Consider the following 115343-nt stretch of genomic DNA (forward strand, 5'->3'; position numbering starts at 1 on the left):
TTTTCGCTGCCTGTTTGAAATGGGCGCTGCTGAACAGATCACGAGCACCCCCTGCTGAGGGACCAGCCAGATCCCTCATCTTTACATATCGGAGCTACTACGCATACGTGTTTATTAGTAAACCTTTGATCTCTCCAACGCGTTCCAAAATACGCAAACCCGGCTCCTGATTTTTCAAGACGGAATCCGTCAGCTCAAGCAGCTTCTTGTCCACTTCCTTGACAATCTTGAAAATACGGGACCGTCCTCGCCGATTATAGCCATGCTGCTCCTCGAGGCTCAGTCCGTTTTTCACTGCGTCGTCGAGAAAGCTTTTTACCAGTGATTTAAACTTCCGGAGATCGCCTACAGTGCGTGTATCCGCAAGAATTTTTCCCTGTTCTTCGATTTCTGAAATCATTTTCTGAAGCCGTTCGGTATTCAATTGTTGCCGGCCCTTGTTCATCAGCTCCGAAAACGCCACGCGATCCGCTGGTACATCCTGCTTGGATTTTCGTTGTTCAACGGATATTTGCCCGATCTTGTTTACTTCCATTTTTATATCCGTACCTTTCTGTCAGCATCTGGTCTGTCTCGCCCATTATCGTTGATTATACCTTTCCATTTCCTCGATGAGCAAAAGAATCTCTGCCACCACCGAATACAATTGCGGGGGAATATTTTCCCCGAGGTCCATATCGATCAAATTCTTTACGAGCAAAGAATCCTCCTGGAGAGGGATATCGTTGTCTTTTGCCATCGAGATGATCTTTTCAGCCAGGTGACCTCTTCCTTGCGCGATGACGGTAGGAACGAAATCCTTTTCTTGATCATAGCGTATAACCGCAGCCATCGGGCCATTTATAGCTTGTCTCTGCTTTTGATTGAAAGACTTGCGAATCATATTTTTAAATCAAACCCTTTCGCTGCTGGGTTGGACTCGCTTGGCTGCGTGGCGTTTGCAGCGGCATCTGGCACTGGCGGCAATTGCTCTTCTTTTTTCTGCTCGGTAAACTTGGCAAATGACACCCCTACGATATTGTAACCGATCTCAGCCAAATTTTCCTTGCATGCGGCTACAAGCGAATCCAGACGCTCCCGAATTTGCGGCTGATCGTTTTTAATCGTGATGGACAAGTTCCGCTCCACAGCTGTAATGTGAATACCTGTTGGGCCCAGCTTTTTTGTCTCGATCAAAAAATACAGACTGCAGTTTTCCCAATCTACTTTTTGGCCCTCATTTTTTGAATTGACGTACAGCTTTACATTCTCGAGCCCATTTTGAAGCAGAAGCGGCAGCTGCATAAACATGCTTTGGGGCTGGTTGCCCGCATCCGGCTTGCTCAGCAGCTGCTGGCCCGTAATGTTTTGCAGCGCTTGCTCCACCGCTTGACCGCCATTGGTGGAGGCCGTGCCTTTTTCGCCTGTTTTGGCGAGCTGCAGGAGCGCTGCCTTCAGGTTCTGGTGAAGATTCTCCTGGCCCTGGCCCCGTTCTCCCGGATGACGATCTGTTAGCGACTGTGCCAGCTCACTTTCATAATTCAATCCGAGCGAACGGACAAATTCAAACGTGTTGCGGGCAGAGGGCGGATGATTTTGAAAATGCTGGGCTGCCTCCGCGATCTGGGGAAACAGGCGGGACGCATGCGGCACTTTGTCCGCAAAAATGCTTTGACCAGTCGCAAAATGCTGGATCCTGACATCGGACGGCCTCCAGTTTAGCGCGTCCAGCTTTGCCTGGACCCCTTTTAATACCACTGCCGCCTGAGCGTTTTCCCCTTTAGCCAGGAACCTTCTGGCTTCGGCCAATTCGCCGCTGGCTTTTATCAGCTGCTTTTCTGTCTCCATATCCGTCAGCATCATCATTTCGCTTTTCAAAATCGCTTTGTCAAGCTGATCGATGGTTGCTTCCAAAAGCGGTTTGACTCCGGCCGAAATGTTCCCTTTATTTGTTTCCGCAACTTGTAGCATATGGTCGATGTTTCGGACGATCTCCCTTTTCACGCTTTGGAAGTTCGCTGCCGCCTGACTCAGCTTTTGCGTAATTTCCGTCACGACCAAATCCTTTGTGGTCAGGAATGAGGCCATTTGCAGCTCGGCCTGATCATCGTACACCAATCCCGCCCCGGAGGCAGGACCATCCGCTTCCAGCGGCAACGGAGCATTCCCGAACAAAGCGTCTCCCGCCTGATCCAGCGTTTTGAGCATTTGTTCCCTCCCCAGCCGGTCCCAGCCTATTTTCTCCAGGGAGACAGCCTGGACAAGCACGTTTTCAACCGCTTCCGCCGCCTCGCGGTTTACCTGGGGAAGAGTGCGGAACTGCTCGCGAAACTTCAAAAGCACCTGCTCCAGAGAGCTTTCTTGTTTTACCATTTCCTTGAGCTTTGCGAGAAGCTCCGCCGGGTTTGCTGTGAAAACCGCTGCTTCAGGCATTCCGCCAAGCGCGGGGCTTTGTCCCGCTAACAGCAGACCTGGCGTCAAGGAGCCGTCCGCATCGTTTAGCTGAGCAAATGCTTTCATGAGCAGAAGACGGGCTTCCCCCTCTTTTCCCGACTGCTGCAGCTGTACCGCTTCATGCAGAACTTTCCCCAGCTTCTCCGCCAGCTCGGCATTTACCTTCGGGCTATTGGCAATTTGCTCGCGAATTTTTTGCACAGTCTTTTCGAAGTCCGATCTCTTTTCGCTAAATGAGCTTTCTTGAAATTCCGTCGCTGTATCCGAACTCGTTGCACTGTTTTGGGCCAGTTCATTCAGAGCTCCGGTCAAGGGCTTTCCGTGCAGCGCTTCGTGGACAGCCTTCAGCTGCCCGAGCGACACATCCAGCTTTTTATCGGCCAAGGCATGGACTGTTTCCAGCTTTTGCTCCAGGCTTCCCGGGGCTTTCCCCATGAACTCCTTTAAATCCTGAACCGCTTGCTTGTTCAGGGCAATGCCGCCATCGAGGAGAATCTTTGCGGACTGCTTCATTTCCGGCGTAGGTTCGGTTCCAAGGCCGGGCAAGACGCTGGATACGTCGGGCTGGCCGCCAGCTGTGGCAGACCGGTTGGCAAGCGATCTCCCTTGGGCTTCTCCTTTGTTTTCCTGTATTTGAACACCCATAGTGGGCTGAATTGGGTTGGCAGAGGCGGGTTGGTTCACTCTCATTGTTCATCTCTCCCTCGGGATCGCGCGCAGCTTTCTCTCTTTAGTTATCGACAGAATGCGACGGGGAGTTTACCTTTCCGGCGGTATAATTGCCATCGGCCATGACGGATATCTGATTTGAGCCAGACCAGCCAAGGCAGGACTTTTCAAATTAGTGGATGCATAAAGCCAGCCTTTTTGACCAGGCTGGCTTTGCTGAAGAAGACGAACTGATGGATTTTGGGGGTTACATCGATCTTGAAGAGGATGTTTCCACTGATGATCCGTTTCTTTGCTCCATCTTCTCCTGACTATGCTAATGTAATTTCTCTGGTGAAATGCAGAAAGAACGAAAATCCATCCCATACCGTTCCAAACTGCAACGCCTGACCAACGGGGACAACCCGACTGACCGCCGCGTTGGGTATCATGTCAATCAGTTCAATCAATTGTTCTCTGTCAAATCCAAAGTAGGTCACTGTCTGATCCTTGTCATGCAATAAATCGGGCACTTCAGTCAGCTCATTCAGGTTCCGCTCTAAAAACAGTCCGCCGCCACAGTGAATTTCCCGCATTTCTTCCGTAGTTCCAACTACTTGTACACGAAGCGGTTCATGGATGGAGGCAAGCTGCACATTCGAAGCATGCGAGTGGGTAGCGAAATAAAATGCGGTTGCCAGCCGAGTCATTCCAATCGCAACCGGATTTTCATATCCTTGTTGTTTGACAACGCTGTCCAGCTTCATCCAGAAACGATCCATGGCTACGGAACACTCTTTAGAATTTCCAATCCAATATAATTCACGGGGGGAAGAGCAGGCCATTTGTCCAAACCAAAACGCATCATTGTAAAATTGTTTGGCTAGATGGGAAAGCTCATCATCATTGCACCGCAAAACCTTCCCGGCATGGAAAATCGTTTTTGAATAACGATCAGGAAAAATGAGTTCCGTGGCATTGGTCGCCAATGGGATCGCGCGAATGGCTTTGACCGTTTGGTCCCCACCCCAGATTACTCTGGTGTGACAATGCTCAGAGAGAAACTGGGTGTATTCCTCTTCGTGATCGTATTTCAACAGCAACGTCCGCTCGGCAATCGGTTGGTATTCCTCTTTAGCCAGCAGATGATTCAATCTTTGAAGCACTATTTCCATTTGTTCATTATGTCTGCGCGACAACCTCAAAATATTTTTGTTTCCCACCAGCATCGAGAGAATCCACGAGTAAAGGAATATGGAATCAACATTTGCCGGAGCAAAATGCAGAACCGTCCCTCTAGGCTTCAAAATACGCTGGGCTGCAAATGCTTCGTATTCTTTCTTTAACTCCAACAGATGGGCTTTTCTGAACCAGTGCGCACACGCCATCAACTCCGGATATTCACGCATACTGCGATCGGAAAGTATCTGCTTGGACAATGTATCGAGAAACTGGATAGTGATCTCCGAAAAAGTGGACAAAGGTTTTGCTTGTTTTAGTTGTAGTACCCGCTCCCGCCATTGATCCGATGTGTAAACGCTCGGAGCTACAATCTGCACTGTCACTCACCTCTTAACCTTTCGAAAATGAATCGCTGCATCCGCGCGGTTCTGCCCTGGGGATACGACCGTGGACGTGGAAGTATTTTCCGTGCCGGCCGCACGGACAGTCATCCTCGCCAAGCAAAACGCCTACATCTTCTGTTAACAGACTGTGCCCCGGATAGCTTTTTGGCAAAATGCTCAATACCTGTATCAAGCCTGTCTCTCCGATTACAGCGGGCTTCAATGTTTCCGGGTTTCGAATCAGCACATCCGCGAAATCAGGTGTGTGCAAATGCCCTGCATCACATTCCATGAAAATCGAGCCTACCTGCTCGACCATTCCATAATAGTTGTATACGCGGCCGATGCCAAAATACTCATAGAGCAATCGTTTAAATGTTTCATTGTCAACTGCCTGCTCCTGCAGTTTTTTCCAGCCGCCACCGTGTATCAGTACGCTTCCAGACAAATCTATTGTCTTTCCTGATCGCCGTGAAGCTTGCAGCAAGTATTCCCAAATAATAAAGGTGAAGCCAAAGAGCAGCTTCGGTTGGCCTTCATGCTTTTCCAAAAACAAGCGAAGCTTCTCCCAATCGATATTCATTTCACTGTCGAGCAGGTAGAAATGATTTCTCCCAAACTGAGAAAATCCGATCGTTCCCGCTGTTCGAGCGCTAAACTTCATGCGATTTTTCATAATGTCAGTATCGACGATAATCATGGGAAGCCGTTGCGTGCCCAGAAAATCTCTTACGATCACATTGAGCGCGCGCGACTGCAATTGCGCTGTCGCCTGATCGATAAAGATTTGCGATACTTGTTGGCCTGTCGTCCCGCTGGATGTGAGAACTTTGTAATGTTCTTCCTGCGGGATCGAATACAGCGGCAGCATTTTAAAAAGCTGAACGGGCAAAAACGGTACGTCTTCTAGCTTACTTGCCGAAGGATCGGTGCCAGTTTTGTGCAGAATCTGCTGATATGGGTGACAATTTTCGGAATGAAAACAAGTGAGCTGATTCAGTTCGTGTAAAAGAATCGAGGTTTTTCTTTCCTTTTCCAAACGATATGGATTGTCCTGGGTAAGCAATTGTTCTATCATGCGTCTACCTCTTCTTTTAACCTGGCATAATCAATTTTGCCGTTAGGCAGGACGGGAAATTGCCGGAAAAAGTGAACCTTCAGTCCGGAATGGTGGATCTTGTACATTTCTTGTACCTTCACAATCGCTTTACGCAAGAGATCCTGGTCGTCTTCTCCCTCAATCAAAATAACCAACCGGTCATCATCACCAGTACAAGCCACGGGAAGCGAAAACGATTTCTCCAGCATTTTCTCAACATCGTCCAGGTTGACCCGCAGCCCGAACAATTTAATAAAGCGCTTTTTGCGCCCGATGATGGTGTAGAAGCCGTCATCATCTACCTCGGCCAGATCTCCCGTACGCAAAATGCCGTGGAGTTCATCGCCCTTTTTCAGATCTTCGCGGCTATGGGCATACCCGAGCATCACATTTGGTCCCTGATAGACCAGTTCGGAAGTTTCCTTGTCCAAGGCGAGATGACCTCCGGGGATCGGCACGCCAATCGTCCCTTTTTTATTCGCCAAGCTTTCATAGGGAATATAACTGATCCGCGCTGTCGCCTCCGTTTGTCCGTACATGACCACAAACTTATGACCGTTTTTTTCGGCAACATCGTGGAAATACTCCGCCAGATCAATTGGCAAACGTCCTCCTGCTTGCGTAAAGTAGCGGAGCGAGGGCAGCGTCATCCGGTCGAAGCGAAGCCGGTGCAGCATCTTGTAGGTGTGTGGTACTCCTGCAAACGATGTCACCGAGAACTTGTGAAAGCTGTCCCAAAAACTTTTTGAAATGACCCCTTGATTGGTCAACACGATGGACGCCCGCTTTGTCAAATGGCTGTTGATGACCGACAACCCATACGAATAAGCCATCGGCAATGAAGTAATCGGCCGTTCACTCCGGTCAATTTGCAAGTACTTTGCGATGGATTCCGCATTGGCCTGCAAGTTTCCATAGGACAGGCGCACCAGCTTGCTTCCGCCTGTCGTTCCGGATGTGCTTAGCAGTACTGCCAAATCCGGATGTATATCCAACGATTCCGCGACGTTTCTTTTGCAAAAGCCTTCTTCCGTGAAGACCCAGTTTGGCTGGAATGTCTGGACAAGCTGCTCTTTCAATTCATCGTTCAGACCGGCGTTGAGCAGTAAGACTGCGTCACGTTTCTGAAGAGCGGCCAAATAAGCAATGATCGATTCCGGCGAATTATCGCAATAAAGAAAACCGAGACTTTTTCTTTCAGAATAAGACGAAAGAAGATGGACAGCTTCTTCCACCTTCTCTTGGACTGCTTGGAACGTCAGTATTTGATCTTTTTCCGAGTCAATGAGCAAAATAGCGTCATCGTCAGCAGGAATATCCCAAAACATCAGATCGTCATCCCTCCGTCGACACCGATCACTTGTCCAGTCACGTAGCTGGACAAGTCCGAACAGAGATACAAAGCGGTGTTCGCTACGTCCTCCGGGGTCCCTATCCGTTTCATTTTTATGCTTTCCATGCGTTCGGCAAATTTGTTTTCGGGGATGCTTCTGGCCATTTCAGTATCAATAAAACCGGGGGCGATCGCATTGACCCTGATATTGTAGGGAGCTAACTCTTTTGCTGCTGATTTCGTTGCCCCGATGACTCCCGCTTTGCTTGCGCCGTATACGACTTGTCCCTCGTTGCCGTTCATTCCGATTATCGAGCTTATGTTTACAATGCTGCCGTTCTTTTGGCGGGTCATGAAGCGGGAAGCAAATTGCATATGATAGATCATCGCTGTAAGATTTGTATCGAACGTCTCCTCGATCATCTTTGCATCGATCATACCCAGAAGCCGATCCTGAAGAATTCCAGCGTTATTGACAAGGGCATCCAAACGACCAAAATCAGTTTTAATCTTTGTAAATGTTTCTTTTATTTTATCCTTGTCCCGAACATCATAAGGAGCAACAATTACTTGAACGGAATACGTCTCCATCAATTCTTGTTGCAAAATCGTTAATGTTTCTTCATTACGCCCGTTTATGACAAGATGTGAGCCGTTTTTAGCAAACGTTACAGCGATCTGTCGGCCAATTCCTTTTGTTGCCCCAGTAACCAGGATCACTTTATCATGCAACAGACCTTTCATTGGAAAGTTACCCCATATTTGACGAGAATCTCCTCAGCCTTTTGGTAAGAACTCAAATCGATGACATCCTCAGTATCCAACATGATGTCAAAGGCCTCATCTAATTGAGAGATAAGTGCCATATGCGCAAGAGAGTCCCACTCCGGGATGCTGTTATACTGCAATGCTTCGACATCGGTTTCGGGCGATAAGTTCAATGCTTCTACAAATGCTTTTTTTAATAATTCTTTGTTGGTCATTAGATGTCCCTCCAGCTAATTTGGTCGATCTTGATCGGCATCACCCTTGGTGATATACCAGGCTTGGTCATCGATCAAGCTGATCTTTTTTTGTACATCCTTGCTTACATACAGTGCTGCCATCATATGTGTAGTTTCTAAATCAATCGGTTGAAAACGCGTAGGAACCACAAGCTTATCTGACTCGCTTTTCAGTACCCGTTTAAAACCGACCGACTCCAATCCCCAGGAGCTGATCGATGAAAAGCAGTAGAAGTCGATAAACAATAGCTCGTTTTCGTTTCCTATTTCAACTACCTTATTCGCCAAACAAATGGCGCTATCCTGATCATTTGCCATAAACTCGACGAGCCGACCAATTTTCGCCTGGCCTCCAAGGATACTTTCGATACGTAACACCATGAGACCCTGGTAGTTTCCTTTATCGTCCATGCAAGTAAACAATTGATACGTAAACGAAGGATGCTGGAAATATCGCCAGTTAATGAAGGAAGCACCCCGGGCAAAACCAATGCTTCGTTTGGCAAACGTAGCCCAGTAACATGCGTTCCATCTCTCGGGATCAAATCGCCTTTCTACGTGGTAGGTTGTTTGGTTGTATACAGCTGTAATCTCCTGGTAAAAACGCAAGAACTTCACATCACCATTAAGCAACATCTCTGCTGTTTTCCTTTTTTGGAGAAGCCCTATCCAACGCGGAACATCAGGCAATACATGATATCCACCCATCCCGGTATACATTCTTGCTACATTTGAAGTAATTCCTAAATTTAATACTACCGAAGGATTCCACTTGAACATCTCACGCATAAGCAGTAATCCTGCTCCTGTATGCCGATACTCTGGTGGCACGATCCAGTTGGTTGGAGCGAACCCGAATTTCTTCATTCCTTTCACATTTAGATCAAAGGCCATCAGTCCCATCAAGCCTATTGGCCTTCCATCTAACCATGTCCCGAGAAACCCATAGTTTTCCTCACCAAATATCTCCTGACTCACCGGATTATCATAGAACATGTAATTTAGGAGCTGCTTATCCCTGCTGAGGACATGATTTTTCGCCCAAAGCGTATCAATAGATAACTGCAGCAAATCTGTCTCGTCCCGGCGAAACAATCTTACTTCCACGGAACTTCACTCCTCGGTGGTAGAGAAATACAATCGTAACGGTGAAGCCAAAAGGAATCAAGGCCGTTATTTAATCCAGGTTTTGTCGTAAAAGCTCCTACAAACCCATGATGCTCCAAAATTCCCCCAAGCTCTTTCATCATTCGTTCCGCTTGATTACCGCCACCAAATGCCGGGGTATACCATTTGGCGTCAACGCCAAGCTTTTCGCGCATAAATTGCCTGCATGGTTCAATTTCACTGTCGTAAAAAGCTTGAGCGTCCCCTATAAAAGGTCGATGATGCGTTGCATGAACGCCCAATGTCATACCGGCCTGGCGCATCTTGATAAATTCACTCTCGTTGATATAGTAGCTATTGATAAAATTCTCAAAGGAGTGAAAGACGGAAACGGCTTTCTCCTCTAAGAATTCTCTGCTTTGTTGCTCGGGTAAATGGAAGTTTAGAGCATATTTATTATAACGTCTGGGCAGGTATGTCTCATAGGAGTAATAGTTGCTCTGGCCGGGTACAGTCTCTACGTCAAATCTAGTAGATAACTCTTCCCAAATTTCTTCATCGGAATAGTACGATAAAACAGTATGAATCAGATGGAAAATAGGAACAGATCGCTCCTCAAGCGGGCCCGACATGACAGTAAAATATGCTGGGAGGCCCTTTTTCTGAAGGATTTCGAAAGCCACTTCGTATTGGTCTTTCGTACCATCATCAAATGTGAGTACACAGTAGGGCTTTTGACCATGGGGCTTCGTTAGATCATCCGGAGAAACTACCTCATATTGCTTGGTCACCCATTCGATTTGCAGTTCAAAATCTTTGGGATCAAGCGGGACAATTCCCCGAAGATTTGGTGTCTGGACATAATGGTACATAATAGCAATGTCTTTCAAGAGATTCTCCTTTCAGTTTTCCGGAGACTTTTACAGAAAGATAGGGATTATTTGAGTAAAGTTCAGAAAACTCATTTCATTATCTCATACCAAGCATGTCGTTCACGTAAACGGATGACAATTGCACTTCCAATACTCTTTCGAGAATAATATACGAAGGCCCAGTAGCAAACTTAGTGCGACGGATGCGGCATAACCTCCATTAATGCCAGGGTTTCTCCAGGGAATGTAGGATCGTTAAGTTCGTCAAAGGCAGTAATGTGCCTTTTGTTATGCGTTTCCAACACTAGCTCTAATATCATCTTCTTGCTCAGCGGGTTGTTGTGAAACCGCGAATTTTCTCCACTCGATGTCCTCCCTGCTTTTTGTCCATTTTAGGTACCCTTTGTTTAGAATAACTAAAAATCATTCTTTAGTGGATAACGCGGATAAATGCTAGAATGATGCCTCTTATAAAAATATTATCGGATAAATGGCTAATCCCTATTATAATAATATCGTTTCTGAAGGAGTCATTTTATTCATTTTTCCCACTCCTTGTAGATCCTACTTAAATAAAAAAATCTATCTCTCCGCAGGAATGTTTTCGAATCCCGTCAGGAGAGGTAGATCATTTTACTTCTTAGAGTCAAAAAAAGCTCCATATGCGCTTGGACCAGCCTCATGATAGGCGTCCACAGCCGTCTTGCTGTGCTGAATCTCTTTAAGCTTTTTTTCTACACCTTGTTTCCGTTCTAACATAACAGGTTGTATTCGCTGGTTTATGCCATCAATCTGGACTAACAACATTTTTTGGCCATCAGACAGTACTTCACCTGTCAGAATTCCTTCATCTAATTGTTTCATCAGTTTTTGCCGTTCATCTAGCAGCAACAGCCACTCATCTGGCTCACTGTCACTATTTGACACGGTTTGCTCCAACTGAGTTGTCAGTTGGAGCATCTGTTTTACAATTGCATCCATATCCATCGCCATGCTAATGCTCCTTAACCCTGCTTTTTTGCCAACAGCATGGCTTCTTTCCAGGTGTCCCGGAATTGGACAAAGTAGTCTTCCACTTCTGTTAATATGGAAGCGTCCTTGCGCATATTAGCCTCAATCGTCCGCTGAAGCATGTACTCGTACATCTTTGCAAGTTCTTTGGAAATAGGATAGTCCTGGTTTAATGTTGAAAGCAGTTCGTACAAGATATTTTGTACTTTCAGGCAAAATTCGTGAGCTTTTATTACATTCTTCTCTTCCATGGCACTTTTTGCTTGCTTGATAAATTTGATCGCGCCATTGTACAGCATCAGTGTCAATTCTCCAGGAGTAGCCGTCGTTACCTGATTGGACTGGTAGGTCTGAGCAGCATTATGTAACATCTGCATCTCTCCCTGTTATTTTTGACCAAGCATTTGCGCAAACCAGTTGCCTTGCGACTGAAACTTGGACATCGCCTTTTCCATTGCCGAAAACTGTTTCCAGTAACGGTCTTCGATCATTTTGAGACGGTCTTCCCATCGATCAATTTCCTTATCCGTATTTCTGATGCTGCGACTGATAACACTGTCGTCAAACGTTACCGTTGAGCTGCCGGCTTCTTTTGTCACTTTATCCATTACTTTGGTAAGTTGGGAATAGAGACGCTCGGCGATACCGCTTTCGTTGAATTTAGTCCCAGGGTCTTCACTTTTACTATGGTTCGTAAACAGCTTCAGTACATCTTCCCCATGATTACTAATCGCTTCACGCAACTTTGTTTCATTTATATGAAGCTTTCCGTTCTCTTGATAAGCATATTTGCCGCTCGGTGGACCGCCAATGCCGATTTCAGACAAGGTATCAAATTTCTCATTGACACCGTTCCCCTTCAAAGGCGCGCTAATGGCATAACGCATTTGATCCAGGCCTGATTTCAAAATCGGGTCACGCAACAAAATACCGCTCTTGGCCATTGCCTCCAGCTTTTCTGCCGTTTTTTCCGGCAATGCTTCCTTCTCTTCGTCCAGCAGCGGTTTGTAGCTTCTGTATCTGGGTTCAGAAATTTTTGCATTGATCTTTTCTATCACTTCATTGTATTTGTCCACAAACCCTTTAATCTGGTTGAAAATGGCATCCTCGTCGGTTTTTGTATTAATGTTGACCGGAGAACCGCCATTATCTCCCTTAATGGTAAAGTCGATCCCGTCAAACGACACCACATTGGTGGTCATTTCAAGTTTTATTCCATTAATGTATACGACGCCTTTTTCCCCCTCGGTGCGCAAGGAGGAATCCACACTGCCGCTAATCTTCAGTTTGCCGCTGGTCTCACCAGCATCGGCAATAAAGTTTACAGAGAAAAATTTATTGTTTCTAGTGGAGTCGCTCAGATCAATTCCGGTTAGTTCCGCTCCGGCCTTGGAAGTAAAAACCAGCGATCCATTCACTAAACTTGCTTCAATCAAAGCATTTTTATCACTTGCACTCTTTTCTGCCAGCTTTTCATTAATGGTTGAAACGGAATCATTGACATCAATTGTAATGTCTACGCCGTTAATTGTTAGAGTACCTTTTGCCCCAAGCGCGTGACTCTTGTCAGTCACATTCTCGAGTCCGATAGAAACGCCTGCCGGGCTTTCCGCTTTCGCCATTTTTTCGACCTTGACTGAGTACGTAGCGAATTGGGGAATACCCGAGACCTTGGTAGACACGACTCCGTCATTTTCCGAAAAAGCGAGCTTCTTCCTAAAGTTGGAAGAGTATCGAACGGAATCCACAGATTTTCTCAGTTCATCGAGAAGCTTGTTCATTTCACGATAGGTATCGCGCTTCCACTCGTCAGTTTGCTTTTTTCTGATCAGCCGATTGACTGGTTCTCGTTGGGCTTTCATCAAATCTTTAATCATTTTCTCTGTATCTAGCCCGGAAGCCATTCCGGTAATTCGCATGGGAGCCATCCGCAATCCTCCTACCTTTTCTCGTCTACAAGCAGTCCGATCATCTCATGTATTTTTGCTGCCATATCCATTACTTTCTTAGATGGAATTTCTCTGATTACCTCATTTGTTTGGTCGTTAATGACTTGAACATAGTATTCATTCAAGCCTTCGTGAAGTGTAAACTTAATGTGTGAGCTAGTTGTCTGCAACCACTTGTTTATACCTGAAATCTCCGATTCGATCTCGCCAAAACTATGCTGTTTATCTGGGAACGGTGGCGTTTTGTCTGCAGGCTGAGTATTGGAGTTGGTCAAGGTTGTATCAGAATACGACTTTACCTTACCATAGCCTTGGATTGAACCGACGTCCATTTACAATCCTCCTTAGGATATCTTCCTTATCATTGTTATCGGGTTTTTTAAGAAAAAGTTTTATCGCCTCTTTCATTATTTTGACCATTATTCTGAAGTGACTCCACCAGAGCGATTGTATTCACGGCATCGTGAATAGACATCTTGCCTTCATATGCTGAGTATCGATGATTGCTTATTACGTCATTTACGAAATACGTTAATTGCTCTACAAATCCCGGTTTAGCTGCTAGATCTGCTTCGTCGGGAACCAGGCGAAAAGACTCTCGTTTTCTAAACTGAACACATGCCTCTTCCAAATTGGAAAACGTTATCCGTCCATCTGGAATATACAGTTCATAGTTCCAATTACCGAGCGCATGCCAATAAGCTTGAAAGGTTACAGGTATATTTGAATCGGAAACTATTAAAGCAGAATAGCGATGATCAAAAGGTTCTACTGATTCTTTGTTAAGAAAGGCACTTACCCTCAATGGATCTCCGCAATAATAGCGGATTAGATCTATGCAGTGAATACTATTACCTTCGAAGAGCAACTCCAACTTTTCAGAAGGATATTGATTTTCTCGAAGCATGCGATAACGTTCGAACACGTCCATTCTCATGCCTAGCAGCCCTCCGGCCTCTGCAATGACGTTTTGAGCTTGTCGTACCACGCTATAAAAACGTCGGTTAAAGCCAACCATAATGCTTGTATTGTATTTTCTCGCCGACTCCGCCAGATCGTTTGCTTGTTTAATAGTAACGCCAGGTGGCTTTTCAATAAGCAAAGGAATTTTAAAGGGGATCATGCTCATCGTAGCAGAGTAAATAGAGGCAGAGGGAACAGAAATGATAATGCCATCCAGCTTTTCCCTTGCAACCATTTCACCTGCGTCGGTGTACGTCCGAGGTATCCCTAATTCATAACTTGCCCTTCTGTTGCTTTCCTGAGTACGGTTCACAGCTGCACATACCTGAATACTATATTTGCGATTTTGATTTAACCAGTCGATTGCCTGCATGTAATGGGGAGCGATAGCACCCGTTCCGATTATTCCAAGGCTTATCATATCCGTCTCCTTTATTATGTAAACGTGTACTGCCTAGAAACGGTTTCTTCATCTGTCAGCGGCAAAGTTATCGGTTTATTCCCGGCACGATGCGACTCATGTATTCCGATAATAACCTCTAGAGCCGCTACAGCGTGTTGTGGATTTTCAAAAAGTTTATCTTGCAGCATATTCAATATAAGCTCATAACTACTTTGAATAATATTTCTGTCTAAAATCCCTGACTCTATAACTTTTAATTCTGTCCCATATCTCGTAACCGGCAGGGCTCGATCTTCTATGGTTCTAGCTTCTAAAACATATGTCTTTTTCAAATCATTCATAGTAATCCGTCCGTATTTTCCATTTATCACAAGTAAGGGCGGAATACCCAAATCCTCAGTCATTTCAAAGAACATTCGTGTACCGGATTCAAAATGTAGAATGGCGTATCCGCCAGGATCTTTAAATTGTTCCCCTCGAGGATTGGGAATACCTTCGTCGTTTAAAAAGCCATATATCTGTACGACCTTCTGATCCAATAAATAGCTAACCAGATCAATGTAATGTGTCCCATTACATGCCATTTGACCCCCGCCCATCGAAAACATAACACTTTCCACGGGGCCTATCACGTTTTCTCTAATCTTTTTCCTCAATTCATAAGAACAAGCCGCCCATCTTTTTGCGTGGTTGACAGCAAACAGTATTCCGGACTCCTTGGCAATCCTGATCATTTCCCTAGCTTGAAACAGTGAGGTTGCAATCGGCTTTTCACAAATAATTCTTTTCACACCATATTCAACTGCATCTAAAAAAAGTGAATAATGGCTCGGTCCATTTGTTGCGATGATTAAGATATCTAAGACCTCTGATTTTAGCAAGTCAAGATGATTTGTATATGATGAAATCTCAAAGTCTAAAGAACGAGCTTTCAATGCTTCAATAGCTTCTTCTTTTAGGTCCATTACCGCCACTTTCACATCACCCAGAAGCTGGACGGCCTCTATGTACCTTTGACCCATCGGCCCCAATCCAATGATTCCTACTGTGGTCATCTATTCATATGCTCCTTTATCATTTCAATTAGGTTAAATAAATTAGGGTGTTGAATATGATTTAAGCGAACAAATTTTATCAACTCAGCCGTGGTGGCCCAATCTTCCATCTGAAAGGAAAGATAAATCAAATTGTACAAATTATCACCATAAAAAGGAAACAGCTCATACGATTTGAGAAAATGACGATAACTTGCCGTCATATCAGCTTCATAGTGTAGACAACCGTTCACATTTTCATAGAACGCTTTTATTCTTGGGAGCAGCAATGTACTAACTAACTGGTTACCTTGTTTGTTTAAATGATGATCATCAGGTAACAGGAAATGATTAGGGGCATGAGGAAGTACATGTGTTTCCATATCCACAAAAAAAACCTGATGGAAGTTTTCTCCGTTTTTTAATATTTGGTTATATAGAGAAATTTGCTCTAACAATCCCGGAAATTTCTGCTCCATTTTCATCGACGTTGGACAAATCCCAATTACAATCAGTTTTGTTTCCGGGCGTTTTTCTAATAATTTGAGTATTTCTCGATAATACAAATCAAACTCTCCGGCGTTAACAAGTTGCTTGCCATCTAAATCTTGTCGGAACCAACAGTCAACGATTCCTACCTGCAAAACGATTACATCTGGTTCGAAATAGAAAAGATGATCCCAAAACTGTTGAGCAATATTTTTGATGGTGGAGAAGCGCTGTGCACGGTTTGTTACCGAGATATCAGCAGATGGATACTCTGTTCTGAGTTGCTGTTCAAGCAAAAAACCATAAGTCTCTTTAAAATGTACAGCAAGCTCTTTTTCATTTATAGGGTCAAATTCTTTGATTCTATGCGGTCTTGGAAGTGCAAGAGAGTCACCAAGAATTAAGATGTTCATATTGTCACCAGACTTTTTTGTTTTTTGGGAATCACCATATACATTCTCTACAGAGATCATCTAAGATAAACGCTCTATTGGTTCTTCCATCATCCATTAGTCATAGATGATCCACTCATAAGCGTTTCACAAAAAAGAAAATCTCGCTCCGAGTCTATATCTATACTACTATTTACATCCATATAGTAAGGCAGTACCGGATCAACAAAAAATGAATTCTGTTCCAAGAAAACGACCGTCTCCATAAAATAGATGGCGCCATTTTGTCGGACGACACGTGGCAGCTGCTGTCTAGGCTTGCTTAAACTCTGCCTGTTTTTTAATGGAGCAAGGATTCCATTCTCCTCATAAAAAGTCTTGTAAGGATGATGTTCTGCCTCTGTAACGCTGATCGTGCATCGAGAATGAACCTTCAGGCTAAAATCGATGCAATCCGTAATATGTTTTTCGTTGCGCATCGGAGAGGTTGGTTGAAGGAGTACAAAATATTTTGGTAGTTCTCCTTTCATCATGCAATTCTTCAATACATGACGGACAACATCTTCTGACAATGCCGTGTCGGTTGCCAGTTCCAGGGGGCGATTGATTACTTCAGCTCCTGCGTCTAGGCTAATCCGCTTGATCTCTTCGTCCTCAGTACTTACGATACATCGATCGATCAAAGGACATGCTAAAGCAGCATCGATCGTGTAAGTTATGAGAGGTTTTCCAGCAATTTGGCGAACATTTTTTCGATGCACTCCTTTTGAACCGCCGCGTGCTGGAATTATTGCCATGATCTTCGATTTCGCTATCTCGGCAGCAATTCCTGAAAATGCTTTTGCTTCGAAGTCTGCCATATTGCCCCCTCCTCCAGGACTTTCATGAACAGCGCCGTGCTATTACCAAGACCAAAACTAAAACACGGCTCTCTCCTTACCGTATTCAAGACATTCTTTGTAGCTTGAATGATCTCGCTATAGTCATTTGAAACATGGTAAATGGAGCTGTGAAAGAAGCGGTTTTGCTGTCTGGTACCAATATTGATTGTGGACAAACCAAATACCGGAGCCTCATGAATACCCGCGCTAGAATTACCAATAATAAACTGCGCATTCTTTAATAATGTTAGGAAGTATTCAAACCGCACAGATGGAAAAATTCTAAACCGGGGAATTTTTTCCAGCTTCTTGTATTCCGCTAAAATGTCATTGCTACCCATGTCGTTGTTTGGATAAATGACTACATAGTTATGACCGCTGTCAATTAATGCCCTCACCAGCTGGCTCGCATATTCTCGCATGTGTTCGATTTCCGTTGTCACGGGATGGTACAAAACAATACCGAAGCTTTCAAAATGAATATTGTAACGTTTTTGCGCATCTGAAAGAGACGGCAATTTGTCTGAAAGCATAATATCAATATCAGGTGAACCAATGACATATATGTTTTCAGTTTTTTCCCCAAGTTGTTCTAATCTAGCAGCCGCTTGCTTGTTTGCTACAAAATGAAGGTGGGATAATTTCGAGACAGAATGACGAATAGATTCATCAATTGTTCCTGACAGCTCCCCACCTTCAATGTGGGCAACCAAAATATTATTTAATGAACCAACAATGGCTCCTGCAAGAGCCTCTATTCGATCTCCGTGAACAACAATCAGATCAGGTTTATCTTCATGAATAAAGCGCGACAATCCACCAATAGTATTGGCTAAAACCAAATCCATGGGCTCTCCATGGATTTGATTCATAAAAGTATGGATATTTTTATATCCTTCTTTATATACTTCTTCAACCGTATTTCCATACCGTGAGAGGGTATGCATTCCCGTTGCGAAAATAGAGCATTCAAATAATGGAGAATCATCGACGGCACGAATGAGTGATTTTAACTTGCCAAAGTCCGCGCGTGTACCTGTCAGAAACAATATTTTTTTATTCACTTATATACGCCCACCGAACTTGCTCGTCTTTTTTGATATAAGCTGTTGCTTTTTTTCCTAAAAGGCTATGAAAATGCTCTGCTTTGATTTCACCAGTTCCCGGTCTTTTCACCCATATATTCTCCATCGTGAACGCTTCGCCAGCCTCGATATCACGTAATGCCACTACACAGGCATACGCGAAGTTAATAGTCGGCTGCTCCGCCTCCAATATTTCTTTTCTTCCTCCGATTGCTTGAAAGATAGCAAAACTGCCTTCAATCAATTCCTTTAGTTCCTTCGGATCCATGGAAATTGATATATCCGGCCCTGGCCAGTTTTTATCCGAGGTAAAGTGTCGTTCAAGAATGCTTGCGCCCAAAGCTACCGCTCCAAAAGAAGGGTAATTGGATAAGGAGTGGTCCGATAACCCTAAAACTGCGTCCGGAAACGTATCCCTTAACTCTTCCAAAGCTCCTAATCGCACTTTATCATAGGGAGTAGGGTATATACTTGTACAATGCAACAATGCATACGGTGTATTATACTTTCGCAGAATGTCAACTGATTTTTTGATGCTTTTGATATCATTCATGCCCGTACTTAAAATAATTGGTTTTCGATAACGAGCAATATGCTCCACCAAAGGGTAATTATTACACTCACCTGAACCTATTTTATAGGCTACAACCCCCATCTCTTCCAATTGAACAGCAGCAGCCCTGGAAAATGGTGTACTTAAAAAAATCATCCCTTTTGACTCGGTGTATTCCTTTAAACGATATTCCTCTTCTTTTGTAAGTGCGCACCGACTCATGATATCCCATATGGACTCTTCAGCATTCCCAGGGATAACACTATTGGGAACCATTTCGTCATGGACCACATGCGTCTGAAATTTTACGCACTCACATCCTGCTTTAAACGCATCATCAACCATTTGAATAGCTTTTTCAAAGCTCCCTTCATGGTTAATCCCAATTTCGGCTATAACCAAAGGGGGATGATTTGGACCAACCTTCCTATTTCCTATCGTAATTTCTCTCATTTTTTCACCCGCTCTAGTTGAAATAAGTTTTCAGAAGCATCTCGAATGCATGTAACGCTTTCCAAAAGTTGGTCTAAAACTTTTCTTACTTCAATTAAATCAATACTACATTCCAGTATAAAATGCGGAAACTGTTTCTTAACCCTCCGAGCTTTCTCAAATTCATTCTGTTCAAAGCGTAAGTCAGAAAGCAATTTTGCAATCATGGATATGCGAACCCGATTCATGTGCTTGATGATTAAATCATAACATTTATTTTTCTCCAAACCGTTAAAGACGCGATCAAATCTTGAAAAAACGGAAAACAAACCTGAACTATTCCCGAAATCGGCCTCTCTAGCCATTTTCTTCAAAAGACTTTCTAAGTTTGACAGTAACTTTTGCAGCTCCTCGGCATCCCTAATTAATTGTCTTAACCGTTTCTCCGTGTGAGCCAAGTCATAACCTGCTTTTGTTTGTTCATGTATAAACCAATCTCGATCAACCACTTGTTCAGTCAGTTTTGTTTTTATCACTTCGTCAAGTGGAATAAAATGGGTACCGTTTATATTGGCCCCACCTTTTGTAGTGTTTATGATCTCTATATCTTTTATTTCTTTGATGAACATCTCCATTAAGAGTCTCATCCTGTTAAGCCCAGGACTTGTGTATACCTGTTTGCCTAAAACATCTTCCACCAAGATTGCGTCATTCTCTTCTTCCTCAGTCAGGTTTGAGGGACGGTACTCATATTCAATGCCTTCAGCGTACATACGATTATTTTTATAAGCAAAATTCTGTCCAACTAAAATGACCTGTCTGCAATTAAGTTTATGGAGCAATTGCAAGACAATGATAGCAATTGACGGTGTATCTTTCAGGAAATATAAGTTTTCTTCATGATCCGATTTTAATAAGTATCGTGCAGTTGTATCTTGATCAATTAACATATGGATCTTAGGACCTGGATATTGTTCTAACGATTCATACCCAACCGTACTGCCAAAAATAAGAGGGATACTATCAACATTTTGGTCAATGATCTTCTGGAAAACGACCACATTCTCTGCTTTAGGGTCAAAACTGCAAGTCGCATCCGGGTGAATACCGTGTTCTATCAACGAATTAATTGCAGAGCCGACTGAAAAAATGTAGGCAAGACCATTTTGCTTGATGTAGCGCAAGTTCTCTATTTCCTCTGACAAAGAGGGACCTGCAGACACCAGTAATACAGGTTTATCTTGGAAATAAGTTTTTTTCTCGAAGATATTATTTGTGGATAAGGTAAAAGGAAGGTTCTTTAAGCTATTAAGTACCCATCTTTTCTCAAACAATAAATTAATGTGATAAGTATGCCTTTTCTCTGCAATGACATTTAGAAAACTTTCAATAAATAATTTGTATTTTTCAGTGAAAGCCTTCTCATATGCAGGGTGAAAGATAAATTCCACATCGCCTAGCTGCTGATTCACAAAATCGTTGGCAAATTTTGCCGGCCTTGAGTGTATTCCTTCTACATAGATGTTTTCCGGGAGTCTTGTCAGCTCCTCCTTCAAACTCTTATTAGACATATATTGATAAAAGATATACGGGGACGGTTCATAAATACTGTACGAAACCTGCGGGTATTTCCTTAGAAACTCATTAAGATGGTATCCCAATCCTATTCCGTAAAAAAAAACATGCTGATTATCTTTCACCTCATACTGTTCGAGGAATTTGACCGCTTCGTTTTTGGGATTATATTTGGAATGAATATAATGACGAAGATCGCCTTCGGATTTTATATAAATCGTCAATTCATGGTTTTTCGCTTCTTCTATTAAATAGGATTCTAGTTCCGGTGAGTTTTCAACCGTTTTTACCTCCTCCCACACCGATGGGAAGTATTTTTTTAGAAAGGATATATTGTCAACTAAGCGCATTTTTATTTACCTCTTCATCCAACGCATTCTTACTTGCAACTTGCAATTTGTGTATTTTTGTTATGATGTCGTACTGTATGATATCTCCCGCAAGAACGTAATCCTTTTCTTTCAAAGCTTGCTCAAACATACTCAACTCTTCCTCCAAGCTGAAATCGGAGTAAACAGTTTTGAATGACGGAGCTTTCCAAACAATAAATTGAAGCGTTTGATGAATCCAGGCTAATGCTTCCATCAATTGCCCTACTTTTCCCCATGTATCAGCAGTCGTGCCCTGATAAAATTCAGTCGCCAGCTTATCCAGTTCTGGTAAAGCTCTTGTTACATATTCGTCAATAGAAGCGTGCAGCTCCCGGATAAATTGTTTATTCGACTTAAGGAGAATATCAATTCTTTTAATATCGTTAATATGGGATAAGATATATTCTTCATGGTTTTCCAAAACCTCTGTCCCATCCACAATGACGGCGTCTAGAAATGAATCGCTTTTTTCCAAAAAAACGTCAATATCAACAAATAGTTGCTCTATGCCTGACTCGTCATTCTCGTATACAAACAATTTCTCGGCTATCCAAGCTTCCAAGTTGGCTCCTCCATTCTGTTCGATGCCGTCTTCTTTATAATTATCGGATAAAAAGCATCTATTTTTTATGAAGTAGACGAAAAAAAGACCGTTAACAGAGAAACTCCCTCCATTGCCATTTGGCAGTAGAGGGAGTTTCTCTCTTACGTAAAGATGTTTATTAGCGCAGCAATTGCAGTACGCCCTGTGGCAGCTGGTTAGCTTGAGCCAACATTGCTTGAGAAGCTTGAGTAAGAATGTTGTTCTTCGTGAACTGCATTTGCTCTTTCGCCATATCTACGTCGCGGATACGGGACTCAGCAGCAGTCAAGTTTTCAGATGTGATGTTCAGGTTGTTAATAGTGTTTTCCAAACGGTTTTGGTTCGCACCCAAGTAGGAACGGGCAGCACTCACTTTGTTAATAACTTCCTCAATTCCAGCAAGTACGGAACGAGCGCCGGATTGAGTAGCGATGCTCCACTTAGCTACAGTTGCAGAAACACCACCGGATCCTTTAAGAGTAAACTTGCTCAGGTCGAGATCCAGTGTTTGTTTAGAACCTTCACCGATTTGGAAGCTGATTTTTCCACTTCCAGTAGAGTTCAACAGATCAATTCCGTTGAATTTGGTATTGTCTTGGATATTGGTAATTTCTTTATTCAATTCAGCCAGCTCTTCTTGCAGACGAGCGCGGTCAGCATCGTCGCCATAAGTACCGTTCGCAGATTGAGTAGCGATTTCTTTAATGCGAACCAGCATGTTGTTTACAGTTTGCAGAGCGCCCTCAGCGGTTTGGATCAGGGAGATACCGTCTTGAGAGTTGCGGGAAGCTTGCTCCATACCGCGGATTTGTGCGCGCATACGCTCGGAGATGGAGAGACCAGCAGCGTCGTCAGCAGCACGGTTGATGCGGTAGCCGGAAGACAGCTTCTCAACGTTTTTCGCCAAAGAGCCAGTGTTTACGCCCAGTTGACGATGAGTGTTCATTGCAGAAATATTGTGGTTGATAATCATTTCTGTTTCCTCCTTGATTTTCGGCAGTCACGTCCCTGTGACTGCTGCAAATAATTGGGATCCATCGCAATCGCGCGCTTGCGACCTTTTCCCTACATTCTATTATCGGAATAGGGTTGTAGTACCTTTAGCGTTTTTCTACTTTTTCTTCAAATTTTTTCTTCAAAAAACGAAAAAAAGTGATGATCGTTTTACTGATCATCACCCGGCTCTTGTGTCCGCTTGAGCATTTCCTTCATTTTGGCCCAGTCTGCTTGGTGCTGTGTGGCCAATTTGTTTTCTTCTTGTATCGCCTCATATATTTCTTTACGGTACACCTCAACATTTCGAGGGGCCTCAATCCCGATACGGACCGTTTCGCCCTCTACGGCGATCACTTTTAGTTCAATGGTATCACCGATCATGATCGACTCATTTTTTTTGCGGGATAGTACGAGCATTGGCTCACCACCTACTCTGTCACGGCCGCTCTGGGTTCGAGCAACGGCTGGCGAATGGAATAACGGTCATCTTGCAAGATCACCTGTCTAGCCATGCGTTTTCCCAAATTGACAACGATTGGCGCTTTCAGATTGACCGTTACCTGCTTTTCTCTCATGGTAATAATGGCAAACACTCCGACAGGGGTACCCTCATCGATGTGCAGAGCTGTTTTCGCTGCTTCTGTCAGGGAAAACTCATACTCCGGGAAGAAGACGAAGGGATTGATTACCCAGAACCCTATTTCTTCTTCTTCGGCAGACTGGATCAAAAAAAACGGGCTTTCTTCCTCCTGCTTCAGCAGGAAGAACTGAAGATCCCCAAACCCTGGAATTCCATCCTCAAAAAACAGTTTGCCCAATTCCACCTGTTGATTTGCATTCATAACTGTCCCTCGCTTATACGCTTCGATCAACGAAAATACCTACCGCTTCCATCTGCAAGCTTGGCCATCTCAGGATGTAAGGCTCTACTTTTCCGGGCGTGTACTTATGGACAGGCGGTTTCAAAACCGGGTCCATTCGCATCCCGTTTCTCTTCACATCAATGACAACGGGTTTCTTCTCAAACTGCACTTGCACGCCCTCGTCAAAGGAAGCTGCTGGAGGAGTGTAACCGTCTCTAAGCAAGATTCCCCTATCTACAGCAAGCTCGGCAATCGCGTTCGCCGGAGACTCGATTTTCATCATGGTATCGCCTTCATAGCTGATTTGGCCGATCGCTTCCATCAGCTTCGATTTTCCGTAGGAAGCATTGCTGTCGCTAAATTGCATGCTTGTCATGATACCGATGTTGCTGCGAGCCTGGCTCGAGTCGAGAGACAGCTCCATTCGTCCTTGTTGGATGGTAAGCTCTGCGGGTTCCTGGCGCAAATTCATCTCGGCACGAGGCTGTTCGATCTCTTGGACAGGCTTGCGGATGTTCAATCCAAGCTGAACAAAGCTGCTCTGCATCCGAATGTGCGGAAGCTGCATCCCTTCAACCTCCTTTCACTCGGATTAACGCAGGAAGTCCAGCAATGTCGGCTGAATGATCCGAGCACCAGCCCCCAGTGCAGAGCGATGAACGCCTTCTTGCGTTTTCAGATTGGTGATGACCTCGGCAATGTTCGCATCCTCATTATTGGACATTAATTCCTTTACGTTTACTTCCTGTGTGTTCAAGCGCTCTTCAATCAATTCGATTCGATTTACACGCGCTCCCAATGTTGCCCGTTCCGCAAGAAGATTGTCGTATTGATCAGCGATTTCATCCTGAAACTGCGTTACTGATCTTCCAGCGTTCAACTCGTCAATAATATTGTCCAGTACTTTAAACATGTTTGCCCCGTTATTCGGATAGTTGAAGATTTTTTGCGCGTTGATATTGGCGGCCGCAAATACATTTTGACTTAGCTCAAGATTCACTTCCGAGCTGTTTTTATTGGTAAAGTCGCCTTTTCCGCCGTTTGCCGTTTCGTCGTATGGAGCTTTGTCCGTTTCGGTACCTGCAAAGATATATTTGCCGTTGATCGTTTGGTTTGCAAGCGTACCCAGGTGTTTTTTCAGTTCCGCTATCTCTGCCCCCATCGTTCTTAGATCATCCGGCGAAGTCGCTCCGTTGCCGGAATACACGAGCAGCTCGCTGACACGCTTCATGACGTTTCCCACTTCATCCAGTGTCTTGTCCGTCAAATCCATCCAGGATCTCGCTTCATTGACATTTCGCTGATACTGCTCATTTTCCATCAGTGACGAACGATAAAACATTCCTCTGGTCGCCACTACAGGATCGTCGGAAGGAAGGTTGATTTTCCGACCCGATGCCAATTGCTGCTGCATCTTGTCCATATTTAGCATCGATTTGTGCAAATTGCGCAGCATGTTGTTGTTCAGCATGTTTTGCGTGACGCGCAAGGCCATGTTTATTCCCTCATTTCAATTAAGCTGTACAGAATCACAAGCCCACTCGGCCCATTCCGTTGATCACTTTATCCAAAATTTCGTCCATGCTTGTCATAACGCGCGCGGATGCGCTGTAGGCGTGCTGATACTTCACCAATTCGGCCATTTCATCGTCGATTGATACTCCAGATACCGATTGGCGCTGGTTGTCGATCGTACCTACAATCATTTCGGCATTCTGTTGATTCCGTACTGCCTCTTGGGCGTCGATTCCCAATTGCCCAATCGTATAGCGGTAATAATCGTCCAAGGAGGAACTTTCCTTCAAATCGTTTGGTCCAGGGCCCGGTTGGAGCACCTTGAACTTGATAGCGGCAATTTCGAGCGCATTTTTGTTGTTTCCAGCCGCATTTCCTCCGGTTTCCGGCTGTGCGGCAGCAATCGCGTCCAAGCTTGCCAGGATCGCCGGATTAATGGCTATCGTCCCTGCTCCTTTTGGATAGTCTTTCCCTCCCGCCGGTGTGGAAGCATCTACAAAAAACGGCAAGTCTTGCGATCCTCCGTTCTTGATATCGTTCAGACTGACACCTTTTCGGTGGACGTCATTAATTTCTTTCGTCAGGTTGATGGCCAATACATCCAAACGCTTCATGAGATTGGGAACGATTTGATTCCGGGATTCATACACACCAGCCATATACCCTGTCGTCGGCACAAATACGCCGCCGTCAAGAGTCATATCCAGCATCCCGGTTGCATTCTGTTGGGTCGCGACTGGCAGCGACTGGGCCCCATTAACAAAGTCTCTGCCCTCAACGGTCACGTTCACCATACCGTTCGTACCCGGTGTCACTTTCACTTCGACCAGCTTGGACAGCTTATCGAGCAGAACGTCTCGCTGGTCATAGAGATCATTGGGCGTATAGCCATGCGGTACGATATCTCCGATTTGACGGTTCAGACTGGCGATCTGCTCTCCGAGAGAGTTGATCTCCATAGCCTTGACGCCTATGACGTTATTGAGATCCCTTTGCACTTCTTCGAGATGTTTGTACAAGCTGTTAAACGTGTCGGCAACTGCCTTGGAGCGCTCCCTGACGACAGCTCGTGCCGACGTGTTTGTCGGGTCCTTGGCAAGATCCTGCCATGCCTGCCACATTTGGTCCATTACCTTTTGAAGTCCGGTATCGGATGGCTCATTCATAATGCCTTCCAGCTTCTCCAACGTTTCCAGGCGACCTTCCCAGTAACCTTCACGCTTGTTCTCATTTCTGAATTGCACATCGAGGAACTCTTCCCGCAATCGTTGCAAACTTACGACATTAACCCCTGTTCCCAATATCCCAGGTTCGATGTTTGCGAACATACCAGGGTACGGAAGCCCCGTAGTCGCCTGCATATTGGCTCTCTGACGCGTATAGCCTTCCGTATTCGCGTTTGATATGTTGTGTCCAGTCGTGTTCAAGGCAGATTGCTGAGCGAACAATCCGCGCTTGCTTACTTCTATTCCGTGAAAGGTAGAGCGCATATCGGCACCTCTTTACTTTATTTTCATCATGCCTTTTTGTTAAAAAACGTCCGTGCGTGGTTTCGATACCCATCCGACCTGGCTGTCCTGCCGTAGATAAAGTCGTCCTCCGGCGAGTCTGTAAGCAAATCCAGGGTCATATTTACAAAAGAAAGAGACTGCTCCAGCAACTGCTGATTCAACTCGTTCGCTTTTCGCAGTTCGGAAACAATCCGTGTCAATTCATCCCGGGCTTTCATCAAGCGGGTCTTCTCTTCCGGGCTGGTCGTCAGCTTGATCAGTTCAGCCAGGGTTCCGTTGTCCCGCTGAATGCCTTGTTCGGCAAACATTTGGGCAACCAGAGCTTGACGCGTGTCTTCAGTCGCATTTACGGCCTTGATCAGCTTTTTCTCCTGCGTGGTGATAGCCAGTAACTGATCCACGTCGCCTTTGATGATGACTTCTTTTTTTTGCACCGCCAGCGTCTGCAACGCTTTATGCAGCTGGATCAAGTTGTCGAGCAGCTCGTAGAGGTTGCTCCAATTTGTCATGCTGCTCCCTCCACTCAAGTGGTCTTACAGCCCCTACAGCTTGCGCCAGAATGCGAGGAACTTGTCGGCGATCTTGTCGCTCGGGACCTTGTACGTTCCCTCCTCCACCTGTTTCTTCAAGCTGTTTACTTTTTCTCTCCGTTCAGGAGACTGAGGGTCTTCCACCTGCTTCAGCATCTCCAGCGCTTCGGTGGAAATGTTCACCTCGTCCTTGCCCATCGGGATGCGTCCATTCTTGGCCGCCGGAGCCTTTCCCGTGTTGCTGTATGCGTTGATCATGCCTGTTCGATTAGGTTCGTTTATTCGCATCTGTTACCCATCCTCTCAAACCGAAAAACTTCGCGATCTACTCGTCTCCGCGTTCCTGCCGTTTCGCGTGTGAAGCAGGATAAAAAGAAAACCGACGATACTATCTCTTAGTAGTATCATCGGCAATTTCCCTTTGGTCGATTAGGTTTTTTCTTTGAAAACTATTCGCCAGGGTTCGCCTTTCTTCGATAGACCGCCTGAGCGAGCTTTTCCCGTCTTTCCTCTTCCAGCCTGCGATCCACTTCGCTTTGCTGGGTAATGTCGTGCTGCAAACTGCGAACGCAGGAATCGCAAAGGTTTCCGCTTCGGATGATGAACCCGCAGCTTTCGCACGGATAACCAAGATTGGGGCTCCCCTCCATAGAGATACGCCCTTCTTTAATAAATTTGGTAATCTGTTTTACGCTGACACCTGTTGCTTCGCTTACCTGATGTATGTTGGCGCCCCGGTTTTCACGTTTTCTGAGGTACTTATAGCACTCTTCGTATTCCTTTTCCACTTCCTGATAGCATTTGGGACAAATATCACGGACAGTTTGTACGAACAGGGCATCGCAGCGCGAACAGTTGGAAAGTTTGCCCAATGACATAAAGACATCTCCTTTAACCGATCCGAGTCTCCTTCGTGATAAAAATTGGATGTACTACCATCATATCGAAAAATAGCGAATGTACAAGAAGAAACACGGATTGTTCGAAAAAGGTCAACAAATGATGGAGTTATCGAAAGCAAGTAAGAGCAGACACCCGGCACTCACGCCCCAGCTCTTCCTGTATCGCCAGGGCGCACGCGCGCAGTGTGGATCCAGTCGTATAAATATCGTCAACAATCAGGACTTCGCGAAGCTGTTTACGGCTGTCGATCCCATGTATTTGCCTGCCTTGATTCATACAGGCGAAGGCCCCCCGCAGACTTTCCTCCCGCTCTCTTTTGCCGCGCTGCTGGCTGAGTTTGGCCGTCTGCTTGGACCGTATGAGGAGGGGAATGTAGGGGATGCCGGTCCGCATCGAAAGCCCTCTTGCAACCAGCTCCATTTGATTGAACCCCCTTTCCGTCAACCTGCTTTCATGCAAAGGCACTTCGGTGACACAGGAGAACCGGGCGGAAAGGTAGCTGCGATAGTATCCAATTGCCAACAAGGCGCTAAAAAAGGCTGCCATACGCTCATCTCCCCGGTATTTAAACCGGCTGAGCCACGCCTTTCCACACTCGTCATAGTGCAGCAGCCCTCTGTTTCGCAGAAGAGACTGCCCCTTTTCCTCGGCAGCCAGACAATCCTTGCACATCCTCCTCTCCTGCTGACGATTAAAGCCATTTTCTATTGGGGACTGATCGTTCTTTTCCCCTTTTTGCGAATGGTAAACCAGATCGCGGCCGCACTGACAACAGATAACCTCGCCAATGACCCGCCAGTCCGCCAAACAGCTGCTGCATAGCGGCAGCCCGTCCACCAGCCGATAAATCCTGGGATACGTGGGCGGCCGCGAAAGAACGCGACTCCATCGCTTGACTTGCTCTTCGCGATTTCGGCCGGAAACGATTCCTCCGCAGCCAACACACCCGGCTCCGCTCATGACTGGCCTCCTGCCTGCCGCAGACTCGCAGCCAGCTGGTTCATCCGATTGATTTGCCGGATCGCCGCCCGGGAAGCCGATGTCCGGTACGCTTCGATAAACAGCACTGTGCCGCTCGGTGCGTCGCTGGACCTGCCGACCCGACCGGCGATCTGTACGAGTGAAGCCTCGTCAAAGACAGGGGCCTCCGTCCCGATGACAATGACATCGCTTCGCGGAATGGTTACGCCTCGTTCCAGAATCGTAGTCGTGACCATGACCAGCAATTGTTTGGCCCGAAACAGACGGACTTTCTCCTCCCGATCCGGATCTGCTGCATGGACTCCCGCCATCGTTTGGCTGTACCGGGACAATCGCCTCTGCAGATAGCTGAGAACCACGGAAACCTGGTCCACTCGCGGGACAAACACAAAGACCTGGCGTCCGCCATCCAATGATGAGGCCAGCGTCTCCAGCAAGGGCTGGATGGAACGGCCGGCTGACAGACGTTTATGCAAGCCGCTGATCGTGCATACGCGAGGGACGGGCAGCGGCGAACCATGGTATCTGCCCGGCAAAAGGACATGCGTCCGGGAATGCAAATGAGCCCGCTTCGGAACCAGGCGCCTCCGCAGGTAGCGCGGAGGTGTCGCGCTCAAGTACAAGGTTTTGCCGCCGGGCTGGACCGCTCGCGATACGACACGGTACAGAACCGGATTGTTGTGGTACGGGAACGCGTCCACCTCGTCAAGGACAACCAGCGGAAATCGTCGATAAAGCCGCATGACTTGATGGGTCGTCGCAATCGTAATGTCGCTGTCCTCCCATTTCTCTGCGCTGGAGCCGTGAACGGCAATTACCCGGGCATTGGGAAAGACCTTGGCAATCCGGGGAGCCAGTTCGAGAACAACATCTTTTCGCGGAGTGGCAATCAACACCTGTCCACCGGAACGCAATGTCTCAGCCACTGACGGAAACAGCAGCTCCGTCTTTCCTGCTCCGCATACAGCCCAGAGCAGAAATTCAGAAAGTCCGGGCCTGCCCGACGCCACGAACTGACGCGCCTTTTCCGCCGCCATCTCCTGCATGGGCGAATAAGTGCCTTGCCAATCGAGAAAAGCCGTTTCGCATTTTCTTTTCGCGCTATCCATACGGCCTCCGGCAAAGCCGGGATGAACCGCCCGATCGAACATTCTGCCGCTCTTTGCAGCTGTGCAAGCCTGACTCGCTCTTTGCCTGGGAACGCACAAATACGGCGTGCAGCATTTGCTTCTGCCCATATCCAAACACTCCGTACAATAAGCACACCCTTGTCCGCAGGAATGGCAGCTCGTCAGCACGATCATCCGCTCCGAGCCGCATCTCCCGCACGAAAACAACATGTGATTCCGCAGCCAGCCTTTTCTCAGCCTCCACTCGATGCCCGGCCGCCGCTCCGCTTTTCCCGACAGGACGATCCACTGAAAGCAGTGGTCCAACGAACGTGGCGCCCACCCCTTTTTGCTTAGCAGAACCCCGACCTCATCCCACAAAAGAGCGCGTCCGCCCATCACCGCAAGCAGCTTTTCCGATTCTCGCTCCCATTCACCGATGTTTTCGAGTATAGATCCCTCTGAAGACGACAAGGCGGCCGTGTCGGTCCCTTCCATCCGGAGCTGCGATTCGCCCCGTTCTGTCGGCGCCCCGCCTGAGTCTGCACTCTCAAGCGTAAACCAGTCCTCGCGGATCGGAGTCATGCCAGCTGCCTTCTTGCCGTATAATACATTAGCCTCCCTGACATAGGCTGATGCGGCAGCTCGAAAGCTGTCCACGCTTTTTTCCGTAAACGCGCGTTCCCCGAGCGCATGGTTCAATTCTCCGCGCAAGGAAAAGGCGAGCGCCAGCGACTTGCTTTTGCCGATCACATACAGCTTTGCCCCCTCCCTTTCCCGCCAAAATGCCTGGTCTACCTGGAAGCATGGCGTGATATGGGCTTGCGCAGCCTCTCCCGACACTTTTATATAGAGCAAGTATTCCCGCATGGACTCTCCCCCCGCCGATTGCTTGTTATGGACAGTGTGCGAAAAGACTGCAGGGGAGTGCAAGAAAATCTCGCCGGAAAACGCAAAAAAGCGCGCTATAGCGCGCGCTCCCGTTCGCCCTGCTGGCGAAGGTCTATGGTCATGACAGGCTCGCCGAAGGTACCCTCGCGATCCTCTCGGCACAAGTAGTCTGTCCGTTCAAAAACTGTCATGATCCGGATGGTATCGTCAACCGATCCATCATCTTGATACGAAATGCAAATAGGGGTACCTCGCAGATACGAGTGGAATTGAAGCTTCCTGACTGCCTGCTCCACTACATCCCCCGAATTTAGCAGCAGCAAGCGATAGTGCTTGTAAGTTCGGGGAACGTCTTTTGTCGTCCGCCTGATCCAGAAATTAGCCAATCCCACCAGCAAAGAGGAGCACCCATATGCCGCCAGCAACCACACGACCAACTCTTCCATCACGGTCATACCTCCTCTTACGATCAAGGTATGCGGGACAGCTTGGACACGGTGCTGCTGAACGGCAAATTGCAAGCTGGTTTAGGGGATTTACAGTTTTACCCAGCCGTTTTTGATGGAAATGACAACGGCTTGCGTACGATCCTGCACGCTGAGCTTTTGCAGAATGCTGCTGACGTGGTTTTTGACTGTTTTTTCACTGATAAACAGGAACTCTCCGATGGACCGGTTGCTCTTGCCTTCCGCCATCAGCTGCAGAACCTCGCGCTCACGACGGGTAAGCGACTCGATCACTTTCGGATCGACCGGTTCCGAATCATCCACGGCCATGCCGCGATCATTCGTGCCCTCCTGCTCGCTCAGCCGGCGAAACTCCTCGATCAGCTTGCCGGTTACCTTTGGATGTATGTATGCTCCACCCGCCGCTACTACGCGAACCGCTTCGACGAGATCATTCGTGCCCATTTCCTTCAGTAGATAGCCTGAAGCCCCTGAGCGAAGTGTACGGTAGACATATCCCTCGTCGTCGTGTATCGACAGCATGATGACCCGGGTACCGGGACTGACGGAAATAACGTGCTCAGCGGCCGAAACACCGCTCACGTTCGGCATGTTAATGTCCATCAGAACGACGTCAGGCTTATGGTCCTCGGCAAGGCGGAACGCTTCTTCTCCGTCAGCCCCTTCTCCTACGACCTGAAAGTCCTTTTCCATTTCCAAAATACGTTTGACACCCTCACGGAACAGTTGATGATCATCCACAATGACGATGCGAATTTCTTGCTGTACCTTCTCCATATTTCATCCTCCCTGTACACTCTTGCTCAAAATTTGACTGGTATTTGAAACATGACCCTTGTTCCCTCTCCAGGGGAAGACTGCAATTCCATCGTTCCCTCAAGCAGCTGAGCGCGTTCCCTCATGCCGAGCAGCCCGTAGGAGCCTCCCTTGGCTTTCTGTGCCGCCTGATCAAAGCCGACTCCGTCATCCTTGACCACAAGGCGCAACGTATTTTCCTGAAATTCAATTTTTACCTGGACCATATTGGCACCGGAATGCTTTTCAACGTTGTTCAAGCACTCCTGTACAAGTCGAAACATCGCGGCTTTCACAGAGCTTTTCAACGGCTGCTCTATGCCAAAGACAACCAGATCAACGGAAATTTTCGTACGGTCCTCGTACGTTTGAATGTACTTCTGAAGCGTCGGGACCAGCCCCAAATCATCCAGTGCCATGGGCCTGAGGTCAAAGATAATCCGTCTGACGTCAGCCAGGCTGAGGCGAACCATTTCCTTCAATTCATGCAGCTCCATTTGCGCTTCCAAAATGCGTTCATTTTTCAGCATCTTGTCGACAATTTCAGAACGAAGCACGACGTTCGCCATGGATTGGGCGGGGCCGTCATGGATTTCACGCGCTACCCGCTTCCGCTCTTCCTCCTGCGCCTGAATGACTTTGAGCCCCATCATCTGATGCTGCTTGGCCTCTTCCAGAGCCTCTCCCACCTTGCTCAAGTCGCCGGTCAAGTACCCCAGCACAACGCCTATCTGCGTCACCAGCTTTTCCGCCCGCTGAATGGTTTCCTCCAGCGTGCGGAGCTGCCGCTCCAGATCATTTCTCCGTTTTTTCAAATTGTCTTCCCGTTCCCGGTAAATGGACAGCTCTACCTGGATCCGGTTGGCTTCTTCGTAAGCGACGCGAATGTCTTCTTCTGTGTATGTCTGAAAATTACGGCTAACCAGGACCAGACGCGTTCGCGCCCTTCTATAGGAAAGTTCCAGCTCATCCACCTTGCTGATCACTTTCGCTATTTCCTGCCTTAGCTCATACAAATCATGTTTTAAGGAATTACCTTCCAGCCTGGCATTTTCGGCGATCTCAAATATTTGCGATTTGCTTTTTTCCACCGTTTCGATCGTGCGATTGATCACACCATCCAACATGGTAATACTGATCGCCTGATTCATTATTGATCTCCTTCTACCTCATTTTTGACCGTCTGAAACAACGCCTCGAGCTTGGGAACATCCACTTCCCTGATCCCAACATCGTATCTCGGAATGGAAAACGGATTTACCTTTTCCGTTACCACACCCGGATTTGAGTTGAAAACAAATAGGTAGCCCGCTTGCTTGGCTATGTCCAAAACGATGTCATTGCTGTAACCAAACGGCAAGGAAATGGCTTGAACCTGCTTACCCACCAGTTCGCTCAAGCCGACCCGCGACATGGTAAAGTCGACATACAGGCGATTGCGGTATTCCTGTTCTTCTTCGAGTCGTTTCAGCTCCTCCACGTACACAGGTGCCGTCTCCGGTCCGAGTTCTCCCCATTCATTGCGGGCTTTCTCGTCGTGAAGACTGTATGTATGAGAAGCGATGTCCACCAGTCCGGTTTGAAGCATTTTCTTCACTTGCGGACGGGACAGCGGCGTGGTCATGTTTTTCCTTTTCCGCTCTTCGGTATCCCTCAATCGACCAAGTATGGAAAAGTTGACAGAGGGAAACCGATACTCTTTCATGACGGGAAAAGCATGTGTGTAATAGCTTTCATACCCATCATCAAATGTAAGCAAAACCGCATTCTCAGTGGGCAAAACTCCTGTCTCGACAAAGCGGACAAACTCTGTAAGCGAAATCGGATGGAAATCGTTCTCAAACAAAAACGACATATGCTGTTTAAACTGATCCGTACCGATGACATAGCGTTGTGCAGAGGTGTCTGTCACATGGTGATACGTCAATACGACTACCCGATTTCGATACCACAGCTTCGAGGGTGCTGTTTTTTCTTGGGTAGTTGCTGTCTGTAGAGTAGCGGATTGTTCCTCGCCTGTGCTTATAGACGTAGTGACATGGGGGAAAGGTTGCACATGGGGAGCCTCTTGTTTAAAAAAAGAGGACAGTCCGGCAGCCACAACCAGTCCAAACGCAATGAAAAATACGAGAAAGAAGGGCCACCTCTTCGGCACGAAAAACTTCCTCCTTTTTGCCTACATAGGTATTTCGACATATGCGAACAGATTCCTTTATGAACTGTATTCCAGTAACGCTTCACTAGCCTTAAGTCCTAGTGGCAGCTAAAAAATTTACCTGATTGTCACAGAAAAAGAGCCTAGTGTATCACTAGGCTCTCGGCGCTTGGTCTTTACTTGGACAGCCCTGCTGCATCCTGCTTGAGCGCTTCTGCCTTATCTGTGCGCTCCCACGGCACGTTCAGATCATTGCGGCCGAAATGGCCGTATGCCGCTGTCTGCTTGTAGATAGGACGACGCAGGTCAAGCTGTTTGATGATACCTGCAGGACGAAGATCAAAATGCTTGCGGATCAGTGCTACCAATTGGTCCTCAGCAATCGTACCGGTTCCGAATGTATCTACGCTAATTGAGACTGGCTGAGCAACACCAATTGCATATGCCACTTGTACTTCGCATTTTTCTGCCAGACCGGCTGCGACGATGTTTTTCGCTACATAGCGGGCTGCATATGCCCCGGAGCGGTCCACTTTTGTCGGGTCTTTCCCGGAGAAAGCGCCGCCGCCGTGACGCGCGTATCCACCATAGGTGTCGACGATAATTTTACGACCTGTCAAACCGGCATCCCCCTGCGGGCCGCCAATGACGAAACGACCGGTCGGGTTGATGAAGTATTTTGTCTCCGCGTCAAGAAGCTCCGCCGGCACAACCGGCTTGATTACATGCTCCATCAGGTCATTCTTGATTTGTTCCAGGGTGGTTTCCGGAGCGTGCTGAGTAGAGATGACAATCGTATCGATCCGAACCGGCTTGTCTCCATCGTATTCCACCGTCACCTGCGTCTTGCCGTCTGGGCGCAGGTAGCTCAGCGTTCCGTTTTTGCGCACTTCCGTCAAACGACGCGCCAATTGGTGAGCCATGCTGATCGGCAGCGGCATCAGTTCAGGCGTCTCGTTGCAGGCGAATCCAAACATCAGGCCTTGGTCTCCGGCACCGATCGCTTCAATCTCCGCATCCGTCATTTTTCCTTCACGAGCTTCCAGCGCCTGGTCTACCCCGAGGGCAATATCGGCAGATTGCTCGCCGATAGCTGTCAGCACGCCGCAAGTGTCGGCATCGAAACCGAACTTGGCGCGATCGTATCCGATTTCACGGATGGTATCGCGAACCAGCTTTTGAATATCCACATACGTGTTCGTCGTAATTTCGCCTGCCACAAGCACCAGACCAGTGGTAACGGAAGTTTCGCATGCTACGCGAGCATTTGGATCCTTGGACAAAATGGCGTCCAGAATAGAATCGGAAATTTGGTCACAAATCTTATCCGGATGACCTTCGGTGACTGATTCAGAAGTAAACAGACGACGACCTTTTTGCAAAGACATGTGTACTACCTCCTTTGACCTCATACAAATAGTGTGGTAGCCGAAACAGGTTCTTATTAAACGAAGGCACAAGCAAAAAAAAACCTTTTCCTGTCTTAGAGGAAAAGGTGCTTGGTGTTTGCGTTCCCTACCCTCTTATCGGCCAGAACAGGTATCCGTTCTGCTGGTTAGCACCGCTCGAGTCGGTTGCCGGGCTTCATGGGGCCAGTCCCTCCGCCTGCTCTGGATAAGAGTATCCATTACGGATAATAGAATAATCGTTTTTATTGCCGGTGTCAATAAGCGCTTAGCGCAATTCGTATTTGCCGCGAACCATAATGTGCGCGACACCGTTATAGCCTGCATGCAAGCGCAAGCCGCGATTGTCCGAACGGGCGATCAAGAGGAGGTGATTGGCAGCCACCTGGGCTCCGCCTCGCAGGTCCTTGCCCTCGGTAATATCGGTCAGGCCATCGCCTTTATCGCCTGCCACAGCCTGTACCTTCCCCGTACGCACGATAAACTCTGTACCCTCAAAACCGTACAGCGTCCGTCCCGGGGACAGCTCGACCACAGTCAACCCGGGCGAGACGGTGCCGCCACCTCCGCCTCCGCCCAGAGCCTTTTGAATTTGCTGGTCCACATAGCTTTTGGTGACCACCGGATCGTCCGCTGAACCCGGCACGCCGGAAACGCCGTCCGCCATCGCCTGTGAAGCGAAGACCCCCATTCCGACGATCGCTATGGCGAGGATTCCCTTGGTTGCTTTTTTCATTTATGTTCTCTCCTTTTCCATAGGGTTACAAACTGTATGCCTTGGCCAGCAGGACGACCACCTCTGCCCGCGTAGCTCTTCCCTGCGGCTTGAACGTCCGTCCGTATCCGCTTATCCACTTTTTCGCTGTCAATGCCTCAATAGCGGGAGAGGCCCAGTGGCTGACCGGCACGTCGGTAAAAGACGAACGACTATGCGTATAGAGCAATAGGTTGTTTGCCCTGGCTACCATCAGCGCCATCTCGGCACGTGTGATGGATTGATCGGGCAGGATGCTGTTGTTTGGATAGCCTTGAATGATTCCGAGCTGGTGGGCAGTCAGCAGGTTGCCGTAAGCCCAGTGTTTTTGGGAAAGATCCCGGAACGGGTTTTTCCCCCTATACGTAACGATATGCATTCCTTTGGCCCGCATCGATTGGATCAGCATCGTCGCAAATTGTCCCCGCGTAACCGACTGATCAGGTTTAAACGTCGCATCATCGAAGCCGTTGACGACCCCTTTGCCGCTCAGCCTGGCAATCTCATTGCGTGCCCAGTGGGAAGCGATATCGCGATAACCGGCCATCAAGGGCTGCTTCGTCAGAGTCAGCCGATAGAAGTCGTATTTAAACGGCACCGTGGTGGTCAGACGGATATAATACTTGCCCGGCTTCAGCTTCATGCCGAGCACCTCTTTTCCAAGATCGGACAGCTGCGCTACGTCGTTCGTGGCAAAAAGCGAGTAGTTCAACGTGTCCGAACCGTACAGCTCCAGCCGTATCCCCGTCGATACGGGGATGAACGGAGCGCGAATGCTGACGTAGGATTCGGAATCGACCGTAAATTGGAACCAGTCCTGATCCGTATGGGTGGGCAAGGTTCCGATCATCAGGTTTCCATTTGTCAACGGGGACGCCTGACGATATGTATCGTTGGGCTCATTGGCATCCTTCCGAATCGGCGTATAGGAGAGGTCCAGCTTGTACTCGCCATTCACCTGGTTTTGCCAGTATTCGGTCAGACGGATGTAGTACTTGCCAGGCGATACTTCTTTCTCGGCATGCTCAGTCGGATCATTCCGATCGCCTCTGTCATATTCTTCAAAGGGTTGTCCCTCTTTGCCGATCTTCATGTTCAGATCGATCCGCTTGTTGTCGGGGGAGACCGTGACGTTTAGCCGGCCGTATTCGCGGACATAGTAAGAAAACCAGTCCTCGTCTCCCTCTTCGTGAAAGTTTCCGATCACGGATATTTGATTTCCGACGAGCGGGCGGGCCGTATCTATCGTGTTGTTGCGCTCATACTTATCCGGGTTGATCGTAAAGCGGCTGGTCAACACGTAGGTAAAGGCTTTCACCCCGAAGCTTCGTTCCATCCTGATGTACATTCTACCAGCTTTCACCGGAACCGTCAGTGTGTCTCCGTTCCCTATGTAAGACGTGGACGCTTCGCGATTTTCAGGGAAAAAAGTAGCAGCGAGAGCGGTTGTATTCGTTGACGTAACCGATGCGACCAGGGTGACTTTTCCATCATAAGGAATATCCATAAAATACCAATCGGTTCTGTCGGATTCCGACAACTTCGCCCTGAGCTGCGATTCGATCGGAAAAGCCTTTGCATAGCTTCGAATGTTGTTCGGCTCATGAAAATCCATTGATGGCTTTTCACTGATGGCTCGATTTACGTCAACCAACCCGTACCCCGTTTGCCGATCCCAGCCGCTCTCACCGAGATCCTCTGCCGTCTGGTACAACAGCTGACGCACATCCAGCGGGCTCATATTCGGATGAACCGCGAGTACCATTGCCGCAGCACCGGCTACCATGGGAGCTGCTGCAGAAGTGCCGCTGAATGTTCCGTACTTGCCCTTGGGCTTGGTCGTGTAGATATTGTAGCCCGGAGCCACGAGATTCAACTCCGGCCCTGTATTGGAATCGTACAGCGGCTTCTTGTTTCCTTTTACAGCGCCAACAGCGATCACCGTCGGATATGCAGCCGGATACGCGACGCGGTTGGCTTCGTTTCCGCTGGCAGCCACAACCACGACTCCGCTCGCCTCCGCCCGCTGGATAGCGGCCGTCAGCGACTTCGAATAGGAGAGACTGCTCACCGACATGAGAATAATTTTGGCTCCCCGATCGATTGCGGTGTTAATCCCTTTGGCGAGCAATTCTACATCTGTTTCCCCGTACTTGTTCAAAACCTTGATCGGCAAAATCTGCGCTTGCCATAAAACACCCGAGACCCCAATACCGTTATTCCCTCTGGCCGCCAAAATACCGGCAACAGCTGTGCCATGTCCGTTCAGGCTGTCGTCCTGAGCGGATTCCCCCGGTTCAACAAGGTTGACTCCCGGAAGGATGTTTCCTTTCAAATCGGGATGGTTATGGTCCACTCCCGTGTCGAGAACAGCAATCGTTATGTTGCTTCCGGTAACTTTCTTCCAGGCCTGGTCAGCTTTGATTTGCCTCAAATGAGTCTGATTATTGATATATTCGTCATTGGAGATCGCAGCCTTTGCTTTCTGGCTCCCCCCAAAGGCAGCCAATACCCCTACCGAGACAGCGACAACCGTTAAAATGAATTTCCTCATGTAACTACAGTCCTTCCTCCCTTTTCCTGGCCGAAAAAGGAATGCAGGTGTTCGAGCTTGTCTTCCTGTTTTGAAAAGAAAAAGCCCCACTCCCTTGTAGCTTATTCTATTCATTTAGCATAGCGGAACGATAGTGAGAAACGCAACCCTATTCAGGGAATCCCTGGAAACACAAACCGATAGAAAAACCCCTTTTCGCGATGCGAAAAGGGGTGGTCACTTACTGCAGGAATCCTTTCGGCTTGGTTGCATCGTAAACTTGGGATTCCTTCTGCTTCTCGTAAGCTTTCGGAATAAAGACCGTGCACTCTTCCACAGAAAAATCCTGTTTCTTGATGGACGAAGCCGGGATCTGGAAGGCAATTACACGGAACGCCTTTGGATCTACCTTCATGTTTTCCAGCGTATAGCTGACACGGGCGATATCTTCGCCGTTTGCGTCATGTACAACAATCGGAACCTCGGAAAAGTCCAGTCGTTTGTCCAAGCCGTTGCGGAACAATACAACCACTTTCAGACTGCCATTTTCCCCTTTTTTCAATCCCAATGCCTTCAGGTCTACCTTGCCTTCTTCTACTGGATTGGCAGCAAGCTGCTGACGGTAGTATTCCATTTCATCCATTTCCAATTCTCCTCCTGCTACTACAGATTCACCCGATTGTTTCTCCGGTTTTTGATAACCCAACGCAAGCGGGATCTCCTCCTCCGGCAGATCGGTAAATTCATCCCAGCGGAACAAAAACTCGCACGGACGGCTGGACTCATCGCCAATCGGTCCAAAAGTCATCATGTCAAAGCTCTTGCTAGCTACAACCTTTCCCTCGGGTGTTTTCAGGTCCAGCCGCAGGCGGTCCAGCAAAATGCTTTGCTCCGTCGCGTTGCGAATATAAGTGAGCACGAGATAACCATCCCGCGTCACCTGCGTATAAAAGGGAAAAATCCCGACCTCATTGCGAATAATGGGAGGGAGCTCATCGTGCACAAAACGGAGCAGCTCCGCTTCTTCTTCATCGAGGGTATCCCAAGGACCGTTGAGGCTGAGGAACAGCTCCTTCGATGGCACACGGTTGGAAGATTGCTCAGGGTCATCAAGACCAGACACGCCGAGATAAATCTCCTTGTGCAGGCTCTCCTGAATTTCTTCGCGAACCGCCTCCAGGCTCTCCTTGGAGCCAAACCAGTTTTCCAATAACCAACTCATGCAGTATCCTCCTCATACCACAGCTTCCATGATTGCCATTGCAGGTGTTTTACGTAACCTCCAGCTTCCACGGCTGAAGCTTTGCATCTGGCTTTTTCACCATATCCGCCGGGAAAACAAGCACCCATGGACGGCTCGTTCCAGGACGCACCCGGATTCTGCTGGCGTCAATTGAGCCAGAAGCTACTACTTCGTCCTCTGCATCGGAAATTTTGATTCGCAAGATGTCAGGGCAAAAATCTTTATCGTATCCGTTGCGGATCAGGATTCCGGCGACCAGTCGTCCATCCTTTGCCTTCGTGATGTCAAACCCGATAATTTCTACTGTATCCAGCTCCATAGGCGAGATGTCAAAAGTGAGCTGCTCCAGCAGTTTTTTCTGACGGTCAGTCATTCTCGCTTCCATTTCCGGATCCAATTCAAGCTCCTGGGGCCATACATACGGGTTTTTGTTAGCCTTCATCATGATTTTCCAGTTCTTGAATGTGAAATTGTCATGCAGATAGGATTCCGGCGGGAAATAAACTTCCCAGGGACGGCTCGTGAACGGCGGAATGCTTCCCACTTCGCTCAAATCGATCCGCTGGCGCGCAAACGGGTTGCCATCAAAGTATATGGCCAATTGAATTTTTTTAAAGTTCACCGGAAAAGGCGCAGCGTTGCGGATGAAGAAAGCAACGGTTACTCCGCCAGTCGGCTGCGGAATCAAGCTGAACCCGGTAACGCCGACAGAGCCAAATGCCATATCTGGCAGTTCAGCCTGCATGAAACGGAGTGCATACTTTCTCTCGCTATCCAGTTGCTCTTCCCACGCTGGATGCAAGGAGATATCTGTTCTTACTTTCACTGCAGTTTCCAGCTGAGCCATTTGTTCCGGCTGCTCTTTCACTACTTCCTGATCATCCAGATCGTCAAGATCAATCGTCGAATCTTCCCGAAGCTCTTTTTTCAAGTCCTCCTGGGAAAGCTCTTGACCCGACTTTTTGTCCTTAAAATTTTTAAAAAAGGAAAACATGTACATCCTCCTCACCTGTCCGAAGCACGAACGATGACTTTATTATGATAAGGGTTTTGACCAAATGGGGTCAAATGGGGAGTGACTATGCTTGTGCTTCCTCGGGAATACTCACCTTCCAGCGGGACAGATCCGGCTCTTCTATCAGTATGCTCTCTTTTGGGAAGATGAACATCCAAGGTTTGCTCGTATTTGTGTTGACGGTAAGTCCGCCCAGTTCAAACTGTCCGATAGCAACCTTTTGTCCGCTGGCATCGTAGAGAGCCAATGGAAGCGATTGGAAGGATATGGACTGCGTGGAGCCATTGCGGATCAGCAGCATCGCATGAAAGGCGCCGTCTTCGGAACGACGAACCTGCACACTCTGAACATTGACCTCCCCTTCCTTCAACGCCGGCAGACCTTTCGCCAGTTCGATCAGGCTTTCCTTCTGTTCGTCGGTAAGCGCACGAATCCAGGATTCTTCCAGCTCCAGCTGCTGCGGAAGCACCATCTTTTTCTGGGCCAATTCAAACGCGATTTTCCAGTTTTTCAGCAAAACATCCACTTGCAGGAAATGCTCGCTCAAGAAAACAAACGACCATGGGCGGGCCGAATAGGGGGGGATCTCTCCTACTTCAGACAAGTCAAACTTCTGGCGTGTAAACAGCTTCTCCTCCCCGAACAGAATGACAAGCGTCATTTCCTCCAAACGTACGGGGCGGTCCGTTCCGTTGCGCAAAAAAGCCGTTACCTCAATCCCTTGCTCATGGGGCAATAGAGACAGTCCTGCCAGCGATAGATTGCCTGGCTGCATCGGCGGAAGCTCTTGAGCCGTAAAGGACAACGCGTACTTTTCCGTAGTATTCAGCTGCCGCTCCCATGATTCGTGCAAAGACAGCTTTGTCATTACGCCCGCTTCAGACGGTCTGTTCGCAGCAACTCCAGGATCCTCAGCGGCGAGGACCGATTCCTCGCGCAGTTGCTGCTTTATTTCTTCCGGTGTCGGCGTTTTACCCATCAGATTTTTCAAAAAGGACAGCATATCCTCGCTCCCAACTTTTCTCTACATCTATATAGAGATTCTATTCGTTTTCAACTATAGCACAGTGAAACCCCAATGCAACATCGAAAACTTGGTATCAACTGAATCGTAGATAATTTTCCCATTATACTCTTAGACGCAGCAAAGATCAAAGAGTCGCGGCAAAAAACGACGAAAAAAAGTCAACTGCGATTTTTCCCATACCTTCCCTTCATACACGGTCTTACACGACCGTTGACAGCGCTTGGAGCAATCCGGGAATGAAAAAGAGGGCTGTCTCTAAGACAAGCCCCCTTTGGAAAAAGTTGCATATAGTTAGTTTCCGTTTTTATAGTTGTAGTGTGATCGCCAGATGTTGCCGCTGCCGCTACTTGAACCACTGCCAGACCGCACTCAGTAGAAATGTCACCACAACTGTTAAACTCCTTCTGCTGAGGCAGATTTAGTTAGGAGCTTGTCCTGCCGGAAGATTACGTAGCGGATGCGGGCTTGTCTTCAACCGTTGCTTCCGTTCCTGAGCCTGCCTGGTCAGCCGATTGCTGATCTTCGATGATGATGTCCCCCGTCTCTTGATAGTCCACTTTTGCGTTCAGCTTCTCGCCGATGAAACGAAGCGGCAGGAAGACGCGGCCGTTTTTCACGAAGGGCTTGGCATCCAGCTTGATTTTTTCGCCGTTCACTTCTGCTTCTCCCGAGTCGAGATGAAGCACGATCTTGTTTTCGCCGCGAACCACTTCAACCGTACGGGTCTCCGGGCTCCAGTTCACTTCTGCCTTCAGCGAAGCGCTAATTGCGCGTACAGGCACTAGCGCACGTCCTTTTTCGAGGAACGGAGCGGTGTCCATGACAATCTCTTTCCCGTTTACAAACGTCTTGAGACCCTCTTCCCCGGATTTTTGATACAAATTGCCCAATCTTTTATATGTCTTCTGATCTCCAGGCTTGTAGAAGCGGTCGAGCAATTCCTTTTGGACCTTAAGCGCCTGCTTCAGCTCAGACTGCGCTTCCAGCTGCTTGGTCAGTTCTTCATATTTTGCTCTCAGCTCTTCGGTCACTTCCTGGCTTTTTTTCAGCTGGGCCCGCAGCTCGATCAGTTCTTTTTTCGTTTTTACCGCTTGCTGAACCGCTTCCTTTTTGCCGGCCAGAGAGTTTTCACCGTTCGGAAGCCCTGTCGCCGGATCGATCGCCTCGGCTGCTTTTTCCGCTGCTCTTTTTTCTTCTTCAGCGACTTTTTCTTTGGCTTTGTTGGCAGCTTCGGCTGCTTTCTCTTCGGCCTTCCTCACCGTTTCTGCCTTTTCGTTGGCTTTTTCTCTTTCCTTCTCGGCCTTTTCGCTTTCTTTTTCCGCTTTCTCTTCGTCCTTGCCCTTATCCGACTCTTTTACCGGCTTTTCCGCGTGAACCGCGCCGACGGGAGATACGGCCAAGAGAGCCAGGATCAAACTTGCCGAAACCAGTTTTTTCATAAGATGTCCCTCCGAGAAGTTATGATAGAAATCGTATTTATCTTTTTATATCGCGAGAGCATCGGAAGTTATTACAGATAGCGAAATATTTTGCGCAGAGAGGCACCTGGGCCAATCCCAGGTATTCTGTCAGCTCCTAGTAGCCGCCCTCTCGCAAAAATCGGGCAGGCGAGCTGACCATCAGAAATTTGACCGGATTATCCGTTCGATTATACCAGTTGTGCGGCGTGGACGATTCCATATGGACGCTGTCGCCCGGATACAGATCGTGTTCTTCGCTCCCCATGAGGATCGTCAGGACACCCTCCAGCACGTAGAGAAATTCTTGTCCTTTATGGGCAAAAGGAGTGCCCTTTTCGTCATCCGGGAGCAGAGTGACCAGGATCGGCTCAAACAAAGGCGCGGGAATATCCGCTGACAGGTCCTTGTACATGAAGCGGGATTGCCCGGAGTGGAGCTCGTCCCCGCTTCCCTTGCGCAGTATATACGAGTTCGGACTCTTCTCCTGAGGGAAAAAATAGCTGGGGCTCACATCCAAAGCTTCCGAGATTTTCGTGAGTGATTCCAAAGTCACGGATGACTTGGAGCGCTCGACCTGGGACAGAAAGCTGATGGACAATTCCGTCTTTTCCGCGACCTGTTTGAGTGTAAGCTGTTTTTCCAGACGACGGGCTTTCATGCGTTTTCCGATGTTCGGTTCCATAGACTTCCCTCGCAAGGTTAGTGAGTTATCCCTATCCTACCATACAAGCCAAGGGAAAACAGTCGTGAGATCGCGTCCCCAGAGATATTGCCATGAACTGTACCTGGAGAATGAAGATTCAATCTTAAACAAATAGTTTGATTATTGCAATGATTGCCGACAGGTCTTATAATTCTTTTTAACGCTCGATTGAAGTGCTACTTCAATTTATCGATTGGAAAGCCGTCACTACAGCAGGATGGCGATTCATTCCGACTTATTTTCGTAGACTGCAGCAAGGAAAGGGAGGTAGCTGTCAAGATGGCACAAGTGCAAACGGAAATTCCCAAACGCTTGCAAAACAAGGCGCTTGTCGCAAGCCTGGTCGGAAGCTCCATCGAATGGTTTGATTTTTTTCTTTACGGTACGATGGCCTCGCTCGTTTTCAACAAGCTGTTCTTTCCATCCACAGACCCAACCGTAGGGCTGCTGCTTTCTTACCTGTCATTCGGTCTTCCTTTCTTCATTCGTCCGTTGGGCGGAATCATCTTTAGCCATATCGGGGACAAAATCGGGCGAAAGAAAACATTGGTGCTCACGTTGTCCTTGATGGGCGGGGCCACTGTCCTGATCGGGCTTCTCCCCGATTACAACGCGATCGGCGTGTGGGCCCCCATCCTGCTCGTCACGATGCGGCTGATCCAGGGTCTGGGCATCGGCGGGGAGTGGGGCGGCGCACTCTTGCTCGCCGTGGAGTATTCGGGAAAAGGGAGACGCGGTTTCTTTGGCAGTATCCCGCAAATGGGCGTTCCGATCGGCATGCTTCTCGGAACCCTGGCCGTCACTCTCATGAGCTCTCTGCCGGATGAACAATTCATGTCCTGGGGATGGCGCGTGCCGTTCATCCTGAGCGCCGGCCTCGTTTTTCTCGGCTTGTGGATTCGCAACGGACTGGATGAGACACCCGCTTTCCAGGCGGCCAGAGAAAGCGGCAACATTGCCAAGGTCCCGATCATCGACACATTCCGCTATCATTGGAGGTCTGTCTTGATCGCCGTAGGGGCCAAGGTCGTGGAAACAGGGCCGTTCTACATCTTCTCCACGTTTGTCATCGCCTACGCGACGGGCTACCTGGGATATGATCGCGTAACGGCGCTGAATGCCGTCACGATTGCCACTCTGGTGACGACGATCATGATCCCTTACATGGGAAAGCTATCGGACAAGCTCGGACGGAAGCCGCTGTACATCGGCGGAACCATTCTGATCATCCTCTATGCCTTCCCTTATTTCTACCTGCTGTCGCTAAAGTCCGGCGTGATGCTGACGCTCGCGACCATTATCGGCCTGGGCATCCTTTGGGCACCGGTCACGGCCGTTCTGGGGACGATGTTCTCGGAAATTTTCAGCACCAACGTTCGGTACACAGGCGTGACCGTCGGTTATCAGCTGGGGGCCGCCCTGGCAGGTGGAACAGCCCCGCTGATCGCTACCGCTTTGCTTTCCGCCTTCAACAACTCGTGGGTACCGGTAGCCCTCTACATTGTTTTGACCGGTGTCATTTCCCTCATCGCGATCGCTGCGACCAGAGAGACAAAGGACCTGGACCTGGAAAAACCGTAGCGCATATGTTCAGAATCTGACGTTTCGCGAGGACCGTACCGACACTGCAGAGCGCCGCTTTGCAGCTCAATGGGGGTCCTCCCCTATTTACCCGGAAAGGATGATCTCCATGCTCGTTTTGACCCAAAAGGAAATTCGACAGATCTACTCGATGAAAGACTGCTTGCGGGACGTCGAACAAGTATTCCGCGACAATGCGGCCGGTCTCGTTCATACGCCGGTCCGTACAGCCATCGACCATCCCAAATACGGTGCGACCAGCTTGTACATGCCCTCTTATTTGAAAACGGACGACTACGTGGGCGTGAAGGTGATCAGCATCTTTCCGGAAAACCATGCAGTCGGGATCAAGGCGCTGCAAAGCGTAATCCTGTTGACCGAAGCAAAAACCGGCCAGCATGTCGCGATGATGGATGCGAGCTTTTTGACGGTGCTGCGGACTGGAGCAAGCAGCGGAGTGGCGACCAAGTACTTGGCCCACCGGCAGGCAAAAAGCTGCGTTGTCCTCGGATGCGGCGCGCAAGCTGTCGGCCAGATTCAAGCTGTCATGGAAGTCCGCTCATTGGAGGAAATCGCGCTGTACAACCGTACGCGGGCACGAGCGGAAGAGATGGCAAAAACGATCCGCGCTCTGTATCCGGAGTGGTCCGGGGAGCTTCGCATCGTCGAAGACGCCGATCAGGCCGTGAAGACAGCAGACATCGTCATCTGCAGCACCAAGTCGGAATCGCCGTTGTTCGACGGGGCAAACCTGAAACCCGGCGCCCATATCAATGCCATCGGCTCCTTTTTGCCGCATATGCGGGAGGTCGATCTCGCCGCCTTGCAACGCTGCAGCAAGATCGTCGTCGATACGACAGAGGGAGCGCAGCATGAAGCGGGCGATTTGCTCATTCCGGCAAGCCGGGGCGAATGGAGCTTTGATAAGCTTCACGCCGAGCTTGGCGACATTCTCTGCGGCCGCAAAAAAGGGCGAGAGACGGAGGAAGAGATCACCCTGTACAAATCGGTCGGCATCGCCTGCCTGGATACGGCTGTGGCCAAGTCTGTGTACGAGCTGGCGAGGGATAAGGGATTGGGGACAGAGATTGTTTTGTAGCGTACTTTCCCCACCGAAAACAAAGCGGAGTGAGCTGGTGCGCTCAACTCCGCTTTGCTTTTGTCGTCCAATAAGCTTCAAAGTCGATCCATCTTTACTGAGGGATATTCACCGTGACCGTACCTTTAGCACGAGTTTGACTAAACGTACTAACTACAACTCGGTAAGTCCCTACAGGGCAAATTTTATCTGATTTAAAAGTAAAGGTTCCTTCACCCTTAAATACTTTACTTGCAAAATACGTTCTCCCGCCGTCCGGCTCCAATTTTACAAGCCCATATTCTACCGAAGTTTCGGCCGATCCATCATTCTCTTGATTTACGGTTAATGTGACTTGGGCCGGGGAGTTTATGTAAATATAACCGGACTCGCTGTAATCCCCCTTTGACAACCGAAATTGATGCACATATGTTTCCATTTGCTGCTGTACTGTTTGGGCAGTCGAAGCAGCAGAAGTATTCGCTGGTGAGTGGTTAGCCAAAGCATCAGAGGGCAAAAGCAAGGCAGCCGACAAAAATGAAAGCAGAGCAAACTTCTTCATAATCACCATCTCCCAAATATTTGTAATATATCTTTATATTACCACGAGACTTTGTAGATGTAAATATATGGTTAATGAATTCAGTTATTCCGCATTTTATACCTATTCAGAAATTATTAATTATTCAGTTTATATCTGATTCTTCGACTTCCCTTTGCCCGAAGAAAGGAAGCATACAAAAAAGACCCTTTACTCCTTCCAAAGCAAATCGAAGAAATGAAGGGCCTGACAATATCTCAATCAATAATCAAAGTCTATCGGCGAACTCCCTGTATAACTCTCCCCGATGCAACTCTTGCATACGAGCTTGCCTTTGAAATAAATCGTATCGCTCACCAAATTCCCGCAAAACACACAACCGGGGGCATACTTCCGCAGTATGATCGTGTCCTTGTCGACAAAAATCTCCAGAGAGTCCAAAACGTCAATATGCAATACCCTCCGCAGCTCAATCGGCAACACAATCCTGCCCAGGGAGTCCAGCTCTCGAACCACGCCTGAAGTTTTTCCGACCAACGGCTTTCCGCTCTCCTGGACGTTTATCTCATATTTCGCAGCCGTTTTCACCGCATTCAGCCTGCTTTTTTGATAGTGAGAAGCGCACAGCCCTTTTGCCACCTGCTTTTTCTCGCAACCAGGCTCCTGACAAATCCGCTCCTTGACCGTCTTCCTTTCCGGAACCGCCTGTGTACCCGTCCCTGCTTTTTGCTGCAGCCTGTTTTTCTGGTAATGCTTCATGCAAAAGCCCTTTGCGTAGTAGTTATTCGTGCAGCCCTCGATTTGGCAGCTTCGATTGTTCATGTTTTCACCCTCACTTATACGGAATCAATCAATAGTTGGAATGAAACTGCATAGCGCAAAGTTTTTGACTGCTCGATCGCGTTTTTTCCTGATGTTATGGATGTACCAAATCTTTTAACTCCAGCCGAACGAATGTCGCCCTCTCAAGATATGGTAACAAATTCAGTTTATCACAGACAGAAAAGGATACAATCTGAATTTTGCTATGGAGGCAACGAATCATTTTCTCCGGCTGCGGTGAAAAAATCACAAAACGCATTGAAAGACCGCCTGAATGTCAGCGGTCTTCCAGTTTACGTGACAGGTATTGACCCATCAAATGTATAGCTAATGAAATCCTTGCTTAGCAATCCAACACTTCCATATTGTGGTGATTTCCATTGCTTAGGGAACAAGGGCAGCCATATTCCTTTTTTCTACAAATGGCAAGTCAACAGGAAACTGGAAATCGCTTGGAAAACTTAGGAATTTAAAATTTCCCGACGATTCCAAATTCTAGTAAAGGTTTGTGCTATTACCGGTACAATCAGCAAAGCTGCTGACCAGCAACTTGAAATCAAGGTAAATGGCGACAAAACCGTTACTGTTGATGAGCTGAAAGCTGCTGGCTACAATGTTGAATTCCTCTTCAACTTCACTGCTACCGCTGATGAAAAAGCTACTGGCCTTGTTAATGCTACAAACAAAGCAGATTTCAAGTATGCTGTAAAAGTAACAAAAGATGACGCTGTCTTCACATCCGAGTGGACTGACGTAAAAGTTGTCGATACTACCGCAGCAGTTGAGGTTACAGAAGTCGGCCTCAAATCTGGCGCCGACGCTTGGAACCTTGATTATATCACAGTTTCTGACGCAGCTGTATCCCTCGCTGCTACTAAAGCTGTGAATGCGCTTGGACAATCCGAAAACGTAACGCTCCCAACAGTAGAGAAAGTAACTTCCAGCGATGTTACTGTTGCCTACTACAATAACGGCGTTATCAAAGCACTGAAACCGGGCAATGTAACTTTCACCGTTAAATTTACAGGCCTGGAAAAAACCGTTTCTGTTCCAGTTGTAGTAAAAGCGGCACAAGAAGCTACTTCTATCGCTGAAGCTGGGCAAACTCTTAAAGTAAAAGCTGGCGAAGCAACAAATGTTGACTTCACTGTGAACGATCAGTTTGCTCAAAAACTGAGAACGAACGCTACTTTGACTGTTAAAGTACTTGATAAAGACAACAACGAGACTTCTGCTACAGTGACTGCTACTGCTGGCAAAGCAACGATCAGCGACTTTAACAAAGCCGAAGGCGATTACACTGTTAAAGTGTTGAGCGGCGATACGGAAATCGGTTCTTTCACAGTGAAAGCTGTTGATTTGGCTTCCGCTACCGTTGACAAGTATGAACTGACTGTAGCAGATAAAGCTCAAATCGATTTGAAAGGCAACCTGTCTACTCCTCCAGCAGCTAGCCTGAATGTTTCCATCAATGCATTTGCTGACGAAGTGAAACTTGCTGGACAAGATTTGACGAATGCTGTGACAGGACTGAAGCTTGAGACTTCTGACAAAGACATCGTAGCAGTACCGGCTGATGCTTTGACAGCTGCTAGCTTCACTGTTGCCGGTGGAACAAAAACCGGCGTAGCAACCGTTTCCCTTGTAAAAGTTGAGGGAGATCTGAAAACTACGCTGGCATCCATCAATGTTGAAGTTATCAATACAACTCCACAAATTACCTCTCTGACTCTTCAAGAAGGTAAAACAAAAGTAGAATTCTCTGGCGAAGAAATCACCGCAGATGACGCAGTAGCCGCACTGACTGCTGGAAAAGATGAAGAAAACAATGAAATCTTGACCGCAGACAAAATCGAAGCAGTAACTTATGTTGCTTCCGATGAAAAAGTAATCGTTCAAATCAAAGCGATCTACGGTGGTCAAACATTTGTATTTGACGCTGCGAAAGTAGAAGAGCCTTCTGTTGAGCCTTCCGTAGAACCAAGCGAAGAGCCTTCTGTTGATCCGAGCGAGGAGCCTTCCGTTGATCCGAGCGAAGAGCCTTCCGTTGATCCGAGCGAAGAGCCTTCCGTTGATCCGAGCGAGGAGCCTTCCGTTGATCCGAGCGAAGAGCCTTCCGTTGATCCAAGCGAGGAGCCTTCCGTTGATCCAAGCGAGGAGCCTTCCGTTGATCCGAGCGAGGAGCCTTCCGCTGAGCCAAACACTCCGCCAACTGGTGGCACAGTGACAACTCAATCTACTCCAGTTGGTGATGACGCGCTTGTTGCTGGCGATGTTGTAACGATTAACTTTAGTGAAGAGATCGAAAATAGTGCAGGCGAGGCCGTACAAGCTATTATCGAGGCACTCGCAGGCACTGCATTCGAAGGAAAAGTGACTGTCGCATCCGTCGCGGGCGATAATACCGATTCCGCCGCGTTCAAGCTGACAGTCAATGATGGTGCAACTATTTCTCTTACTACCGGCAACGTAATCACGCTTGCTGCAGGAAAAGTAGCCGATGTTGAAGGTGCCGTGAATAGTGCAGATATTACTTTCACCGTAACAGACACCATCGCAGCAGAGTAATAGTAGTAAGGAAAATTGCCCCATGTACATAACATGGGGCAATTTTTTTAAGAGTCTCTTTATGTGTCTATTTTCTGCTTGCATGCCAATAGATACTGCTGCGTATAACTGGGAGGTTCATATATGTCCAGTAGCAATCCACTAGTATCCATTATTTTTCCAGTAAAAAATGAAGGCATTAATGTAAAAAACACGTTGGATTCTTTAGTGAAAGTAAAAACGGATATCAGTTATGAAGTAATAATCGTAGATGACGCTTCTGAAGATGCCTGTTGTGATTTTCTGTCATCCCATGACTATCCAATTGCAATCAAACTGGTAAAAACCGACGGTCTGGGTGCAGCAAATGCAAGAAACGTAGGCGCCGAGAAGGCAAGCGGCCAATACTACATTTTTTGCGATGCTCACTTGTTCTTTGAAGACGATTGGATTGAGAAGCTGCTGGACCCAATGGAAAAAGGAATCGCAGATGGCGTCGTCCCAGGCATTGCTCCACATGACAAGCCAAATACGGTTGGGTATGGATACACCATCAATCTGGAGAAGTTCAAGGCAAATTTTAATGGCAGGAGCATTCTTGCAAAGGGCTCGGAACCGGTTCCGACACCATGTCTCCCAGGTGGATGCTTGGCCATTAAGAAAGATGTTTTTATCGATATTGGAGGGTTCGATAAGGGCTTCATCGTCTGGGGACATGAAGATGTCGAGATCTCGATAAAAATGTGGTTATTCGGGTATAAGTGCTTTATTCAGCCACAGGTGAAAATATTGCACGTATTTAGAAAGTCTTTTCCTTACAATGTTACGGTTACTCATGCCGATTACAACATGATGAGGATGGCTTACAGCCATTTTTCCGAGGAACGAATCGAAAAATGCAAGAAGTATATCCGTGTTCCAGCGAAGGCAGACCAAATTATTCAATCCGTAATCGATAATGGCGCTTTGGAACAAAGAGCTGCCTATTTTTCCAGAAGGAAATTTGATGACGATTGGTTTTTCAAGAACTTTCGCATTGATTTTTAGATTCATGTTTTCGTCGTCCTTTTTAATTGAATATACAACCTTGAGAACGTATCCCCTATGACAATGCAGCTTTGACATGCCTAGGGGTTTTTTTATTTTCATTGAACAAGATGGAAAACAGCGGTACGATTTCATTCTCAAGGGGTGTTTTTTGTTTGTTCGTTGGCATTTTTTAGCTATAATGAAATTGTATTCATTATTTGCTGCATATTAGCTTTCTGTTATAAGAGCAGAATAATTGGTTAGTATAAATAAAAAGAATTCTCATTGCTAACCTATTGGGAAGGAGCTTTTGATCATAATTCGACCCTGCTATTTCGCACTTTCTTTGTTTTTTGCTAAAGGTGGAAAGATCCTATGTTGCTCTTGAATGCGGTTCAAAGTTTTTTGCACTATCTGTCCTCGATCGATCGAAGTGAAGAAACATTGACTGGTTATCGCAAGGACCTAATATTTTTTACGCGTTTTCTGGAAAACAAGTATAACTGCGAGCCTTATATCGATGAGATAACGTCAAACGATATCGAAGACTACCTGACCTATCTGAAAGAGGAACGGAAATACGCTCCTTCAAGCAGAGTCCGCAATTTGCATACGTTGCGCTCCTTCTTCTCATACGCCTACAAGAAAGAAATAGTAGCGAGGAATGTCGCTCTTTCTGTTGAGAAGATTAAAGTGCAGCAAAAAGAGAGAACGTATTTGTCCGAAGAAGAAGTGGAGCTCCTTGTCCATGCGATTGATCATGATCTGATCCGCCTGGTTGTCCGGGTATTATACATGACGGGACTACGTATTTCAGAATGTCTGAATCTCACCGTCGATGATGTCAACCTGGAAAAAAAGGTCATCCATGTTGTCGCCGGCAAAGGAAACAAGGACCGACTCGTACCCATTTCAAACAGGCTTCTGCCTTTTCTGCAAGACTATGTTCAATATAAGCGGCCGGATACAGGATCGTCTTTATTCTTTTGCACCAAGAAGACGGGAATGCTCTCCCCTGTATACGTGAACAGAGGGATCTCGGAAGCAGTTAAAAAACTTGGCTGGAAAAAGAAGGTCACCGCACATATTTTGCGTCACAGTTTCGCCAGTCAGCTGGTAAAAAACGATGTCAATCTGGTTCAAATCCAAAAGCTGTTGGGCCACTCTTCTCTGAAAGTGACAAGCATCTATACCCATACCGATCTGGAACAGCTCAGCGACGCGATCAATACCCTGTAAAAGCGAAGATAACTTTGCCCGATAAAGATAGAAGAATGCAAGGAGATAAATAGGGGTGCATAAAGCAATGGATGTATCTACAGACCAAAAACCGATCTACGACGAGCGCGTAAATGAAATACTGCGTGGTCTTGTAGAGGGCAAGACTAGGGACGAGCTGGCAAAAGACTTGGGGTATAAAAACTATAAAACGCTGGATATCTACATGCGTCGCAAGAATTTTAAATGGGATCGGGATAAGCAAAATTACGTACCTGCCAATAGCCGACTGGACAAACAGGATATCGACCTGGCGCTTTTGAGCTCTTCCAAGGTAGCGACTGTCCTCTCTCTGTTTCAAAAGGAAGGGGCGGACGCCAAGACGATCGCCAAACGCCTGGGCTTTGCAGACCACCGTGATCTGGCCAATTACATGAGGGCAAAGGGGTACAGATGGTCCTCCGAGCTGGGAAACTACCAGAGAGTATACGGGCAGCTGCAGGACGAAGCGCCAGGCCGTTCTGTGGCTCCTGACGAGCAGCAGGACAGGTATAAAGAGGGAGAGACTGTCTCCCCGCCAACCGCTTCCAGGATGTCCCGTCTCGACGCTGCACAACTGGAACGCTTTTTGCCGCTTCTGGAGATGCTGGAGAGAAACAAGGACAAGCTGGTCGATCTGATCGTACCGGGGGCGGAAAGCGGAAAAGTTCCCCGTTATGCAGTTCCGGGCATCTTCGTGACAAAGTCCGTACACATGACCAATACGCTTGATTCACTGGTTCGCGAATACAGCAAGGAAAAGAACATCAGCCAAAGGGATATTTTTGCGGTAGCCCTGATCGAGTTCTTCCGGCGGTATGGATACGAGCGTGAAATAGAGACATTACTGGGAAGGACATAGCCTCGGGCTGTGTCTTTTTTCTGTCAGCAGACGGAGAAAAAAGGAAGGGTCGACGCTTGCCGCGTTCGACCCATGCCGTGCTTTTCGGGATACATCCGTCCCTGTTTACTCCTCCCATTGCAAGGAAGGATAATCCGTCATCTTCCAAACATCCGTGAAATCCCAGCCTGCAAACGAGTGCTGATCCTTCATCTGTTTTGATGCAAGCGGCGTCCCCTTGCCCGTATCATTTTGTCCGGTCGTTTCTTGATCATAATAAGATTTGTTCACCGTACCGCTGCTCTCCAGCTTGCCGACCAATCCTCCCGCTTCGTCGGCATCGCTGTCGATCGTCCCGGCAGCGTACGTTCTGGCAATCTCGTGGCGATTGATTCCTGCGAGGCCTCCAACGAGAATGTTCGTCCTGAACTTCCCGGCGGTTATATCGGTGTTTGCGTACGCATCCGAAATCATCCCCTGATTTTCGCCCACCAATCCGCCTACAGTCATAGCTTCCGTGTTTATCGAAGCTTTGGCGAAAGACTGTTCTATGGCTCCCTTGCTTCCATTCAATCCGGCAAGACCTCCGACATTCGTCGATCCTCCTGTTATTTGCGTCCGGGCGTAGGACTGCGAAATGGACCCATTGTTTTCTCCAACCAACCCGCCCAGGTTGCCAGCGTTATTCTCTACAGAGCCTCTGGCAAAGGATTGCTCAATGCTGCCTGCATTTGCTCCTACAAGTCCTCCCGTGGAAGCGCTGCCGGCCGTCGTCGTGTCTGCGGATGAACGAATGAGTGCAGCGCCTGAATCCATTCTCCCGACAAGTCCGCCTGTATAAGAGAATGTTCGGTTCTCCAGCCTTCCGGAGCCGGAACTGTCCGCAATCGTGCCGCCTTGCATATAGCCAACCAACGTCCCGACGTTATAGCTTTCGGCAGTGATGTTTCCGGAAACGCGGCAATTTGTTATGGTCCCTCCCAGCATGTTTCCGACCAGGATGGCGACTCCGCTCTTCGTCGTTTTAATGTCGGCACCTTCCAGTGTGAGATCGCTGATTCTTGCTACGCGGTCAATGCTCCCGAAGAGGCCGATGTTCTCCCCGCCGTTTATATGCAGACCGCGGATGGTATGACCGTTGCCGATAAACGTTCCGGTAAACGGCTGTGTTTCGGTGCCGATCGGCGTCCAACCACTGTCTGTGTTGTAAGGAGCCGCATTCAGGTCAATGTCTGCCTCTAGAACGAACGCGGAGTCAAGGTAATCTCTTACATGGTTCAAATGAGCGGCACTTTTGATAACATAGGGATCGTCGGCTGTCCCCTTTCCGCTTGCAAACGTGGAATCGCTATTCTCGCCTTATATCCCCGTGGGATGTTCTCCCCAAGGAATTTTCGAGTCGAGCCTACACCGTGCGGGCGCCTTTCAGCGCACACGGCGTACCATCAGCGGAGAAAGAAGCGGAATCACCAAAAAGGACTGTAAATACGTCTGTATTTACAGTCCTCATGGGTAAAACGTGAGAAACTACAACGCCCATTGCAAGTTCTCATATCCTCTTATCCGCTGACTGGGTCCCTTCGCTCCGGCCCGTTTTCCCCTCCCCGCTTGTGTTGCCACTACGGGTACAAACGGCAAGCCATCATCACTACTACGAACCCGCCGCCATCCTATCAGCCTCACCGGCGCTAACCCGCCTCTTCTGATAAGACTTCAAACGTTCCGCCTTGTCTATCCCTTCTTTTGCTGACCGTAGGTCTCCACTATACAATAGGAGAAAAGCAGGTTTAACAGCCCAAATTGTTCCTGTTTCGCTTGTGCGATCCCGCGCACACCGACTGTTGCCAAACCCCTAGCCCTTTTTACCTGACAACAGCTACCTCGTATTGGGTCAACATGGATTCGTCGCCTGACCATAGCCAGCTTTTAAGGAGCCCCGCCTTGCTTTTGCGCAAGTACGACTTCACCTGACTTCACGCCATTGGTTGATTAGGGCCGTTGGCGTGCAGGAGGATTAGGCACGCGATTGCTTGGCTGTTATCGCGGATTGGGTTTGCACCAATCTATTTGACAAGACAGTTAGAGAAAAGCCCCCTGGACGTAGCAGGGTATGCTTTGTCTGGGGGCTTTCTCCACTTCTTTCACTCAGGTGAGTTTATGAAGTAACGTTTCGTGAATTTATTAAGGGGTTTGGGTACCATCTTTCTTTTCAGCATTGTATGCTTTTACGGCATCTTCCAGAGCTGTAACTGCATCCGTTACATCTTGTTCTGTTTTTGCAGTAGCTTTAGCATCGTTTGCTGCTTGAATTGCTTTATCCAAGTCATCATTAGCCTTTTGTGTTACCCACTTCTCGGTTGTCAATACATCAGAGCCATCTGCGCTGATCTTAACATCCTTTTTCGCATCATTTGCTGCTTTTACAGCATCGTCAATTGCTGTTGTGTCTGGTGCATCAACTTTAGTTCCGTCTTTCTTTTCAGCATTGTATGCTTTTACGGCATCTTCCAGAGCTGTAACTGCATCCGTTACATCTTGTTCTGTTTTTGCAGTAGCTTTAGCATCGTTTGCTGCTTGGATAGCTTTATCCAAGTTATCATTGACCGCTTGTGTTACCCACTTCTCGGTTGTCAATACATCAGAGCCATCTGCGCTGATCTTAACATCTTTTTTCGCATCATTTGCTGCTTTTACAGCGTCGTCAATTGCTGTTGTGTCAACTGGAGTCGTAACTTTTTCCAGTTCGGCAATCTTATCCTCTGCTGCTTTCAAGGTTGCTTCATATTTCACCAATGCTTTTTGATCTGCAGTCAGCTTGTCATAAGCTTCACGAGCAGCTGCTACTTTTTCTTTGTCCGCAAGCGTCAGCTTATCAACAGATGGGAGAGCAACAATCAAACGATCTACATTAACCGCATCTAATACTCCCTCTACAGAGTAGTATGGAAGCTTTTTAATGCCGGCGTCGCCAACCAGATCACCTGTTGTACTTTCAAGGTATTCAGAGATATTGATAACTGTAGTATCTGGTCGTGTAATTGAATTTTTAGGCAGGCGGATAGTGATGGAATCTACAATGTCATCATTATCATCATATCCCGCAATATCACCAAAGATTTGAGTACCAGTTGGCAATGGTTTTCCGTTCAATTTGTAGTTAGCTGTTTTCAAGATGTTCTTATGGTCACCAGTAGTAGCCCCTGCTTTACTAAATTTGATAAAGACGAAGTCGTAGTCGTCTTGACCAATATTAGAACCATGTTCCGCATATGACCAAACAACCTTGAAGGCAGTATCTTCAACTTCTTTCACTACAGTAAATTCTTTTGTAGCAGATGCTGCTGTATTACCAACATCATCAGAGATTGAACGTACTACCAGTGTCCACTCACCCGCATCAAGTTCTTTGGTTGGAGTTACACGGATAACTTTATTCTCTTTATCAACGAACTCTGAACCAATATTCGCTGGAATAGTAACACTCTTATCTTTTTTGATAAACTCAGCAGTTGGAACTGGGATTAGACCTTGTTCGTCACCAGTCTCAGCACCTTGGTTTTGGGAAGGTGTGTCGCCTTCATCGTTACCACTACCAATTTTTACCGGCTCAGACATAGTTACATCATAGGATGTACCTTCTTCAGTGCCAGGTGTTTTGTCGATGCTATTGATGGTCGGGCTTGTTACATCAGGGAATGTCATAGCTCCGCCGAGTGGCAATTTAATCTCAGCATTGGCTACTCCGTTTGAAGCGGAAATTACTTTTCCAGCCTCAAGGTACAAACGATAGTCGTAGTTATAGTAGTTTTTGTTTGTTGTTTTGGTATTATGAACTACTGTCCAATCCAGAGTTGTTTGAACCAGGAATTTATAGTTAGAGTCATCTTCGCTAATGTTAGTTATTTTAACTGCTGGACGATCTACTGGAACCCATTGTGATGTATTTCTGTCGTATACTTGGAGCTGCAGCAGTTTTGCCAAATCATCAGCGTCTTGATTAAGGTTTTTATCAAAAGTCACCAGGTATTGCTCAGGGGACTGAACCTCAACAACAGCTCCAGGTGCTCCGTTATCCACTGGAATGTCAAAATCCAGAGTTTGTGTATTCATTACATTATCGAATGGATCACTAACTGCTGCCCAGTCACCAATGTTTGCACCTTGGAGAGAATGTGTTCCTGGTTTGAAATAAATTTGTTTACCTTCAGCGTCTGCACCCAATGTAATGGTAACTACATGGCGCTCGTCAGTACCTTTTTTCGGAATGAACTTTCCAACTTCAATCCTAGGGGAAGTTTTGTCTCCCCATACTTTGCTAGTAAGAGATTTACCGTCAATTGACCAGTTATTCAAATTTAGAGCTGAATTTTTGAACGCATCGTCCGCATTTCCACTGTTAATAACTGGTTCAGAGAAAGTAACCTTAAGTTTATTCAATCCTTCACGTTCCACACCCAACATTGAAGGTACACGTGCGTCAGTTAGTTTAAAAGATCTTTTGCTTTCTACAGGAACTGATCCACGTTTATCGGTAAATTCTACTCTGACGTTTGCGTTATCAACTAATGGGAAGACGTAACCATCGGCCTTATCAAGAACCAACTGAAGAGCTTTTTCGTTACCACTTACAGGTAACAAACCGATTACTTTAACCTCTTTACCACCAGTGCCATCATTATTAGATTCAGTGAAAACTTTAGCGGCTGCTTTAGTTGGATCGATATTGCCATCTTTATCAACAAAGTCTTCTACTGCTACTTTTTTATTAAAGTAAGCCAATACACGGTCAGCTTGGTAACCAGAAGCTTCACCCATTAATGCACCAGTAGTTGGATCAATTGCGTCAGGATTTGGGCTCAAATAGATACTAGTAGTTGCCTTGAGACCAATAAGGTTTTTATCTTTTGCTTCGATTACCAGTGCAGTGATATCAGCTACCTTGTCAGATGACAATGTTTCTGATCCGAATAGAACTGTTGCTTTACCTTTTTGTACCGTTACTTTTTTCTCTGCAAAACTGCCGAAAGTAGAGGAGAATTGTACTTCAACATCTTTAGCATCCTCCAGAATTTCGCCAGCAGCATTCTTAAGCGTGAATGTTACCAAAGTCTGTGAAGCATTATCAGCTTTCAGTACGGTATCTTTTGCTTCAACCTCTGGTTTGAAGAGATCATTTTGTGTTGGGGATTTGAAATCAAATGTAACGTCAGGTTGAACTTTTGCATCAATTTTTACATTTGTAACGGTCAATTTGTAATCCTTAGATACTTCGACTCCAGCCAATGAGAGCTTTACTGTCTTTTTATCTTCAGACAGTGTAGCTGTTTCAACTGTCAGGCCAGGAATTGAGAAATTCTCAGCAGTTACTTCATCTACTGCCTTGTTGAATTTCACAGTATAAGTATAAAGGTCAATAGCACTTACATTTTCAACAACCAAATCTCCTGGCTCTGTTCCAGGTGGCAAGTCAGGATCTGTAGAAGGATCGTAAGTTGCATCAGAACCTACTACCTTATACACATTGTCTCCAAATGTTTTTTGGGTTGCTTGTTTCAAAACAGCATTCGGATCAGCAGCTTCAGCATATTCCAAGAACTTGGCAGCTTTAGCATCTGCATTTACGTAAACAACGTCCTCTGCGTTGCTCAGAATTTCTTTAAAGCCAACTTTGAAATCCTTCAGCAAAGCTGCTGGAGAATAAAACTTGTCAACATCTCCGCCGATGTAAAAGCCTTGGCTAGGCTTCGCCATAGCGGACGCGGCCATGCTAGTCAACACAGCTGTAGAAAGAACAGAAAGTACCAGCTTTTTATTCACGTACTACCCCTCCAGATATTGATAGGTATTTTTTGTATTTGAGAAACACTCATGGTGTGTGTCTGGATGAGTGTGTTTCCCCATATCTGAGTCTGTCCTGCGCATGGAAGTCATGGAATGACAGGGCAGAGGGACTTCCCTCTGCCCCAGGTCATTCACGCCAAACATTTGTTACGCTTGAAGAGGATCAGTCAGTTCGTTGGAACTGTAGATATTCTTACTTCTCGAATTTAATTGTGTGTTCCTCGGATTTTTGTCCTTCGAGAGTAGCTTTGATCGTGTACTCAGTTGCTTCTGGCTCGGAGAGAACAGTTACACTGAAAGTACCGTCATCTTTGACTGTTGTGGATTTCTCGAACTCACCAACAGTTACAGAGATTTTTGTACCTTTTACACCTTTACCGGAGATCACATACTTACCGATGGTTCCGTCAAAGATGGTGCTAACTTCCGCTTTCAAGGACTCTTCATCCAAGATGTCTTTGTCGCCTGGTTCTTCAGGGTCTTCCTTAGCTTTACCGCCTTGTTTCAAGAATTCGTTGATGACCGTCTTAGCGTCTTCTTTACCTTCAGAACGTTTCAGATCATCCTCGTTACCCACTACGAATACGTAGTCGATAGCGGAACCTTTGTCTTCTTGAGAGTCGATGACGACGATCAGATCGCCTTCCTCAACACTGTCGCCCTCTTTGACGTCTACAGCGTTGAAGTAAGCTGTCTTGGACTTAACATTGTAGTAGTCTTCTTTGCCATCGGCGTTCGTGAAGTAAATTTTGCTGCTGTTTGCCTTCGTGACAACTGCCACATCGATTAGGTCAATTTCGGCGTTTTCCAGTTGTGATTTCTTTGGAACTTCGTATTTATCGTTGTCGAAGAGTCTTGCACCTGTAACTTTGCCTTTGCTGTCAATATCGAGGTCATTGGCTGCTTTCACGACTACGATAACATCATCTACAACGATTTCACCATCGCCATTCAAGCGGTAGCCGATGATATCGCCTTTTTTGATGCCGGCGTCAATCAGATCGCGAGCGTCATCGTCAAGTTTGATATCTTTCAGCTTCGAACCGGAACCGCCTTCTTCTTTAGTGACCAGCTTGATTTTATCTTCGCTGCTTCTGGACAATTCTTCGACTTGACCATAGAACATTTTGCTGGCCAGACCTTTACCTTCGACAATGAAGATTGCGTCTACTTCTTTATCGTTATCGATTGTGTAGTATACTTTCAGGTCTTTCTTCTCAGCGATGTCTTTGAATTTGGCAACGCCTGGTTTCTTCAATTCAGAATTGTCTTTAGCGAGATCGCCAGTCATGTCGAAGATAGCGGTATCGCTGGTAACTCGATACTTGTCAACCACTTCATCTTCTTTATCGGCGACGTTGAGCCAGTCAGAGCCTGCTTTATATGTCAGGTCGGTCTTCAGGATTTTTACCTTTTCCGGCTCGCCCTTGGAATCCAGAGAAACTTCAAGCAGTTTGATCGTGTTTTTGTCTTTGCCTGGTGTCAGAAGTTTTTTGACATCCGATTTGTCAGTTCCTTTTTTATAAAAAGTCTTGCCATCTGTATCGTAGAGCTCTTTATTGGTAAGTTCTACATTATAGGTCTTACCTTTTTGAGACATAATGCTGAAGGTGAACTTGCTGCCTCTGTCTTCTGCAGCTGTAACCAGGATCGCCTTGAAACGACGGCTGTCAAGACCATCCGTTGTTTCGATGTGACGGATACGTCCGGATGCATCCAGATACAGTTTTACCTCTTCGCCATTGAGCTCACGAATCTTGTCGTAGTTTTCCTCGTTCAGTTGGTAAACGTCTTTGTTCCCGTTGTCGGAGTAGGTTGCGCCGGTGCGGAAACGGTACGTTTTGCCACCGATTTCGAGACGGTTGTCTGTCTCGCTCTTCATAACGAGATTGTCAACTTTACCTGTAACTACAGTGCTGGTAGCAAAAACAAGCATTTTTTCCTTCTTGCCGTCTGCGTAGTAGACGCTGTATACGTCCATTGGTTTCAAGTCAGCCAGTTTGGCAGGCTTGTTGTCACGGAATACGAGGAAGTCTTTTCCTTCATCGAGTTTGTCGAGTTTGGAGAAGGAACCGCCACCCAGGTTGGTGATTTTCTTCTTGTCAGCATCGATTTTCTCGATTACTTTGGAACCGTACTTCACGCCTTCATTGGACTTGTCGATAGACTGGTCGTCAATTACGTGGATGTAGCTGATAGTGTCGTTTTCATCCAGTACCACTTTTGCGGAGAAACTGAAACCTTTGTTTGCTGCGATGATGTCCTTGAGACCTTTGGTAGAATCGCTGTAAGGCTTGAAGTTGTAGGTTACCTTGGTGTTCTTGTTGAAACGGTACGTTTTACCATTTCCATCAAGCTCGATTTCCAGATCTTCCAGGTCGCTGTCTTTGTTGAGTTTCTCAGCTTTGCCGTCTTTGATTTCTGTATCATTGAAGAAGAATTTGTTCAGACGGTCCATGATAACGTCTTCTTCTTCGGACCCTTCCATCCATACGATGGTGTTTTGTTTGTCGTCTTTGATCCACACTTGTACGTGTTGACCGTCGAACTCGTTCGGGTTGATGCTGTCTGCCACTTTGTAAGTAGTAGTTCCCAGACCAGCGTTTTTGCCGTTCAGAAGAATCTCGTTCGATTTCAGAGAACCCAGGCCAATAACTGGTACGTTTTGTACAACTGGGAGATCTGCAGCGCCGTTCTTCTCGTCTTTCGCCCACTCCATGTCGCGAACTTTCACCTGCATGTATGCAGTCAGAAGAGTTTCGCCGGTCTTTTTGAAGTTAAAGTTAACGCCGAAATCTTGTTGCTCCATCAGTTTTACGCGGAGAGCGTTGTCGATCATTATGAAGATGTCGCCGCGAGTCGCTGCGTTGTTAGGAGTAGCGATGGTATTCGCGATCTTCAGCTCGGAAGCTTTCGCGATCATGTTGTTTGGCCATGTGCCTTTAACAGATGGCTCGTAGCCCAGGGTGCGAACCAGCATGGTTACTGCTTCCGCATAAGTAACGTTGTTTTTCGGTTTGAAAGACTTGTCCGGGTAACCTTTGATGATTTCTTGTCCGGAAGCCACGTTTACGAAGCCGGCAAACCAGTCGTCAACGCGAACGTCAGTGAAGTTGGATTGGTAATTCGCAAATTTTGCACCTTGCTCCAGACCACGGATACGACTGATCAGGGTAGCAAACTCAGCGCGGTTGATCGGTTGGTCAACTCTGAAATCGTTAGCGCCATAACCTTGTACGACACCCAGTGCGTTCAGTCTTTTTACAGTTTTCTCAAGATTAGCGTCCATTTTAGGCGCTTCGGTTTTCGTTTCTTCTGTATTCGTTTGAGCTGCTTCTTCTGCGCCCACTACCATAGGAGCAACAGTCAGTGCGAGTGCACTAGCCAGTACGCTGTTAACAACCTTTTTCATAACCTTGGGTTCTCCTCCTCTAGTACAAACAAATTGTTCTTGGGGAATATCATTTCGTAATCTATCTTTCTTTTTTGAGCCCGAATCCTGCAAGCGCGTTTCACCTCCTTTCGCAGGATAGCTTCGCTTTTTCAGTGTGAATGTTCTAGTATATTCAGTATTGTGTAAATGCAACAATCCCTAGTGTATCACAGCTGCTAGAATTCGTGAATCTTTTTTACACAATTCCCCGTTTTTCGTGTGACATCCTATTAAACGCCTCAGCTCGCGAAAAGTTGCGGTGCCTTCGAAAAAAGTTTTAAAAAAATTTTGTGGTCGTACCCTCACTTTGTTATGTATATGGTGACATCCGCCACATTTCGTATTATAGAGCAGGATGGACGGGCTGTCACCAATGAACCTTTTTCCAGTTTTCCTCTCAAGCTTACAGCTGCTGGCTACTTGTTCACACCCAGCGCATTTTCGAAGTTTACTACCGCCAAATTGTAGTTGCGGATTGCCTCCAGGTGCTGGTTTTCCTTGTCCGACAGCTCTTCTTCGGCCTGGATCACTTCCAGCGTGGTAGCAAGACCGTTTTCAAAGCGGAGGTTGGTCAGGCGGTAGCTTTCCGCTGCAGCCTCCATCGCTTTTTTCCTGAAATCGATCGCCACCCTGGCAGCATTCAGATTCAGGTAGGCTTCCGCTACTTCCATCTTGATCTTGCGATTTTCTTCTTCAATAGCCAGCTTGGCTTTTTCAACATTGTTTTTTGCGATACGTCCATTATAGGTGGCCAGCAAGGACCAATCCTCAAAAACCCTTACCGTCACATTGGCCAGTTCCAGCTCCCCTTCTTTCTGGACTACTTCATGTCGTTGCTTTAGCGCCTGTTCTTCTGCTTGCTGCAAGGTTAGTTTTGGAGCTGCCACCTGTTTGTTTTCGGGAGCCAGTTTCCATTTTTTATTGACATCCACACCGATCATCTCGTTGAACTTCATGCCGTTGATTTCCAACGTATTCTCCGCAGCCGCCAGAGACGCCTGCGCGCCAGCTACGCCCATTTCTGCCTGAAGGATGTCAGTCTTCGCCTTGGTTCCCACGTCGAATGCCGCCTTTGCTACTTTGAGCTGGGTTTGCGCCCGGTTCAGGCTTTGCGTTTTCAGTTCCAGATCTGCCTGGGCATGCAACAGATTGTAATAAGCCTGCTGAACACCCAATTTCACCTGATTCTCGGTCGCTTTGACGGCCAACTGGTTCAATTTCTTGGTCAAATCTGCCTGTTTTGTCGCGATGTACTTTTGTTTTGACGCGTCCAGCGATCTGTCGATGGCTGCTCTCATGTCCGAGGCTGTATCATAGGCAAGGCTTTGGCTAATATCGGCACTTTTCGCTTCGAGACGCGCTGTCTGAATCTTGGAGTTCGTCTGCATCGCCTGTTCGACCGCTTTTGCCAGCGTCATTTGTTCTGCCGTGGAAGAAGCTGATGCGGATGTATCTGTAGTGCCTGTTGTGTTCGTGTTGCTTGTTGTACTCGAGTTGTTTGTTGTGCTGTTGTTGTTTGTTGTGCCGGTGTTCGCAGCCGATGTATCTTTGGCATCCGCTGATTTTGCGCCTGCTGTTTCGCCGGCAGCCGTTTTTTCTCCTTCCTTGCTGGAGGCATCAGTCTTGGCTGCATCTGTCTTGCTGTTGGCCGAATTCTCTGCCGTCGCCGCTTTGTCGCCCTGCTGACTCTCTTGGGCTTGCGAAGAAGGAGCTGCGGTTCCGTTGGCGGAAGCGACCGCGCCTACTCCGATAGAGGTAGCCATGACCGCCGCTATGGAAAGCGTCAACCATTTCTTCGATGAATATGGAAAGTTCATTCTTTACCACTCCTTTTTGCCTGGATTCATAATGTTGTCACTAGCAGGAAGCTTACAGTTTGTCCCACCAACACTATATCACACCGAATAATGTTTCGTACACGAAGAATCACCAGTTTCCAAATCTTTCAACGCATATTCACGCTTTGCCATCTATATGCACCCCTCCCCTCGTTTATCACACCATCCATCTCGTGTTACTACGATTAAGCCGCCGAAAAATTTCATCTATAGAGCCTGTTTTTCCATCCTCTATTCGAAAAGCTGCCTGGGACATGCTATGCTTATGCTTGAGGTGAAAGAACATGTTGCAACAGTACAAGACCATTGCGGGATACGGGGAAGACGAAATTGTCATCGAGCGCTCCCGTTTTATCGGATATGCCCAGCGTGTCACCAGTGAAGAGGAAGCTTCGGCTTTTATCGCCATGATCAAAAAGAAGCATTGGGATGCGACCCATAACTGTTCGGCTTTTGTCATCGGAGAGAACGCTCAGATTCAGCGCTCCAGCGACGATGGGGAGCCCAGCGGCACGGCAGGGAAGCCGATCCTGGAATGCATCAAGAAAAACGGCGTAAAGGATACCGTTGTGGTCGTGACCCGTTACTTCGGCGGGATCAAGCTTGGCGCCGGCGGGCTGGTCCGCGCTTATACCGCGGGTACGGTGACCGCGCTGAAAGCAGCCGGGATCGTCGTTCATACCCTTCATCAGAAAATCTCCATCAGTGTCGATTACACCTGGTGGGGCAAAGTCGAAAATGAGCTGCGGATCGGACAGCAGCGGGTTGTCGGTACGGACTACACGGACAAGGTGACGGTACATGTGTTGATTCCCGAGGGCGAGCAGGATGCGTTCACGGCGTACATGACGGACGCGACAAATGGGCAGGCGCATATTGTTCTGGGAGAAAAGGAGTATGTGGAAGTGCCGGTAGAGGCTGTCGGGGCAGAAGAGGTCTAGGGAACCAGGGGAAGATAAGTCGGGCATATCGATCGGCCGTCTCCCTTGCCCCTTCGCGAGGGAGTTGATTGCAGTTTGGCTAAACGGAATTTGACTTGTTGCCCCCCTTTTTCTTCTATTAAAATGTAACTGTATTATATAGAAGGAATCCATTAAATCAAAAAGGCGGGGGAAAATTTTGGGCAGATCATTGGACGAGCTGTTCGAGAAGCTGGACGCACTTGGCGAGAGGATGGAAGTAGGGTTTCAAAAGGTCGACGAGCGGTTTGAGCAGATCGACGAGCGGTTTGAGCAAATTGACGAGCGGTTTGAGCAGATCGACAAGCGGCTGGATCGCCACGATACGATGCTGAAGCATCTGGAGGAGATGTACGCTTCCCTCGTGCAGATGATCGGCCAGAACAATGCTCGACTGGATGAAATTCAGTCCGATCTGCGCGAGCTGAAGCAAGGCTGGAAGCAGACAGAGGAATCGATCGCGTTTTTGGATCACAAGGTTTTTGAACATGAAAAACAGCTCTTTCTCTTGCGGGAAAAGCTTGAAACGTACATCCAGGAAAGACGGGATAAAGAAAGCTGAAGAGGATTTTCTCCTCTTCAGCTTTTTGTTGTGTTTGGCTATTTTATTTCGGCAATTTTTTCAGGTGTGCCATGATACGGACTGTAATCACAGCCATTTCCGCACGCGTGAGATCGCCAGTCGGGTTGAACCGGTAGGTCGGCTTCTTCACCGTCGGATCATTCGGCTCGCCGTTCATGAGCTTCGCCTTGGTCACCGCCAGTACAGAAGCGACAGCGTAGTGTCCGGTTTGGTCCCCGTCCGTAAACATTTTTCCAAGAGCCTGCTTGGAGGCTTCGGGAGTACCAGTCTTGAGATTCAGTGCACGCGAGATGATGATCGCTGCTTCTTCGCGTGTCAGCGTGTCATCCGGGAAGAAGCGTCGGGCGTCTTTCCCGCGGATAATACCGGCACGGGCCGCTGTCTCGATATACTCGTAGCTCCAATCCCAGTGGCGATACGGGTCATTTCTGTCCACATCTGTAAAGGTCGGCTCCGACGGCACCCTGTTGTTGTTGTCGGAGTAAGGGCTCGCGTTAATCGGCAGATCCAGCGCTTTTACGATCATGGTCGCAAATTCGCCGCGAGAAATCTTCATTTCTGTTCCAAAGGTCGAGTTGCTGTAGCTGTTCATGATTCCTTTGGAGTAGAGTGTCTCGATCGCATCCCGGGCAAACTCGTGTCTGACCACATCCGGGAAGCTGTTGCGAATCTTCATTACCATGTAGTAGCCAAAGCCTTTGAACGGCACCGTTACGGTTTTCTTGCCAGTGTTGACAACACCGCCAGCGTTTACCCATCCTTTGTTGCTTCCATCGTTGTAGAAAATAGCGAGCGTCGTATTGGCTGCGTTGACAATGGACGTATCATACTTGATCGTGAGCGTTCCCTGCTTGCTCGGTACGAGGTTGTCCTGATAACGCTGCCACCACGGCTCCATATCGACTTCTCTGCCATCTATTGTGACTGTTTCGTCAAAATAAGGATCGCGTCCGCCGACTGCTTCCACATCACCGGCGTCGATATAGTACAACGGGCTCGCATAGTTGAAGTTGGACGGAGGCGCAATCTGGCTCCGCATCGTGCTGTTTCCTTTTTCGCCTGGCTGGATAGCCCCGGTCGTGCGGTCGGCAATACCAAAGTAGAGCGTAACATCCGTATGAATGTCGCGGTTTGGATCGTTTACTTCGTTGCCTTCACGCGGATCGGGAGGATTCAGCAATACCGTACCGGACGGAAACTTCAGTTCCAGCGCTTTGTCAAACAAGGTGAAGGAAGTCTTTTTGCCCAGCGTCTCCCTGTATTCGGCACCTGTGACGGTTGAAGCTGCGTTAAAGATCTGAATTTGATCGTTGTATTTGTTGCCGCCTACTTCCACCGTGTACTTGACGGTATTGAGACCGGCCTTCAACGGGACAGTCGCTTCAAATACGTAATAGCCGTTGGTTGGGATCGGCCGGCCATGCTTTTCGCTGAACTCGAATTTCGGCGTATCTGTTTGGCTCGCGATCGCTTCAAGCTTGCCAAACGACACCTTCGTTGCGTTTTCGGCAAAAATTTTGATTGGTACACTGTTTGCGTTTACGGTGATGTATTTTGCATCCTCTGGCTTGATTGGATCCAATACAACCCATGCATTTGTCGTTTGCATGATGGTGATTTTTTCGCGTGTAACAAGCTCGCCTTTTGCCGCCGCGATTTCAAAAGTGGTGCTTCCACCCTTTTTGAGAACCAGCGGGAACAAAGGCAGGCGCTTGCTCAAATCTTCAGAGCTGAGACCGTCAAGCTCTTCCAGCAAATCTTGATAATCGTCGCTGTCCATGTTGGCGGAGATTGTGTCGCTGGAAGAGTCATCCGACTTGTTGAAGTTCGTGTTTTCAAACAGTTTTTTCAGATCTCTGTTGGAGCTTGCGCCCGACCCTTGAGCGTCGCGCAAGGAATCTGTGTACTCCGGATCGTCTAGCTTGAATCTCCATTTTGAGCCGTCGTGCTTCAACACCGCAATGACTTTTCCATCTTTTCGAACCGTAATTTCATCGGCTGTATTGCTGTTCACCTTGAACGACAGCTTGCTCAGATACAGCGAGTTTGTATTGTAGGTCGCATCGGTAGATTTTTTCTTCAGATCGATATCGCGTCCAGCCTGCTCGATTTGCATCTTGATGTCTTCGATCTTCGGAATATCCTTGTTTGTGTACTTGATATTGTACTTGTACTTGACATTCGGATACTCCGTCAATTTGATTTCCAGAACCCGAATGCCGGACTCTGTGTTCTTTTTCAATTCGGCCGCCAAGTCGGATGATTTAATTGTAAATTCGCTGCTGTTGTCAACCGTAAACGGCACGGACTTTCCATCAAGCTCAACACTGATATTTTTGTTTTTAACCAGATTCGAGTAGTTCTTCACAGACCCTTTCAGCGTTGGAGGGCTGCTCAAATCGGCTATTTCCAGCTGATTTTCCACATAGATCGTCTTGTTGGAAGACACATAGCTCAGCTGCAGATGCGGCACTGCGTCCGGCGTAATGTTAAATGCGATCGATTCGCTTCCGGAACCGCCCGTATACGAAATCGTCACCTTTGTCTGACGAGCTGGCGGTTTGGAGATCTTGATTCGATACGTATTGGTTGGATTGCCGGCGGAGTCATTCAGCCGGGAAACGGAATAATCCGACGACGAAATGGACTCCGGACTGCTGTAAGCTACTGAAAACTCGCTGTACGGTGATGCCGATGTGATGTTTTTGGTTGCAATGTCAATCGTAAAGGGAGTAGAGCGTACGCTGTACGTTCCTCCTTCAAGCACCTTTTGGTTCCCCTCTGAAGACAAAGTAGCCGACAAAAATTGGGGAAGCCCGTTTTTCATATACTTGAAAGGATAGACGTGATACTTCACGCTAACCGTATCTTGTGTAGACTGCCATGCTCCATCCACGTACTTGTTTTCTACGTATGGATAGGAAACCTTGATCGTGTAGGAATCTCCGTTTACATACGACGAATTTGCAGCAAAACTGTTCGTAAAGGACCATTGCTCAAATTCTCCGTCTTGCCCGATAACGCGTATCTGGCTCGAACTGGTCGGGCGCGACACAGTTGCGGATGAAATCCGGTTTCCTGCCTTGTCAAGAATCTCAACCGTCCCTGCGGCAGGAGTGGTTGTTGTGTCCGAAGAATTGCCTGGGACCGCTTTTACCGCGAAAGGAATCACATCGCTGGAACGGTGGATCAGCATATCGCCTTTAATCGCAAACGGCACTGCCCCAAAGTCTGCTTCTACAATGGTAGCCTGCGCAGGATTGAGAAGCTTGGTCGAGGCCAGGGTTGCATTATAGAAAATGTCGTTGCTTCCCGGAGCGGTGTACGGGTTGGTGAACAGTACTTCCTTCTCGATCAGGCTGACTTCCTTATTGTTGGACAGCCCTTGGATTTCCAATACATTCAATCCGATCGGAAGAGTTAAATCCAAGGCGAACGACCCGCTTCTGTTTACCTCGGTAGTAAAGGTTTCGCCTGTCGTTTTATTGTTTACCCGAACAGTGTCGGCATTGGCCGCCTTGCCTGTCAGCGCAGTATTTCGCTTGTAGTAGGCAACAGTCGGAACTTCAGGATCATTCGAAAAAGGAACTTCGTTGATCATCAGATTGCTGAAAGCCGGGGTGGTATTGTGTACCACATAAAACGTGAACAAGCTGCGATTTCCCGAGCTTCTCAATTCGTAGAAATTCATCTCGTTCATCCCTGGCTTCAGGGGGATGTTCGTAAACACAAATTTGGAAATATCCGCCTCTACAATCGGTTTGGTCGTGGTCAAATCCTCTGTTACTCCATTATTCCGAATGCTGATGCGGAGATTCGCCCCGTCCACACCGACGAAGGTACCACTGATCGTGATTCTGTCTTCGTAGTGAACATAGGGATCACTGCCGCTGGCACCGGTGGAAAAGCCGTCCAGGGTGATGCCTCCGCCTCCAATTGCATAAGCTTGATGTACAGTGCCTGGCAGGACCCCAGCCAGCACCAGTACGACTGCCATCAAAGTAATCAGGATCTGCCTGATCTTCCATACTTGCTGCACGAATTTCACCTCTTTACTTTCGGTTAAATGTCCCATCCTGTATAAAACAATGAGGGCTTGCGATACTCCTCCTTTTCTGTTATCGGTAATAAGCCCTCACTCCTTAAGGATAATCTGCAAAAAAGTGGAGAAAAAAAAGCCCTTGCTGTCCACCAGCAAAGGCTTTACGAGCGTTATCGATTTTTAATGACTCCGTCGCTGTCCGGCGCTTTTCACCTTCAGCTTGCGATACGTGTTGATCAGCGGACGGTGGCGGCGGCCGACGAGACCGACGATCTCTGTCGCCATGTGGGTAGCGATGAGCAGAAGGACCATTACGATGATCGTTGTCCATTTTGTCGTTTTTGTCAAAACAATCGCCATTGTTCCAAAGAAAATGCTGATCATGTAAATCGTCAGTACCGTCGCGCGGTGCGACAGCCCCATGTTCAACAGGCAGTGGTGCAAATGGCCTTTGTCCGGGCTGGAAATCGGCTTTTTGTTGACAATCCGCCGAACGATGGCGAAAAACGTATCCCAAAGCGGAACGCCGAGCACCACGATCGGAATGATAAACGAGACGAACAGCGCTTCTTTAAAGCCCATGATGGACAGCGCTGCCAGGTTGAACCCCAGAAACAGCGAGCCGGTATCCCCCATGAAAATGCGGGCTGGATGGAAATTGAAATAGAGAAAGCCGAGAATAGCCCCCAGCAGGACGAAGCAGTAAATGGCGATCGTGTCGTAGTGAGCCTCGCCGCTGCCGGACATGACCAGAGCCACAATAGCCATCGTGGCCGTAGCGATCGCCGACACCCCGGCGGACAAGCCGTCCAAGCCATCGATCAGGTTGACGGCGTTGGTCACGCCGACAATCCAGAAGATCGTGATCGGTACGCCGAGCCAGAGCAGCCAGCCGCTGGAAAAATCGATGCTGCCTTCATAAGGCAGGTTGACCACGCCTATTTTCAGGCCAAACGGGATGACCACGACAGCCGCCGCGAGCAGCTGTCCAAGCAGCTTCCACTTGGGAGAGAGCTGGTATTTGTCATCCAGCATCCCGGTTGCCATCACGATGGTGCCGCCGATGAAGATGCCGAGCATTTCTTTCATCGTGGTAAACGGAACAAATATGAAAAATGCAACAAAATAACCGAGATAAATGGCCAGACCGCCCAGGCGCGGCATGATCCGCTTGTGAACCTTGCGCTGGTCCGGGGTATCTGTCGCTCCGATGGATTCAGCCAGTTTTTTTACGTATGGTGTGGCGATAAACGATACAATCAGCGAAGTCAGTAATCCGAGGATTAATGTAGACATCGACTGTTCTCCTCTCTACGGGTACGTTCAAGAGCGGCTTTCCCTTTTTTCTTTCAAGACTGTCCAGACAAACAGCGGAATAGCCAACTGTCTTCTCCAGCGCGACGGCTGGGCCAACAGTCGATACAGCCACTCCAGATGCAAGCGCTGCCACAGCTTAGGCGCTCTCTTTACTTTCCCGGCAACGACGTCCAAGCTGCCTCCGACTCCCATCGCGAGCGTAGCCTGAAGCTGATCGCGATAGGCGGCGATCCATTCGTCCTGCCTGGGCGCTCCCATCGCCACAAATAAGAGATGGGGCTGTTTTTCGGCGATGTCCTGCACGACTCTTTGCTCTTCGTCTTGTTGAAAATAACCGTCTCGATACCCGACGACGCGCGCCCCCGGAAACCGCTCGGACAGCTTTTCCGCTGCCAGCCGGTTTACCTCCGGTGACGCTCCCAAAAGATATACTTTCCACTTTTCTCTGTCTGCCGCTGCCATCAACGTTTCCAGCAGCTCTACGCCCGTAACGCGCTCGCGGAGCGGTTTCCCCGTCCACTTGGCGGCATAGACAATGCCGATCCCGTCGGGAACGACGTAGGCTTGGTCCAGGAGAGCACGGAAGGAGCGGTTTTTCTTTGCCAGCATGACAATTTCCGGATTGGCGGTGACGACATGTGTCGGCTTCCCTTCCCGGACCCGGTCGACAAGATGTGCCACCGTCTCATCAAAACCGCGCGTTGAAAACGACACGCCCAATATATCTGCGACCTGTTTGGTCAACGGTTTCACCTTCATTACGTAGTAGACGCGGAGCGCCTAAATAAAGTTGCACATACACTAGCCATTCTACCCCAAATAGGCCTTCCTTACAAGATGGGCAAATTTCTCAGTCCTTTTGGGCTGCCGACAGGGCAAAAAGAAGTCCGCCCTCAGCTACGACCTTGCCATTTACCTTGGCCATTCCGTGCCCTTTTCCGATCGAGCCGCGAACCCGCGTCAATTCGACTTCAAGCGTGAGGGTATCGCCTGGCTTGACCTGATCCTTGAAACGAAACTCGTCGATTCCCGCAAAAAACGCGATTTTCCCTCTGTTCTCCTCCATGCTGAGAACCGCTACGGCTCCTACCTGGGCCAGCGCTTCGACGATCAGCACGCCTGGCATGACCGGGTATCCGGGAAAATGGCCTTGGAAAAACGGCTCGTTCACCGTAACATTTTTCATTCCGACTGCCCGCTTTCCCGACTCCAGCTCGGTAACCTTGTCCACTAATAAAAAAGGATAGCGGTGGGGGATGATCGATTGAATGTCTGTTACGTCCAAAGGCAATTGAAATTCCATAAACAACGCTCCATTTCCATTCTTTATATCACTCATGCCATGCATGAAGAACATACTCGAAACTGAGAATAAAGACAACCCCCCTATCTTCCGCATGGGAGATCGGGGTTAAGATAGAGGGGCACTTCCTGCACATGCGGCGGAAGTGCTCTTTTCATCCCTAGTTTGTATTTAGTACACGCGATTCATCAGACGAAACTTCACCAGGTAAACGGCAGCGGTAACGAAAGAGAACAGGATAGCCGTCCATAAGATCACTTCGCCGTACTGAAACCTGTACATGACCATGGGGAACGCGATGTAAAACAAGACCGTCGTTATTTTTCCAAACGCATTGGCCGGCACAGTCTTTTTCCCGCGGAAGTGAAAAAAGGCCGATGCCACAATCATCCCGGCGTCTCGAGCAAAGAAAAACAGGGCGGCCCAAACACTGATCCGCTCTGTCAAAAACAATGACGCGATCACTGCCATCATCATCAGCTTATCTGCAAGCGGGTCCATCATCGTCCCAAACGTCGTTACAAGCTTGTGCTTTCGCGCGATGTATCCGTCTGCGATGTCAGTCACTCCCGCGAGGATCAGAATGCCGAGAGCAACCTCAATATGAAACGGGAACTCCCGAAAGAACACGTACAAATACAAAGGGATGAGAACGATGCGAAAAACGGTCAGCGCATTTGGAAGATTCACGGATATCCCTCCGGGTCAAATCGTCACTCCCTTTTTACCACTGTTCCATTATACTCTTTGGACAAAGGGCACAACAAGTCCCCGGGAAAGAGCCGGAACGGCTTGCAAGCGGCCAAAAAAATACCCCACACCTCCTGCGGCTGGGGTCTGCATTTCTTACGTGCCAGAGAACATCAAATCGTACATATGCTTATACGTGTTGATATCAAACACTTCCGACGCCGGCTTGTGTCCGACCATGCTGTAGCCGATGACCAGGCCGATGATCAGAGAGAAAAACAGCAGAAATGGGACGATCAACCACTTGGCCAGCCTTATCTGCCAAGCGCTGCCGACACGCTTCCTTTCTCTCTGTTCGGCTCCCTGGCCATCACGCGGGGAACGTTTCCCCTTTCCTTGATCCATTCGCGTATCCTCCGACATGCCAAGTGTATTAACGGGACCTGAGCGAATTGGCAATCCCCATCATCTGGTCGGTGATCCCAATTGCGCGGGAATTCAATTGATAGGCCCGTTGCACATTGATCAATTGGGACATCTCTTCTTGCAGATTGACATTGGATGCTTCCAGCGCGCCTTGCTTGATCCGGCCTTCGGCATATTGCATGAAGTCAGGCGCCTTCTGGTCGTCCAGCACAGGGGCCAGCAGCTGGTTATCCCCTACCTGCTGCAGCTCGTCAGGGTTGTCCACCTTGTACAGGCGCAGCTGGGCGACTTCATCTCCATCCATCAGCACAAGGCCTTCAGGTGTAATCGTCAACTCTCCGGGATTTTCAAAGCTGATGGGAAGACCTGCTTCATCCACCAGGTACTCGCCCGTTGGAGTAGCCATCGCATACCCCGGCAACCCGGCCATTTTTGAAAGCTGGAAAGCTCCGCTCCGCGTCAGGCGGTACTCGTCATCCAAATCCCCGTTTTCGTTGCGGAACGGATGCGAGACGAGAAAATAGCCGTCTCCTTCGATCATCAGATCGGTCGGAACGTCCGTTTGCTTCATGCTCCCCGGGGACACGTCCATTTTTGTCAAGCCCAGCCGTGAACCGCTGCCGATGCGCAGACCAGGCGGAGAATTGCGCTGTCTGCTGTCGACCGCGGGCTGCTCGTTCATGGAATCGGACAGCAGCTCGGAAAACGATGCCGTCCGGCGCTTGTAACCGACTGTATCGATATTGGCCAGATTGTTGGACGTATTGTCCAATGCCTGCTGAACGCCGCGCAAGGCTGCCGTAGAGATGTTCAATGATTGCATGCGCTCATCCTCCTATCTTACCCGTTAACTCGTCCGATTTCATTGGCTGCTTTTTCCATCGTGCCGTCGACGGTCGTAATAATGCGCTGGTTTGCCTCATAGGCCCGAAGCACTCTCATCATGTCGGTCATCGTCTGGCCAGGATCGACATTGGAGCGCTCCAGCCAGCCTTGCTTCACGCCGTAAAAGCCGGTATTTTCCGGGTCATCGCTTACGTTTTCCGGCTGTCCCTCGCCCGCGTAGCGGTAGACGTTGGTTCCTTCCCTCACCATCTGCTGCGGATTGGTCAGCACTTTTAGCCCCAGGCTTTGGCCGTTCAACGGCACCTGTTCGCCGGCCTCATTTCGATAAAAGAGGGCACCGTTGGCGGTGATCTCCAGCGTATGGCCCGCGTTCTGGGTAGGGTCGTCGGGATTGTTGACGCGAATCGCCTGATTTTCATTATTCAGCACGTAATAGCCATCGGGCGTTACCAGATAGCCGTCTGCGTTGACGCTCCAGTTGCCGTTTCGCATGTATCGCAGCTGCTCAGGCTCTGCTGTGTCAGCAGCGGGATCGGCCAGCCTCGCCACGCTGAAGAACAAGCGGCGCTCGTTTCCTTCTTCATCCGGCTGAATATTGTCCATGAGCGCGACATCATACGGATCATGAGTCTCGGCGATGTCTCCCTGGCGAAACACGGGGAGCGCCTCCGACATGTACACACCCGAATGCAAACGCCCGATCGGGACTGCTTGTCCACCCATTTGCGGCATCCCCTGTATATCAGGTCCTTCCTGATCGCGGATGCGCGACAGAAGCTGCTCGGGGAAAGCGCGCATTACTCCGACGTCCTGCTTGTACCCAGGGGTATTGATGTTAGCCAGATTGTTGGCCAGCGAATCCTGTTTTCTTTGCAAAGACAACATGCCTGAAGCGGCTGTATACAAGCCCCTGATCACACGGCATTACCTCCCGAAAAACTTTTTCTTCCGATACGCCGGCACTTTGTCCAGATAATCCAGCATCATGCCGGTTCCTTTGGCTACGCACATCATCGGATCTTCCGCTACCAGCACCGGTACCTTCAACTCATCCGCCAGCAGCTGGTCGAATCCGTGCAGAAGCGCGCCGCCTCCGGTCAGGAAAACTCCCTTATCAATGATATCGGCAGAAAGCTCCGGAGGTGTTCGTTCCAAAACGGATTTTGATGCTTGTACAATTGCGCTAACCGACTCAGCCAGGGCTTCCTGGACTTCGTGGGAGCGAATGGTAATGGTTTGAGGCAACCCGCTTACCATATCCCTGCCGCGAATATCCATTTCGTCCTGGCGTCCGCCGGAAACCGTACCGATTTGCATTTTGATATCTTCAGATGTACGTTCCCCGATCAGCAGTTTGTACTTGGTTTTTATGTATCTCATGATGGCCATGTCAAATTTGTCGCCCGCAACCTTGATGGAGGAAGATGTGACGATATCGCCCATGGACAGTACCGCTACATCGGTTGTACCTCCGCCGATATCCACTACCATGTTGCCGGATGGCTGGAATATCTCCATGCCGGCGCCTACTGCGGCTACTTTCGGTTCTTCCTCGATAAATACTTCGCGTGCGCCGCCGCTGCGCTCTGCCGCTTCACGAATGGCTTTTTGCTCTACCGATGTGATGTTCGTCGGACAGCAAATCAGAATGCGCGGACGGGCAAACATCTGCTTCCCGCCAATTTTGGCCAAAAAGTGCTTCAGCATCGCTTCCGTGATATCAAAATCGGCAATGACCCCGTCACGCAATGGGCGGATCGCCACGATATTTCCTGGAGTACGACCCACCATGCGGTGCGCCTCATTTCCTACGGCTAGCACTTTTTTCGTATGACTATCAATTGCCACGACAGAAGGTTCATCCAGGACGATGCCTTTGCCCTTTACAAAAATCAGGACATTGGCCGTTCCCAGGTCGATTCCGATATCTTTGCCAAACATGAAAAGGTCCTCCCTGTACCAGATACATATCTATCCCTTATCATAGGCTGTTAGACGTGAGAGGACAAGGAAATTCTTATGGACTTAGGAAATAATTGTTTGCGGGATGGATATTTTTATACGCTTTCCTCCTGTTCTACCCGAACTTTCTTGCTTCTTCTCTTGTACTTGATCTTCGTTGCCTCGCCTCCCCGCAGATGACGGATCGCCTTGTGATACTCCAATATTTCCTTTACCTGGTTCGCCAACTCCGGATTTATCTCAGGCAGCCGCTCTGTCAGATCCTTGTGTACCGTGCTCTTGGAAACACCGAACTCTTTGGCGATCATGCGAACCGTATTTCGCGTTTCTACAATATACCGGCCGATCTTTATGGTTCGCTCCTTGATGTAATCGTGCACGCTACTCGCCTCCCTGTATCAACATTGTCTGTTACAATATATGGGTGGGTGCGGACACATATTCTACGTTTCCAAGCCTGACAAGCCAGCACGACCACATCTTTTTTGGAGGGCGTGTACACATCGGCCTGTTTCACGCTGTTTTTGACAAAAAAAAGGCCTGCAGAGCGGGATTGTCTCTACAGGCTTGTTGGCGTTTCCTGGAATCGCTATTGATCTTGCATTTCCGATTGGAGCAAGTATTGCTCCGGATCGACAGACGCACCGTCTACGCGTACTTCAAAGTGCAGATGAACACCGGCATCCTTTTCATACACGCTGCGTCCGGCGGTACCCAGCACCTGACCCTGGGTTACTTCATCGCCAGGCTTGACTGTCACTTTGTCGAGGCTTTGATACACCGTGACCATCTTGTCGGCATGCTCGATTTCCACCACGCGGCCGACGAGCGGATCGTTTTCGACCTTGCTCACCTTGCCAGGCAGAGCGGCCGTTACATCAAAGCTCTTGCCGTCTGTGGATTTCAGGTCGATACCGGTATGCGGCATAAACGTGTTGTCGTACTTGACGAGAGCTTTTTGCTGAACATCCTTCGTCGCTTGCTCGTCGAAGAAAATCATTCCCTTTTCGTACTGAACGCCTTTTCCTACAGGCCAAGCAAGCTGTTGAACGGTTCCGGATACCGGAACGGCGCCGTTTTCGTCAGCTGACGACGGATCCTTGGCGCCTTCCTGCGGTGTCGTGATCGCAACGCCGCCCTCGGCAGGTTTGCCGGGGGCATTGTCCGTAACGCCGCTCTGATACCACATCACAAAAGCGAGAATAATTGCTGCGGTGCCGATGTAGATCGCCGGAAACGCCCATTTTTTTCCCAAAACGTTTTTCCAGGAGCTTGCCTTTTTGAATGGAATCGGTTGATTTTGATTTTTTTGATCTTCCATTGTATTCATCACCTCATCCCTCAGTATCGCCAGATTTCTGACGGATAAACCTGAGAGAGAGGGGAAACTTGTAAATTTGCTGAAAACAGTCTTTTTTCTCTTTTGCCTTTATCCTTTCAAGACGAGATCGCAATTTTCCAGAGCGATTCCCTGGTAAAAATACTTGACGATCTGCTCGGCGCTCTTCCCGGTCTTGGCCATTCCGTTGGCACCCCACTGGCTCATGCCGACACCGTGGCCGTAGCCTTTGGTCGTGATGTGGACCTCGTTTCCGCGCAGCTCCAGGGTAAAGGCCGAGGATGGAAGACCGAGCTTCTCCCGGAATTCCCTGCCGGTAAACTCTTTCCCGCCAATGCTGATTTTGCCCACGCGATTGCCTGTCGTCCTCTCCACGATGCGATACCAGCTTCCATTGCCGGAGGCCTCCTTGGCAAGCTTTATCCCCAGACGCTGCTCCAGATCGGCAGCAGCGATCTTGACGGTTTTCTCAAAGCTGGGGGATTGAATGTCCCAGGGGCTGGCCACGCTCTTCAAATAGGGCACCTGCTCTTCAAAATACTCGTTCGCATTTTCCGTAAAACCGTTGCTGGTGGAGAAAAAGGTCGCGTCGATCGGCTTGCCTCCGTAGGTCAGGACAACTCCTGCCGTCGCTTGCACAGCCTGACGGATGCGCCCGTTTTTCCACGCAAACTGCTCCCCCCAGTTTTCCTTGCGCTGCGCCTCATCGAGAAAGACCTGATGCTTCACCGTGTCGGTGACCTGCCCCCCCATGGGAACATCGTCAAATTTCTTCGCACCGAGTCTGCGGATGATGTACGTGCGTGCCGCCATCGCCTGGGCTTTAAGCGCCTCCATCTCAAACTCTGCCGGCATCTCTGCCGCCACCACGCCTTCGATGTACGTTTCCAACGGCATCGTTTCCACAGCCTGTTTGGCGCTCCGATACACCTTCACCTCGATAGTCGACTGATGAGCAGCGGGGTTGTCCGGTGCAGAGACCTGCGGAAGCCCATCGCTTCCGGCTGGAGAGGAAAAAAAGTAGACCAGCGCGGCAGGCAGCATCACGAGCAGTATCGGAAATCCGATGAACCACGCCACCAAGTAACGTTTCATGCGTCATCTCCCCCCTCTTGTGCTGGACTATTTCAGTCTATGTCCAAGCTTTGGGAGGTAGAACGAGAGAATAAGAGAGATGGAAGAGTTTGCAAAAAACAAAAAACTTCCCCGCATTTGCAAGGAAGTCTCGGTATGTGTTTACGCAAAATGGGGAGAAAACTGGACTTTGATCGGCTCGCTTTTGACTTTCTCCACCGTTTCTGTTTCGACTTCGGTCACCGGTGAAACACGCTCGACAAGAGCGCCCAGGCCGCGGAGCTTTTCCGTAAAGCCGACATAGCCCCGGTCGATATGGTGAAGGCTGCTCACTTCCGTCTCGCCCTCGGCCACCAGGCCAGCCAATACGAGCGCCGCTCCTGCGCGCAGATCTGTCGCCGCCACTTTGCTGCCTGTCAGCTTGGCGCCGCCCTCGACAATCGCGCTGCGTCCCTCAATTTTGATATTGGCATTCATGCGGCGGAACTCTTCCACGTGCATAAAACGATTCTCAAAAACGGTCTCGGTGACAATGCTGGTGCCTTCCGATGCCAACAACAGGGCCATCATCTGCGATTGCATGTCCGTCGGGAAACCGGGATACGGCAATGTCTTGACGTCCACAGCCTTGAGGCGGCCGGAGCTTCTCACGCGAATGCCATTCTCTTGCTCGTCCACTTCCACGCCCATTTCTCTGAGCTTGGCCGTGACGGACTTCAAATGATCACAGATCGCACCTTCGACAAAAACGTCCCCGCCCGTAATCGCGGCAGCTACCATGAAGGTACCCGCTTCGATCCGGTCCGGAATTACGCAGTGCGTGCAGCCTTTCAATCTCTCCACGCCTTCGATCCGAATGGAACCGGTGCCTGCGCCGCGAATCCTGGCTCCCATCCCGTTGAGGAAGTTGGCCAAATCCACAATTTCCGGTTCTTCGGCTGCGTTTTCAATAACAGTGGTTCCCTCAGCCAAAGCGGCAGCCATCATAATGTTTTCGGTAGCGCCTACGCTGGCGATATCCAGGTAGATTTTCGCTCCCTGCAAGCGTCCCTTGACACTGGCTTCGATAAACCCTTGCCCGATTTCGATCTTGGCCCCCATCGCTTCAAAGCCTTTGAGGTGCTGATCGATTGGACGGGTACCAATGGCGCACCCTCCCGGAAGTGCTACGCGGGCTTTGCCTTCTCTGGCCAAGAGCGGTCCCATTACCAGAAAGGAAGCTCGCATTTTGCGAACCAATTCGTAGGATGCTTCCACACTCGTCACACGAGAGGCGTTGATCGTCAGCACTTCGTTATCGTATGTAAGGGTAATACCCAGTGTTTTCAAGAGATCGCAGATGATCCTGACATCTTCCAAAGCGGGTACGTCATGGATGACGTTTGTCCCCTCTTCCGCCAGGATGGCTGCTGCAATAATAGGGAGTACGGCATTTTTGGCGCCGGATACTTTCACATTCCCCGCCAATGCCTTACCACCGCGGACAATAATTTTATCCAATGTGTACCCCTCCGCGTGCTAATATTCCGCTGTGATAATCGGTGTACCTGCGGTAATCCACGTGCCGTCGCGACTGTCCCGGTGAGTGGCGACCTGCAGATTCATCCGAGCTTGTCCGTTTAATGATAAGAACGAATTCCACTCAGAAGTGTAACCAGATAGGCTGACAACCGTCTCATCTTGTAAACGTTCCAATTCTCTTGCATGGAGGGCGTCAAATATCGACAAAATTTTCCCCTCCTGTTGATCAACACTCAGTTTAACATTGTACATTCCGCGAATACAAGTGCTAAATTGCGGAATGAGACCTGCTTGTACCAGGGCCTGCTCGTGCTTGTCCTGTATCAAATCTACATATGGTAGAGAATCACGATTTCCTTTTATGGACAGTACTAGATATGTGTCGATACCGTCTTGGTGCGGAACCCCGGTTACCTGATAATCGACCTGAACCCCTTGAGAATTTGCCAGGACCTGATAGAGAAACAGGCGGGTCGACGGAGCCCACTTCGCTTCGGAGTGCGGCATGTCGAGCCGGCGCGCCCATTTTTCAGCCAAATCCTTTACATCCTCAGTGCCAGGCAGCTTCCCCAATGAAAGGCGAGTACGCACCTCCACACTTACTCCCTTGGCTCCCGAGCTTTCGATTGCGTCGAACAATCGGGCTGCTACCCGCTCTTCCCGCTGCTCCTGATGCTGCTGCCATTCGTTTCGCGCCTCGGCCGGCATCCACCACGCCGCGCACAGTGCAGCCAATGCCATCAGAACCAGTCCAACGTTCCTTTTCCCCATCTTTATCCCTCTCCCTTTTTACGCCCATCTCTTTGTACTTCTCAGTTTGCACGTAAAACTGGTGGGATATACCAATCAAATCTTGTTGAATCCGGCGATCAGGAAAAGATTTGCCCGAAGATCAGGGACCAACCCAGGTATTCCATGAGAAAGCTCGCCATCTGGTAGCCGAGAAAGATGGACATGATGATTTGCAGCAGCTTTGCTTGCGGGCCTTGCGGATTTTTCAGAAAGAGGTCAAACCGGAAAGACTGTAGGGCCCACCAGCTGACACCGATCAATGCGACCGAGACGATAATGTTAACAAAACCGTACATACCTTGCGACACGCTCGTAACCTCCTCGCCTTTCTTTTGACGCGCCCATGCGATTGAGCACCTAACTGGCCGAATTTCAAAAAAACGCTTTATACGCAGCTGTAGCGAGAAGAAGCACGGTACTGGCCGCAGCCCGGACCGAGCAAGACTTGCCTCTTCTCGCTACGGCAGCTGATATGGGAAAAGGGGGCGGCTGGAAAGCCGTCCCCTCTATTGTACCTGATCCCAGGCCGCAATTCATGGAAAGTTCGGTGGCAGCATGTCGCCGAAATTAAACGCGGGATTCAGGTATGCCTGCACAAAATTAGTCGCCAGACCCGGGAATACGCCGAACACCACTGTCGCCAGCGCCAAAATCAGGACCAGCGCCCCAATTGTTTTCGGCACGGACAAAGGCGCCTCCGTCGATCCCGGCCGCATGTACATCTGCCGGATGATGCCGAAGTAGTAGTAATACGACACGACGCTGGTCGCGATCATGATTGCCGCGAGCACATAGCTCTGCTGGGCGATCGCCCCCATAAAGATGTAGAACTTCCCGAAAAATCCGGCTGATACCGGGATACCGGCGAGCGACAGCAGGAAGATGCTCATCGATACCGCCATCAATGGGGAACGGTGATAAAGCCCGGCAAAGCCCTTCAGATCTTCCGTTTGCTGGTCGCGAGCAACGGCCATGATGACCGCAAAGGCGCCGAAGCTGGCCAACAGGTACGCGAACAGGAAGAAAGTCACTTCGCCGAAAAACAGGATCGTCGGCGGCGAGAACGCCACCAGCACATAACCCGCCTGCGCGATCCCGGAGTAGGCCATCATCCGTTTGACATTGGTCTGGCGCAGCGCCATCGTATTCCCGATAATCATCGAAGCACCCGCGATGATCGCCAGATAGAGCGCTCCCTGATCGAAGAAGAAACGCGTACTGGTCTGGATGTTAAAGAAGCCGATCAAAAGCAGACGGAAGACCAGGGCGAAGCCTGCCGTTTTGGAGACGACCGCCAGAAAAGCGGTAACCGGTGTCGCCGCTCCCTGGTATACATCCGGTGCCCACATGTGGTTGGGGGCCGCCGAAATCTTGAAGGCAAGCCCTACCGCCAAAAAGGCAAATGCCGCATACACCATAAACTCGTAGCCGGCCATCGCCGCTTCTGCCAGCCGCACGGAAATTTCAAAAACGTTCGTCGTTCCGGTGAGGCCGTAAACATAGGACATCCCGAAGAGCATGACCGCCGTGGAAATCGATCCCGAGATGACGTACTTAAACGACGATTCGTTGGACTGCAGGGAATGCTTGCGCAAGCCTACCAGGACATACGAGGACAGGGACAACAGCTCCAACCCGATGAACATCGTAATCAGATCGGCGGAAGAGGCCATGACCATCGCGCCCAAAAGACCGGTCAGCAGCAAGTAGTAGTACTCGCCGCCATGCTTGATTTCGTCCTGCTTCATATAAGATAGGGAAAGCAGGACGGTAAAGGCGACTCCTCCGAGGAAGAGCAGCTTGAACGCATTGCCGTAATCGTCGATGCGAATCGTATCGGCCATGTACGCGTACGGTTCGTCCAGTTTTCCGATGTTTGCAAAGACGAAAACGCCAGCCAGCACAACTCCCGCCAGGGTCAGCCACCCGATGACCGATTTGCCCAATCGCTTGCCGGCAAACAGATCGAGCAGCGACAGGACGGTCGCGAAGCCTAAAATGATGAATTCGGGCAGAAGGTAGCTCCAGTCATACGAGAATATATCTTTTACGTCCATGGATTACCCTCCTATTCCCGTAACGATTGGGACGATCGTTTTCAACGTTTGCTGCAAAGGATTTGCCAGAACGGCCGGGTAGACGCCGATCAGGATGATGAATCCGAGCAGGACGACCAGCGGCACGACTTCCATGGGCTGCGCGTCGGCCACACCGACAAACCGGTCCGGCGTCGGCCCGAATGTCGTTTTCAAAATCGCCCTCAGCAGGTAGACGGCTGTGAGTACGATGCCAAGCGTACCGATGGCCGCCAGGATCGGCATTTGTCCAAACAAGCCGAGGAAGGCAAAAAATTCGCTGATAAAGCCGGACATCCCCGGAAGCCCGAGAGAAGCCATCGCTCCCGCCAGCATGATCCCGCTGGCGAACGGCATGGATTTGGCGAGCCCGCCCAGCTCGTCGATCATCGAGGTCTTCGTTCTCTCCCAGATCATGCCGATCAAAAAGAACAGCAGCGCGGAGATGAAGCCATGCGAAATCACCTGGAACATCGCGCCCTGGAAGCCGATCGTATTCATCGCGGCAAATCCGAGCAGGACGATTCCCATATGACTGATACTGGAGTAAGCCATCACCATCTTCAGATCCTTTTGGACAAAGGCGAGTACGGCACCGTAGACGATGTTGATCAACCCCAGCACAGCCATCCACTTCGCAAACTGGTAGGCTTGCTCAGGGAAAAAGCCGATGCCCATCCGCACAAGTCCGTACGCTCCCATTTTCAGCAAAATTCCGGAGTGGATCATGACGATCGCTGGAGGAGCCTGCACGTGAACCTTCAGCATCCAGGTATGGAACGGAAAGACCGGCAGCTTGACGGCAAAGGCGATAAAGATCGCCAAAAACAGGCGAAACCGGAACTCCGGTGACATGGCGGCTGCCGCCGGATGGCCGGATGAACCGAGAATCGCGGCGATTTTGTCCATGTTCATCGTGTTCAGATACATGAACAGCACGATAAAGGCGATCAGCATGACAGCCGAGCCGATACCGTTATACAGCAAAAATTTGTTGGCTGCCTTTTCCCTCTCTCCGTAGCCCCAGATGCCGATCAGGAAATACGTCGGTACCAGTGTCAGCTCGAAGAAGATAAAGAACAAGAACAGGTTTTGCGCGGCAAACACGCCAAACATTCCGATCAGCAGAAGATGGAACAGAATGAAGTACTCCTTCAGCCGTTTCTTTTGATTCCACGAAGCAACGGCGGCAAGGGTCGCAATGATCGCGGTGAGCACGATCAAAGGCATTGAAATGCCGTCCACGCCCAGCTCGTAATCGAGATCAAACGAGAAGATCGCACCCGACTGCTGAAGTCCAACCGGAATCGAAATCCATTTTGCCGTCTCGGTAAATTGCAAGCCTGAAGATTCATAGTTGAACGACGCAAACAGCATAAGCGACAAGACCAGCGGCAAAAGTGTGCCCAGCACGCCAATTTTTTTGATCACGCCTCCCTGATGCCGGGGAACGAATGCCAGAATCAAGATTGCCAAAAGCGGTGAGAAGACGATCAATGTAAGCAAGATACTATTGGCCAATGCCAAGGACTCCACCTCCCTGCGCCGTCAACGTGATGGCGACAATCAACAACAGCAAGCCAAACAGCACCATGGCTCCGTAAGATTGCACCTGACCGTTCTGAGCGCGTCCATGCAGCGCGCCGATGCCTCGGGTAATTTTCGCCACCAATGACACCAGCCCATCCACTACGTACTTGTCGAAAACATTGAGCAAGTAGCCGAGCCAGCCGAGCGGAACAACCACTGCGTAATGGTAAATCTCGTCGACGAAATACTTGCGGTAGGACAGCTGGTACAGCCACGGCATTGCTTCCGGAATGGCATTGGAAGGAATGGAGCGTTTTCCGTACATCAGCCAGGCCAGCACGATTCCCAGGATTGACACCCCGAGCGCCACGATTTGCAGCCAGGCTGCCGCATGGCCTTCTCCCGTCCCAAACATGTCTTCAATGATCGTGCCTACTTCGCCGTTCAAGAGCCAGTCTCCGAAGACCGGTGCATACGGCGTATTGATGAAGCCCGCGACGATGGCCAGCAGCGCCAGAATCAACAGCGGTCCGGTCATCACTCCCGGAGATTCATGCGCCTCATGCTTGCCCCTCGGCTCTCCGGCAAACGTCAGGAAGAACAGACGGAACATGTAGAACGCCGTGAAGAATGCAGCCAGTATCGCGATCAGCAGCAAATCGTAGCGATGCGCTTCGTAAACCGCGCCGAGAATCGCCTCTTTGGACCAGAATCCGGCAAACGGGAATATTCCCGCAATCGCCAGACAACCAATCAAGAAGGTCAGGGCCGTTATCGGCATTTTCTTCCACAGGCCGCCCATTTCAAAGACATTTTGGGTATGTACGGCATGAATCACGCTGCCTGCACCCAAAAAGAGCAGCGCCTTGAAAAAGGCATGTGTCATCAAATGGAATGTACCTGCCACGTAACCAGCTGCCCCGGCTACCCCGAGTGCCAGCATCATATAGCCGAGCTGACTGACAGTGGAGTATGCGAGCACGCGTTTGATGTCTTTCTGTGTCAGACCGATCGATGCAGCAAAAATGGCGGTGAATCCGCCTATATAGGCAACCACGTTCAACGCTGCATTCGAAGCGATAAACAGCGGATACGTAGCCGCTACGAGATAGACCCCGGCCGCTACCATCGTCGCCGCGTGGATCAGGGCAGATACAGGGGTCGGACCTTCCATCGCGTCAGGGAGCCAGGTATGCAGCGGAAATTGGCCCGACTTTCCAATCGCCCCGACAAAAATCAGGATAGCTGCCAGCGTGATCATCCACGGCTCCAGTTTCCCGAGCGCAATGCTGTCGAAGATTTGCGTCAGCTCAAAGCTGCCGGTCCACCAGAACAAGAGACAGATCCCGATAAAGAGACCGAGGTCGCCGATCCGGGTGACGATAAACGCTTTTTTCGCCGCAGCCTTCGCTTCCGGCTTGAAGTAGTAGTAACCGACCAGCAGGAACGAACATACTCCGACCAATTCCCAAAAAATGTATATTTGCAACAGGTTGGGAGCGATCACCAGACCGAGCATGGAGAATGTGAACAGCGCCAGGTATTGGTAGAACACCGGAAACCGCTCATCCCCGTGCATATAGCCTTTGGAGTAGATCTGCACGAGCAAGCTGACCAGGGTGACGATCAGCAGCATCAACGCATTCAGCTGGTTGATTTCAAACCCCATGGTAATGACAATATCCCCAACCTTCAGCCAATCGAGCGAGAACCTGTAGTCAGTCGCTCCCTCCTGAAACCTCTGCCAGAAGGTCAGTACCGCCAATCCGAATGAAACGGCAGTAAAGAGAATTCCGACAGCGGCTGCTCCTTCTTTCAACTGACGGCCAAACGAGACGATCACGATGAAAGCAAAGAGCGGAAACAGAGGAATCAACCAAGCGTATTGCATAAAGGTATCCATCTTTGTCCTCCTTTTCGAATCCGTGTCCTAGCGTTTCATCGAATCCATCTCATCGACATTGACCGTTTCCTTGTTGCGGTACAAAGCAATCAGGATAGCCAGTGCGACGGCTACCTCTGCGGCGGCCACCGTCATGGTGAACAGACTGAAAATATGTCCCGTGATCGACGGATACAACCCGTACTTGGCGAAAGCCACCAGATTGATATTGACCGCATTGAGCATCAATTCAATCGAAATCAGGACGACGACGGCATTCCGTTTGGTCAATGCACCGTACAAGCCTACACAGAAAAGGATCAAGGCCACTAACAAATAGGAGGTAATGCTTACGCTCATTCCTTGTTCCCCTCCTTCTTCGCCATGATGATTGCGCCTACCAAAGCCACCAGCAAAAGCACGGAAATCAGTTCAAACGGTATCACGTACTTTTTGAATACGTCCAAACCGATCTGCTTTACGTTGCTTACATCTGAAGCAGCTGTTTCCGGCGGTGCCGGCCATACGGAGCCCTGGATTCCCCAGAACATCAATCCGAACAACACCGCTACAAAAATGAGGCTCAGCCAGTTTTTCCACGTGTTGCCCGTGCCCTCATCCGATGCATCGTGCTTGGTCAGCATGATTCCGAACAGCATGAGAATCGAAATCGCACCGGAGTATACGAGAACTTGCGCAACCCCGACAAATTCTGCTCCCAATAGCACGTACAGCCCGGCGATACTGATAAAGGTAATGCCCAGCGAAATGACCATGTGTACGACTCGCGTAAAGCTGATCATAAACACGGCGCCGCCAATCGTCAGGAGGGACAGGACAAAAAAGGCAATAAACTCGCCAGTCATCGCTAGTTCTCCTCCCTGACGTTTGTATTGTTGTCGTCGAGCCAGGTCAGGTTCTTGTATAATTCATCCCGGCTGTACGTGGCCAACTCGAAATTGTTCGTCATCACGATCGCTTCCGTCGGACAAACCTCTGTACACAGGTCGCACAAAATGCAAATTTCAAAATTGATATCGTAGGTGTCGATGATTTTCCCTTTTTTCTCCGGATCAGGGTGGGGCTTGCCCGTTAACTGAATGCACTCCGTCGGGCAAATGCGCGCACACTGGTTGCAAACGATGCATTTCTCCGGCGAGAAGTGCTGAATGCCGCGAAAGCGGGGCGGCATGGGAAAGGGCACATCCGGATAGAAATGAGTCACCTTTTTCGCGGTCATTCTCTTAAATGTATACCCAAGGCCTTTGGCCAGTCCTAGCATGTGTGTCACCCCTCTTGGTCAAGATTCCAGTCCTACCTGGCGATTTAGATCATGCCGCTTTGATAGGAAATTACTACGGCGGTGATGAGAATATTCAACAGCGCCACCGGCAAGAGCACCTTCCAGGCAAACGACATCAGCTGGTCGACGCGGGGACGCGGCATCGTCGCACGCAGCCAAAACTGTAGAAAGACGTAGAGCAGCAGCTTGACGGCAAACCAGACGATCCCCGGAATGAAGCTGAGCGCCGGATGAATCGGCAGCCAACCGCCGAAGAACAGGATCGTGACCATCGCGCCCATGCCAAACATGTAAACGTACTCGGCCAGCATGAACATGGCAAACCGGAAGCCGGAGTACTCTACGTGATAACCGCCTACCAGCTCCGACTCAGCCTCCGGCAGGTCGAACGGCGTCCGGTTCAGCTCCGCCTGGGCGGCTACAAGGAATACGGCAAAGCCGAGAAACTGCGGAATGACGTTCCACATATCCTGCTGCGCCAGGACAATCTCCCGCAGGTTCATACTGCCGGTCATCAGGACTACCCCGACTACCGACATGACCAACGGGACTTCATAGCTGATCATCTGTGCCGCGGAGCGAAGCCCTCCGATCAAGGAGTACTTGTTGTTGGAAGCCCAGCCCGCCGTAATCACGCCCAGAACGGTAATTCCCGAAAGCGCGATATAGTACAGAATCCCGATGCCGAGATCGGCAAATTGGATGCTCTCCGTAAACGGCAGGACCGCCAGGACGGCAAAGGCAGGCGCGTACGCCAGGATTGGAGCGAGCGCATAAAGCGCCTTGTCTGCGTGCTTGGGCCGCGTATCCTCCTTGATCAGCAGCTTCGCAACGTCTGCCACTGTCTGCAAGAGCCCCAAGGGCCCTACACGGTTCGGGCCGATCCTCGCCTGCATCCATCCGATTACTTTCCGTTCAAAATAAATCGCGTATGTGACGAATCCCAATAAAATCGCGAGTAACGCCACTGCCGCCAGGAAAAACCAAAGCGCATTTCCCAGGGAAGGCGTCTGTTGCAACAAGTCCCGCATCAACAATCTACCTCCCCGAGAACGATGTCGATGCTGCCAAGGATGGCTACCATGTCGGAAATATTCTCTCCCTCAAGCAGCTTCGGCAATATTTGCAGATTGGTAAAGGATGGACGGCGGAATTTCAAGCGCCACGGCTTATCTTTTCCCTGGCTGGCAATATAACAGCCAATCTCGCCCCTCGGCGATTCGATCCGTACATACGTTTCGCCTGCTGGGGGGCGGATAACGCGAGGGACTTTGCCCATCACTTCGCCTTCGCTCGGAAATTGGTCGAGCGCCTGCTCAAGAATGCGCAAGGACTGTTCGACTTCGGCCAGCCGCAAATGGTAACGGCTCATGCAATCCCCTTCCGTAGAGACAGGGACGTCAAAATCAAACCGGTCGTAAATGCAGTACGGCTCATCTTTGCGCAGGTCCCATTTGATTCCGGTCGAGCGGAGCATAACGCCGGAAAGCGAATAATCAAGGGCAGTCTTTTGGTCGAATTTGCCAATGCCCTTGAGGCGGTTCACAAAGATCTCGTTGCCTGTAACCAGCGCGTGGTAATTGTTTAGTTCCTTCTTCATATAAGCAACGAATTCCCGCACCTTGTCGATCCAGCCCGGAGGAGCGTCCCATTTTACGCCACCGACACGCATGTAGTTAAAGGTCATGCGAGCGCCGCACAGCTCGTTGAACAGGTCAAGAATGGTCTCGCGGTCCCGAAAAGCATACAAAAACGGGGACATCGCACCAAGGTCGAGAAGATAGGTCCCCCACCATACCAGGTGGCTTGCCACGCGGTTCAACTCCATCGCGATCAGGCGCAAAAACTGCGCTCTCTCCGGTATTTCCAGTCCCATCATCGTCTCTACCGCATGACAAATGACATAGTTGTTGGTCATGGCCGCTACATAGTCCATTCTGTCTGTATAAGGGATAATTTGCGTATACGTAAGGTTCTCAGCCAGCTTTTCCGTACCTCTGTGCAAATACCCCATTACCGGAATCGCTTCCTTGATGGTTTCCCCATCAATTTTGACTACCAAGCGGAATACTCCGTGCGTACTCGGGTGCTGCGGGCCTATGTTGAGAAGCATCTCCTCTGTCCGAATACCGGTATCAGAAGAAACGGTTGAATTCGTAGTAAGGATGCCTTGGTTCATCTTCTACACCTCCTCGTCGTACTGCACGTAGTCCTTTCGAAGCGGATGACCCACCCAGTCATCAGAGAGCAAAATTCGACGCAAATCGTTATGTCCCGGGAAATGAATCCCCAAAAGATCGTATGTTTCCCGTTCGTTCCAATCCGCGCCCTTCCATAAGTCGACAACAGAGGCCACGGTTGGCTGCTCACGATCGGTTTTTACCTTTACGGCAACGCTTTGTCTATTTTTGTAGGAATAAAAGTGATAGTACACTTCCATCCAGTCTTCGTAGTCCACGCCGTGAAGATTGGAAAGGTAGTCGAAGCCCAATTCTTCGTTATCCTTTAGAAATTGGGCCACTTCATGCCAACGCTCGTTTTTGACCACGAGTGTCGGCACATCTTTGCCCAACTCATTAATATAGGAGGACTCCAGTACATCCGGACCGAACTGCTCGGAAATACGGGCCACGTATTTATCCAGAAAAGGCTGATTTTTCGATGGCTCCCTGGGCGCTTCTGGAGTCGTCTCGGCATCCTCGTCTCCAGCTTTTGCCGCCTTTGCTTTAGCCGCAGCAGCTGCTGCGGCCTTCGCCTTGGCAGCTGCCGCCGCTTTTGCCTTGGCGTCGTCTCCTCCTGCTTCACCACTGGATTCACCGCTCTGGCCTGCCGCTTCACGCGCTGCTTTCGCTTTGGCCGCTGCTGCGGCTGCTGCTGCAGCCTTTGCTTTGGCTGCCGCTGCTGCTTTTGCCTTCGCATCCGCATCATCACTGCCATCGGCATCGCTCTCAGCAGCTCCTTCGCGGGCCGCTTTTGCCTTCGCTGCGGCTGCAGCTGCTGCAGCTGCTTTGGCAGCCGCTTTTTCTTCCGGTGTCATTTTGGACACGGGCTTGCTCGGCGCTGCGGGCTGCTCCGCCGGTTTGGTTTCGGATCCGGCTTGCTCTGCCGCTTCGCGGGCCGCTTTTGCCTTTGCTGCAGCTGCGGCCGCGGCTGCTGCCGCAGCTTTGGCTGCCGCTTTTTCTTCCGGTGTCATTTCGGACACGGGCTTGCTCGGCGCTGCGGGCTGCTCCGCCGGTTTCGGTTCGACTGCGGCTTGCTCTGCTGTAGCTTGCGTAGTTTCAGCCGCCTCGGCTCCAGCTTGCTCGGCAGCCTGCTGTTCTTCTTTTGCTTTCCGCAAAGCTTCCGCCTTGGCTTTGGCTTCTGCTGCAGCCTTGGCTTTTTCCTCCGGCGTAGGTTTGCGTTTTTCTTCTGTCATTGATTCGTCACCCGCTTTCCAGTCTTAGCTTCGTAACGAATTTTTTCTTGAAGTTTGTTTATTCCGTAAATAAGAGCGGCGGGATTAGGTGGGCATCCAGGGATGTAGACATCTACGGGAACAATTTGATCAACACCTTTTACTACGCTGTACGACTTGACATAAGGTCCGCCGGCTGTAGCACAGGAGCCCATCGCGATTACCCACTTGGGTTCCGGCATTTGATCATAAAGTCTGCGAAGCAGGGGGGCCATTTTTTTCGTGACGGTTCCGGCCACGATCATCACATCGGATTGCCTGGGAGAGGCACGGAAAATGACGCCAAAACGGTCGAGGTCGTAACGTGCTCCGCCTGTGCCCATCATTTCAATGGCACAACAGGCCAGACCAAACGTAAGCGGCCAAAGCGAATTGCTTCGGACCCATCCCTTAATCGTTTCCAGCGTCGTAAACATGACGTTGCGATTCAACTCTTCTTGCAATTCAGGCGCAATGCTCGTCAGATCTAGTTCCATTCCAGCACCTTCTTTCTCCATGCGTAAATCAGTCCAACCACCAGCAAGCTGATAAAGATCACCATTTCTACCAGGGCAAACAGTCCCAGTTCCTTGTAGGCTACTGCCCATGGATAGAGAAAGAGTGTTTCCACATCAAAAATGACGAAGAGCAAGGCGAAAATATAGTACTTGACGTTAAAACGGACCCAGCTGTCGCCAACAGGAATGTTACCGCTTTCATAGGTTGTCTGTTTTTCCGCAGTCGGCTTTTTCGGGCGCAGCATGGGTCCGATGATGCTGACTGTCGCCACAGGCAACAACACCCCGAGGAACAAGAAAATCGCCACAATGACATAATTGTTGGTATAGATTTCACCCACTGACGTTCCCTCCGCTCTGTGAACATTAGAAAAAAATACCTTTACCATTATAGCAAATCGCCTACATGGTGTCTAACGAAGTCATTCCATATGTACCAATAAAAGGGAAAACTTAGAGAACTTTTCCCTAAGTTTTCCATTCTGTGCATATTTTATTGAACGTTCGAAGAAAACTGCTGTCCGAGAAAATCTTCGTAGATGCGCTCCCAAACAATAGAGAACGTCATCGGTTCATCGTCCGGAATTTCCGGCATGTTCTCGATTGCGTCTTCCATATACGGAGTCAGCTTGATCAACACCTCGACAAGCATCGCATCGTTGGTATCCAGCATTTCTTTAAGCTCCGCTTTGGTAAAGGTAAAGGACTCATCATCCCGCTCGTGGAGCGCCATGACCAGACGGGCAAAGAACGGATGCACCAATGCTTCGAATCTTAGATATCTCAACGCATACTGCTCGACTTCAGTCAGCTGGAACGTGTCCAGAGCGTCCGGGAACGGATTGATCGGCACATCCCACACATCGCCTTTATCGATGAGCAGTCCCCATTTTTCAAAGAGAGCAATCGCTTCTTCCCGGGATTTCGGATATTCATAGCCGGAACGAACGATCACATTTTTATGTCTGTCCAACAAGCTCTTGTAGTTTTCAAAATCCTCTTTGGAATTGAACATGTCTTCTGTCGGTTCGGCAAACAGGCCTTCCAAGCCTTCAAAGCCGTCGACGATCTCGCGCATCTCCGCTTTGCTGTCTCCTTTGTGGGCCGCATAGCACAGCGCCTGGAACAACACATTCATTTCATGCGGAAGCACGTGGCTCCAGCCATGGCCCGCATACGCTTCAGGAATAGCAACGCCTTGGCTGCTGCTATCGCGAACATCTCTAACTGTTTGCATATGTTACACTCTCCTTTATCCCAATAGCCAATTCGCAATTCCAGTACATAATATCCCGCCATTTTTGCTGCCAAGACGGGCATTAGGTTTATTATACACGGAATCAATAGGCGATTACCAACTCGAAAAAATAATTGGGGGAAACTACCCTCGTTCCCTTAAAATGCTGGGCAATTCCAACGCCTGTGGGCACAGGAAAAGTCCCCGTCGCCATAAGCGCGGGGACTTTTGTCATCTACTTATTTGGTAACCTCAAGACGAGTGATTGCGCGTTGCAGTGCACGTTCGGCCCGACGCACATCCAGGTCCGGATACTTTTCGTTCAGGCGCTTCTCGGCACGCTCTTTCGCTGCCTTGGCGCGGCCTGGATCGATATCTTCCGGTCTTTCCGCTGTCTCGGCCAAAATCGTCACCTTGTCGCCGCGAACTTCCATGAAGCCGCCGCTGACAGCCATCACGAGCTCTTTGTCGCCCTCGGTCTTGATCCGAACAGGTGCGATTTTCAGTGGAGTCACCATGGGCATGTGATTCGGGAAAATGCCAAGATCCCCTTGTACGCCACGGGCAATGACCATGCTGGCTTCACCGCTGAACAAAACCCGTTCAGGAGTTACGACTTCTACTGTCATCTTACTCACTTACTGGTCTCCCCTTTCCAGGGTGTTACGCCATGGTCTTTGCACGTTCTACAACGTCTTCGATCGTACCAGCATACAGGAATGCGCCCTCAGGCAGGTGGTCGTGCTTGCCTTCGAGGATTTCCTTGAAGCTGCGAACGGTTTCCTTGAGCGGCACGTATTGGCCCGGGTTGCCGGTAAACTGCTCGGCAACGTGGAACGATTGAGACAGGAAGCGTTGGATGCGGCGGGCGCGTGCAACAATTTGCTTGTCTTCGTCGCTCAGCTCGTCCATACCCAGGATCGCGATAATGTCTTGCAGTTCTTTGTAGCGTTGCAGGATTTTTTGAACGCCGCGAGCCACATCGTAGTGCTCTTGACCAACAATGTCAGGAGACAGAGCGCGAGATGTGGAAGCGAGCGGGTCAACCGCAGGGAAGATACCCAGCTCGGCGATGGAACGCTCCAGGTTCGTCGTCGCGTCCAAGTGAGCAAACGTCGTAGCCGGAGCAGGGTCTGTGTAGTCGTCCGCCGGTACGTAGATCGCTTGAATGGAAGTAACGGAACCTTTTTTCGTGGAGGTAATGCGCTCTTGCAGCTGACCCATTTCAGTAGCCAGAGTCGGCTGGTAACCTACCGCGGAAGGCATGCGTCCGAGCAGAGCGGATACCTCGGAACCTGCTTGTGTGAAGCGGAAGATGTTGTCGATGAACAGAAGCACGTCGCGGCCTTCTTCGTCACGAAAGTATTCCGCCATGGTCAGACCTGTCAACGCCACGCGCAGACGCGCGCCAGGCGGTTCGTTCATTTGTCCGAATACCATCGCGGTTTTCGGCAGAACGCCTGCGTCTTTCATCTCATGGTACAAGTCGTTCCCTTCACGGGTACGCTCGCCAACGCCGGCGAATACGGAGATACCGCCGTGCTCTTGCGCGATGTTGTTGATCAGCTCTTGAATCGTAACGGTTTTACCTACACCGGCACCGCCGAAGAGACCGATCTTGCCGCCCTTGATGTAAGGAGCGAGAAGGTCAATAACCTTGATGCCCGTTTCCAGAATTTCTACTTCAGTCGCTTGCTCCACGAACTCAGGAGCTTTGCGGTGAATCGGATCGCGGCGCTCTACTTGACCCAGTTCTTTCAGGTCGATTGGCTCGCCGAGTACGTTAAATACGCGGCCCAGGGTAACTTCACCAACTGGAACAGAGATAGCAGCGCCTGTGTCGACTGCTTCCATACCGCGCACCAGACCATCTGTAGTGGACATCGCAACGGCACGAACCAGATTGTCACCCAGGTGTGTCGCAACCTCGACAGTCAAATCGATGTCGCGCTCACCGGCGCTTTGTGCTTTATGTTGAATTTTGATCGCATTGTAAATGGCAGGCAAATGTCCGCGGTCGAACTCGATGTCAACGACCGGACCCATTACCTGAACCACGCGTCCTTTCGCCATCTTACTTCTTCCCTCCTGTGAAACTGAATTGGGAGTCAACTTTCGTCTTTACGCCTGTGCGTTGGCACCGGAGACGATCTCGGAGATCTCCTGCGTAATCGCTGCCTGACGGGCACGGTTGTAGATCAACGTGTAACGTCCAATCATGTCCGTTGCGTTATCTGTCGCGTTGCCCATCGCTGTCATGCGGGAACCTTCTTCGGAAGCCTTCGCCTCGAGCATGGCGCTATATACGAGAGTTTCTGCATACTTCGGCAACAGATCAGCCAGGACTTCCTCTGCATTCGGTTCGTACTCGTAATTGGCTGTGCGCACATTGCTGCCCTCGGGAGCATCAAGCGGCAGCACACGCTTTATAGTAGGCACCTGTGAGATAGCACTCTGGAACTTGTTGTAGCACAAGTACAGCTCGTCGATCTGTTCGTCCGCGAACAGCTGTACGGCAGCACTGGCGATCTTCTTGATATCAGAAAAGGCAGGGTTTTCTATGCCGGTCGCCTCGTCAATGACGGGGTAATTGCGCTTTGTGAAAAAATCACGGCCTTTACGTCCGATTACAAAAATGCCGTAATCGTCCTTGGACTTGTGCTTCTCATTAATGGTCTGGATCACGGTACGGATCATGTTGCCATTGTAACCGCCAGCGAGACCGCGGTCAGAGGTGATGACAATATAGCCGGTCTTTTTCACTGGACGGGATTGCAGCATCGGATGCTTGGAACCGGTGGTGCCGCTTGCGATGCTGGCGATCACTTCCTGAATCTTGTCGGCGTAGGGACGGGCTGCTTCCGCCTTCTCCTGGTTGCGGCGAAGCTTTGCGGCCGCCACCATCTTCATCGCCTTTGTGATCTGACGGGTATTTTTCACGCTTTTAATACGACGTCGAATCTCGCGTATTCCTTTAGCCAATCGTTTTCACCACCTTGGGGATACATGCCGAACTGGTGGTCCGGCATGTAATCAGTTGTCTATTGGATTAACGTTTAGCGAGTAACCGAAAAGCCTTTTTTGAACTCTTCGATCGCTGCGTTGAATTCTTTTTCATCCGGAAGCTCTTTCGTCGTACGGATGTGTTCCAACAGCTCAGGCTTGTTGGACTCGAGATACGACATCAGTTCCTTCTCGAAGCGGCCTACAGCCTCTACCGGAATATCGTCGAGGTAGCCTTTGGTCGCGGTGTAGATGATCGCAACCTGCTTCTCAACCGGAATCGGCTCGAATTGGCCTTGCTTCATTACTTCCATCAAACGCTCACCGCGGGTCAGACGGGCTTGCGTCGCTTTGTCAAGGTCGGAACCGAACTGGGCAAACGCAGCCAGCTCGCGGTATTGAGCCAGCTCAAGCTTGAGCGGACCGGCAACCTTTTTCATCGCCTTGATTTGCGCCGAACCACCTACGCGGGATACGGACAGACCGGTGTTTACCGCAGGACGTTGGCCGGCGTTGAACAAGTCTGTTTCAAGGAAGATCTGACCGTCGGTGATGGAAATCACGTTGGTCGGAATATATGCGGAAATGTCACCCGCTTGGGTTTCGATAAACGGAAGGGCAGTCAGTGAGCCTGCGCCCAGGTCATCGGACAATTTCGCTGCGCGCTCCAGCAGACGGGAGTGCAGGTAGAATACGTCACCAGGATACGCTTCACGGCCTGGAGGACGGCGGAGCAGGAGGGACATTTCGCGGTATGCGGCAGCCTGTTTGGACAGATCGTCGTATACGCAAAGAACGTGTCCGCCCTTGTACATGAAGTACTCACCCAGCGTAACCCCAGCATAAGGAGCCAGGAACAGCATCGGAGCCGGGTCGGACGCAGTCGCGGAAACGACGATGGTGTAGTCCAGAGCGCCGTGCTTGCGCAGAGTTTCTACGATGTTTGCCACGGTCGATTGCTTCTGACCGATCGCCACGTAGATACAAATCATGCCGTTGCCTTTTTGGTTGATGATGGTGTCGAGCGCTACAGATGTTTTACCTGTTTGGCGGTCGCCAATGATCAGCTCGCGCTGTCCGCGGCCGACTGGGATCATCGCGTCAATCGCCTTGATACCGGTTTGCAGCGGTTCATGAACGGATTTACGCGCCATAACGCCCGGAGCCGGACTTTCGATCGGGCGGAATTCTGTCGTGTTGATCGGGCCGAGGCCGTCGATCGGCTGACCGAGCGGGTTCACGACGCGGCCCACCATTGCTTCACCTACAGGAACCTCCATGATGCGGCCTGTACGTTTTACTGTATCGCCTTCTTTAATGTCGCGGAACGGACCAAGAATAACGACACCCACGTTATCTTCTTCCAAGTTGAGTACCATACCCATAACGCCGTTTTGGAACTCGAGGAGCTCCCCGGCCATTGCTTTTTCCAAACCGTGAACGCGTGCGATACCGTCACCAACCTGGATGACCGTACCTACGTCCACAACTTCAATTTCAGATGTAAAATTAGCGATCCGCTCTTTAATGAGGGAGCTAATCTCTTCTGGTCTGATTGCACTCACTTACATTCACCCCATTCGTCCAACGATCTTAATAGAGGGTGTTTAAAGCGCATGTGAATGCCTGGCCTTGCGTCAAATGACCAGGATTCCCGCTTTAAACGGCATTTATGATTGATGCGCGAAAAGTTCCAACTTCGTCTTAATGCTTCCGTCATACAAACGGTCGCCGATCTTGATCACAATTCCGCCGAGGATGGACGGATCCACCACTGTTTGCAGGCGCAGCTTTTTGTTCAGCTTTTGACCGAACTTCTCAGCCAGCTCGGCCTGCTCTTCAGCCGACAACGGTTTTGCGCTGGTGACGATTGCGTCGGCAATGCCGCGCGCTTCGTTTGCCAGCTTCACAAAGGCCTGCTGGATTTGTGCCAGCTGCCCCTCCCGTCCGCTTTCAATCAGCACGATCAGGAAATTGTGAGTCTCTTCGCTGATGTGACTCTTGAACAAGTCGTCCACCAGCGTTTTCTTTGCTCCCGCCGCGATGTGCGGATGAAGCAGGATCTTGCTCAGATCGGCGTTTTGCTCAACCGCTTGCAGTACTGCGCCAAGGTCAGCTTCCACCTGATCGATTTTCCCACGCTCGCTGGCCACTTCAAAGAGGGCGCGGGCGTAGCGCTTTCCTACCGCGCTGCTCATAGGCGATCTCCCACTTGAGCGAGGAATTTGTCAACAGTCGCTTTTTGCGCTGCTTCGTCCAGTTCTTTTTCAATGATCTTGGACGCCAGGAGAACGGACAGACCTGTCATTTGATCGCGCAGTTCCGCTTTTGCTTTTTCCACTTCGCGAGCCAGTTCCTTGCTGGCGTCAGCCTTCATGCGCTCAGTCGCAGCTTGCGCATCGGCAACCAGCTTCGCGCTCTCGTCCGCGGCCTGTTTCGTAGCGCGGTCGATAATCGCTTTTGCTTCTACACGAGCCTCGTCCAGGACGCGGCGCTGTTCAGCGAGAAGCGCTTCCGCTTCTTGGCGGCTCTTTTCAGCCGAGGAAATTTGGGATTCGATATGCTGACGGCGCTTTTCCATGATTCCTACGATAGGTCCCATGGCCACTTTACGAACAACCAGCAGCAACACCAAGAATACGATTACTTGGGTAAGCAAGTCTCCAAGGTTAAGGGAGACGGCACCAAAGTCGAGCATTTGTTTCACTCCTTCCTTACAAACAGGAGAATGTATATCTACGGATTAAAGCCGCTTCTTTCCTAGACAACCCGGCTGCGCCGGCTCAAAGGCCGGGCGTAGCCGCAAGCCACCAGGCCGAAGAACAAGTTCTGATGACTAAAATAGAGGCGAAGGTCAAGCCCCCGCCTATCAAACCTATGCTTTTTACAGACGACCGAAGAGGATGAAGCCGATCGCAACTGCGATAATCGGAACCGCCTCGACGAGACCGAGACCCAGGAACATGAGACCCATCAGGTTGCCGCGCGCCTCAGGCTGGCGAGCTACGCCATCAATTGTGCGGGAAATAACGAGAGAGTTACCAATTGCTGCACCAAGAGCAGCCAGACCAAATATGATACCGATTGCAAGAGCCAAACCTTCCATTGTAAGAAAACCTCCTTAGTGTGTGTAAAAGATAGAAAATCTACAGTGAATTAATGTTGGTCATTCACTTGTTGTGAAATGTATACCATCGCCAACGTGGTGAAGATAAAGGCTTGGACAGAGCCGACAAAGACGGAGTAGCCCAGCCACAGGAACAACGGAATGCTTCCGAAGATTCCCACGCTCAACAGGAAGGCGATCAAAACCTCACCGGCAAAGATGTTACCGAATAGACGCAAAGGAAGCGTCAACGGCTTAATAATGAACTCTTCCAGAATGTGAATCGGGTTCAGGAACGTATGCTTGAGCCATCCGCCGAAACTCTTCTTCATCCCCAGGTAGTGCGCGTAGAGCAGCACCACAAACGCCAGCGCAAAGGTTACGCTCGGAGTAGCAGTCGGCGATTTCCACCAGCCGATGACTACGCCGTGGCTGTGAGGATCGGTAGAGGTCAACTCTTCATTCAGCTTCTCCAGCTTCTGTGCCTTGGCTTCATCGTTGCTCGCCAGCGTCAGCGCATCGACCACCGTCTGGCTCATTTGTTGACCCGTAGCAGGATCGTTGTGATGGGACGTATTCACGTTGAACACAAGGCCAAGCTGGTTGCTGATAAAGATGTAGAGGAACAGGGTCAAGGCAATCGTGACAAAATGCGCTGCCTTTTTAGGCTCGATATAGCTTTTGGTGATGCCTGTGACGAAATCGACAATCCATTCCATCACGTTTTGCCCGCCTCTTGGAGCAGCGGTGGTCAGGTTGCGGGTCAGACCCACACACAGAAGCAATACCACCAGGGAGCTTACCAAAATCGCAATGATGGTCGAGACGTCAAAGACCATGCCCAACCATTCAAATCGCAGAGAATAATGCATGTATTTCACCCCTTTCTTCCGCGCGAGTCTATTACAAGTCATGTACAGAGTAAAGAATGCTGCAAATCTATTTTAAGGAGCGGTAAACGAAAAAGAAGCCTAACACTTGAAAGAGGAAAAGGCCGATCAGCACGCCCGACAAAACAAACAGATGGGGGAAGCGGATCGTCAAAAATACGGCGAATCCAGCCAAGAGGAGGCGCTGCAGCATGCCTGTTCCTTTTGGACGGACGCTCGGGTCGACAGCCATCTGGCCGATGCGCCAAGTCTTGCTTACGAGCACGGTGCCGCCCAGTAGGCTGCACCCCATTCCAAGCAGGAGGCTCTGCAAAAACAGCCGATATGGAGGCAACACGGCCCAGAGTATCGCAACCAGGGCCACACAGAAAAAAGCATAGCGAAAGGTTGCTCGCATAGCCGAAGTAAACGTTTGCATGTTCTATCTCCCTACAAATACCCGCGAACTATGCGGTAGACGCTATACACGCCAATTCCCAATCCGAGAAGGAGCCCAGCCATCAAGAACCACGGTTTGGTAGACAGAAGACTGTCAACGTATCTGCCCAGATAGACGCCGCCAATGACACAGACGGCCATGTCCGCCCCTATCAGGCTGACTAGCGTGACGGCTCGCCACGGATTATCGATTTTCGGCACATAACCGTCCCCTTTCATATACAAGGAGAGGGCAGGTTGTCAAGTGCCCCTATGCCCTCATTCATATTAACGAAGATTTATTCCATTTGTCAACGTGCCACAGGTTCTGTACACAAAGCGTTCACATTTGAAAATTGCCCGGTTTTTTGCAAAAACAGCCTATTTTGCACGGCCAAAAAAACTGGAAAAACTATCTCTTCTACTGATTGATTTTTTCAACAACCGTGGCTACCCCTTGACCCCCGCCAATGCAAAGAGTCGCTAACCCATAGTTTACCCCTGAACGCTTGTTCAATTCATGGACAAGCGTCACCAGAATCCTTGCTCCGCTCGCTCCGATCGGATGGCCGAGAGCGATCGCCCCGCCGTTCACATTCAGCTTCTCTCGAGGGATCCCGAGTTCTTTTCCGACTGCCAGCGACTGTACGGCAAACGCCTCATTGGCTTCGATCAAATCCATTTGCGCAAGCGTCAGGCCCGCTTTTTCCAGCACGCGCCGCGTCGCCGGCACCGGCCCGATCCCCATGATGCTCGGGTCCACGCCGGCACTGGCATTGGCAATGATCCTGGCCAGCGGTTTTACGCCGAGCTCGCGCGCCTTCTCCCCCGTCATGATCAAGAGCGCAGCCGCTCCGTCGTTGATGCCGGACGCATTCCCGGCTGTAACCGTCCCGTCCTTTTTAAACGCGGGGCGGAGCTTTCCGAGCGCTTCCGCCGTTACGCCGGCCCGCGGGAACTCGTCGACGCTGAACATGATCGGATCGCCTTTCTTCTGCGGAATCGGCACCGGTACAATCTCATCCCGGAAGCGTCCTTCGCTGAGCGCGCGCTGCGCTTTTTCCTGGCTCCAGGAGGCGAATTCGTCCTGTTCCTCTCTCGTCAGCGCATACTGCGTGCACAGGTTTTCCGCTGTTATTCCCATGTGATAGTCATTGAACGCACACCAGAGACCGTCGCGAATCATGCTGTCGACCACTTTTTGATCGCCCATGCGGTAGCCGTTCCGCGCCCCTTCCAACAAATACGGCGCCTGGCTCATATTCTCCATGCCCCCGGCAAGCACAACCTCGGCATCGCCGGAGAGGATCGACTGCACCGCCAGATGGACTGCTTTCAGTCCGGAGCCGCACACCTTGTTGATCGTCATGGAGGGCACCTGCTGAGGCAGCCCTGCCCGGATCGCCGCCTGACGGGCCGGGTTTTGTCCGAGGCCGGCCTGGAGGACGTTGCCCAGTATCACCTCATCAACGGCTTCTTTGGCGACACCTGCCCGTTCGAGCGCCGCTTCCAGCACGATCGCTCCCAACTGCGTGGCGCTTACCCCCGCCAGCGCTCCCTGAAAATTTCCAATGGCCGTCCGAACGGCGCTTGCAATTACGATTTCTCTTTGACTCACGAAAAATCACTCCTCGCAAAACTGGATGAAAGCCTCTCCATACCATTCCATTTTTAATCGAAATATTCCTGCATTTTCGAACAATCCGCATGAAACGACCGCTTCACCCTTGATTTGATTTAGTGAATTCATAGAGTGCCAATGTTCTCTGAGGCCGACTGTCTGTTGACAGAAACATTCCAACAATTTACCAATGAAATTTTATATCAAAGAACAAGTCGATAGCCAAGGTGACATTCAAAATTTTTCCACACTGAGAGTTTACAAATAAATTCAAATATTGTACATTTTATCCATGGTTAAAAATACCAATCTGTGGAGGTAGCCTGTTATGAAAAAATGCTTGAACCTCGTCCTTGGCCTCGCTCTCATATTTACATTTTCCAGTTCCGTTTCCGCAGCGGAGAAAAAGCAATCCCCTCAAGTACAAAAACTTTCGGCAGCTCCTGCGGCAACATATCCTTTCGAAGTGGAACCCAATAATTCAAGACGCTCGGCAAATCCGATACTCGAGGATGGCATACAAGGCACCATTAGTTCGGCCACAGATGAAGATTGGTTCTCTTTTGTCGCTCCTATAGATAATAGAGAAAGATTGGCTCTACTCGTTCCATACGGTGACTATGATTATGATTTGTATTTATATGAGCTGGTGGGTAAACAGCTGGAGGAAATCAAATCATCGACAAGGGCCGGAAATGCGGACGAAGTGATTCGCTTTGATGCGGAGGAAGGGAAGCAGTACTTTATTCTTGTCAAATCCGACTCCGGATTTACCCCTGAAGATCCATACACGTTATACTTTGACATCAGATAAAATAGCGACTCTCGGAAAGATTCATTCTTTATTCAATCAAACGCCCCGTCCTGATACATCGGTTTCAGGACGGGTTTTACTTTGCCTGTCGGTAGTATCCTCTTAAAACACCACGTTCAATCAGCATGAAAACGACTAAAGACTAAAGGATGGTGACCCGAACGCCGATTCGCTCATCCCAGTGGTAGCCTTTCTTCGTTTGTTTGTCCCGGACAGCCAGGTCATCCTCTGTGGCTGACCAGCGGCGGTATGAGTCGCCACCTTGTCCGCGATAAGCAGCACATCGTACTGTTTCGCCAATTCCGCCATTTTTTTGAGACAGCCATCCGGCATCAATATCACTCCGCTCACTCCCTGGACGACCGGTTCGACGATGAGTGCCGCGGTTTCGTCCGCCTTTTGTTCCAGAAGCTGTTCAAGACAGGCTATCGTCGCGTCTGTTGCCGATTCTTCCCCTTCGTGGCGATACGGGTACGGATACGGAATCGTGTACGGAGAAAACAGCAGCGGAATACAAAAAAACCGGCCTCCTCGCTTGAGGAGAAGCCGGTTTTGCAAGTACTACGATTTGTTCAAAATCCGATACAGCGCGACGACAGTCACTGCCCGGGTCGTCGGTTTATTCGGTTCAAACTTGCCGCCGATCGGGTCCACCAGCCCCAAACCTACCGTGTTGTTGATCGACTGGGTCGCCCAGGATGGCCACGACTTTTTGTCCGACATCGCTTTGGCCGGAGTCGCTTTTTTCTTCAGTACACGGTCCAGGATCACGGCAGCTTCCGCCCGGGTCACAGGCTGGTCCGGACGGAATGTGTTGTCCGGATAGCCTTTTACCAGGCCTTTGGCGATGGCCACCTGGACTGCTCCCTGCGCATAGGCCGGGACTTTGTCCTTGAACTTCAGCTTGGGCGATGCTGGCAGCTCCCAGTTAAAGGTGCGGGCCAGAAGCGTGACATACTGCGCCCTGGTGAGGGAGGCCTCGGGGCCAAACGTCGTTTCCGTCAGCCCCTTTACATACCCCTTCTCGGCCATCCAGGTGATTTCCTTCTTGGCGGCGTGTTTGGCGATGTCCGCAAAGCCTGCGCTGCCGCCCGCTCCATCCACATAGTACGGAATATAGGTTCCGTAATCATTGACCTCGTATACCCACTGTCCTTGCGCATTTCTTGTACCAAGCAGCGGATCGAGCGTCTTGTTGATCTCGTTTACGTACAGGAGACCTACCCCTTTGCCTGCGATCCAGTTTTTCGGCGTCAGCGTCAGGGTCATCGGCGATATGGTGATTTGATCTTCCTGACCGTCTTTGTACGCCTCCGGCTTGATTGTAAAGGAGTAATCAGTCGGTACGTAGCCCGGGAGCGACTGCGGCACGATCGAGTTTACCTTGATCGAAGCCGCGGCCAGGAACGGTGCTGTACGCTCAAACGAGTAGCCCAGGTCGAGCTCTGCTCCCAGCGACAGCGTGCCCGGCACCTCCGGCACGACGCTGGTCCCCTTCGGCGCTGTACCTGCGGAGTTCGGCATGATGAGCGAGATTTCGTCAAAATACAGCGTTCCTTTGTCTTGCTGATGGCCGTCTTCCGGACGGTCCACGATGTAGATGCTCTTCAACTGGAGCGGATAAGCCGCGTTTGCCGGGAAGTAGCCTTTTACCTGCTTCCAGCCGGTCCAGTCAATTTCTTGCGCGAGATCGACGTACACAGTCTTGCCGTTGGCGTCGATCACTTCGGCGCGCAGCCAGTGCTTGCTGTTGTCTCCGTTTACCCACAGGCCCAGACCGATCGGCTTGCCCGGGATTTGCTGCGGCTGGGCAGCGATGCGGCCATAGGCGAATCGCATCTGGCCTTGCGGAGCTCCGGTGAAGTTGTACACCAGCTTGGCTGACTTGTGCGTGCGGAACACAGGATCGGACACTGCCGTAAACGAACCGCTCGCATTCAGCGACTCAGGAATGGCTGCATGGTGCATGCCGACCTGATTGTCAAAGGTGATCCACGGTTGTTCTAACTGACCTACGGTAAACGGAACGTTTGTCGCTGCGCCGTCGTACACGACCGTCAACGTGCCGTTGCCTGTCTCATCGCCTGCGACCAGCTGCAGCTGATCGTTTACTGCTGCTACCTGGGAATCTACGCTGGTCTGGACGCTGAGCGGCGTCGCTTGCACCAATTGTCCTTTTTTCGTCTTGATCTTCACATCGAGTGTGAGCGATTGTCCCGGTGCGATGGAAATCGGATTTGGCGACACGACGATCTGCTGTACTTCGCTTCCCGAGATCACGTGCACCTCTTTTTGCTGGTCGACGCTGCCCGAACTCGCCGTAAAGGCAATCTGCCCCGATTTCATCGGCGTGAACTTGTTTCCATTAAACGAACCGGCATCCGGTTGGGTTGCCTGCCAGGAGATCGCCGACGGATCAATGGCATATGGCTGATAGTGAGTATCGTACGCTTTGGTCGTAAACTCCGCCGTTTGGCCAATCAGCATCTCGGTGGGGCCATTGATGACAAAGCCCTTTAATTCTCCCGGAGGAGCTGTATTGTAGACCGCCAGTCCTGTAGGCACTCGTCGTTCGGAGCCGCCTGTCGTCTTGATCGCCAGGTTGGCCTGCGTGTCACCGAGCATCCGAACGGACATGGTGGTGGAGCCTCCGCCGTCGAAGTTGACGGCTCGGTATGCCCCAAGCTCGGCCATGATTCTCGCCAGCTCGTCCAAATAGACGCCATTGGTGCCGTCGATTGTCACCATCAGCAGCGTTTTTCCGTCCTGTGTAACGCCGACAGCCGTACGGGCGTTCAGGGGCAGAATCGATTTGTCTGCCTGAATCGACGTCAACGCTCTGCCCTGGTCGACCAGCAGGACGTTCCCGCCAACCGCCTGCGCCCAATCCTGACTGTTCGGAGTAGTCTGATACTCGACCTGAGCCGTCGATCCGACCGGGAAGTTTTGTTTCAGAAAGTTGGCTGCCGTGCCATGTCCCCAGAGGACATAGCCGTTGTAAGGAATGTAGAAGCCCGGTTGATTGACCCGGATTTCTTTCGCCACATTGTCCACGAACAAGACCTCGACGACATCCTTGTAGCCGGAAATCGCGCCCAGACTTGTCTGGCTGAACGAGGGTGTATACATGTTCAATTGGTTCATATGGCTTTGGCGGTTATCACTGGGGTTGTACTCTTCCTTGTTTATCCCTTGCAGCGGGAATGCATTGCCAGTCGGGGCCGTTACTTTGCCGGTAAACCCGAACTTTTCGATCAGCGCCGTCTTGTCGCTGGTGATCCCGAGGCTGTACCAATAAGAGACCAGCCCCATCGACGATACCAGTTCTTTGTCTTTCATGACGATTCCGAATGGTGCGCCACGCTTTTTCATGTTGAAAAAGTCCGCATTGATCGCCGAGACTGCCCCCGTCTCCCGCGCCATTTGCGTGACAGTCTGCCGATCCGTCAGCTTGCCTTTCGTGCCGTAAATCGGCTTTACCTCCACATACGGGTTGTTCAAATCAACCTTGGTCACCATGACATTGATTTGTTTATCATCAAAGGTTTTCGTGTATTTATGTAAGGTCGCACCTTCCCCAATGGTCGTTTGCCACATCAATTGCAGCATGCTCGTTTCCGCCCGCGCCTGGGCCACATTGCTTGCCAGAGGCGCAAACGGAACAAAGGCTCCCCAGGCCACAGCTGCGGCCGTAAGCAGCGACAAAACCTTCCGCGCTCTCATGTTGATAACTCCTCTCCGATTTCCTTCTCTGTACGTGCTACTTATGTATGCATCTAAATAATAGACGCTGTAACCGGTGTGATAGTTTCGGTCTTCTTTGCAGATTCTTCATTGGAAAAACAGACCAGTGTAAACTTTTTACATTGGCATCGAAAAAAGAGGCGCTCAAACCACGCGCCTCTTTGCTGTCCGTTCTCGTTGGGGTATGGAATTACGTTAGCGTCCGGGTGTAAACGGCTCGGGACGCTCCTGTCTCTTGCCAAAGTGGTGAAGAATCGCCTCGACAATGCGGCGTGATGCCTCTCCATCTCCGTACGGGTTGACTGCCTGCGCCATTTCACGGTAGGCGGCCTCATCGCGCAGCAGGTGATCTGCTATCCGGTACACCTGATCTTCGTCCGTTCCCGCCAGCTTCAGCGTTCCTGCAGCGATCCCCTCCGGCCGCTCCGTCGTGTCGCGCAGCACCAGCACCGGAACGCCGAGGGACGGCGCCTCTTCCTGGACTCCCCCGGAGTCCGTTAAAATCAGATAGGAGCGGCGCGCAAAGTTGTGGAAATCAAGGGCGTCAAACGGCCCCAACAGGTGGATGCGCGTATGCCTTCCCAGTATCTCCTGGGCGATATCCTGCACGACGGGATTCAAGTGGACCGGATAGACCACAGCGATATCCTCGTGCTCGTCAACCAAGCGCCGGACCGCACGGAAAATGCGCCGCATTGGCTCGCCCAGATTCTCCCGGCGGTGTGCAGTCATCAGCACCAGCTTTTTCCCCTGTACCCGTTCCAGTACCGGATGGGTGTAATCGCCCCGGACTGTCGTTTTCAGTGCGTCAATCGCCGTGTTTCCCGTAATATAGATGGACTCCTCCGGCTTGTTTTCCCGGCGCAGGTTGTCCGCAGCGCCTTCCGTAGGCGAAAAATGAAGATCTGCCATGACGCCGGTCAGTTGGCGGTTCATCTCCTCCGGGAACGGGGAATACTTGTCCCACGTGCGAAGCCCCGCCTCCACATGTCCGATCGCCACCTGATTGTAAAAGGCAGCCAGGCTGGCTACAAAGGTCGTGGTCGTATCGCCGTGAACCAGGACGATGTCAGGTTTTGTTTCCTTGATCGCCTGGTCGAGCGCCTCGAGGGCCCGGGTCGTGATCTCAACAAGCGTCTGCCGGTCCTTCATAATGTTCAGGTCAATGTCAGGCTGGATATGGAAGATCTCCAGCACCTGATCCAGCATTTGGCGGTGCTGCGCCGTCACGCAAACAATCGGTTCGATGTGCTCTTCATGCTTGCTCAGTTCATGAACGAGCGGGGCCATTTTGATCGCTTCCGGTCGCGTCCCGAAGACAGTCATCACTTTTAGCTTCTTCATCGGATTCCCTCTCCTACTTTGTCCCAAACAGTCGGTCGCCGGCGTCTCCAAGACCCGGGATGATGTATCCGTGATCGTTCAGATATTCGTCAATCGCCGCTACGTAGATATCGACGTCAGGATGCTCGTCCTGAACCAGCTTGATGCCTTCCGGAGCCGCAATGAGGCACATCAGCTTCATGCTTTTCGCTCCGCGCTTTTTCAGGGCATCAATGGCTGCAACAGCAGACCCGCCGGTCGCCAGCATCGGGTCGATGACGATCAGTTCACGCTCCGCGATATCGGTCGGCAGTTTTACGTAGTACTCTACGGGCTGCAGTGTTTCCGGATCGCGATAAAGGCCCACGTGGCCTACCTTCGCTGCCGGGATCAGCTGCAAAATCCCGTCCACCATTCCCAGGCCTGCGCGAAGAATCGGGATGAGTCCCACTTTTTTGCCGGCAATGACACGCGCCTGACAGGTTGCCACCGGCGTTTCGATGGTTGTCTCCGCCAGAGGCATATATCGGGTGATCTCGTAAGCCATCAGCGTGGCCACCTCGTCCACCAGCTCGCGGAACTCTTTGGTTCCCGTGTTTTTGTCGCGGATGAATGTTACCTTATGCTGGATCAGCGGATGATCTAACACGTATACGCGGCTCATGTATGTTCCTCCGTTTCCACTTGTCAATATATCCTTTCCATAATAGCGGAGGGAGGGGCGGACGTCAATTTGCGTAATCTTTTGTCTTTAGGTACTGGCAACAGTGCTTTGACTCTTTCTTTTTCTTAAAGGATTTAAAAAGAAAAGACCTTTGTTCGTGGCTTTGGTGGAGGAGATGAAAGCGGAGAAAACGCTCAGGGTTCGGTGGGACACTGCTTGGAAGCCTGCACTGTCCGGCCCTGCTTCAAAAGCGGAACGCGGCCAAAAGTCGTTGATTCTGGGGGTATTTCAGAGGTTGGCCGCTAAAAGCGTGTTCCGCTTTTGGTGCAGGGCCTGGGAGGTGTCCCAAAGACCCGTCGCTTTTTTCTCCGCTTTCATCTCTACAGCCGTTGGGGTTGATCGGTGTGGAGATTGCTTAGTCGAAGAAGCGAAAGATCGGATTAGCACGAGCTGATGTGCCTTGGTCGATGCTCTCGCAGGTCACCGCAGCTTTGAAATGATTGATTGTTTCCATGTACAAAAATAGACCCCGCTTATGCTCGCGGGGCCTGCTTTGCTATTTTGTATTTTGCTATTGATATTGCCAATTCTGCCTTTCAGGGTTGCTGATCTTTCCAGCCTTGCCGCTTACACAGTCAGGCCTTCGTACATCGGGAAGCGCTGACAGAGGGCGGAGACGCGTTGTCTTGCTTCTTCGTGCTTGGCCGCATCCTCCGGGTTTTTCAGGGTGAGCGCGATGATCGCTGCCACTTCCTTCATCGCTTCCTCGTCAAAGCCTCGGCTGGTCACTGCCGGGGTACCCATGCGGACACCGCTGGTGACAAACGGGCTTTCCGGATCGTACGGGATTGTATTTTTGTTGGTCGTGATATTGACTTCGTCCAGCAGGTGCTCGGCCACTTTTCCGGTCAGACCGAGGTTGCGCACATCCACGAGGACGAGGTGGTTGTCCGTTCCGCCGGAGACGAGCGTGAGTCCCTCCGCTTGCAGGGCCTCGGCAAAGGCGCGGGCGTTGTTTACGATTTGCTGGGCGTACGTTTTAAAAGCAGGCTGCATGGCTTCGCCGAACGACACGGCTTTGGCCGCGATGACGTGCATCAGCGGACCGCCTTGCACACCCGGGAATACGGACTTGTCGATTGCCTTGGCAAACTCTTCTTTGCAAAGGATCAGGCCGCCGCGAGGACCGCGCAGCGTTTTGTGCGTCGTAGAGGTAACGAAGTGGGCATGCGGCACCGGATTTGGATGGAGGCCAGCCGCCACCAGTCCGGCGATATGGGCCATATCCACCATGAAGTACGCGCCGACCTCGTCGGCAATTTCACGGAACTTGGCAAAGTCGATCGTGCGCGGATACGCACTGGCTCCTGCCACGATCAGCTTCGGCTTGTGCTCCAGCGCTTTGGCGCGTACGTCTTCGTAATTGATGAGGTGGGATTGCTCGTCCACTCCGTATTCGACGAAGTTGTACAGAGACCCGGAGAAGTTGACCGGGCTGCCATGCGTCAAGTGCCCGCCGTGGGACAGGTTCATCCCCAGTACCGTATCGCCCGGCTGCAAAATAGTGAAGTAAACGGCCATGTTGGCTTGAGCGCCGGAGTGGGGCTGTACATTGGCGTGTTCGGCACCAAACAGTTCCTTGATGCGGTCGCGCGCGATGTTTTCCACGATGTCCACATATTCGCAGCCACCGTAATAACGACGGCCCGGATAGCCTTCGGCGTACTTGTTGGTCAATACCGTTCCCATCGCTTCCATGACGGCACGGCTGACAAAGTTTTCGGATGCGATCAATTCGATTTTGTCACGCTGTCGGCCCAGTTCCAGCTCGACCGCTTCCGCTACTTGCGGGTCCTGTTTGCGCAAAAACTCTAGCATGGTTTTTTCTCCTCCTGGATCTTTGTATTAGTTATGAAAAGGGGTTCCCGTGGGTGGGGAACTGCCATAACTGGCGATATTGCTTCTTGTCAGGTACAGCTTTGGCTGGACTCGGTGCGTTCGTACGCGGCGCGGGAGCCTCCGATCAGCTTCGGACGGGTGCGCGCTGCCGTGACATGAGCTTCTCCGATTTTGCGGATGGTTGGCCGAACGGGGACAGCCACATGTCTCAGATGCATCCCGATCAGGGTATCCCCGATATCGACTCCGGCATGGGCTTTGATGTGCTCGACAACAACGGGGGCTGCCATCCGCTCAAAGGCGCAAGCCGCCATCGAGCCGCCGGCGCTTGGGACAGGGACGACGGAAACTTCCTCAAGCCCGAATCTCTCCATCGTCTCCCGCTCGACCACGAGCGCTCTGTTCAAATGTTCGCAACATTGAAAAGCCAGGGAAAACCCCCGTTCATGCGCCACCGCCGAGACGCCGCGGAACAGGGCTTCGGCTATTTCTCGGCTGCCCGCTTTGCCAATGTGCTTGCCAGCCACCTCGCTGGTGCTGCAGCCGATAACAAGCACCATGCCCGGACGAAACTCGGCCAATCCGGCCACCTCGGAAACGACCTCTCTGGCTTGCTGTTCAATGCGAAGCAGGTCCACCTTACTTCACTCCCGTATGCTTGGCTTCGATCTCGGTAATCTTCAACACGCGGTGCTCGTGGCGGCCACCCTGGAACTCGGTCTCCAGCCAGATTTTCACGATGTCCAAAGCAAGGCCGGGACCGATAACGCGCTCGCCCATTGCCAGCACGTTTGTGTTGTTGTGCTCCCGGGTCGCTCTCGCTGAAAACGTGTCATGGACAAGCGCGCAGCGGATGCCGGGAACCTTGTTTGCCGCGATCGACATGCCGATCCCCGTCCCGCACACCAAAATGCCTCGGTCGCATTCTCCTGCGGCTACCATTTCGGCAACGGGAAGGGCGTAATCCGGGTAGTCGACCGAGTCTTCGCAAGTACAGCCGACGTCGACCACTTCCACGTCCATCGCCGCCAGCAGCTGTTTGATTTCCTCTTTTAATTTATATCCACCGTGATCGGCACCAATTGCCACTTTCATCAGTTATCCCTCGCTTGTGGTTTTCTGCTCCTATTATAACTCAGATACGGCTGCGTAAAAAGTGAACATTTTTACTAAAAAACAATATAATGTTCGTCCTAAGCATAGCAAACGTTTTCCCTCTCTGCGACTTCTTATCCTTAAGACAGCCGGGCCCAGAGCTTGTCCAGCAGCGCCTGAATTTCCCGGGCGCATTTGCGGTATTCTTCGACCGTTCCACCGAACGGATCGGCAATATCGCCCATGTCATCCGCTCCTACGTATTCTTTCAGGGTAAATACCTTTTGCTGCGCTTCGGGGAAGTAGCTCGCGATCAGCGACTTGTGACTGTGGGCCATTGTCAGAATCAGGTCAGCCCACAGAATCAAATCCCCGTTTATCCGCGTAGCCCGATGATTGTGATCGATTCCGCACTCGGCCAATGCCTGTACAGCTTGCTGGGAGGCTGGCTGCCCCTCGTAAGCGGCCACACCTGCAGACCTTACTTCCCAATCGCTTCCGTTCACAAGCGTCCGGAACAGCGCTTCCGCCATCGGACTGCGGCATGTGTTTCCCGTGCATACAAACAAAATCCGTTTCATACTTTCAACTCCTTCCTCGCGCTGCCCCCGCCTCCGCAACGGACAAAGCGGCAAAGCCGTTCCAGGCTGCCTGCTCGGGGAGAAACTGACGGGCAATTGTCGCTTCACAGAATAAACTTCAGCCCAAAACCAAGAAGGATAAGTCCTCCTAATACTTCGCTGTATTCCCCCAGCCATCCTCCCATGGAACGCCCGATCAGCAATCCGCAGTAAGACATTGTCCCTCCCATTACGCCAAACAGCGTGACCGCCAGAACCCGGTTGATCTCCATCAGTCCAAACGAAAACCCCACCGTCAACGCGTCCAGACTGACGCTGAAGGCAAACAGCAGCAATCCGAAGCCTTTTGTTCGCAGCATGCTTTTTTCATCGCCATTGGCAAATCCGTTCCAGATCATATGTACGCCGATGCCCATCAGGATAGTTCCTCCGACGAAAATCGCTATATCCCCGATCATATCGGACAAGTACCCTCCCACCGCGATCCCGACCAAAGGCATAGCGATGTGGAACAAGCCGATCGTAACGCTCACTTTCAGAACTTCTCTCAGCCGAATGCCGATCATGCCTACTCCTACGCCGAGTGAAAAGGCATCCATACTCAAAGCAAGAGCAATCATGAGCAGAGTCAGGAATTGACCCCAGTGAAATAAGGCAAGGTCCACGTCGCTCCCCTCCTGTCTTCACTTTATATGCGGACAAGAGGGAGTTTAGACATGCTTATGAGAGCCTGCTGCTTCCTTTACACCCGCAGCATGCGTCCTCCTGCGGCTTTTTCCAGCCTGTTCATGACAGCCATGCCGATACCTGCGCGGGGAAAGGTCTCGCCGACGATAAATTGCACCTGTTCGTCGTCAAATCGCCGAAGGACGCCGTACAATTGTTGAGCTACCCTGCCGAGTTCTGCACGGGAACCGACGGAAATGACGACATCCGCCACCTGCTGCCGCTGCCAGTAGGGGAGCGACTCTTCCGTTGCCATAACGCCAGTTTTGCGCCCGTGCCGTTTCGCCTCGTCGAGCATGGCACGCATCCGGTCGCGTACCCGGGACTTTTCCCCGTCGACGAGCCACATCTCCCCTTCCGGAGCGTAATGCGTATACTTCATCCCCGGCGAGCGCGGAGCTTCCGCCGAATCCGGCAGAAATGAAGGATCGATCGCCACCTCTCCGATGACATCCTCCAGCTGCTCGCGCGTAATTCCGCCCGGTCTGCAGATGAGCGGCGGCTCTACCGTTACATCCAGAACCGTCGATTCTACACCCACGCCAGTCGCTCCGCCATCGACCACCCCGACGATCCTGTCTTTCAGGTCGGCCAGAACATGCTCCGCCGTCGTGGGGCTGGGGCGCCCTGAGCGATTGGCACTCGGAGCAGCCACGGGGACGCCAGCCTGTTTGATCAGCGCCAGCGCGACAGGATGATCCGGCATACGGACGCCTACCGTGTCCAGACCTGCTGTTACCAGCGAAGCCACTTTCTCCGTTTTGGGCAAGATCAGCGTGAGTGGTCCCGGCCAGAACGCCTCGATCAGGGCAGCTCCTTTCTCCGGGATGAACGAGGCAATGTCATTCAGCTGCTCTTTATCTGCAATGTGAACAATCAGTGGATTGTCGCTCGGTCTCCCTTTTGCCATGAATATTTTTTCCACAGCCTTGTCAGACAATGCATCGGCACCCAACCCATATACGGTTTCCGTAGGAAAAGCCACGGTTTCCCCATCCCGTAAAAACTGAGCCGCATCCACAATCTGTGTACAAGCCTGGAGATTTTCCACATTTTTATCCACAATCCAAACCTTTGTTTTCCCATCCAGAACCATCTGTGCAAATTCCTTTCCACTACGCATCTTCTTATAGGATTTGTGCCTTAAGTATAGTGTTGCAAAGAAAAGTTTTCAACAGCCT

At 49.9% G+C, this 115343-nt stretch carries 107 protein-coding genes, 1 pseudogene and 1 riboswitch; of the genes and pseudogenes, 9 read left to right on the forward strand and 99 right to left on the reverse strand.

Going from position 1 to position 115343, the window contains the following annotated elements:
* Nucleotides 1–97: 97 nt before the first annotated feature.
* The 45 genes from Q3F21_RS02140 to Q3F21_RS02360 form a co-directional block, all read right to left on the reverse strand.
* Entirely contained in the window at nt 98–535 is a 438-nt protein-coding gene (locus tag Q3F21_RS02140) for a YaaR family protein (protein WP_340249698.1), read from the reverse strand.
* A gap of 45 nt (nt 536–580) precedes the next feature.
* Complete coding sequence (locus tag Q3F21_RS02145) at nt 581–883, reverse strand: EscU/YscU/HrcU family type III secretion system export apparatus switch protein (protein ID WP_340249700.1); 303 nt, start codon at nt 881–883, stop codon at nt 581–583.
* Nucleotides 880–3123 carry a hypothetical protein gene (locus tag Q3F21_RS02150; RefSeq protein WP_340249702.1) on the reverse strand — a complete coding sequence of 748 codons (2244 nt, stop codon included), beginning with the start codon at nt 3121–3123 and terminating at the stop codon, nt 880–882. The genes Q3F21_RS02145 and Q3F21_RS02150 overlap by 4 nt, the downstream gene beginning before the upstream one ends.
* Nucleotides 3124–3413: 290 nt before the next feature.
* Entirely contained in the window at nt 3414–4640 is a 1227-nt protein-coding gene (locus Q3F21_RS02155) for an acyl-CoA reductase (protein WP_340249704.1), read from the reverse strand.
* A 13-nt stretch (nt 4641–4653) separates the two neighbouring features.
* Nucleotides 4654–5724 carry an acyl-protein synthetase gene (locus tag Q3F21_RS02160; RefSeq protein WP_340249707.1) on the reverse strand — a complete coding sequence of 357 codons (1071 nt, stop codon included), beginning with the start codon at nt 5722–5724 and terminating at the stop codon, nt 4654–4656.
* The gene (locus tag Q3F21_RS02165) at nt 5721–7073 is read right to left on the reverse strand and encodes an AMP-binding protein (RefSeq protein ID WP_340249709.1); all 1353 of its coding nucleotides are present in this window, start codon (nt 7071–7073) and stop codon (nt 5721–5723) included. The genes Q3F21_RS02160 and Q3F21_RS02165 overlap by 4 nt, the downstream gene beginning before the upstream one ends.
* On the reverse strand, nt 7073–7822 hold the full coding sequence (locus Q3F21_RS02170; protein WP_340249711.1) for a glucose 1-dehydrogenase: 750 nt from the start codon (nt 7820–7822) through the stop codon (nt 7073–7075). Before Q3F21_RS02170 ends, Q3F21_RS02165 begins: the two co-directional genes overlap by 1 nt.
* Nucleotides 7819–8061, reverse strand: a complete 243-nt coding sequence (locus Q3F21_RS02175) for an acyl carrier protein (RefSeq protein WP_340249713.1) — start codon at nt 8059–8061, stop codon at nt 7819–7821. Before Q3F21_RS02175 ends, Q3F21_RS02170 begins: the two co-directional genes overlap by 4 nt.
* A gap of 15 nt (nt 8062–8076) precedes the next feature.
* Nucleotides 8077–9189, reverse strand: coding sequence for a hypothetical protein (locus tag Q3F21_RS02180; protein ID WP_340249715.1), 1113 nt, complete (start codon nt 9187–9189; stop codon nt 8077–8079).
* A complete protein-coding gene (locus Q3F21_RS02185) occupies nt 9180–10079 on the reverse strand; it encodes a polysaccharide deacetylase family protein (RefSeq protein ID WP_340249717.1) in 900 nt (299 codons plus the stop codon). The genes Q3F21_RS02180 and Q3F21_RS02185 overlap by 10 nt, the downstream gene beginning before the upstream one ends.
* 615 nt (nt 10080–10694) lie before the next feature.
* Nucleotides 10695–11054 carry a flagellar protein FliT gene (locus tag Q3F21_RS02190; RefSeq protein ID WP_340249719.1) on the reverse strand — a complete coding sequence of 120 codons (360 nt, stop codon included), beginning with the start codon at nt 11052–11054 and terminating at the stop codon, nt 10695–10697.
* Between the two features lie 11 nt (nt 11055–11065).
* A complete protein-coding gene (fliS, locus tag Q3F21_RS02195; protein ID WP_340249721.1) occupies nt 11066–11443 on the reverse strand; it encodes a flagellar export chaperone FliS in 378 nt (125 codons plus the stop codon).
* Between the two features lie 15 nt (nt 11444–11458).
* Nucleotides 11459–13000, reverse strand: a complete 1542-nt coding sequence (fliD, locus tag Q3F21_RS02200; RefSeq protein WP_340249723.1) for a flagellar filament capping protein FliD — start codon at nt 12998–13000, stop codon at nt 11459–11461.
* An 11-nt stretch (nt 13001–13011) separates the two neighbouring features.
* Nucleotides 13012–13353 carry a flagellar protein FlaG gene (gene flaG, locus Q3F21_RS02205; RefSeq protein ID WP_340249725.1) on the reverse strand — a complete coding sequence of 114 codons (342 nt, stop codon included), beginning with the start codon at nt 13351–13353 and terminating at the stop codon, nt 13012–13014.
* Between the two features lie 47 nt (nt 13354–13400).
* The gene (locus tag Q3F21_RS02210) at nt 13401–14405 is read right to left on the reverse strand and encodes a Gfo/Idh/MocA family protein (protein WP_340249727.1); all 1005 of its coding nucleotides are present in this window, start codon (nt 14403–14405) and stop codon (nt 13401–13403) included.
* A 14-nt stretch (nt 14406–14419) separates the two neighbouring features.
* Nucleotides 14420–15442 (reverse strand): Gfo/Idh/MocA family protein, encoded by a 1023-nt coding sequence (locus tag Q3F21_RS02215; protein ID WP_340249729.1) that lies wholly within the window; start codon nt 15440–15442, stop codon nt 14420–14422.
* The gene (locus Q3F21_RS02220; protein WP_340249731.1) at nt 15439–16383 is read right to left on the reverse strand and encodes an SGNH/GDSL hydrolase family protein; all 945 of its coding nucleotides are present in this window, start codon (nt 16381–16383) and stop codon (nt 15439–15441) included. Before Q3F21_RS02220 ends, Q3F21_RS02215 begins: the two co-directional genes overlap by 4 nt.
* A gap of 29 nt (nt 16384–16412) precedes the next feature.
* On the reverse strand, nt 16413–17162 hold the full coding sequence (locus tag Q3F21_RS02225; protein WP_340249733.1) for an acylneuraminate cytidylyltransferase family protein: 750 nt from the start codon (nt 17160–17162) through the stop codon (nt 16413–16415).
* Nucleotides 17114–18247 carry a UDP-N-acetylglucosamine 2-epimerase gene (gene neuC, locus Q3F21_RS02230; RefSeq protein ID WP_340249735.1) on the reverse strand — a complete coding sequence of 378 codons (1134 nt, stop codon included), beginning with the start codon at nt 18245–18247 and terminating at the stop codon, nt 17114–17116. The genes Q3F21_RS02225 and neuC overlap by 49 nt, the downstream gene beginning before the upstream one ends.
* The gene (locus Q3F21_RS02235) at nt 18240–19274 is read right to left on the reverse strand and encodes an N-acetylneuraminate synthase family protein (RefSeq protein WP_340249737.1); all 1035 of its coding nucleotides are present in this window, start codon (nt 19272–19274) and stop codon (nt 18240–18242) included. Before Q3F21_RS02235 ends, neuC begins: the two co-directional genes overlap by 8 nt.
* Nucleotides 19271–21178, reverse strand: a complete 1908-nt coding sequence (locus Q3F21_RS02240) for a 6-hydroxymethylpterin diphosphokinase MptE-like protein (RefSeq protein WP_340249739.1) — start codon at nt 21176–21178, stop codon at nt 19271–19273. Before Q3F21_RS02240 ends, Q3F21_RS02235 begins: the two co-directional genes overlap by 4 nt.
* Nucleotides 21165–21761: a hypothetical protein gene (locus Q3F21_RS02245; protein WP_340249741.1), complete on the reverse strand. Its 597-nt coding sequence runs from the start codon at nt 21759–21761 to the stop codon at nt 21165–21167. The genes Q3F21_RS02240 and Q3F21_RS02245 overlap by 14 nt, the downstream gene beginning before the upstream one ends.
* Before the next feature lie 160 nt (nt 21762–21921).
* A complete protein-coding gene (locus Q3F21_RS02250; RefSeq protein WP_340249743.1) occupies nt 21922–22755 on the reverse strand; it encodes a flagellin in 834 nt (277 codons plus the stop codon).
* A 191-nt stretch (nt 22756–22946) separates the two neighbouring features.
* A complete protein-coding gene (gene csrA, locus Q3F21_RS02255) occupies nt 22947–23195 on the reverse strand; it encodes a carbon storage regulator CsrA (protein ID WP_340249745.1) in 249 nt (82 codons plus the stop codon).
* An 11-nt stretch (nt 23196–23206) separates the two neighbouring features.
* Nucleotides 23207–23620, reverse strand: a complete 414-nt coding sequence (fliW, locus tag Q3F21_RS02260) for a flagellar assembly protein FliW (RefSeq protein ID WP_340249747.1) — start codon at nt 23618–23620, stop codon at nt 23207–23209.
* A 13-nt stretch (nt 23621–23633) separates the two neighbouring features.
* Complete coding sequence (locus tag Q3F21_RS02265; RefSeq protein ID WP_340249749.1) at nt 23634–24209, reverse strand: DUF6470 family protein; 576 nt, start codon at nt 24207–24209, stop codon at nt 23634–23636.
* Nucleotides 24210–24233: 24 nt separating this feature from the next.
* Nucleotides 24234–25136, reverse strand: coding sequence for a flagellar hook-associated protein FlgL (flgL, locus tag Q3F21_RS02270; protein ID WP_340249751.1), 903 nt, complete (start codon nt 25134–25136; stop codon nt 24234–24236).
* Between the two features lie 34 nt (nt 25137–25170).
* Nucleotides 25171–26646, reverse strand: coding sequence for a flagellar hook-associated protein FlgK (gene flgK / locus Q3F21_RS02275; protein WP_340249753.1), 1476 nt, complete (start codon nt 26644–26646; stop codon nt 25171–25173).
* Nucleotides 26647–26672: 26 nt separating this feature from the next.
* On the reverse strand, nt 26673–27176 hold the full coding sequence (locus Q3F21_RS02280; RefSeq protein WP_340249755.1) for a flagellar protein FlgN: 504 nt from the start codon (nt 27174–27176) through the stop codon (nt 26673–26675).
* A gap of 33 nt (nt 27177–27209) precedes the next feature.
* Nucleotides 27210–27485, reverse strand: coding sequence for a flagellar biosynthesis anti-sigma factor FlgM (gene flgM, locus Q3F21_RS02285; RefSeq protein WP_340249757.1), 276 nt, complete (start codon nt 27483–27485; stop codon nt 27210–27212).
* Between the two features lie 161 nt (nt 27486–27646).
* Nucleotides 27647–28075 (reverse strand): TIGR03826 family flagellar region protein, encoded by a 429-nt coding sequence (locus Q3F21_RS02290; protein ID WP_340249759.1) that lies wholly within the window; start codon nt 28073–28075, stop codon nt 27647–27649.
* Between the two features lie 130 nt (nt 28076–28205).
* On the reverse strand, nt 28206–29060 hold the full coding sequence (locus Q3F21_RS02295; RefSeq protein WP_340249761.1) for a ComF family protein: 855 nt from the start codon (nt 29058–29060) through the stop codon (nt 28206–28208).
* Nucleotides 29057–31060, reverse strand: a complete 2004-nt coding sequence (locus Q3F21_RS02300) for a DEAD/DEAH box helicase (RefSeq protein ID WP_340249763.1) — start codon at nt 31058–31060, stop codon at nt 29057–29059. Before Q3F21_RS02300 ends, Q3F21_RS02295 begins: the two co-directional genes overlap by 4 nt.
* Nucleotides 31061–31155: 95 nt before the next feature.
* Complete coding sequence (locus Q3F21_RS02305; RefSeq protein WP_340249765.1) at nt 31156–31530, reverse strand: glycosyltransferase family 2 protein; 375 nt, start codon at nt 31528–31530, stop codon at nt 31156–31158.
* Between the two features lie 87 nt (nt 31531–31617).
* Nucleotides 31618–32325 carry a response regulator gene (locus Q3F21_RS02310; RefSeq protein WP_340249767.1) on the reverse strand — a complete coding sequence of 236 codons (708 nt, stop codon included), beginning with the start codon at nt 32323–32325 and terminating at the stop codon, nt 31618–31620.
* Nucleotides 32326–32351: 26 nt separating this feature from the next.
* Nucleotides 32352–33494, reverse strand: a complete 1143-nt coding sequence (locus tag Q3F21_RS02315) for a sensor histidine kinase (RefSeq protein WP_340249769.1) — start codon at nt 33492–33494, stop codon at nt 32352–32354.
* Nucleotides 33494–34498: a polysaccharide deacetylase family protein gene (locus Q3F21_RS02320; protein WP_340249771.1), complete on the reverse strand. Its 1005-nt coding sequence runs from the start codon at nt 34496–34498 to the stop codon at nt 33494–33496. Before Q3F21_RS02320 ends, Q3F21_RS02315 begins: the two co-directional genes overlap by 1 nt.
* Nucleotides 34499–34674: 176 nt before the next feature.
* Entirely contained in the window at nt 34675–35880 is a 1206-nt protein-coding gene (gene metK / locus Q3F21_RS02325; RefSeq protein WP_340250084.1) for a methionine adenosyltransferase, read from the reverse strand.
* A gap of 138 nt (nt 35881–36018) precedes the next feature.
* Nucleotides 36019–36119, reverse strand: a riboswitch (SAM riboswitch).
* A 53-nt stretch (nt 36120–36172) separates the two neighbouring features.
* Nucleotides 36173–36640 carry a hypothetical protein gene (locus Q3F21_RS02330; RefSeq protein WP_340249773.1) on the reverse strand — a complete coding sequence of 156 codons (468 nt, stop codon included), beginning with the start codon at nt 36638–36640 and terminating at the stop codon, nt 36173–36175.
* Nucleotides 36641–36665: 25 nt separating this feature from the next.
* A complete protein-coding gene (locus Q3F21_RS02335; RefSeq protein WP_340249775.1) occupies nt 36666–39212 on the reverse strand; it encodes a S8 family peptidase in 2547 nt (848 codons plus the stop codon).
* 220 nt (nt 39213–39432) lie between these two features.
* Nucleotides 39433–40413 (reverse strand): SLAP domain-containing protein, encoded by a 981-nt coding sequence (locus Q3F21_RS02340; RefSeq protein WP_340249777.1) that lies wholly within the window; start codon nt 40411–40413, stop codon nt 39433–39435.
* A 49-nt stretch (nt 40414–40462) separates the two neighbouring features.
* Nucleotides 40463–41428 (reverse strand): SLAP domain-containing protein, encoded by a 966-nt coding sequence (locus tag Q3F21_RS02345; protein WP_340249778.1) that lies wholly within the window; start codon nt 41426–41428, stop codon nt 40463–40465.
* 85 nt (nt 41429–41513) lie between these two features.
* A complete protein-coding gene (locus Q3F21_RS02350; protein ID WP_340249780.1) occupies nt 41514–42452 on the reverse strand; it encodes an accessory Sec system S-layer assembly protein in 939 nt (312 codons plus the stop codon).
* A gap of 470 nt (nt 42453–42922) precedes the next feature.
* Complete coding sequence (locus Q3F21_RS02355) at nt 42923–43915, reverse strand: stalk domain-containing protein (protein ID WP_340249782.1); 993 nt, start codon at nt 43913–43915, stop codon at nt 42923–42925.
* 136 nt (nt 43916–44051) lie between these two features.
* Nucleotides 44052–44618 carry a helix-turn-helix domain-containing protein gene (locus Q3F21_RS02360; protein WP_340249784.1) on the reverse strand — a complete coding sequence of 189 codons (567 nt, stop codon included), beginning with the start codon at nt 44616–44618 and terminating at the stop codon, nt 44052–44054.
* A 300-nt stretch (nt 44619–44918) separates the two neighbouring features.
* Here Q3F21_RS02360 and Q3F21_RS02365 point away from each other — a divergent pair, with 300 nt between their 5' ends.
* Both Q3F21_RS02365 and Q3F21_RS02370 read left to right on the forward strand, forming a co-directional pair.
* Nucleotides 44919–46220, forward strand: coding sequence for an MFS transporter (locus Q3F21_RS02365; RefSeq protein WP_340249786.1), 1302 nt, complete (start codon nt 44919–44921; stop codon nt 46218–46220).
* A 109-nt stretch (nt 46221–46329) separates the two neighbouring features.
* Nucleotides 46330–47319: an ornithine cyclodeaminase family protein gene (locus Q3F21_RS02370; protein ID WP_340249788.1), complete on the forward strand. Its 990-nt coding sequence runs from the start codon at nt 46330–46332 to the stop codon at nt 47317–47319.
* A gap of 94 nt (nt 47320–47413) precedes the next feature.
* Here Q3F21_RS02370 and Q3F21_RS02375 read toward each other — a convergent pair whose 3' ends face one another.
* Both Q3F21_RS02375 and Q3F21_RS02380 read right to left on the reverse strand, forming a co-directional pair.
* Entirely contained in the window at nt 47414–47860 is a 447-nt protein-coding gene (locus Q3F21_RS02375) for a hypothetical protein (RefSeq protein ID WP_340249790.1), read from the reverse strand.
* Nucleotides 47861–48100: 240 nt separating this feature from the next.
* Nucleotides 48101–48376, reverse strand: coding sequence for an AbrB/MazE/SpoVT family DNA-binding domain-containing protein (locus Q3F21_RS02380; protein WP_340250085.1), 276 nt, complete (start codon nt 48374–48376; stop codon nt 48101–48103).
* 1167 nt (nt 48377–49543) lie between these two features.
* Here Q3F21_RS02380 and Q3F21_RS02385 point away from each other — a divergent pair.
* The 4 genes from Q3F21_RS02385 to Q3F21_RS02400 all read left to right on the forward strand — a co-directional run bounded on the left by Q3F21_RS02385 (nt 49544) and on the right by Q3F21_RS02400 (nt 54356).
* Complete coding sequence (locus tag Q3F21_RS02385; protein ID WP_340249792.1) at nt 49544–51229, forward strand: hypothetical protein; 1686 nt, start codon at nt 49544–49546, stop codon at nt 51227–51229.
* Nucleotides 51230–51352: 123 nt separating this feature from the next.
* A complete protein-coding gene (locus tag Q3F21_RS02390) occupies nt 51353–52255 on the forward strand; it encodes a glycosyltransferase family 2 protein (protein WP_340249794.1) in 903 nt (300 codons plus the stop codon).
* A gap of 357 nt (nt 52256–52612) precedes the next feature.
* Nucleotides 52613–53476, forward strand: coding sequence for a tyrosine-type recombinase/integrase (locus tag Q3F21_RS02395; RefSeq protein ID WP_340249796.1), 864 nt, complete (start codon nt 52613–52615; stop codon nt 53474–53476).
* Between the two features lie 67 nt (nt 53477–53543).
* Complete coding sequence (locus Q3F21_RS02400; RefSeq protein WP_340250086.1) at nt 53544–54356, forward strand: hypothetical protein; 813 nt, start codon at nt 53544–53546, stop codon at nt 54354–54356.
* 105 nt (nt 54357–54461) lie between these two features.
* Here the strand turns inward: Q3F21_RS02400 and Q3F21_RS02405 are convergent, their stop codons facing one another.
* The 4 genes from Q3F21_RS02405 to Q3F21_RS02420 form a co-directional block, all read right to left on the reverse strand.
* Complete coding sequence (locus tag Q3F21_RS02405) at nt 54462–55616, reverse strand: hypothetical protein (protein WP_340249797.1); 1155 nt, start codon at nt 55614–55616, stop codon at nt 54462–54464.
* A 900-nt stretch (nt 55617–56516) separates the two neighbouring features.
* Nucleotides 56517–60152 (reverse strand): hypothetical protein, encoded by a 3636-nt coding sequence (locus tag Q3F21_RS02410; protein WP_340249798.1) that lies wholly within the window; start codon nt 60150–60152, stop codon nt 56517–56519.
* Nucleotides 60153–60369: 217 nt separating this feature from the next.
* Nucleotides 60370–63588 (reverse strand): S-layer homology domain-containing protein, encoded by a 3219-nt coding sequence (locus Q3F21_RS02415; RefSeq protein ID WP_340249800.1) that lies wholly within the window; start codon nt 63586–63588, stop codon nt 60370–60372.
* A gap of 437 nt (nt 63589–64025) precedes the next feature.
* The gene (locus Q3F21_RS02420; RefSeq protein ID WP_340249802.1) at nt 64026–65426 is read right to left on the reverse strand and encodes a TolC family protein; all 1401 of its coding nucleotides are present in this window, start codon (nt 65424–65426) and stop codon (nt 64026–64028) included.
* A 305-nt stretch (nt 65427–65731) separates the two neighbouring features.
* On the opposite strand from Q3F21_RS02420, the gene Q3F21_RS02425 reads away from it, so the two are divergent.
* Together Q3F21_RS02425 and Q3F21_RS02430 are read left to right on the forward strand one after the other, a co-directional pair.
* Nucleotides 65732–66388 carry a YigZ family protein gene (locus Q3F21_RS02425; protein WP_340249804.1) on the forward strand — a complete coding sequence of 219 codons (657 nt, stop codon included), beginning with the start codon at nt 65732–65734 and terminating at the stop codon, nt 66386–66388.
* Nucleotides 66389–66566: 178 nt separating this feature from the next.
* Nucleotides 66567–66968 carry a hypothetical protein gene (locus Q3F21_RS02430; protein WP_340249806.1) on the forward strand — a complete coding sequence of 134 codons (402 nt, stop codon included), beginning with the start codon at nt 66567–66569 and terminating at the stop codon, nt 66966–66968.
* Between the two features lie 43 nt (nt 66969–67011).
* Here the strand turns inward: Q3F21_RS02430 and Q3F21_RS02435 are convergent, their stop codons facing one another.
* The 38 genes from Q3F21_RS02435 to Q3F21_RS02620 all read right to left on the reverse strand — a co-directional run bounded on the left by Q3F21_RS02435 (nt 67012) and on the right by Q3F21_RS02620 (nt 103313).
* Entirely contained in the window at nt 67012–71028 is a 4017-nt protein-coding gene (locus tag Q3F21_RS02435) for an S-layer homology domain-containing protein (RefSeq protein ID WP_340249807.1), read from the reverse strand.
* Nucleotides 71029–71211: 183 nt separating this feature from the next.
* Nucleotides 71212–72327 carry an MraY family glycosyltransferase gene (locus Q3F21_RS02440; RefSeq protein WP_340249809.1) on the reverse strand — a complete coding sequence of 372 codons (1116 nt, stop codon included), beginning with the start codon at nt 72325–72327 and terminating at the stop codon, nt 71212–71214.
* A gap of 27 nt (nt 72328–72354) precedes the next feature.
* A complete protein-coding gene (locus Q3F21_RS02445) occupies nt 72355–73092 on the reverse strand; it encodes a WecB/TagA/CpsF family glycosyltransferase (RefSeq protein WP_340249811.1) in 738 nt (245 codons plus the stop codon).
* 106 nt (nt 73093–73198) lie between these two features.
* Nucleotides 73199–73651: a 3-hydroxyacyl-ACP dehydratase FabZ gene (gene fabZ / locus Q3F21_RS02450; RefSeq protein WP_340249813.1), complete on the reverse strand. Its 453-nt coding sequence runs from the start codon at nt 73649–73651 to the stop codon at nt 73199–73201.
* Nucleotides 73652–73822: 171 nt separating this feature from the next.
* Entirely contained in the window at nt 73823–74341 is a 519-nt protein-coding gene (locus Q3F21_RS02455) for a CDP-alcohol phosphatidyltransferase family protein (protein WP_340249815.1), read from the reverse strand.
* A 156-nt stretch (nt 74342–74497) separates the two neighbouring features.
* A complete protein-coding gene (locus tag Q3F21_RS02460; RefSeq protein WP_340249817.1) occupies nt 74498–74746 on the reverse strand; it encodes a DNA-directed RNA polymerase subunit beta in 249 nt (82 codons plus the stop codon).
* A gap of 28 nt (nt 74747–74774) precedes the next feature.
* Entirely contained in the window at nt 74775–75590 is an 816-nt protein-coding gene (locus Q3F21_RS02465; protein ID WP_340249819.1) for a flagellar hook-basal body complex protein, read from the reverse strand.
* A gap of 17 nt (nt 75591–75607) precedes the next feature.
* Entirely contained in the window at nt 75608–76531 is a 924-nt protein-coding gene (locus Q3F21_RS02470) for a flagellar hook-basal body complex protein (RefSeq protein WP_340249821.1), read from the reverse strand.
* 6 nt (nt 76532–76537) lie between these two features.
* The gene (locus Q3F21_RS02475) at nt 76538–77554 is read right to left on the reverse strand and encodes a rod shape-determining protein MreB (protein ID WP_340249823.1); all 1017 of its coding nucleotides are present in this window, start codon (nt 77552–77554) and stop codon (nt 76538–76540) included.
* Between the two features lie 116 nt (nt 77555–77670).
* Nucleotides 77671–77955, reverse strand: a complete 285-nt coding sequence (spoIIID, locus tag Q3F21_RS02480) for a sporulation transcriptional regulator SpoIIID (protein WP_003388385.1) — start codon at nt 77953–77955, stop codon at nt 77671–77673.
* A 209-nt stretch (nt 77956–78164) separates the two neighbouring features.
* Nucleotides 78165–78896 (reverse strand): peptidoglycan DD-metalloendopeptidase family protein, encoded by a 732-nt coding sequence (locus tag Q3F21_RS02485; RefSeq protein WP_340249825.1) that lies wholly within the window; start codon nt 78894–78896, stop codon nt 78165–78167.
* Nucleotides 78897–79004: 108 nt separating this feature from the next.
* Complete coding sequence (gene spoIID, locus Q3F21_RS02490) at nt 79005–80009, reverse strand: stage II sporulation protein D (RefSeq protein ID WP_340249827.1); 1005 nt, start codon at nt 80007–80009, stop codon at nt 79005–79007.
* Between the two features lie 141 nt (nt 80010–80150).
* A complete protein-coding gene (murA, locus tag Q3F21_RS02495; RefSeq protein WP_340249828.1) occupies nt 80151–81488 on the reverse strand; it encodes a UDP-N-acetylglucosamine 1-carboxyvinyltransferase in 1338 nt (445 codons plus the stop codon).
* 18 nt (nt 81489–81506) lie between these two features.
* Entirely contained in the window at nt 81507–82280 is a 774-nt protein-coding gene (locus Q3F21_RS02500) for a YwmB family TATA-box binding protein (RefSeq protein ID WP_340249830.1), read from the reverse strand.
* 98 nt (nt 82281–82378) lie between these two features.
* A complete protein-coding gene (locus Q3F21_RS02505) occupies nt 82379–82609 on the reverse strand; it encodes a DUF1146 family protein (protein WP_340249832.1) in 231 nt (76 codons plus the stop codon).
* Between the two features lie 225 nt (nt 82610–82834).
* On the reverse strand, nt 82835–84358 hold the full coding sequence (gene nuoN, locus Q3F21_RS02510) for an NADH-quinone oxidoreductase subunit NuoN (RefSeq protein ID WP_340249834.1): 1524 nt from the start codon (nt 84356–84358) through the stop codon (nt 82835–82837).
* Nucleotides 84359–84361: 3 nt separating this feature from the next.
* Nucleotides 84362–85897 carry an NADH-quinone oxidoreductase subunit M gene (locus Q3F21_RS02515; RefSeq protein WP_340250087.1) on the reverse strand — a complete coding sequence of 512 codons (1536 nt, stop codon included), beginning with the start codon at nt 85895–85897 and terminating at the stop codon, nt 84362–84364.
* Nucleotides 85887–87809 carry an NADH-quinone oxidoreductase subunit L gene (gene nuoL, locus Q3F21_RS02520; protein ID WP_340249835.1) on the reverse strand — a complete coding sequence of 641 codons (1923 nt, stop codon included), beginning with the start codon at nt 87807–87809 and terminating at the stop codon, nt 85887–85889. Before nuoL ends, Q3F21_RS02515 begins: the two co-directional genes overlap by 11 nt.
* 27 nt (nt 87810–87836) lie before the next feature.
* A complete protein-coding gene (gene nuoK / locus Q3F21_RS02525; RefSeq protein ID WP_340249836.1) occupies nt 87837–88148 on the reverse strand; it encodes an NADH-quinone oxidoreductase subunit NuoK in 312 nt (103 codons plus the stop codon).
* A complete protein-coding gene (locus tag Q3F21_RS02530) occupies nt 88145–88654 on the reverse strand; it encodes an NADH-quinone oxidoreductase subunit J (RefSeq protein ID WP_340249837.1) in 510 nt (169 codons plus the stop codon). Before Q3F21_RS02530 ends, nuoK begins: the two co-directional genes overlap by 4 nt.
* Before the next feature lie 2 nt (nt 88655–88656).
* Nucleotides 88657–89070, reverse strand: a complete 414-nt coding sequence (gene nuoI, locus Q3F21_RS02535; protein WP_003388400.1) for an NADH-quinone oxidoreductase subunit NuoI — start codon at nt 89068–89070, stop codon at nt 88657–88659.
* 44 nt (nt 89071–89114) lie between these two features.
* Nucleotides 89115–90125, reverse strand: a complete 1011-nt coding sequence (nuoH, locus tag Q3F21_RS02540) for an NADH-quinone oxidoreductase subunit NuoH (RefSeq protein ID WP_340249839.1) — start codon at nt 90123–90125, stop codon at nt 89115–89117.
* Nucleotides 90122–91270 carry an NADH-quinone oxidoreductase subunit D gene (locus Q3F21_RS02545; RefSeq protein ID WP_340249841.1) on the reverse strand — a complete coding sequence of 383 codons (1149 nt, stop codon included), beginning with the start codon at nt 91268–91270 and terminating at the stop codon, nt 90122–90124. Before Q3F21_RS02545 ends, nuoH begins: the two co-directional genes overlap by 4 nt.
* A gap of 3 nt (nt 91271–91273) precedes the next feature.
* The gene (locus Q3F21_RS02550) at nt 91274–92506 is read right to left on the reverse strand and encodes an NADH-quinone oxidoreductase subunit C (RefSeq protein WP_340249843.1); all 1233 of its coding nucleotides are present in this window, start codon (nt 92504–92506) and stop codon (nt 91274–91276) included.
* Nucleotides 92503–93021, reverse strand: a complete 519-nt coding sequence (locus tag Q3F21_RS02555; RefSeq protein ID WP_340249845.1) for an NADH-quinone oxidoreductase subunit NuoB — start codon at nt 93019–93021, stop codon at nt 92503–92505. The genes Q3F21_RS02550 and Q3F21_RS02555 overlap by 4 nt, the downstream gene beginning before the upstream one ends.
* Nucleotides 93012–93383: an NADH-quinone oxidoreductase subunit A gene (locus tag Q3F21_RS02560; protein WP_340249846.1), complete on the reverse strand. Its 372-nt coding sequence runs from the start codon at nt 93381–93383 to the stop codon at nt 93012–93014. The genes Q3F21_RS02555 and Q3F21_RS02560 overlap by 10 nt, the downstream gene beginning before the upstream one ends.
* Before the next feature lie 152 nt (nt 93384–93535).
* Nucleotides 93536–94279, reverse strand: coding sequence for a DUF6042 family protein (locus tag Q3F21_RS02565; RefSeq protein WP_340249847.1), 744 nt, complete (start codon nt 94277–94279; stop codon nt 93536–93538).
* A 239-nt stretch (nt 94280–94518) separates the two neighbouring features.
* A complete protein-coding gene (locus Q3F21_RS02570) occupies nt 94519–94917 on the reverse strand; it encodes a F0F1 ATP synthase subunit epsilon (RefSeq protein WP_340249849.1) in 399 nt (132 codons plus the stop codon).
* Nucleotides 94918–94942: 25 nt separating this feature from the next.
* A complete protein-coding gene (gene atpD, locus Q3F21_RS02575) occupies nt 94943–96352 on the reverse strand; it encodes a F0F1 ATP synthase subunit beta (protein ID WP_340249851.1) in 1410 nt (469 codons plus the stop codon).
* A 48-nt stretch (nt 96353–96400) separates the two neighbouring features.
* Nucleotides 96401–97261, reverse strand: coding sequence for an ATP synthase F1 subunit gamma (gene atpG, locus Q3F21_RS02580; protein ID WP_340249853.1), 861 nt, complete (start codon nt 97259–97261; stop codon nt 96401–96403).
* Between the two features lie 74 nt (nt 97262–97335).
* Nucleotides 97336–98847 carry a F0F1 ATP synthase subunit alpha gene (gene atpA, locus Q3F21_RS02585; protein WP_340249855.1) on the reverse strand — a complete coding sequence of 504 codons (1512 nt, stop codon included), beginning with the start codon at nt 98845–98847 and terminating at the stop codon, nt 97336–97338.
* A 105-nt stretch (nt 98848–98952) separates the two neighbouring features.
* Nucleotides 98953–99480, reverse strand: a complete 528-nt coding sequence (locus tag Q3F21_RS02590) for a F0F1 ATP synthase subunit delta (protein WP_340249857.1) — start codon at nt 99478–99480, stop codon at nt 98953–98955.
* Nucleotides 99477–99980: a F0F1 ATP synthase subunit B gene (gene atpF, locus Q3F21_RS02595; RefSeq protein WP_340249859.1), complete on the reverse strand. Its 504-nt coding sequence runs from the start codon at nt 99978–99980 to the stop codon at nt 99477–99479. The genes Q3F21_RS02590 and atpF overlap by 4 nt, the downstream gene beginning before the upstream one ends.
* 186 nt (nt 99981–100166) lie before the next feature.
* Nucleotides 100167–100388 (reverse strand): F0F1 ATP synthase subunit C, encoded by a 222-nt coding sequence (gene atpE, locus Q3F21_RS02600; RefSeq protein WP_003388414.1) that lies wholly within the window; start codon nt 100386–100388, stop codon nt 100167–100169.
* 50 nt (nt 100389–100438) lie between these two features.
* Nucleotides 100439–101260: a F0F1 ATP synthase subunit A gene (gene atpB, locus Q3F21_RS02605; RefSeq protein WP_340249861.1), complete on the reverse strand. Its 822-nt coding sequence runs from the start codon at nt 101258–101260 to the stop codon at nt 100439–100441.
* A 67-nt stretch (nt 101261–101327) separates the two neighbouring features.
* Complete coding sequence (locus tag Q3F21_RS02610) at nt 101328–101696, reverse strand: ATP synthase subunit I (RefSeq protein ID WP_003388416.1); 369 nt, start codon at nt 101694–101696, stop codon at nt 101328–101330.
* A gap of 11 nt (nt 101697–101707) precedes the next feature.
* Nucleotides 101708–101917 (reverse strand): AtpZ/AtpI family protein, encoded by a 210-nt coding sequence (locus Q3F21_RS02615; protein ID WP_340249864.1) that lies wholly within the window; start codon nt 101915–101917, stop codon nt 101708–101710.
* Between the two features lie 199 nt (nt 101918–102116).
* Nucleotides 102117–103313 (reverse strand): acetyl-CoA C-acyltransferase, encoded by a 1197-nt coding sequence (locus Q3F21_RS02620; RefSeq protein ID WP_340249866.1) that lies wholly within the window; start codon nt 103311–103313, stop codon nt 102117–102119.
* 331 nt (nt 103314–103644) lie between these two features.
* On the opposite strand from Q3F21_RS02620, the gene Q3F21_RS02625 reads away from it, so the two are divergent.
* Nucleotides 103645–104130 carry a PPC domain-containing protein gene (locus tag Q3F21_RS02625; RefSeq protein ID WP_340249868.1) on the forward strand — a complete coding sequence of 162 codons (486 nt, stop codon included), beginning with the start codon at nt 103645–103647 and terminating at the stop codon, nt 104128–104130.
* A gap of 252 nt (nt 104131–104382) precedes the next feature.
* Here Q3F21_RS02625 and Q3F21_RS02630 read toward each other — a convergent pair.
* The 10 genes and pseudogenes from Q3F21_RS02630 to Q3F21_RS02675 all read right to left on the reverse strand — a co-directional run.
* Nucleotides 104383–104640 (reverse strand): annotated as a pseudogene (locus Q3F21_RS02630) (aminotransferase class III-fold pyridoxal phosphate-dependent enzyme); the annotation flags it as partial.
* A 51-nt stretch (nt 104641–104691) separates the two neighbouring features.
* Nucleotides 104692–107853 (reverse strand): phosphodiester glycosidase family protein, encoded by a 3162-nt coding sequence (locus tag Q3F21_RS02635; RefSeq protein WP_340249870.1) that lies wholly within the window; start codon nt 107851–107853, stop codon nt 104692–104694.
* 216 nt (nt 107854–108069) lie between these two features.
* Nucleotides 108070–109218, reverse strand: coding sequence for a non-hydrolyzing UDP-N-acetylglucosamine 2-epimerase (gene wecB, locus Q3F21_RS02640; protein ID WP_340249872.1), 1149 nt, complete (start codon nt 109216–109218; stop codon nt 108070–108072).
* A gap of 13 nt (nt 109219–109231) precedes the next feature.
* A complete protein-coding gene (gene upp, locus Q3F21_RS02645) occupies nt 109232–109861 on the reverse strand; it encodes a uracil phosphoribosyltransferase (protein WP_340249874.1) in 630 nt (209 codons plus the stop codon).
* A gap of 627 nt (nt 109862–110488) precedes the next feature.
* Nucleotides 110489–111739, reverse strand: coding sequence for a serine hydroxymethyltransferase (gene glyA, locus Q3F21_RS02650; protein ID WP_340249876.1), 1251 nt, complete (start codon nt 111737–111739; stop codon nt 110489–110491).
* Between the two features lie 89 nt (nt 111740–111828).
* Nucleotides 111829–112398, reverse strand: a complete 570-nt coding sequence (locus tag Q3F21_RS02655) for a TIGR01440 family protein (RefSeq protein WP_340249878.1) — start codon at nt 112396–112398, stop codon at nt 111829–111831.
* Between the two features lies 1 nt (nt 112399).
* Entirely contained in the window at nt 112400–112855 is a 456-nt protein-coding gene (gene rpiB / locus Q3F21_RS02660; protein ID WP_340249880.1) for a ribose 5-phosphate isomerase B, read from the reverse strand.
* Nucleotides 112856–112995: 140 nt separating this feature from the next.
* Nucleotides 112996–113436, reverse strand: coding sequence for a low molecular weight protein arginine phosphatase (locus Q3F21_RS02665; RefSeq protein WP_340249882.1), 441 nt, complete (start codon nt 113434–113436; stop codon nt 112996–112998).
* A 104-nt stretch (nt 113437–113540) separates the two neighbouring features.
* Nucleotides 113541–114101, reverse strand: a complete 561-nt coding sequence (locus Q3F21_RS02670; RefSeq protein ID WP_340249884.1) for a manganese efflux pump MntP family protein — start codon at nt 114099–114101, stop codon at nt 113541–113543.
* Between the two features lie 77 nt (nt 114102–114178).
* On the reverse strand, nt 114179–115258 hold the full coding sequence (locus Q3F21_RS02675) for an L-threonylcarbamoyladenylate synthase (protein ID WP_340249886.1): 1080 nt from the start codon (nt 115256–115258) through the stop codon (nt 114179–114181).
* Nucleotides 115259–115343 lie beyond the last annotated feature (85 nt).

Origin of the sequence: Brevibacillus borstelensis (assembly GCF_037834415.1) — a bacterium.
GTDB lineage: Bacteria > Bacillota > Bacilli > Brevibacillales > Brevibacillaceae > Brevibacillus > Brevibacillus borstelensis_A.

Bases quoted from the DNA above. Each gene is read 5' to 3' on its own strand.
- Q3F21_RS02140 (WP_340249698.1), bottom strand. From the start codon at position 535: ATGGAAGTAAACAAGATCGGGCAAATATCCGTTGAACAACGAAAATCC.
- Q3F21_RS02145 (WP_340249700.1), bottom strand. From the start codon at position 883: ATGATTCGCAAGTCTTTCAATCAAAAGCAGAGACAAGCTATAAATGGC.
- Q3F21_RS02150 (WP_340249702.1), bottom strand. From the start codon at position 3,123: ATGAGAGTGAACCAACCCGCCTCTGCCAACCCAATTCAGCCCACTATG.
- Q3F21_RS02160 (WP_340249707.1), bottom strand. From the start codon at position 5,724: ATGATAGAACAATTGCTTACCCAGGACAATCCATATCGTTTGGAAAAG.
- Q3F21_RS02165 (WP_340249709.1), bottom strand. From the start codon at position 7,073: ATGTTTTGGGATATTCCTGCTGACGATGACGCTATTTTGCTCATTGAC.
- Q3F21_RS02170 (WP_340249711.1), bottom strand. From the start codon at position 7,822: ATGAAAGGTCTGTTGCATGATAAAGTGATCCTGGTTACTGGGGCAACA.
- Q3F21_RS02175 (WP_340249713.1), bottom strand. From the start codon at position 8,061: ATGACCAACAAAGAATTATTAAAAAAAGCATTTGTAGAAGCATTGAAC.
- Q3F21_RS02190 (WP_340249719.1), bottom strand. From the start codon at position 11,054: ATGGCGATGGATATGGATGCAATTGTAAAACAGATGCTCCAACTGACA.
- fliS (WP_340249721.1), bottom strand. From the start codon at position 11,443: ATGTTACATAATGCTGCTCAGACCTACCAGTCCAATCAGGTAACGACG.
- fliD (WP_340249723.1), bottom strand. From the start codon at position 13,000: ATGGCTCCCATGCGAATTACCGGAATGGCTTCCGGGCTAGATACAGAG.
- flaG (WP_340249725.1), bottom strand. From the start codon at position 13,353: ATGGACGTCGGTTCAATCCAAGGCTATGGTAAGGTAAAGTCGTATTCT.
- Q3F21_RS02210 (WP_340249727.1), bottom strand. From the start codon at position 14,405: ATGATAAGCCTTGGAATAATCGGAACGGGTGCTATCGCTCCCCATTAC.
- Q3F21_RS02215 (WP_340249729.1), bottom strand. From the start codon at position 15,442: ATGACCACAGTAGGAATCATTGGATTGGGGCCGATGGGTCAAAGGTAC.
- Q3F21_RS02220 (WP_340249731.1), bottom strand. From the start codon at position 16,383: ATGATCTCTGTAGAGAATGTATATGGTGATTCCCAAAAAACAAAAAAG.
- Q3F21_RS02225 (WP_340249733.1), bottom strand. From the start codon at position 17,162: ATGGCAGACTTCGAAGCAAAAGCATTTTCAGGAATTGCTGCCGAGATA.
- Q3F21_RS02235 (WP_340249737.1), bottom strand. From the start codon at position 19,274: ATGAGAGAAATTACGATAGGAAATAGGAAGGTTGGTCCAAATCATCCC.
- Q3F21_RS02240 (WP_340249739.1), bottom strand. From the start codon at position 21,178: ATGCGCTTAGTTGACAATATATCCTTTCTAAAAAAATACTTCCCATCG.
- Q3F21_RS02250 (WP_340249743.1), bottom strand. From the start codon at position 22,755: ATGATTATCAACCACAATATTTCTGCAATGAACACTCATCGTCAACTG.
- csrA (WP_340249745.1), bottom strand. From the start codon at position 23,195: ATGCTCGTACTATCCCGCAAAAAAAATGAGTCGATCATGATCGGTGAT.
- fliW (WP_340249747.1), bottom strand. From the start codon at position 23,620: ATGAATGCAAATCAACAGGTGGAATTGGGCAAACTGTTTTTTGAGGAT.
- Q3F21_RS02265 (WP_340249749.1), bottom strand. From the start codon at position 24,209: ATGCAGCTTCCGCACATTCGGATGCAGAGCAGCTTTGTTCAGCTTGGA.
- flgL (WP_340249751.1), bottom strand. From the start codon at position 25,136: ATGGCCTTGCGCGTCACGCAAAACATGCTGAACAACAACATGCTGCGC.
- flgK (WP_340249753.1), bottom strand. From the start codon at position 26,646: ATGCGCTCTACCTTTCACGGAATAGAAGTAAGCAAGCGCGGATTGTTC.
- Q3F21_RS02280 (WP_340249755.1), bottom strand. From the start codon at position 27,176: ATGACAAATTGGAGCAACCTCTACGAGCTGCTCGACAACTTGATCCAG.
- flgM (WP_340249757.1), bottom strand. From the start codon at position 27,485: ATGCGAATAAACGAACCTAATCGAACAGGCATGATCAACGCATACAGC.
- Q3F21_RS02290 (WP_340249759.1), bottom strand. From the start codon at position 28,075: ATGTCATTGGGCAAACTTTCCAACTGTTCGCGCTGCGATGCCCTGTTC.
- Q3F21_RS02295 (WP_340249761.1), bottom strand. From the start codon at position 29,060: ATGAGCGGAGCCGGGTGTGTTGGCTGCGGAGGAATCGTTTCCGGCCGA.
- Q3F21_RS02300 (WP_340249763.1), bottom strand. From the start codon at position 31,060: ATGCGGGAATACTTGCTCTATATAAAAGTGTCGGGAGAGGCTGCGCAA.
- Q3F21_RS02310 (WP_340249767.1), bottom strand. From the start codon at position 32,325: ATGGAGAAGGTACAGCAAGAAATTCGCATCGTCATTGTGGATGATCAT.
- Q3F21_RS02315 (WP_340249769.1), bottom strand. From the start codon at position 33,494: ATGAATCAGGCGATCAGTATTACCATGTTGGATGGTGTGATCAATCGC.
- Q3F21_RS02330 (WP_340249773.1), bottom strand. From the start codon at position 36,640: ATGAAAAAAGCAACCAAGGGAATCCTCGCCATAGCGATCGTCGGAATG.
- Q3F21_RS02335 (WP_340249775.1), bottom strand. From the start codon at position 39,212: ATGAGGAAATTCATTTTAACGGTTGTCGCTGTCTCGGTAGGGGTATTG.
- Q3F21_RS02340 (WP_340249777.1), bottom strand. From the start codon at position 40,413: ATGAGTTGGTTATTGGAAAACTGGTTTGGCTCCAAGGAGAGCCTGGAG.
- Q3F21_RS02345 (WP_340249778.1), bottom strand. From the start codon at position 41,428: ATGTTTTCCTTTTTTAAAAATTTTAAGGACAAAAAGTCGGGTCAAGAG.
- Q3F21_RS02350 (WP_340249780.1), bottom strand. From the start codon at position 42,452: ATGCTGTCCTTTTTGAAAAATCTGATGGGTAAAACGCCGACACCGGAA.
- Q3F21_RS02355 (WP_340249782.1), bottom strand. From the start codon at position 43,915: ATGAAAAAACTGGTTTCGGCAAGTTTGATCCTGGCTCTCTTGGCCGTA.
- Q3F21_RS02360 (WP_340249784.1), bottom strand. From the start codon at position 44,618: ATGGAACCGAACATCGGAAAACGCATGAAAGCCCGTCGTCTGGAAAAA.
- Q3F21_RS02365 (WP_340249786.1), top strand. From the start codon at position 44,919: ATGGCACAAGTGCAAACGGAAATTCCCAAACGCTTGCAAAACAAGGCG.
- Q3F21_RS02370 (WP_340249788.1), top strand. From the start codon at position 46,330: ATGCTCGTTTTGACCCAAAAGGAAATTCGACAGATCTACTCGATGAAA.
- Q3F21_RS02375 (WP_340249790.1), bottom strand. From the start codon at position 47,860: ATGAAGAAGTTTGCTCTGCTTTCATTTTTGTCGGCTGCCTTGCTTTTG.
- Q3F21_RS02390 (WP_340249794.1), top strand. From the start codon at position 51,353: ATGTCCAGTAGCAATCCACTAGTATCCATTATTTTTCCAGTAAAAAAT.
- Q3F21_RS02395 (WP_340249796.1), top strand. From the start codon at position 52,613: ATGTTGCTCTTGAATGCGGTTCAAAGTTTTTTGCACTATCTGTCCTCG.
- Q3F21_RS02400 (WP_340250086.1), top strand. From the start codon at position 53,544: ATGGATGTATCTACAGACCAAAAACCGATCTACGACGAGCGCGTAAAT.
- Q3F21_RS02415 (WP_340249800.1), bottom strand. From the start codon at position 63,588: ATGAAAAAGGTTGTTAACAGCGTACTGGCTAGTGCACTCGCACTGACT.
- Q3F21_RS02420 (WP_340249802.1), bottom strand. From the start codon at position 65,426: ATGAACTTTCCATATTCATCGAAGAAATGGTTGACGCTTTCCATAGCG.
- Q3F21_RS02425 (WP_340249804.1), top strand. From the start codon at position 65,732: ATGTTGCAACAGTACAAGACCATTGCGGGATACGGGGAAGACGAAATT.
- Q3F21_RS02440 (WP_340249809.1), bottom strand. From the start codon at position 72,327: ATGTCTACATTAATCCTCGGATTACTGACTTCGCTGATTGTATCGTTT.
- fabZ (WP_340249813.1), bottom strand. From the start codon at position 73,651: ATGGAATTTCAATTGCCTTTGGACGTAACAGACATTCAATCGATCATC.
- Q3F21_RS02460 (WP_340249817.1), bottom strand. From the start codon at position 74,746: ATGGATCAAGGAAAGGGGAAACGTTCCCCGCGTGATGGCCAGGGAGCC.
- Q3F21_RS02465 (WP_340249819.1), bottom strand. From the start codon at position 75,590: ATGCAATCATTGAACATCTCTACGGCAGCCTTGCGCGGCGTTCAGCAG.
- Q3F21_RS02475 (WP_340249823.1), bottom strand. From the start codon at position 77,554: ATGTTTGGCAAAGATATCGGAATCGACCTGGGAACGGCCAATGTCCTG.
- Q3F21_RS02485 (WP_340249825.1), bottom strand. From the start codon at position 78,896: ATGGAAGATCAAAAAAATCAAAATCAACCGATTCCATTCAAAAAGGCA.
- spoIID (WP_340249827.1), bottom strand. From the start codon at position 80,009: ATGAAACGTTACTTGGTGGCGTGGTTCATCGGATTTCCGATACTGCTC.
- Q3F21_RS02500 (WP_340249830.1), bottom strand. From the start codon at position 82,280: ATGGGGAAAAGGAACGTTGGACTGGTTCTGATGGCATTGGCTGCACTG.
- nuoN (WP_340249834.1), bottom strand. From the start codon at position 84,358: ATGGACGTAAAAGATATATTCTCGTATGACTGGAGCTACCTTCTGCCC.
- nuoL (WP_340249835.1), bottom strand. From the start codon at position 87,809: ATGGATACCTTTATGCAATACGCTTGGTTGATTCCTCTGTTTCCGCTC.
- nuoK (WP_340249836.1), bottom strand. From the start codon at position 88,148: ATGAGCGTAAGCATTACCTCCTATTTGTTAGTGGCCTTGATCCTTTTC.
- Q3F21_RS02530 (WP_340249837.1), bottom strand. From the start codon at position 88,654: ATGACTGGCGAGTTTATTGCCTTTTTTGTCCTGTCCCTCCTGACGATT.
- nuoI (WP_003388400.1), bottom strand. From the start codon at position 89,070: ATGCTAGGACTGGCCAAAGGCCTTGGGTATACATTTAAGAGAATGACC.
- Q3F21_RS02545 (WP_340249841.1), bottom strand. From the start codon at position 91,270: ATGAACCAAGGCATCCTTACTACGAATTCAACCGTTTCTTCTGATACC.
- Q3F21_RS02550 (WP_340249843.1), bottom strand. From the start codon at position 92,506: ATGACAGAAGAAAAACGCAAACCTACGCCGGAGGAAAAAGCCAAGGCT.
- Q3F21_RS02555 (WP_340249845.1), bottom strand. From the start codon at position 93,021: ATGGAACTAGATCTGACGAGCATTGCGCCTGAATTGCAAGAAGAGTTG.
- Q3F21_RS02565 (WP_340249847.1), bottom strand. From the start codon at position 94,279: ATGCAAACAGTTAGAGATGTTCGCGATAGCAGCAGCCAAGGCGTTGCT.
- atpD (WP_340249851.1), bottom strand. From the start codon at position 96,352: ATGGCGAAAGGACGCGTGGTTCAGGTAATGGGTCCGGTCGTTGACATC.
- Q3F21_RS02590 (WP_340249857.1), bottom strand. From the start codon at position 99,480: ATGAGCAGCGCGGTAGGAAAGCGCTACGCCCGCGCCCTCTTTGAAGTG.
- atpF (WP_340249859.1), bottom strand. From the start codon at position 99,980: ATGCTCGACTTTGGTGCCGTCTCCCTTAACCTTGGAGACTTGCTTACC.
- atpE (WP_003388414.1), bottom strand. From the start codon at position 100,388: ATGGAAGGTTTGGCTCTTGCAATCGGTATCATATTTGGTCTGGCTGCT.
- atpB (WP_340249861.1), bottom strand. From the start codon at position 101,260: ATGCATTATTCTCTGCGATTTGAATGGTTGGGCATGGTCTTTGACGTC.
- Q3F21_RS02610 (WP_003388416.1), bottom strand. From the start codon at position 101,696: ATGCAAACGTTTACTTCGGCTATGCGAGCAACCTTTCGCTATGCTTTT.
- Q3F21_RS02625 (WP_340249868.1), top strand. From the start codon at position 103,645: ATGAAAAAATGCTTGAACCTCGTCCTTGGCCTCGCTCTCATATTTACA.
- Q3F21_RS02635 (WP_340249870.1), bottom strand. From the start codon at position 107,853: ATGAGAGCGCGGAAGGTTTTGTCGCTGCTTACGGCCGCAGCTGTGGCC.
- wecB (WP_340249872.1), bottom strand. From the start codon at position 109,218: ATGAAGAAGCTAAAAGTGATGACTGTCTTCGGGACGCGACCGGAAGCG.
- upp (WP_340249874.1), bottom strand. From the start codon at position 109,861: ATGAGCCGCGTATACGTGTTAGATCATCCGCTGATCCAGCATAAGGTA.
- glyA (WP_340249876.1), bottom strand. From the start codon at position 111,739: ATGCTAGAGTTTTTGCGCAAACAGGACCCGCAAGTAGCGGAAGCGGTC.
- rpiB (WP_340249880.1), bottom strand. From the start codon at position 112,855: ATGAAAGTGGCAATTGGTGCCGATCACGGTGGATATAAATTAAAAGAG.
- Q3F21_RS02665 (WP_340249882.1), bottom strand. From the start codon at position 113,436: ATGAAACGGATTTTGTTTGTATGCACGGGAAACACATGCCGCAGTCCG.
- Q3F21_RS02675 (WP_340249886.1), bottom strand. From the start codon at position 115,258: ATGGTTCTGGATGGGAAAACAAAGGTTTGGATTGTGGATAAAAATGTG.